Source organism: Streptomyces sp. TRM68416, from assembly GCF_014596915.1.
In the GTDB taxonomy this organism is placed as follows: domain Bacteria; phylum Actinomycetota; class Actinomycetes; order Streptomycetales; family Streptomycetaceae; genus Streptomyces.
Map to the genome: position 1 here is coordinate 1 of NZ_JACVWU010000036.1, position 81,096 is coordinate 81,096.

At 70.2% G+C, this 81,096-nt stretch carries 76 protein-coding genes, 1 tRNA gene and 2 pseudogenes; 46 read left to right on the forward strand and 33 right to left on the reverse strand.

Features of this window, described 5'->3' with window-relative positions:
• Positions 1-644: 644 nt before the first annotated feature.
• From ICC28_RS37160 to ICC28_RS37175, 3 genes are all read right to left on the reverse strand, one after another.
• Positions 645-1,574 (reverse strand): hypothetical protein, encoded by a 930-nt coding sequence (locus ICC28_RS37160; protein WP_188293266.1) that lies wholly within the window; start codon positions 1,572-1,574, stop codon positions 645-647.
• Positions 1,575-1,933: 359 nt separating this feature from the next.
• Complete coding sequence (locus ICC28_RS37170) at positions 1,934-2,125, reverse strand: hypothetical protein (RefSeq protein WP_188293268.1); 192 nt, start codon at positions 2,123-2,125, stop codon at positions 1,934-1,936.
• Positions 2,126-2,341: 216 nt separating this feature from the next.
• Entirely contained in the window at positions 2,342-5,329 is a 2,988-nt protein-coding gene (locus ICC28_RS37175) for an AfsR/SARP family transcriptional regulator (RefSeq protein WP_188293335.1), read from the reverse strand.
• A 180-nt stretch (positions 5,330-5,509) separates the two neighbouring features.
• Between ICC28_RS37175 and ICC28_RS37180 the strand changes: the two genes are divergently transcribed.
• The 6 genes from ICC28_RS37180 (at position 5,510) to ICC28_RS37205 (ending at position 12,939) form a co-directional block, all read left to right on the forward strand.
• Positions 5,510-6,751 (forward strand): amidohydrolase family protein, encoded by a 1,242-nt coding sequence (locus ICC28_RS37180; RefSeq protein WP_188293269.1) that lies wholly within the window; start codon positions 5,510-5,512, stop codon positions 6,749-6,751.
• Positions 6,748-7,662 (forward strand): TIGR03619 family F420-dependent LLM class oxidoreductase, encoded by a 915-nt coding sequence (locus ICC28_RS37185; RefSeq protein ID WP_188293270.1) that lies wholly within the window; start codon positions 6,748-6,750, stop codon positions 7,660-7,662. The genes ICC28_RS37180 and ICC28_RS37185 overlap by 4 nt, the downstream gene beginning before the upstream one ends.
• Before the next feature lie 8 nt (positions 7,663-7,670).
• Complete coding sequence (locus ICC28_RS37190; protein WP_188293271.1) at positions 7,671-8,441, forward strand: SDR family NAD(P)-dependent oxidoreductase; 771 nt, start codon at positions 7,671-7,673, stop codon at positions 8,439-8,441.
• A gap of 85 nt (positions 8,442-8,526) precedes the next feature.
• Entirely contained in the window at positions 8,527-9,645 is a 1,119-nt protein-coding gene (locus tag ICC28_RS37195) for an LLM class flavin-dependent oxidoreductase (RefSeq protein ID WP_188293272.1), read from the forward strand.
• A gap of 118 nt (positions 9,646-9,763) precedes the next feature.
• The gene (locus tag ICC28_RS37200) at positions 9,764-11,497 is read left to right on the forward strand and encodes an N-acyl-D-amino-acid deacylase family protein (RefSeq protein WP_188293273.1); all 1,734 of its coding nucleotides are present in this window, start codon (positions 9,764-9,766) and stop codon (positions 11,495-11,497) included.
• Positions 11,494-12,939: an aldehyde dehydrogenase family protein gene (locus ICC28_RS37205; protein ID WP_188293274.1), complete on the forward strand. Its 1,446-nt coding sequence runs from the start codon at positions 11,494-11,496 to the stop codon at positions 12,937-12,939. Before ICC28_RS37200 ends, ICC28_RS37205 begins: the two co-directional genes overlap by 4 nt.
• Before the next feature lie 12 nt (positions 12,940-12,951).
• On the opposite strand, the gene ICC28_RS37210 is transcribed toward ICC28_RS37205, so the two are convergent.
• Entirely contained in the window at positions 12,952-13,251 is a 300-nt protein-coding gene (locus ICC28_RS37210; RefSeq protein WP_188293275.1) for a type II toxin-antitoxin system PemK/MazF family toxin, read from the reverse strand.
• Entirely contained in the window at positions 13,248-13,478 is a 231-nt protein-coding gene (locus ICC28_RS37215; RefSeq protein WP_188293276.1) for a hypothetical protein, read from the reverse strand. The genes ICC28_RS37210 and ICC28_RS37215 overlap by 4 nt, the downstream gene beginning before the upstream one ends.
• Positions 13,479-13,605: 127 nt before the next feature.
• On the opposite strand from ICC28_RS37215, the gene ICC28_RS37220 reads away from it, so the two are divergent.
• Positions 13,606-14,424, forward strand: a complete 819-nt coding sequence (locus ICC28_RS37220) for an endonuclease/exonuclease/phosphatase family protein (RefSeq protein WP_188293277.1) — start codon at positions 13,606-13,608, stop codon at positions 14,422-14,424.
• A 136-nt stretch (positions 14,425-14,560) separates the two neighbouring features.
• On the opposite strand, the gene ICC28_RS37225 is transcribed toward ICC28_RS37220, so the two are convergent.
• On the reverse strand, positions 14,561-16,078 hold the full coding sequence (locus tag ICC28_RS37225) for a CehA/McbA family metallohydrolase (protein ID WP_188293336.1): 1,518 nt from the start codon (positions 16,076-16,078) through the stop codon (positions 14,561-14,563).
• 6 nt (positions 16,079-16,084) lie between these two features.
• Between ICC28_RS37225 and ICC28_RS37230 the strand changes: the two genes are divergently transcribed.
• From ICC28_RS37230 to ICC28_RS37245, 4 genes are all read left to right on the forward strand, one after another.
• A complete protein-coding gene (locus tag ICC28_RS37230) occupies positions 16,085-16,930 on the forward strand; it encodes an LLM class F420-dependent oxidoreductase (protein WP_188293278.1) in 846 nt (281 codons plus the stop codon).
• Between the two features lie 79 nt (positions 16,931-17,009).
• Positions 17,010-19,595 carry a bifunctional FO biosynthesis protein CofGH gene (locus ICC28_RS37235; protein WP_188293279.1) on the forward strand — a complete coding sequence of 862 codons (2,586 nt, stop codon included), beginning with the start codon at positions 17,010-17,012 and terminating at the stop codon, positions 19,593-19,595.
• A gap of 131 nt (positions 19,596-19,726) precedes the next feature.
• The gene (locus tag ICC28_RS37240; RefSeq protein ID WP_188293280.1) at positions 19,727-20,290 is read left to right on the forward strand and encodes a hypothetical protein; all 564 of its coding nucleotides are present in this window, start codon (positions 19,727-19,729) and stop codon (positions 20,288-20,290) included.
• Positions 20,291-20,310: 20 nt separating this feature from the next.
• On the forward strand, positions 20,311-20,520 hold the full coding sequence (locus ICC28_RS37245) for a hypothetical protein (RefSeq protein WP_188293281.1): 210 nt from the start codon (positions 20,311-20,313) through the stop codon (positions 20,518-20,520).
• Here ICC28_RS37245 and ICC28_RS37250 read toward each other — a convergent pair.
• A complete protein-coding gene (locus tag ICC28_RS37250) occupies positions 20,517-21,014 on the reverse strand; it encodes a DUF2165 domain-containing protein (protein WP_188293282.1) in 498 nt (165 codons plus the stop codon). The genes ICC28_RS37245 and ICC28_RS37250 overlap by 4 nt on opposite strands.
• 81 nt (positions 21,015-21,095) lie before the next feature.
• On the opposite strand from ICC28_RS37250, the gene ICC28_RS37255 reads away from it, so the two are divergent.
• Entirely contained in the window at positions 21,096-23,525 is a 2,430-nt protein-coding gene (locus tag ICC28_RS37255; protein ID WP_223190515.1) for a tetratricopeptide repeat protein, read from the forward strand.
• Positions 23,526-24,654: 1,129 nt separating this feature from the next.
• On the opposite strand, the gene ICC28_RS37260 is transcribed toward ICC28_RS37255, so the two are convergent.
• Together ICC28_RS37260 and ICC28_RS37265 are read right to left on the reverse strand one after the other, a co-directional pair.
• Positions 24,655-24,837 carry a DUF397 domain-containing protein gene (locus ICC28_RS37260; RefSeq protein ID WP_188293284.1) on the reverse strand — a complete coding sequence of 61 codons (183 nt, stop codon included), beginning with the start codon at positions 24,835-24,837 and terminating at the stop codon, positions 24,655-24,657.
• Positions 24,834-25,646: a helix-turn-helix domain-containing protein gene (locus ICC28_RS37265; RefSeq protein WP_188293285.1), complete on the reverse strand. Its 813-nt coding sequence runs from the start codon at positions 25,644-25,646 to the stop codon at positions 24,834-24,836. The genes ICC28_RS37260 and ICC28_RS37265 overlap by 4 nt, the downstream gene beginning before the upstream one ends.
• A 161-nt stretch (positions 25,647-25,807) precedes the next feature.
• Between ICC28_RS37265 and ICC28_RS37270 the strand changes: the two genes are divergently transcribed.
• Both ICC28_RS37270 and ICC28_RS37275 read left to right on the forward strand, forming a co-directional pair.
• Complete coding sequence (locus ICC28_RS37270) at positions 25,808-26,194, forward strand: ATP-binding protein (protein WP_188293337.1); 387 nt, start codon at positions 25,808-25,810, stop codon at positions 26,192-26,194.
• 233 nt (positions 26,195-26,427) lie between these two features.
• Positions 26,428-27,543: an ADP-ribosylglycohydrolase family protein gene (locus tag ICC28_RS37275; RefSeq protein WP_188293286.1), complete on the forward strand. Its 1,116-nt coding sequence runs from the start codon at positions 26,428-26,430 to the stop codon at positions 27,541-27,543.
• 19 nt (positions 27,544-27,562) lie between these two features.
• Here ICC28_RS37275 and ICC28_RS37280 read toward each other — a convergent pair whose 3' ends face one another.
• Complete coding sequence (locus ICC28_RS37280) at positions 27,563-28,348, reverse strand: SDR family oxidoreductase (RefSeq protein ID WP_188293287.1); 786 nt, start codon at positions 28,346-28,348, stop codon at positions 27,563-27,565.
• 83 nt (positions 28,349-28,431) lie between these two features.
• Here ICC28_RS37280 and ICC28_RS37285 point away from each other — a divergent pair, with 83 nt between their 5' ends.
• Positions 28,432-29,271 carry a hypothetical protein gene (locus ICC28_RS37285; RefSeq protein ID WP_188293288.1) on the forward strand — a complete coding sequence of 280 codons (840 nt, stop codon included), beginning with the start codon at positions 28,432-28,434 and terminating at the stop codon, positions 29,269-29,271.
• Positions 29,272-29,287: 16 nt separating this feature from the next.
• Here ICC28_RS37285 and ICC28_RS37290 read toward each other — a convergent pair whose 3' ends face one another.
• On the reverse strand, positions 29,288-31,216 hold the full coding sequence (locus ICC28_RS37290; protein WP_188293289.1) for an MFS transporter: 1,929 nt from the start codon (positions 31,214-31,216) through the stop codon (positions 29,288-29,290).
• Positions 31,217-31,413: 197 nt separating this feature from the next.
• Positions 31,414-33,603 (reverse strand): D-alanyl-D-alanine carboxypeptidase, encoded by a 2,190-nt coding sequence (locus ICC28_RS37295; RefSeq protein ID WP_411158641.1) that lies wholly within the window; start codon positions 33,601-33,603, stop codon positions 31,414-31,416.
• Between the two features lie 329 nt (positions 33,604-33,932).
• Between ICC28_RS37295 and ICC28_RS37300 the strand changes: the two genes are divergently transcribed.
• The 3 genes from ICC28_RS37300 to ICC28_RS37310 all read left to right on the forward strand — a co-directional run bounded on the left by ICC28_RS37300 (position 33,933) and on the right by ICC28_RS37310 (position 36,313).
• Positions 33,933-34,688 carry a GOLPH3/VPS74 family protein gene (locus tag ICC28_RS37300; protein ID WP_188293291.1) on the forward strand — a complete coding sequence of 252 codons (756 nt, stop codon included), beginning with the start codon at positions 33,933-33,935 and terminating at the stop codon, positions 34,686-34,688.
• 329 nt (positions 34,689-35,017) lie between these two features.
• Positions 35,018-35,875, forward strand: coding sequence for a helix-turn-helix domain-containing protein (locus ICC28_RS37305; protein ID WP_188293292.1), 858 nt, complete (start codon positions 35,018-35,020; stop codon positions 35,873-35,875).
• A gap of 231 nt (positions 35,876-36,106) precedes the next feature.
• On the forward strand, positions 36,107-36,313 hold the full coding sequence (locus tag ICC28_RS37310) for a DUF397 domain-containing protein (protein WP_188293293.1): 207 nt from the start codon (positions 36,107-36,109) through the stop codon (positions 36,311-36,313).
• A gap of 216 nt (positions 36,314-36,529) precedes the next feature.
• On the opposite strand, the gene ICC28_RS37315 is transcribed toward ICC28_RS37310, so the two are convergent.
• From ICC28_RS37315 to ICC28_RS37325, 3 genes are read right to left on the reverse strand one after another with little or no spacing between them, the layout of a single operon-like run.
• Positions 36,530-37,396, reverse strand: a complete 867-nt coding sequence (locus ICC28_RS37315; RefSeq protein WP_188293294.1) for a MerR family transcriptional regulator — start codon at positions 37,394-37,396, stop codon at positions 36,530-36,532.
• Between the two features lie 55 nt (positions 37,397-37,451).
• Entirely contained in the window at positions 37,452-37,958 is a 507-nt protein-coding gene (locus ICC28_RS37320) for a glutathione peroxidase (RefSeq protein ID WP_188293295.1), read from the reverse strand.
• Between the two features lie 9 nt (positions 37,959-37,967).
• Positions 37,968-38,984, reverse strand: a complete 1,017-nt coding sequence (locus tag ICC28_RS37325) for an ArsR/SmtB family transcription factor (RefSeq protein WP_188293296.1) — start codon at positions 38,982-38,984, stop codon at positions 37,968-37,970.
• 74 nt (positions 38,985-39,058) lie between these two features.
• Between ICC28_RS37325 and ICC28_RS37330 the strand changes: the two genes are divergently transcribed.
• Positions 39,059-40,258: an MFS transporter gene (locus ICC28_RS37330; protein WP_188293297.1), complete on the forward strand. Its 1,200-nt coding sequence runs from the start codon at positions 39,059-39,061 to the stop codon at positions 40,256-40,258.
• 259 nt (positions 40,259-40,517) lie between these two features.
• On the forward strand, positions 40,518-41,390 hold the full coding sequence (locus ICC28_RS37335) for an FAD-dependent oxidoreductase (protein ID WP_317454167.1): 873 nt from the start codon (positions 40,518-40,520) through the stop codon (positions 41,388-41,390).
• Positions 41,391-41,423: 33 nt separating this feature from the next.
• Here ICC28_RS37335 and ICC28_RS37340 read toward each other — a convergent pair whose 3' ends face one another.
• The 3 genes from ICC28_RS37340 to ICC28_RS37350 form a co-directional block, all read right to left on the reverse strand.
• On the reverse strand, positions 41,424-41,870 hold the full coding sequence (locus ICC28_RS37340; protein WP_188293338.1) for a MarR family winged helix-turn-helix transcriptional regulator: 447 nt from the start codon (positions 41,868-41,870) through the stop codon (positions 41,424-41,426).
• Between the two features lie 151 nt (positions 41,871-42,021).
• Positions 42,022-42,684, reverse strand: a complete 663-nt coding sequence (locus tag ICC28_RS37345; protein WP_188293298.1) for a response regulator transcription factor — start codon at positions 42,682-42,684, stop codon at positions 42,022-42,024.
• Positions 42,681-43,970 carry a sensor histidine kinase gene (locus ICC28_RS37350; protein ID WP_188293299.1) on the reverse strand — a complete coding sequence of 430 codons (1,290 nt, stop codon included), beginning with the start codon at positions 43,968-43,970 and terminating at the stop codon, positions 42,681-42,683. The genes ICC28_RS37345 and ICC28_RS37350 overlap by 4 nt, the downstream gene beginning before the upstream one ends.
• A gap of 289 nt (positions 43,971-44,259) precedes the next feature.
• On the opposite strand from ICC28_RS37350, the gene ICC28_RS37355 reads away from it, so the two are divergent.
• Both ICC28_RS37355 and ICC28_RS37360 read left to right on the forward strand, forming a co-directional pair.
• Positions 44,260-45,750: an alpha/beta hydrolase family protein gene (locus ICC28_RS37355; RefSeq protein WP_188293300.1), complete on the forward strand. Its 1,491-nt coding sequence runs from the start codon at positions 44,260-44,262 to the stop codon at positions 45,748-45,750.
• A gap of 430 nt (positions 45,751-46,180) precedes the next feature.
• Positions 46,181-47,836, forward strand: a complete 1,656-nt coding sequence (locus tag ICC28_RS37360; RefSeq protein WP_317454168.1) for a cellulase family glycosylhydrolase — start codon at positions 46,181-46,183, stop codon at positions 47,834-47,836.
• A 151-nt stretch (positions 47,837-47,987) separates the two neighbouring features.
• Here the strand turns inward: ICC28_RS37360 and ICC28_RS37365 are convergent, their stop codons facing one another.
• On the reverse strand, positions 47,988-48,431 hold the full coding sequence (locus ICC28_RS37365) for a hypothetical protein (protein ID WP_188293302.1): 444 nt from the start codon (positions 48,429-48,431) through the stop codon (positions 47,988-47,990).
• A gap of 225 nt (positions 48,432-48,656) precedes the next feature.
• On the opposite strand from ICC28_RS37365, the pseudogene ICC28_RS37370 reads away from it, so the two are divergent.
• Positions 48,657-48,893, forward strand: a pseudogene (locus ICC28_RS37370) (FAD-dependent oxidoreductase); the annotation flags it as partial.
• Positions 48,894-49,172: 279 nt separating this feature from the next.
• Here ICC28_RS37370 and ICC28_RS37375 read toward each other — a convergent pair.
• The 4 genes and pseudogenes from ICC28_RS37375 to ICC28_RS37390 form a co-directional block, all read right to left on the reverse strand.
• Positions 49,173-49,394 carry a cold-shock protein gene (locus ICC28_RS37375; RefSeq protein WP_188293303.1) on the reverse strand — a complete coding sequence of 74 codons (222 nt, stop codon included), beginning with the start codon at positions 49,392-49,394 and terminating at the stop codon, positions 49,173-49,175.
• Complete coding sequence (locus tag ICC28_RS37380; RefSeq protein WP_223190520.1) at positions 49,391-49,726, reverse strand: hypothetical protein; 336 nt, start codon at positions 49,724-49,726, stop codon at positions 49,391-49,393. Before ICC28_RS37380 ends, ICC28_RS37375 begins: the two co-directional genes overlap by 4 nt.
• Before the next feature lie 149 nt (positions 49,727-49,875).
• A pseudogene (locus tag ICC28_RS37385) lies at positions 49,876-50,176 on the reverse strand (Uma2 family endonuclease); the annotation flags it as partial.
• Positions 50,177-50,234: 58 nt separating this feature from the next.
• Positions 50,235-51,173: an SAM-dependent methyltransferase gene (locus ICC28_RS37390; RefSeq protein ID WP_188293304.1), complete on the reverse strand. Its 939-nt coding sequence runs from the start codon at positions 51,171-51,173 to the stop codon at positions 50,235-50,237.
• Positions 51,174-51,484: 311 nt separating this feature from the next.
• Here ICC28_RS37390 and ICC28_RS41390 point away from each other — a divergent pair, with 311 nt between their 5' ends.
• Genes ICC28_RS41390 through ICC28_RS37410 form a run of 4 tightly spaced genes read left to right on the forward strand, consistent with a single transcriptional unit; the run spans position 51,485 to position 55,534 of the window.
• Entirely contained in the window at positions 51,485-52,261 is a 777-nt protein-coding gene (locus ICC28_RS41390; RefSeq protein WP_188293305.1) for a hypothetical protein, read from the forward strand.
• Positions 52,258-53,295 carry a terpene synthase family protein gene (locus ICC28_RS41395; RefSeq protein WP_188293306.1) on the forward strand — a complete coding sequence of 346 codons (1,038 nt, stop codon included), beginning with the start codon at positions 52,258-52,260 and terminating at the stop codon, positions 53,293-53,295. The genes ICC28_RS41390 and ICC28_RS41395 overlap by 4 nt, the downstream gene beginning before the upstream one ends.
• Positions 53,292-54,698, forward strand: a complete 1,407-nt coding sequence (locus tag ICC28_RS37405; RefSeq protein WP_188293307.1) for a cytochrome P450 — start codon at positions 53,292-53,294, stop codon at positions 54,696-54,698. Before ICC28_RS41395 ends, ICC28_RS37405 begins: the two co-directional genes overlap by 4 nt.
• Positions 54,695-55,534: an SAM-dependent methyltransferase gene (locus ICC28_RS37410; protein WP_188293308.1), complete on the forward strand. Its 840-nt coding sequence runs from the start codon at positions 54,695-54,697 to the stop codon at positions 55,532-55,534. Before ICC28_RS37405 ends, ICC28_RS37410 begins: the two co-directional genes overlap by 4 nt.
• A 431-nt stretch (positions 55,535-55,965) precedes the next feature.
• Here the strand turns inward: ICC28_RS37410 and ICC28_RS37415 are convergent, their stop codons facing one another.
• Positions 55,966-56,721 (reverse strand): GntR family transcriptional regulator, encoded by a 756-nt coding sequence (locus tag ICC28_RS37415; protein WP_188293309.1) that lies wholly within the window; start codon positions 56,719-56,721, stop codon positions 55,966-55,968.
• 77 nt (positions 56,722-56,798) lie between these two features.
• On the opposite strand from ICC28_RS37415, the gene ICC28_RS37420 reads away from it, so the two are divergent.
• The 5 genes from ICC28_RS37420 to ICC28_RS37440 all read left to right on the forward strand — a co-directional run bounded on the left by ICC28_RS37420 (position 56,799) and on the right by ICC28_RS37440 (position 59,981).
• The gene (locus tag ICC28_RS37420; RefSeq protein ID WP_188293310.1) at positions 56,799-57,077 is read left to right on the forward strand and encodes a hypothetical protein; all 279 of its coding nucleotides are present in this window, start codon (positions 56,799-56,801) and stop codon (positions 57,075-57,077) included.
• A gap of 532 nt (positions 57,078-57,609) precedes the next feature.
• Positions 57,610-57,834, forward strand: coding sequence for a hypothetical protein (locus ICC28_RS37425; protein ID WP_188293311.1), 225 nt, complete (start codon positions 57,610-57,612; stop codon positions 57,832-57,834).
• 8 nt (positions 57,835-57,842) lie between these two features.
• The gene (locus ICC28_RS37430) at positions 57,843-58,577 is read left to right on the forward strand and encodes a GntR family transcriptional regulator (RefSeq protein WP_411158642.1); all 735 of its coding nucleotides are present in this window, start codon (positions 57,843-57,845) and stop codon (positions 58,575-58,577) included.
• Positions 58,574-58,876 carry a hypothetical protein gene (locus tag ICC28_RS37435; RefSeq protein WP_188293313.1) on the forward strand — a complete coding sequence of 101 codons (303 nt, stop codon included), beginning with the start codon at positions 58,574-58,576 and terminating at the stop codon, positions 58,874-58,876. The genes ICC28_RS37430 and ICC28_RS37435 overlap by 4 nt, the downstream gene beginning before the upstream one ends.
• A gap of 346 nt (positions 58,877-59,222) precedes the next feature.
• Positions 59,223-59,981, forward strand: coding sequence for a DUF6928 family protein (locus ICC28_RS37440; RefSeq protein WP_188293314.1), 759 nt, complete (start codon positions 59,223-59,225; stop codon positions 59,979-59,981).
• A 137-nt stretch (positions 59,982-60,118) separates the two neighbouring features.
• On the opposite strand, the gene ICC28_RS37445 is transcribed toward ICC28_RS37440, so the two are convergent.
• From ICC28_RS37445 to ICC28_RS37455, 3 genes are all read right to left on the reverse strand, one after another.
• The gene (locus tag ICC28_RS37445; RefSeq protein ID WP_188293315.1) at positions 60,119-61,327 is read right to left on the reverse strand and encodes a Fic family protein; all 1,209 of its coding nucleotides are present in this window, start codon (positions 61,325-61,327) and stop codon (positions 60,119-60,121) included.
• 1,399 nt (positions 61,328-62,726) lie between these two features.
• Positions 62,727-63,167, reverse strand: a complete 441-nt coding sequence (locus ICC28_RS37450) for a hypothetical protein (protein ID WP_188293316.1) — start codon at positions 63,165-63,167, stop codon at positions 62,727-62,729.
• A 351-nt stretch (positions 63,168-63,518) separates the two neighbouring features.
• Positions 63,519-63,983, reverse strand: a complete 465-nt coding sequence (locus tag ICC28_RS37455) for an NUDIX hydrolase (protein ID WP_188293317.1) — start codon at positions 63,981-63,983, stop codon at positions 63,519-63,521.
• A gap of 18 nt (positions 63,984-64,001) precedes the next feature.
• On the opposite strand from ICC28_RS37455, the gene ICC28_RS37460 reads away from it, so the two are divergent.
• The 11 genes from ICC28_RS37460 to ICC28_RS37510 all read left to right on the forward strand — a co-directional run bounded on the left by ICC28_RS37460 (position 64,002) and on the right by ICC28_RS37510 (position 71,118).
• Positions 64,002-64,781: a GntR family transcriptional regulator gene (locus tag ICC28_RS37460; protein ID WP_188293318.1), complete on the forward strand. Its 780-nt coding sequence runs from the start codon at positions 64,002-64,004 to the stop codon at positions 64,779-64,781.
• 139 nt (positions 64,782-64,920) lie between these two features.
• Positions 64,921-65,277, forward strand: coding sequence for a hypothetical protein (locus ICC28_RS37465; RefSeq protein ID WP_188293319.1), 357 nt, complete (start codon positions 64,921-64,923; stop codon positions 65,275-65,277).
• A gap of 3 nt (positions 65,278-65,280) precedes the next feature.
• A complete protein-coding gene (locus tag ICC28_RS37470) occupies positions 65,281-66,636 on the forward strand; it encodes an FtsK/SpoIIIE domain-containing protein (RefSeq protein ID WP_188293320.1) in 1,356 nt (451 codons plus the stop codon).
• Between the two features lie 83 nt (positions 66,637-66,719).
• Complete coding sequence (locus ICC28_RS37475; protein ID WP_188293321.1) at positions 66,720-67,370, forward strand: DUF2637 domain-containing protein; 651 nt, start codon at positions 66,720-66,722, stop codon at positions 67,368-67,370.
• Positions 67,371-67,389: 19 nt separating this feature from the next.
• Entirely contained in the window at positions 67,390-67,584 is a 195-nt protein-coding gene (locus ICC28_RS37480; RefSeq protein ID WP_188293322.1) for a hypothetical protein, read from the forward strand.
• A gap of 1 nt (position 67,585) precedes the next feature.
• The gene (locus ICC28_RS37485) at positions 67,586-67,777 is read left to right on the forward strand and encodes a mobile element transfer protein (RefSeq protein WP_188293323.1); all 192 of its coding nucleotides are present in this window, start codon (positions 67,586-67,588) and stop codon (positions 67,775-67,777) included.
• A 12-nt stretch (positions 67,778-67,789) separates the two neighbouring features.
• Entirely contained in the window at positions 67,790-67,945 is a 156-nt protein-coding gene (locus tag ICC28_RS37490; protein WP_188293324.1) for a hypothetical protein, read from the forward strand.
• A gap of 23 nt (positions 67,946-67,968) precedes the next feature.
• Positions 67,969-68,289 (forward strand): SpdD-like protein, encoded by a 321-nt coding sequence (locus ICC28_RS37495; RefSeq protein ID WP_188293325.1) that lies wholly within the window; start codon positions 67,969-67,971, stop codon positions 68,287-68,289.
• An 89-nt stretch (positions 68,290-68,378) separates the two neighbouring features.
• Entirely contained in the window at positions 68,379-69,773 is a 1,395-nt protein-coding gene (gene repSA / locus ICC28_RS37500; protein ID WP_188293326.1) for a replication initiator protein RepSA, read from the forward strand.
• A complete protein-coding gene (locus tag ICC28_RS37505) occupies positions 69,770-69,964 on the forward strand; it encodes a helix-turn-helix domain-containing protein (protein WP_188293327.1) in 195 nt (64 codons plus the stop codon). The genes repSA and ICC28_RS37505 overlap by 4 nt, the downstream gene beginning before the upstream one ends.
• Positions 69,964-71,118, forward strand: coding sequence for a tyrosine-type recombinase/integrase (locus ICC28_RS37510; RefSeq protein WP_188293328.1), 1,155 nt, complete (start codon positions 69,964-69,966; stop codon positions 71,116-71,118). The genes ICC28_RS37505 and ICC28_RS37510 overlap by 1 nt, the downstream gene beginning before the upstream one ends.
• Positions 71,119-71,186: 68 nt before the next feature.
• On the opposite strand, the gene ICC28_RS37515 is transcribed toward ICC28_RS37510, so the two are convergent.
• The 4 genes from ICC28_RS37515 to ICC28_RS37530 all read right to left on the reverse strand — a co-directional run bounded on the left by ICC28_RS37515 (position 71,187) and on the right by ICC28_RS37530 (position 75,003).
• Positions 71,187-71,262 (reverse strand) — tRNA-Arg (locus ICC28_RS37515).
• A gap of 240 nt (positions 71,263-71,502) precedes the next feature.
• Positions 71,503-73,023 (reverse strand): hypothetical protein, encoded by a 1,521-nt coding sequence (locus ICC28_RS37520; RefSeq protein ID WP_223190523.1) that lies wholly within the window; start codon positions 73,021-73,023, stop codon positions 71,503-71,505.
• The gene (locus ICC28_RS37525) at positions 73,020-73,955 is read right to left on the reverse strand and encodes a hypothetical protein (protein WP_188293329.1); all 936 of its coding nucleotides are present in this window, start codon (positions 73,953-73,955) and stop codon (positions 73,020-73,022) included. The genes ICC28_RS37520 and ICC28_RS37525 overlap by 4 nt, the downstream gene beginning before the upstream one ends.
• Positions 73,956-74,190: 235 nt before the next feature.
• The gene (locus tag ICC28_RS37530) at positions 74,191-75,003 is read right to left on the reverse strand and encodes a hypothetical protein (protein ID WP_188293330.1); all 813 of its coding nucleotides are present in this window, start codon (positions 75,001-75,003) and stop codon (positions 74,191-74,193) included.
• A gap of 155 nt (positions 75,004-75,158) precedes the next feature.
• On the opposite strand from ICC28_RS37530, the gene ICC28_RS37535 reads away from it, so the two are divergent.
• Positions 75,159-75,563, forward strand: a complete 405-nt coding sequence (locus ICC28_RS37535; protein ID WP_188293331.1) for a helix-turn-helix domain-containing protein — start codon at positions 75,159-75,161, stop codon at positions 75,561-75,563.
• 220 nt (positions 75,564-75,783) lie between these two features.
• Here ICC28_RS37535 and ICC28_RS37540 read toward each other — a convergent pair whose 3' ends face one another.
• Positions 75,784-76,395, reverse strand: a complete 612-nt coding sequence (locus tag ICC28_RS37540; protein ID WP_188293332.1) for a hypothetical protein — start codon at positions 76,393-76,395, stop codon at positions 75,784-75,786.
• Between the two features lie 240 nt (positions 76,396-76,635).
• Positions 76,636-79,119 (reverse strand): AAA family ATPase, encoded by a 2,484-nt coding sequence (locus ICC28_RS41400; RefSeq protein ID WP_188293333.1) that lies wholly within the window; start codon positions 79,117-79,119, stop codon positions 76,636-76,638.
• Positions 79,120-79,602: 483 nt separating this feature from the next.
• Here ICC28_RS41400 and ICC28_RS37550 point away from each other — a divergent pair, with 483 nt between their 5' ends.
• Together ICC28_RS37550 and ICC28_RS37555 are read left to right on the forward strand one after the other, a co-directional pair.
• Positions 79,603-80,787 (forward strand): hypothetical protein, encoded by a 1,185-nt coding sequence (locus ICC28_RS37550; RefSeq protein ID WP_188293334.1) that lies wholly within the window; start codon positions 79,603-79,605, stop codon positions 80,785-80,787.
• 34 nt (positions 80,788-80,821) lie between these two features.
• Positions 80,822-80,983, forward strand: a complete 162-nt coding sequence (locus tag ICC28_RS37555) for a hypothetical protein (protein WP_223190525.1) — start codon at positions 80,822-80,824, stop codon at positions 80,981-80,983.
• Positions 80,984-81,096 lie beyond the last annotated feature (113 nt).

Sequence of the window (81,096 nt, forward strand, 5' to 3'; positions counted from 1 at the left end):
AGTCCCTTGCACCACCCCCCTCGGTCGTTCGCCGCTGGGCTGACCCGGCGTGCCGCCCTTCTGCTGCCGCGCCTCCCACCCGTGGGCCGTTCGCCGCTGGGCCAGCCCGGCTGCCACCATCCTCCTGCCGCGCCCCCCACCCACTCACCGCTCGCCGCTAAGCCCACCCGGCGTGCCGCCCCCCTGCTGCCGCGCCTCCACTCACCGGCCGTTCGCCGCTAAGCCCACCCGGCGTGCCGCCCCCCTGCTGCCGCGCCTCCACTCACCGGCCGTTCGCCGCTAAGCCCGCCCGGTGTGCCACCACCTTCCTGCCGCGCCCCCCACTCACCAACCGCTCGCCGCTATGCCCACCCGGCGTGCTGGCGAGGCGAGACCGCGCCCCCGACCCCGGCCCGCCCCGCAAGCCGCCCCAGGGCCCACCCCGGCCCGGCCACCCGCTCTCCCCGGGCCGCCCGCACGCTTCTCCCCCGTGCTGGAGCGAGCCGAGTCAAGGGTGGGCCGCAGGCCCATCGGCGCAGCCGACGCGGAGCGCAGCGCAGCGCCCTTTACTCGGGTCGCGGAAGCGCGACACTGGTCAAGAAGCGGGCGGCCCCGACGGTCACTGGAAAACGGGGGTCAGTTGACGTACTTCGCTTCGGCAAGGGTCATGATCTGGGGGCGCCCAGCGCTGAAAGGATCTCCCTGATCATCCGGGCGGGGCGGTGGAAGACGTCCTCGGCGGTGAAGCGCAGGAGGCTGCGGATCTCCGAGCACCGCATGACCTGGTTGAAGCGGTCCACGTCCCGGCGATGGGCATCCCGGGTGCCGTGGTAGGCGTAGCCCTCGATCTCGACGGCCAGTCCCTCGGCGCGGAAGAGGAAGTCGAGGTAGAGGCGGCGCCCGTCGGGAGTGAGCAACTCAGCCTGGGATTCCGGGTGGAGGCCGACGTCGTACATGCGCAGACGGGCGATGGTCTCGGCCGGCGATCCGGAGCGCGGCTCGCTCGTGCCCAGTCGGTTCTGCCCCCGTACTTTCCCCTGCAGCGGTGCCTCCAGCGCGGCGGCGACCGCGTCGAGGCGGGTCAGCGGGGCACGCCGTACGCCGTTCACGCGGCGGTAGGTGAGCGCGGATTCCAGGGCGACGATCGCGACGTCCCGTGGTCCGCTTCGCAGCAGGTCGGCGAGCGTTCGCGGCGGGTTGGTGACCCGCAGTCCGTTGCGCACGGCGACGTCAGCCTCGTCGAGGGGGATCCGGTACACCCGTACGCCCCTGCCCTCCCGGCGGAGGCCGAGCTCGGGGTCCACGAACTCCAGCGCCGCGCCGTCGAGAGAGGTGAGCGTCTCGATGCGCCAGAGCCCGGCCGCCGACAGATGGCTTACGACGAGCTGCGGATGCAGGAGCTGTACGGCCCGTAGATGGGTGGCGAAGCCTGCGGCATGCCCTGGCTGGACCCAGGCCCCGGCCCGCAGCCTGGTCCACCCCTCCCTGCGGACCGCCCGCGTCAGGCTCCGCCGGGGCCACCCGGCATCGAGGGCACGGGAGCTGAGCAGCACCCCTCCCTGCGCGAGCTCCCGCAACGCCTTCCGTTCCGCCATGCACCTCAAGATCCCAGAGCTGGCGGCTCTCCGGATTTGCCTGTGGAAAACGCAGCCCTGCCGGTGTCGGGATGTGGAATTGGCAGATTTGGGCCAGCTGAGGTGCCAAACAGGAGGCCACTTGTGGCAGCGGTGGTCCAGGTCAGGGGGCGGAAGAGGAGTACGGGGCTGTCTGCGGGGTTCGTTGAGTCGCGGACGGCCGGTGTGACGAAGCTGTGGGTCACTTCGTGACGATGGTGATGTGCGTGTTCTGCGGGGTCACCGGCATGGCATTTGTCGGCCGGTACCTGCCTTTGACACGCCGCGGCCGCGGCGGCTCCCCCTCCGCGCCGCCGCGGCCGATCCCCGTGGGATGAGGCTTACTTGTTGCCGTCGCGGCCCAGGGCGGGCGGGGCGGGCATGGCGTTGTCCATCGTCGTGATGGCTTCCTTGGCGGGCTCGCTGGGCATCGCGTTGTCGAGCGTGGTGATCGTCTCGTCAGTGGCCGTGGGCTCACTGGGCATCGCGTTGTCCTGGGTGGTGGCGTTCGAGTCCTTCTTCTGGTCGCTCATGGCTTGAGTTCCTCTGCAGTGGTGACGAGTGAGGAACACCCGCCCGGAAGCTCCCCCGAGGGCCGCCGGACGGGCGTTCGGAGCCGCACACTAGCCGGTTGGGCTCCTGGTCGAACCGTCTGCCCCCCGACGCGACGGTCTGACACGCAAGAGAGTGCCGGGCCGCGATAAACAAATGCTGAACGCCTGCGACGGCCAGGTCGTCAGAGGCATCGGTCACGCCGCTGACGCGGGCGTGAGAAGGGCACGTACGGTGTCCGTCTCCGGGGCGTTGTTCTGCTCGTAGAGGTTGAGCGCCTCGCGCCAGCAGGCTTTGGCCCGGTCCGGCTGTCCCAGCTTCGCGAGCGCTCGGCCGAGAAGCGTCAGCACGTTCCCTCGCATGCGGTCACCGCCGATGCACCCCAGTGCGAGGGATTGCTCGGCGTGCTGGGCCGCTTGCGCCGGACGGTCGGCAGCGAGGTGGACCTGTGCCATGCGGAAGTTGGTCGTTCCCTCCCAGAGCCGTTGGCGATGCTCGCTGAAGATGCACAAGGCGTCGGAGAACTCGCTGAGTGCCTCGGCATGGCGACTGGCCTGCGTCAGCGCGACACCCAGGGCAAAATGGCTGTTGGCGAGACGCACAGTGCGGCCGATTTCGCTGTGCGCAGCGAGGCCGCGCTCCGCGATCTCAACTGCCTTGGCGACGTTGCCCATCCCCAAATAGGCCCGTGACAGGTTGCCCAAACTGGTTGCTTCGAAGGGGCGATTCCCGGCGGCTCGTAGTCCTTCAAGCGCTTGGTGGAAGAAGACCTTGCCGGCCGCGAACCGGCCCTGATGCAGGCAGATGAGCCCTCGGTTGTTGGCTACCCAGCTGACTGCGGTGGAGTCCTGCTCTGACCCTGCCAAGTCCATGGCGACCCGAGCCTCCTCCTCCGCCTGCTGGATACGGCCGGAGACAAGAAGGACGTCTGTGAGAACCGTCCGTGCGCGTCCCTCCGCCCGCTTGTCTCCCGCGGTGCTGGTGGCGTCGCATGTTGCTCTCGCTGTCGTCTCGTACTGGTGGGAGTTCGCCCCCGACTCGGTGAGGTCTTTTGCTGCCCAAAGGAGGTCGACAGCCCGACGCAACCTGTCTGTCCCCGCGGCCTGGCGCACGCACGCCAGTAGGGGGCCTGCTTCGGTGTAAAGCCAGTCCAACGCCTCGGTGCCCTCGGTGAACCGCAGCCCCGGATACTTTGTGGTCTCCAGGTCGTCGACTAGGCGATCCCCTGGTCGTTCGATCGCGTATACCCTCGCCGTCGTCGCCAAGTAGAAGTCCAGCAGCCGAGAAAGCGCCGCCCCCCTCTCCTCCGGCGTCCCTTCATCCCGCTCCGCACAAGCCCGCGCATAAAGCCGGACCAAGTCGTGGAACCGGTACCGCCCGGGCGCCGCCGACTCCAGCAGCGACGTATCGACGAGGGACTCCAGCAAGTCCTCCGTCTCCTCGACCCCCAGGTCCAGTACCGCGGCCGCCGCCGCCAGCGAAATATCCGGCCCGTCCGCCAAGCCCAACAACCGAAACGCCCGAGCCTGCGCCGGCTCCAGTTGCCCGTACCCCAGCTCGAAGGTGGCCTTGACCGCCAGGTCGCCGGCCTGGAGTTCGTCCAGGCGGCGGCGTTCGTCGGCCAGCTTGGCGGCCAGTACGGACACGGTCCACGTCCGCCGGGCGGCCAGGCGCGACGCCGCGATCCGGATGGCCAGGGGCAGGAAGCCGCAGGCTGCTACGACGTCCAGGGCGGCCTCCCGCTCGGAGGCCACGCGTTCCTCGCCCACGATCTTGGTGAAGAGGGCGAGGGCCTCGTCGGGGGACATCACGTCCAGGTCCACCAGGTGGGCGCCGGCGAGGTCCACCATGCGTACCCGGGAGGTGACCAGCGCCGCGCAGCCCGAGGTGCCCGGGAGGAGGGGGCGCACCTGGGCGGCGTCGCGGGCGTTGTCCAGCAGGACCAGGACCCGTCGGCCGTCGAGGACCGAGCGGTACAGCGCCGCCCGTTCCTCCAGGGAGTCCGGGATCGCCGAGTCCGCCGTGCCGAGGGCGCGCAGGAAGGAGCCCAGGACCGTCTCCGGTTCCGCGGCACGGGAGCCGGCGCCTTGCAGGTCGACGTACAGCTGGCCGTCCGGGAAGGCGGAGCGGGCCTGGTGGGCGACGTGGACCGCCAGCGTGGTCTTGCCCACGCCGCCGATTCCGGCGAGAGCGGAGACGGCCATTACCCGGCCCTCGGCCGAGGCCAGTACCTCGCTCAGCTCGGACACGAAGGACGAGCGGCCCGTGAAGTCGGGTACCGTCGCCGGGAGTTGTGCCGGGCGGACCGGGACCACCGGTGGTTCGGCGAGCGGGGCCGAGGGTTCCGCCAGGCCCGGGTCCGCTTGCAGGATGCGCTGCTGGAGTTCCCTCAACCCCGGCCGCGGATCCACCCCCAACTCGTCGGCCAGCAGGCGCCGCGTGTCCGCGTAGACCGCGAGGGCCTCCGCCTGGCGGCCGCTGCGGTACAGGGCCAGCATCAGCAGCTCCCGCAGCCGCTCTCGTAGCGGGTGGGCCGCGGTCAGCGCGGTCAGTTCCGAGACCGCCTCCGCGTGGCAGCCCTGCTCCAGGTCCATGTCCAGGCGGGATTCCAGGAGCTGGAGGCGCCACTCCTCCAGGCGGACGCGCTGCGCCTCCGCGTACGGGCCGGGGACCCCCGCCAGCGGTTCGCCGTCCCACAGGGCCAGCGCACGGTTGAGGGTTTCGCGGGCGTGGGCCAGGTCGCCGGTGCCGCGTGCCTTCTCCGCCTCCGTCGCCAGTTCCTGGGCCTGGGCCAGGTCCAGGGCGCCGTCGCGCAGGCCCCGGACCGCGTATCCGCCCGACTCGCTGACCAGGACGTCGGGGTCCAGCGCCTTCCGCAGCCTCGACGCGTACGTCCGTACCGCCGCCAGCGCCTGCGAGGGGGGTTCCTCGCCCCACAGGGCGTCGATCAGCTCGGCCGCCGTCGCCGTACGGCCCTCGCGGAGCAGCAGGGCGGCCAGCAGGGCGCGTTGTTGGGGGGAGCCGGTGTTGAGGAGTTCGTCGTCGCGCCAGGCGCGCACCGGGCCGAGCACGCCGAAGCGCAGCGCGGTCGACCCCTGTGCGTGCGAGTCCGAGCCCGAGCCCGAGTGCGACTGCGCGTGCGAGCCCGGACGCTTCTGCTCCGGCACACGCGGTACTCCGTCCATCGCCGTCCCCCTGCAGAACGTCATGACAACCAGGCCAGTTTGCCTTGTTCATGGCGGATGCGTCAGCCGTGGGAGACCGCGGTCACAGGCGGACGTGCGGGATACCACCATCCCCTCACAATCCCTCCGCACACCCTCGCGGAGCTGACGGATCGTCAGATCGGCGCTACCGTCACCGGCATGGAGACCAATCCGAGCCCGCGCACGGGCTTCCCGCTGATCATCTCCGTCGACGACCACACGGTCGAGCCGCCGAACGTCTGGCAGGACCGGCTCCCGAAGAAGTACCTGGACACCGGGCCCCGCATCGTCCGGGCCCCGCTGAAGGAGATGTCCTTCCTCGGCGGGCGCTTCAGCCCCGTGATGGGCACACCGGGGAGCGACGACGGCCCCATCGGCGACTGGTGGGTCTACGAGGACCTCCACCGTCCCCTCACCCGCCTCGACACCGCCGTCGGCTACAGCAGGGACGAGATCAAGCTCGAAGTCATCACCTACGAGCAGATGCGGCCCGGTTCGTACGACGTTCCCGCCCGCCTCGCCGACATGGACGTCAACCACGTCCAGTCCGCCCTCTGCTTCCCCACCTTCCCCCGCTTCTGCGGCCAGACCTTCACCGAGGCGAGCGACCACGAGCTGGCGCTGCTGTGCATCCGGGCCTACAACGACTGGATGGTGGAGGAGTGGTGCGGGCCCGACGCGCACGGCCGTCTCATACCCCTCACCCTCATCCCCCTCTGGGACGCCGAGCTCGCCGCCGCCGAAGTGCGCCGCAACGCCGCCCGCGGCGTCCGTGCCGTCGCCTTCTCCGAGATACCCCCGCACCTCGGGCTCCCCTCCGTGCACACCGACGACTGGGACCCCTTCCTCGCCGCCTGCGACGAGACCGGCACGGTCGTCGCGATGCACATCGGCTCCAGCAGCCGGATGCCCTCCACCTCCAAGGACGCGCCGCCCGCCGTCGGTTCCACCATCACCTTCGCCAACTGCTGTTTCTCGATGGTCGACTGGCTGATGAGCGGCAAGTTCGAGCGCTTCCCGAACCTGAAGGTGATGTACGCGGAGGGGCAGATCGGATGGATCCCGTACATCCTTGAGCGCGCCGACGTCGTCTGGGAGGAGAACCGCGGCTGGGGCGGCGTGGCCGACAAGGTGCACCGGCCGCCGTCCGAGCTCTTCGCCGAGCACGTCTACGGCTGCTTCTTCGACGACGCCTTCGGGCTCAGGAACCTGGACGCCATCGGACTCGCCAACGTCCTCTACGAGACCGACTACCCGCACTCCGACTCCACCTGGCCGAAGTCGAGGGAGGTCGGCGAGGCGCAGATGGGGCACCTGGAGGCGGAGGTGGTCGAGAGGATCGTCCGCGGCAACGCCATCGAGCTGCTCCGGCTCAGCCCCGAGGGGCTCTGGTCACCGTGAAGTACGGCATCCAGCTCCCCGTCCAGTCCCAGTCCACCCTCTACGCCGAGCCGTGGGAGGCCGCCGCCGGACCCGACGACCTCCTGCACGTCGCCCGCGCCGCCGACCGCGCCGGTTTCCACTACCTCGCCTCCTGCGACCACGTCGCCGTCCCGCGCCGCCTCGCGCCCGCGATGAGCACGGTCTGGTACGACCCCGTCGCCACCCTCGCCTACCTCGCCGCCGCCACCGAACGCATACGGCTGCTGAGCCATGTCGCCGTCGTGGGACTGCGGCACCCCCTCCTCACCGCCAAGCAGTACGCGACCCTCGACCACCTCTCCGGCGGACGGCTGGTCCTCGGGGTGGGCGCCGGGCACGTGGAGGAGGAGTTCAGGGCGCTGGGCGTCGACTTCGAGCGGCGCGGGGCCGTGCTCGACGAGTCGATCGACGCGCTGCGGGCCTCGCTCGGTCCCGAGGAATTCCCCGAGCACCACGGCAAGTTGTACGACTTCGAAGGGCTCGGCCAGCGGCCCCGCCCCGCGCAGGAACACGTGCCCCTCTGGGTCGGCGGATCCTCCCCCGCCGCCGTGCGCCGGGCCGCCCTCAAGGGGGACGGCTGGCTGCCGCAGGGCGACCCCCGGGAACGGCTGCCCGAGCAGATCGCCCGGATCGGGCGTCTGCGCGAACAGGCGGGCATCGAGGGGCCGTTCGTCATCGGCGCCATCACCGAGCCGCTGTACGTCGGCGACCCCGGATGGCACGTCGGCCGACGCACGATCAGTGGGGCGCCGGAGAGGATCGCCGAGTCGCTGCGGGCGTACCGCGCGATGGGCGTGGACCAGATCCAGGTGCGGTTCCGCAGCCGGAGCCGCGCCGAACTCACCGACCAGATGGCGGCATTCGGCGCCGAGGTGGCGCCGCGGCTCTGAGGAGGGACATGGGCAAGCTGGACGGACGCGTCGTCCTGGTCACCGGGGCGGCGCGCGGGCAGGGGGAGCAGGAGGCGCGGCTGTTCCGGGAGGAGGGCGCCGAGGTCGTCGTGGCGGATGTGCTCGACGAGCAGGGGCGGGCGCTCGCCGAGGAGATCGGGGCGCTGTATGTCCACCTCGACGTCGGCGAGGAACAGCAGTGGCAGTCCGCCGTGACGGCGGCCAAGGACGCCTACGGCCGTCTCGACGGGCTGGTGAACAACGCCGGCATCCTGCGCTTCAACACCCTCGTCGACACACCCCTCGACGAGTTCATGCAGGTCGTCCGGGTCAACCAGGTCGGCTGCTTCCTCGGGATCAAGTCCGCGGCCCCGGAGCTGGAGGACGGCGGCACGATCGTGAACACCGCCTCGTACACCGGGATGACCGGTATGGCGGCCGTGGGCGCGTACGCGGCCAGCAAGCACGCCGTGCTCGGGCTGACCAGGGTCGCCGCGCTGGAGCTGGCGCCCCGCGGGATACGGGTCAACGCCGTCTGTCCGGGCGCGATCGACACCGCCATGTCCAACCCGGCGCACCTGGACCCCGCGGCCGACTCCGAGGGCACCGCGCGGGCCCTGGACGGGCTGTACCGCAAGCTCGTGCCGCTGGGGCGGATCGGGCGGCCGGAGGAGGTGGCGCGGCTGGCCCTCTTCCTGACCTGTGCGGACTCCTCGTACATCACCGGGCAGCCGTTCGTCATCGACGGGGGCTGGCTGGCGGGCGTCTCCGTCATCTGACTGTCCGTCAGCTATTGACGACCCCAGCGGCCGGTGCCAATCTGACGATCCGTCAGTTAACTGAAACCGGGGACGGTGAACCTCCGTGGAATTCGGGCTCTTTGTACAGGGGTACGTGGGCAAACGCGCCGAGACCGACCCGCTCGCCGAGCACAAGGCGCTGATGGAGGAGACCGAGTACGTCATCCAGGCCGACAAGTCCGGCTTCAAGTACGCCTGGGCCTCCGAGCACCACTTCCTGGAGGAGTACTCGCACCTCTCCGCGAACGACGTCTTCCTCGGCTACCTCGCACACGCCACCGAGCGGATCCACCTCGGCTCCGGCATCTTCAACCCCCTCGCCCAGGTCAACCACCCGGTCAAGGTCGCCGAGAAGGTCGCCATGCTCGACCACCTCAGCGGCAACCGCTTCGAGTTCGGCAGCGGACGCGGCGCCGGTTCGCACGAGATCCTCGGCTTCCTGCCCGGCATCACCGACATGAACCACACCAAGGAGATCTGGGAAGAGACCATCGCCGAGTTCCCCAAGATGTGGCTCCAGGACGAGTACGCCGGATTCCAGGGCAAGCACTGGTCACTGCCGCCGCGCAAGGTGCTGCCCAAGCCGTACGGCCCCTCGCACCCCGCCATGTGGTACGCGGCCGGCTCGCCCCCCTCGTACGCCATGGCCGCGAAGAAGGGGCTCGGGGTGCTGGGGTTCAGCGTGCAGAAGGTCTCCGACATGGAGTGGGTGCTGGAGCAGTACAAGACCGCGATCGTGGACGCCGAGCCGATCGGGGACTTCGTCAACGACAACGTGATGGTGACCACGACGGCGATCTGCGCGCCCACGCATGACGAGGCCGTGCGGATCGCCGTGAGCGGCGGGCTGCACTACCTGCCCTCGCTGGTGTTCCGGTACCACGACACGTTTCCTCGGCCCGAGGGGTTCCCGGTGTGGCCGGAGACGCTGCCCGAGTACACCGAGGAGTTCGTCGAGGTCCTCATCGAGGAGGAGCTGCTGATCTGCGGGGATCCGGACGAGGTGCTCACGCAGTGCAAGCGGTGGGAGCAGGCCGGGGCGGACCAGTTGAGCTTCGGGCTGCCGGTGGGGGTGCCGAAGGAGGAGACGTTGCAGACGATTCGGCTGATCGGGGAGCACGTGATTCCGAAGATCGACACGGATCCTGTGCATCGGACTTCGCGGTTCCGGGGGGTTGGCTGAGGTGCGTTGGCGGGTGCGGGTTCGTGGGGGCTGGTCGCGCCCACGCGGCGGAGCCGCACATCGACACAGCCCCGCGCCCCTAGACAAGCCATAGCTCCCCATCTCAGGAGGTGAACCCATGCTCGATCACGTCATCAAAGGGGCGTCCGTCGTTGATGGGACCGGTGCGCCCGCCTATACCGCCGACGTGGGTATCCGGGAAGGGCGGGTCGCGGTGATCGCTCCCGGCGTCACCGAGCCCTCCCGCTCCTCCGAGGACGCCTCCGGCCTCGTCCTCGCCCCGGGCTTCGTAGATCCGCACACGCACTACGACGCCCAGCTGTTCTGGGACCCGTACGCCACCCCCTCCCTCAACCACGGGGTGACCACCGTCGCCGCCGGGAACTGCGGGTTCACCCTGGCGCCGCTGAACCCCGACCGCCCCGAGGACGCCGACTACACGCGGCGGATGATGTCCAAGGTCGAGGGCATGTCGCTGGTGGCGCTGGAGGAGGGGGCGCCCTGGAACTGGCACGGGTTCGGGGAGTACCTGGACGCGCTGGAGGGGCGGATCGCCGTCAACGCCGGGTTCATGGTGGGGCACTGTGCGCTGCGGCGGTACGTGATGGGCCCCGACGCCGTCGGCGGGCAGCCCGGCGAGGAGCAACTGGCCGCGATGGTGCGGCTGTTGCACGAGGCGATGGACGCCGGTGCCTGGGGGTTCTCCACCACGCAGTCCTCCACGCACTCCGACGGGGACGGGCAGCCCGTCGCCTCCCGGCACGCCCGGCCCGAGGAGCTGCTCGCGCTGTCGCGGGCCGTCGGGGAGCACGAGGGGACGCAGATCGAGGCGATCGTGGCCGGGTGCCTCGACCAGTTCAGCGACGCGGAGATCGAGCTGTTCGCGGAGATGAGCGCGGCGGCGGGACGGCCGCTGAACTGGAACGTACTGACCGTCGACGCGGCCGTCCCCGAACGCGTGCCCCGGCAACTGCTCGCCGGCGAGCGGGCCAGGAAGGCGGGCGGCCGGGTCGTCGCCCTGACCATGCCGATCCTCACGCCGATGAACATGTCGCTGGGCACCTTCTGCGCGCTGAACCTGATACCCGGCTGGGGGCCGATTCTGGGGCTTCCCGTGCCCGAGCGCATCGAGAAACTCCGCGACCCCGGCGTCCGCGCCGAGATGCTGCGGCACGCCGAGTCCAAGGAGGCCGGTGTCTTCCGGCGGCTCGCGGACTTCGGGCGGTACGTCATCGGCGACACGTACAGCGAGGCGAACCGGGGGCTGAGCGGGCGCGTGGTGCGGGACATCGCGCGGGAGCGGGGACAGGACCCCTTCGCCTGCCTGGTGGACATCTGCGCCCACGACGAGCTGCGGACCGTGCTGTGGCCGATGCCGACGGACAACGACCCGGCGTCCTGGGCGCTGCGCGCGCAGACCTGGAGCCACGAGGACGTGCTGCTGGGCGGCTCGGACGCCGGGGCGCACCTGGACCGCATGTGCGGGGCGCCGTACACGACCCGCTTCCTCGGGGACTGTCTGCGGGGCCGGAAGCTGGTGGGGCTCGAGCAGGCGGTGCGGATGCTGACGGACGACCCGGCGCGGCTGTTCGGACTGCGCGAGCGGGGGCGGATCCAGGAGGGCTTCCATGCGGATCTCGTGCTCTTCGACCCGGAGCGGATCGACGCGGGCACGGCCACCCTGGTGCACGACCTGCCGGGTGACAGTCCGCGGCTGGACTCCAAGGCCCTCGGGGTGCGTGCCGTGTGGGTCAACGGGGTCGAGGCGATCCGGGACGACGTGGTGACGGGGACGGTGCCGGGGCGGGTGCTGCGGTCCGGGCGGGACACGCGGACGGTGAGCACCCGGTGAGCCGGCGGCTGTTCGTCGGCGGCTCCTGGGTGGTGCCGGAGCACGGGCACTACGAGGTGGTCGACCCGGCGACCGAGGGGACCGTCGGGTGGGCCCCGGAAGCCTCGCGGGATCAGGTGTACGCGGCCTGCGCCGCGGCCCGCGAGGCCCTCGGGCCCTGGTCGCGCACGCCCCCCGAGGAACGGGCGGCGATCCTCGCCCGGGCGGCGGACACCGTACGGGAGCGGCTGGTGCCGTACGCGGAGCTGGCGCAGGCCGAGACCGGGGCGACGACGGCGACCGCCCGCGCCCTGCAGGTCGGGGTGGCCGCGGCCCGGTTCCGGCGCTACGCGCGCGTGGAGAGCGCCGAGTGGGCGATCCCGCCGCAGATCAACGAGGCCGGGGTGATGGGGAAGGCCGCGGTGATGGGGGCGCTCGCCGTGCGCCAGCCCGTCGGGGTCGTCGCCTGCGTCACCTCGTACAACAACCCGTGGGCCAACGCGGCGGGCAAGGTCGCCCCGGCGCTGGCCATGGGCAACACCGTGGTGGTGAAACCGGCCCCGCAGGATCCCCTGTCCGTCTACCGGATGGCGGAGGCGCTGGAGGCGGCGGGCGTGCCGCGGGGGGTCGTGAACGTGGTCTCCGGGACCTCGGTGGAGCTGGGCGAGGCGCTGGTCGGCTGCGCCGACGTCGACATGGTCAGCTTCACCGGCTCCACGGCGGTCGGGCGGCGGATCGCCGAGGTGTGCGGGCGCGACATGCGACGGCAGCTGATGGAGCTGGGCGGAAAGGGCGCGGCCCTCGTCTTCGACGACGCCGACCTCGGCTCGGCGGTGGCGGGCATCGGGACGACGTTCTCCTTCTACAGCGGCCAGATCTGCACGGCCCCGACCCGGGTGCTGGCCCAGCGGGGCGTGTACGAGCGGCTGGTCGAGCGGCTGGCCGCGTACGCGGGGCGGCTGAAGGTCGGCGACCCGCGCGAGCCGGACACGGTCGTCGGGCCGGTGATCTCGGCCGCGCACCGGGAGCGCGTGGAGGCGTACGTCGAACTGGGCCGCAAGGAGGGCGCGACGATCGTCGCGGGCGGCGAGCGGCCGCCCCTGGAGAAGGGCTTCCACGTCGCTCCGACGCTGCTCGCCGACTGCTCCAACGACATGCGGGTGGCCCGCGAGGAGATCTTCGGCCCGGTGGTGTGCGTGATCCCCTTCGACGACGAGGAGGAGGGCATCGCCCTGGCCAACGACTCCGACTACGGCCTCATCGACTACGTCTGGTCCGGCGACGTGGCCCGCGCCTTCCGCGTGGCCCGACGGCTGCGGGCGGGCGGGGTCGGCGTGAACACCGTGGGCCGGAACATGGAGGCACCGTTCGGCGGCTTCAAGGCCAGCGGCGTCGGCCGCGACGTCGGCTCCTACGCGCTGCACGCCTACAGCGAGGTACAGGCGATCGTGTGGCCGGGGTGAGGGGGGCGGCGGCTACAGGTCGAACGCGGCACGGAGGCCGATCTCGACGGCTTCCATGACGCGCTGGTCCACCGGCCCCAGGTCCTGAGCGAAGCGCGGTTCGGACAGTGTGCGGAACTCGCCGAGCACGACGGTGCCGGTCGAGGGCGAGGCTACGGGGATGTCGACGAGTGTGGCCTCACGTACTTGCTGGGGGTACAGCAGTACGCAGGTGGCGCACTTGTTCTGCGCGTTGAGCGCGTCGGACGAGACCACCAGGACGTGCGCGGGGCCTCCGGCGAAGTTCACTTGATAGACGTGCCCACGCTTCACCGGCCTGCCACCCGGCCCCACCGCTCCAGGGTCTCCTCCTCGGTCTCGTCCGGCTTGCCGACCGTCGTCACGATTCCGGCTTCGGCGCGCAGTCGCGCGGATCGTTCCAGCTCCTCGGCGAGCATCTGCTGGCGCAGTATGCGCGCCGTGTAGGCCGAGGCGTTGCCCTTCGACTTCACGAAGGCGGCGACCTCGTCGGGCAGGCTCATCGTCATGTTCACCGTCATGCGAGCATCATACGACCGTCATGCGGGCTGGGTGGCGCATTCGAGTTCACGCACGTTTCGCGCTCCGGCCCACGCGTGGCGGCCCGGGGCCCCTTTAATGGTGCCCTGAGCGAGGGGCGGGTGGTCCGTGCGCGTCGTGACCTGGAATCTGTGGTGGCGGTTCGGCCCCTGGCGTGAGCGGCAGAAGGCGATCCTGGCCGTGCTGCGGGAGCTGCGGCCCGACGTGGTGGGTCTGCAGGAGGTGTGGGCCGCCGACGGCGAGAACCTCGCCGAGTGGCTCGCCGGGGCCCTCGGCATGCACTGCGCCTGGGCCCCGTCCCCGGCCCCCGAACGCTGGCGGCGGCGCATCGACGACCCGACCGCCGACATCGGCACCGCCGTGCTCAGCCGCTGGCCGGTCACCGAGCGGGACGTCCTGCGGCTACCGGCACCGGACGATCTGGACGACGGCCGACTGGCCCTGTACGCGCGCCTGGCGCGTCCCGGAGGCCCCGTCCCCTTCTTCACCACGCACTTCACCTCGGCCCTGCACGCCTCCGCCGTGCGGTGCCAACAGGCCGCCGCCCTCGCCGAGTTCGTCGCGGCACACCGGCACGGCACCGGCTTCCCGCCCGTCGTCACCGGCGACTTCAACGCCCGGCCCGACTCCGACGAGATCCGCCTCTTCAGCGGCACCCGCACCGCGCCCGCCGTCCCCGGCCAGGTCTTCTTCGACGCCTGGGAGTACGCCGACCCGGCCGCCCCCTCCGCCACCTGGGACACCACCAACCCGTACGTCCACGCAGGCCTCGGCCCGAGCGTCCGCGTCGACTACGTCCTCGTCGGCGCACCGGCCGGCCCGGAGGGGGAGGGGACGGTGCTGGACGTACGCCGTGCCGGTCACGGTCCGGCGAACGGTGTATGGCCGTCCGACCACGCGGCGGTGGTGGCGGACCTGGAGGGGTGAGCCACGGCCCGCACCGCCGTCCATCCCGCGGGCCGGTGGGAGCTGGTCGCGCAGTTCCCCGCGCCCCTTCGAGGCGCTCACCCCAAGCAGGCGGTGCCGGGCCGCGCGACCCACCCCACGCCAACCCCGCACCGCCTCACCCGCCGAGGAAGATCGGGTTCGTGAACGCGGCCGGCGCCCCCGGCAGTGGGCCTATCGCTGTCTCGTGCCGCAACTCCGCCCGCACGTAAGCCGCGTAGGACGGCGTGGTCCGCCACTCGACCACCCCCGCTCCCGACACCGGCAGCGGTGCGCTCGTGAACAGTGCGCCCTGGTCGGTCACGAAGCGGACCGTGCAGCGCGGGGCGCCCGTGGCCTCCAGGCGGACGGTGACCGGGGTGTCCGCCGCGGTCTCCAACCGGCCGCCGATGCCCGCCTGTTCGCCGTGCTCGTCCGATGCCGTGAAGGCCAGGGAGACGTGCCGCGACTCGGCCACGTACGAACGCCCCGCCCGGATCCCCTCCAGGATCGCCTCCCGGGTCAGGTCGTCGGCGAGGACGACTGTCTGCGGGGTGCCGACCGGGTCGGGATCCCGGTGGGCGTCGCTGTTGCCCATCGCCGGGATCCAGTCACGGCCGTCCCGTACGGAGGCGACGAGCATGCTGTCCCAGTGGGCCAGCGCCATCTCGTCGTCGGGCGTGCAGGCGCCGTTCCACACCTCGACCGCGTCCGCCTCGCCGTAGCCGAACTTCCAGTTGCAGCCGATGCAGGGGGCGTGCGGATGCGCCGGTACGACCAGGCCGCCCGCCCGCCGGATCTGCCGTGCGAACCGGCCGAAGCGGTGGTCGCGGGCCCGGTAGCGCCAGTCGACGAACGTGCCGGGATCGGTGCCCAGCGCCACGACGTGACCGTTCCGGGTGGTGACCTCCTCGCCCAGCAGCACCAGCAGGTCGTCGCCCGCCACGTCCGCCCAATGGGCGTGCGCGGACTGGGTGTTGTGCTCGGAGCTGTTGATGAAGTCCAGGCCCGCGGCCCGCGCGAGCGCGCCGATCTCGGCCGGGGTGCGTCGGCCGTCGGAGTACCAGGAGTGCAGGTGGCAGTCCCCGCGGTACCAGTCCCGGCCCCGCCCCCGGGCCCGCTGCGGCGGGTACACCGGCTCGGCGACGGCGCCCTGGTCGCCGTAGGAGAGCGTGACCGTCAGCTCGTAGGCCAGGCCCTGCGGGGCGACCGTGTACGGGCCGAGCGCGAGGTGCCAGGTGCCCTCGGGCAGCGGGCCCGGGAGGTACCCGGGCGTCGCGTCGTCGGCGCGGACGAAGAACTCGGTGCGCGCGCCGCCCGACCAGCCCCGGAAGCCCTTGCCGCCGAGGTCGGTGCCCCGTTCGTCGAAGAGGCCGATGTCGAGGGCGTTGCCCGGGGTGCCGGGCGGGACGGCGGGCCGGTCGTAGGTGTAGGAGACCCTGATCTCCCTTACGCCGTCCGGGACTTCGAGGGGTACGTACACGTAGTCGGGGGAGCCGGTGGGCAGCGTGCCTCGGATCGTGCGCGTCTCCGGGTCGAGGGTCACGCCTCCAACGTAGGCGCGGCGGCGGCTCCCGTCACGCCCCCGGGGAGCCGTCGGAAGTCGGCAGGTGCCGACCGGTCGGTATCGACTTCCTTCCCCGGGCGCGGTACAGATGCGGACATGCGTATCGCTGCCACGATCTTCCTCACCGACGAGACGATCACCCCCACCCGGCTCGCCCGCGAACTGGAGCAGCGCGGGTTCGCCGGGCTCTACCTGCCCGAACACACCCACATCCCCGTCGAGCGGACCAGCCCGTACCCGGCGGGCGGCGAGCTGCCGCCCGAGTACGCCCGCACCCTCGACCCCTTCGTCGCCCTCGGCCAGGCCGCCGCGGTCACCGAGCGGCTCGGCCTCGGCACCGGCATCACGCTGGTCGCACAGCACGACCCGATCGACCTCGCCAAGCAGATCGCCACCCTCGACCACCTCTCCCACGGCCGCTTCACCCTCGGCGTCGGCTTCGGCTGGAACGTGGAGGAGGCAGCCGACCACGGCGTGGAGTGGCGCACGCGGCGCGAACTCGTCCGGGACCGGATGGCGCTGATGCGAGCACTCTGGGCGCAGGAACCTGCCGCGTACGAGGGGGAGTTCGGGTCGGTGCGTGCCTCGTACGCGTACCCGAAGCCGGTGCAGAAGCCGCGGGGCCCGGTCAACGGTCCGCGCACCCTGGTCGGCGGGGCCGCAGGGCCGAAGCTGTTCGCCCACATCTGCGCGTACGCCGACGGCTGGCTGCCGATCGGCGGGCGGGGCCTGTCGGAGTCGCTGCCGGTGCTGCGTGCCGCGTGGGCGGAGGCGGGCCGGGCACCGGACGCCCTCCAGATCGTCCCGTACGCCGTCCAGCCCACGCCCGGCAAGCTGGCGCACTACGCGGATCTCGGCATCGAGGAGATCGTGGTGCAGCTGCCCGCGGCGGGGGAGGCGGAGGTGCTTCGCGTACTCGACGACTACGCCCGCTTCCAGTGACACGCTGCAACGCCCGGCGGCCGGAGAAGAACCGGGCAGCGCTTGTCCGTACTGATCAAGCCGCTCGTATGCTCGAAGGATGACGACTTCCGCGACCCCCGGAACCGGCCCGACCGAGAACTCCATGCGTCGCGCCCTCAAACGCGCCCGGGACGGCGTCGCGCTCGACGTCGCCGAGGCGGCCGTCCTGCTCCAGGCCCGCGGCGAGGCGCTCGACGACCTCGCCGCGTCGGCCGCCCGGGTGCGGGACGCGGGCCTGGAGGCGGCAGGCCGGCCGGGCGTCATCACGTACTCGAAGAGCGTCTTCATCCCCCTCACCCGGCTGTGCCGGGACAAGTGCCACTACTGCACGTTCGTCACCGTGCCGGGCAAGCTGCGCCGGGCCGGTCACGGCATGTTCATGTCCCCCGACGAGGTCCTCGACATCGCCCGCAAGGGCGCCGCCCTCGGCTGCAAGGAAGCCCTGATCACCCTCGGCGACAAGCCCGAGGACCGCTGGCCCGAGGCGCGCGAATGGCTCGACGCGCACGGCTACGACGACACCATCGCCTACGTCCGGGCGATCTCGATCCGCATCCTGGAGGAGACCGGGCTCCTGCCGCACCTGAACCCGGGCGTGATGTCGTGGACGGACTTCCAGCGCCTGAAGCCGGTCGCCCCCTCCATGGGCATGATGCTGGAGACGACCGCGACCCGGCTCTGGTCCGAGCCGGGCGGCCCGCACCACGGCTCCCCGGACAAGGAACCCGCCGTACGGCTGCGGGTGCTGGAGGACGCGGGCCGTTCGTCGGTCCCCTTCACCTCCGGGATCCTGATCGGGATCGGCGAGACCTACGAGGAGCGGGCGGAGTCGCTGTTCGGGCTGCGGAAGATCGCGCGGGCGTACCACGGCATCCAGGAACTGATCATCCAGAACTTCCGCGCCAAGCCGGACACGGCGATGCGCGGCATGCCCGACGCCGAACTCGACGAACTGGTCGCCGCCGTGGCCGTCGCCCGCCTCGTCATGGGCCCCAGCGGCTGCATCCAGGCCCCGCCGAACCTCGTCGAGGGCGAGTACGAGCGTCTCATCGGCGCCGGGATCGACGACTGGGGCGGGGTGTCCCCGCTGACCATCGACCACGTGAACCCCGAGCGCCCCTGGCCGCAGATCGAGGAGCTGACCCGGCGCTCGTCCGCCGCCGGGTTCGAGCTGCGCGAACGGCTGTGCGTGTACCCGGAGTTCGTCCGCCGGGGCGAGCCCTGGCTGGACCCGCGGCTGCGCCCGCACGTGGCGGCGCTGGCCGACCCGGCCACGGGCCTCGCCCTGCCGGACGCGGCCGTCGAGGGCCGGCCCTGGCAGGAACCGGAGGAGGCCTTCGAGGCGAGCGGCCGCACCGACCTGCACGCCACCATCGACACCGAGGGCCGCACCTCCGACCGCCGCGACGACTTCGACGAGGTCTACGGCGACTGGGGCGCCCTGCGCGAGGCGGCGGCGCCGGGCATGGCGCCGGAGCGCATCGACACCGACGTACGGGCGGCGCTGGCGACGGCGGCCGACGATCCGACGAAGCTGACGGACGAGGAGGCGCTGGCCCTGCTGCACGCGGACGGGGCCGCGCTCGACGCCCTGTGCCGGATCGCGGACGACGTCCGCAAGGCAGCCGTCGGCGAGGACGTGACGTACATCGTCACGCGGAACATCAACTTCACCAACGTCTGCTACACCGGCTGCCGCTTCTGCGCCTTCGCCCAGCGCCGGACGGACGCGGACGCGTACACGCTCTCCCTGGACCAGGTCGCCGACCGCGCCCAACAGGCCTGGGAGGTGGGCGCGGTGGAGGTCTGCATGCAGGGCGGCATCCATCCGGACCTGCCCGGGACGGCGTACTTCGACATCGCGCGGGCGGTGAAGGAGCGCGTGCCGGGGATGCATGTCCACGCCTTCTCGCCCATGGAGGTCGTGAACGGCGCGACGCGGACCGGCCTTTCGATCCGCGAGTGGCTGACGGTCGCGAAGGAGGCGGGCCTCGACTCGATCCCCGGCACCGCCGCCGAGATCCTCGACGACGAGGTCCGCTGGATCCTCACCAAGGGCAAACTGCCCACGGCCACCTGGATCGAAGTGATCACCACCGCCCACGAGCTGGGCATACGCTCGTCGTCGACGATGATGTACGGCCATGTCGACCAGCCCCGGCACTGGCTCGGCCACCTGCGCACGCTGGCGGGCATCCAGCAGCGGACGGGCGGCTTCACGGAGTTCGTGACCCTGCCGTTCATCCACACCAACGCACCGGTGTACCTGGCGGGCATCGCGCGCCCCGGCCCGACCGTCCGGGACAACCGGGCGGTGACGGCCATGGCCCGGCTCCTGCTCCACCCGTGGATCCCGAACATCCAGACAAGCTGGGTGAAACTGGGCACCGAGGGTGCCGCGGAGATGCTCCGCTCCGGCGCCAACGACCTGGGCGGCACCCTGATGGAGGAGACGATCTCCCGCATGGCGGGCTCCTCCTACGGCTCCTACAAGTCGGTGAAGGACCTGATCGCGGTGGCGGACGCGGCGGGCCGCCCGGCGAAACCCCGCACGACCCTGTACGGCGAGGTCCCCGAGGAACGGCAGCGGGCGGCGACGGCCTCCGACGGGCACTTGCCGGAGCTGCTGCCGGTGCTGGACTGAGGGGGCCGCGCGCGGTGCCGGGCGGAGGGGGCCGCACGCGGTGCCGGCCGAGAGGGCCCGTGCACGGTGCCGGACCGAGAGGGCCTGCGCACAGCAGTACGATGATCGGACCCTGTCGGTGAGCTGAGGAGATGCGTGCCGTGCCTGCCTCGAAGGTCTGGGTGACCGGTCTGACGGTGGGAGCGATAGCCGTGGTCGCCGCCCTCGCCGTACAGGCGGACCGGGGCGACAAGCCCGCCGCCGCTGCCGCCCGCCCGAGCGCCTCCGCCACCACCGGCCCCGAGCCCCAGCCCACGGAGTCCGCCGCCCCGGCCGCCGTACCGGACGGCTCGGGCGCGGGCCGCCGGATCGTCTACTCGCTCGGCCAGGACCGGGTCTGGCTGGTGGACGCGAGCGACTCCCCCCGCCGCACCTTCGCAGTGTGGCCCGGGACGGTCGACCCCGACCCCGGCACGTACACGGTCGGCACCCGGACCGAGGACCCGATCACCGGGTCCGACGGCGTGCGGATCGAACACGTGGTGTACTTCGCGGTGAAGTCCGGCGTGAACGTCGCGTTCTCCAACGCCGTGGACGGCTCCTCGCCCCCGCCCGCCGACGGGGCCCGGACCGGCGGCATCCGGATGACGACGGCGGACGGGTCGGCGCTGTGGACGTTCGGGTCGGCGGGGACGACCGTCGCGGTCGTCGAGTAGACAGCGGGGGTAACCAAAACGTGGGCGTGCTGATCCTTTCCGTACTGCTGGCGCTGGTCGTCGGCGGCTGCGTCTGCGTCGTCTGGGCGAGCCGGGGCACCGCCCCGCGCTGGGCACGCGGGGCGGCAGCCGTGACGCGGGGCGCGGGCGAGGTGGTGGCGGCGCTGGTGAAGTCCAACAAGGGGTCGAACCGGAGCGGCAGCAGCTCGGACGGCTCCTCCGTCGATTAGGACTCGGCCGTGCCCGGCAGGTGGTTCACCAGCAGCACGATCCCGCTGAACACGAACACCCGCGTCGCCGCGTCCAGCCCGTTCCAGTCCCCGGACTGCCACATCGCGAACCACTCACCGCCGATCGCGATGAACCCGGCGCCGAACAGCAGCATCACCATGAGCAGGCCGTACGTGGAGACCCGGCGGGCGCGGGCCGTGTCGTGACGGGCCCAGAGCCAGCTGCCGTAGATCAGCACGAGGGCGGCGAGGGTCTCCCAGACGATGATCGCGACGTACGCCGCATCCTGAAGTCCCTTGCTGGTGACGGCCCGCCACATCAGGTCGTCGTCCTTGAACGTCGTGTCCATCGCCAGCACGTGCCGCACGAACTGCTGGTTCGTCCCGAAGTCCGTGATGTTCCCGAAGGCCACGAGAGCCATGTAGAGCGCGACGGACGCGGTGAGGAGGAGGGCGGTGAGGCGGAGAGCGCTGCGTGGGGGTGTCGATGCCATGAGGGCCATCCTCCCCCGGGCGGGGTGCCGTGATCCACGGTGATCGAGCCAGAATGAGGCATGGCAGAGGCGCGGTTGACGATGCAGGAGCTGATTCGGCAGCGCAGGCGCGCCGGCTTCGTGGGGCGCATCGCCGAACGGGCGGCGTTCCGGCAGAACTTGGACCTCCCGCCCGAGGACGAACGGCATCGCTTCCTCTTCCACGTGCACGGCAACGCGGGGGTTGGGAAGACGTTCCTGGTACGGGAGTTGGAGCAGCTCGCCCGGGAACGGGGCGCGTTCACGGCCTACGTGGACGAGACGGTGGACAGCCTGCCCGAAACCATGGAGCTGATTAGCCGTCAGTTCCGGGACCGAGGGCGGCGGTTCAAGGAGCTGGACCGTCTGCTGGCCGCGCACCGCGAGCGACGGCACGAGGCCGAGGCGGCGGCCGCGGCCCTCGCCCCCGAGGAACCCTCGGCGACGAGCCTGACGTTGACCCGCGCCGGACTCGCGGGCCTGGGCATGGTCCCGGTGGTCGGCCCCTTCGCCGGCGCCCTCGACGCCGACCGGCTCGCCCAGGGCGCCGACCGGCTGCGGGCCGGGGTGAGCGCCCGCCTGCGCAGTCAGGAGGACGTACAACTGGTCCTGGCACCGGAGCGGGTCCTCACCCCGGTGCTGCTCGACGAACTGACGCAGGCGGCATCGGCCGTCCCCTGGATCGTCCTGTTCTTCGACACGTACGAGCGGACGGGGCCGTTCCTCGACGGCTGGCTGCACGAGGTGATGACGACCGAGCGTCACGGCACCCTCCCGGCCACCGTCGTCGTGGTGACCTCCGGACAGCGCCCCCTCGACCCCGCCCGCTGGGGCGGCTTCGCCGACTTCCTCACCCAGATGCCCCTCACGCCGTTCACGGAGGAGGAGTCGAGGGGACTGCTCGCGGCCCGGGGCGTGGTGGCCGAGCCCGTCGTCGAGGAGGTGCTGCGCCTCACGGGCGGACTCCCGGTACTGGTCTCGACCCTGGCCGAGGCCCGGCCCGCCGATCCGCAGGACGTGGGTGACCCCAGCGCCTCCGCCGTCGAGCACTTCCTCAAGTGGGAGCGGGACCCCGTCCGCCGCGCCGTCGCCCTGGCCTGCGCCCTGCCCCGCCGACTGGACGCGGACGTGTTCCGGGCGGTGGTGGAGGACGCGGGCGATGACGTGCTGTACGAGTGGCTGAGGGGGTTGCCCTTCGTCAGCGAGCGGGGGGAGTGGGCGCAGTACCACGACGTCGTACGGGCGCCGATGCTGCGGCTGCAACGCCGACGTTCGCCCCGGGGGTGGGCGGAGCGGCAGCGGCGGTTGGCGGGGGTGTTCGGGCGGTGGCTGGGGGAGGCGGAGGCCGGGTGGGGGGACCGGGAAGGGCGGGAGCTGTGGCAGGACGAGGCATGGCAGGAACTGCGGCTGGCGGAGACCTACCACCTGCTGTGCGCCGGGGAGCGGGACGCCCTTCCGGCGGCGCTGCGGGACTTCGTGGCCGCCTGTGACGCCGGGGAGACCGCCGCCGTGCGCTGGGCCCGGGCGCTCGTGGACGCCGGACAGGACGCCGACGCCCGGGACGCGGGCCGCTGGGGCAGCGACCTGACGGCCGCGCTGGCCGACGGCGGCATACCGGCGGCCCTCGCCCACCTCCTGCGCGGCGCCGTGCTCGACGTACCGGGGCAGGCCCACGCCCGGACGGTACGGGGCAACGCCCTGCGGGACACGGGCGCCCACGGGGAAGCGCTGGCCGAGTTCGACCGCGCCGTCTCCCTGGACCCCGGCCTGGCCCGCGCCTACCAGGGCCGGGCCGAGACCCACGCACGGCTGGACGACTACGACGCGGCCGTCGCCGACCTGGACCGGGCACTCGCGCTGGAACCGGGCAACGCCCTGTGGTGTGCGATCCGGGGCGAATACCACCGCATTCAGGGCCGCTACGAGGAGACGGTCCGGGACTTGGGCAGGGCCCTCGACCTCGACCCGACCCTCGACTTCGCCTGGGCCTCCCGTGGCGCGGCACACCTGCGCCACGGAGACCCGGACGCGGCCCTCCTCGACCTGAACCGTGCCCTCGAACTCAACCCGGACTACCCGTGGGCCCTCGCCCGCCGGGCCCGCGTCTGGCGCGCCCTGGGCGCCCCGGACCGCCAACTGGCCGACCTGGACCGAGCCCTCGCCGTCGACCCCGACTGGGCCTGGGGCCTGTGCGAACGCGGCGACGCGCTACGGGCAATCGGCCGCCACGACGAATCCCTGGCCGACCTCGACCGAGCCCTGACCCTGGCCCCCGAGTACGTCTCGGCCCGCGCCAGCCGAGGCGCCACACTGGCCGCCCTCGGCCGCCCCGAGGAAGCGCTGACGGACCTGAACACCGCACTGAGCCGGAACCCCTCCTACGTATGGGCCCTACTCCAGCGAGCCGCCGTCCACCGCACCCTGGGCGCCCACACGATGGCCTCCACCGACGAAGAAAACGCCGCCTGCCTGTCAGCCGACGCCACGCCATGAGGCGAGGCACCACTGGGTCGACCTCTATTGCGGGGGTGCCGTGTCTCGGTGTGGGCCGCCCGCTTCTGGGTCAGTGTCGTGCTTCCGCGACCCGAGTAAAGGGCGCTGCGCGTCGCCTTCGGCGATGGGCCTGCGGCCCACCCTTGACTCGGCTCGCTCCAGCACGTGGGTGAAGCGTGCGGGCGGCCCGGGGAGAGCGGGTGGCCGGCCGGGGTGCGCCCCGAGGCCGGTTGCGAGGTCAGGCGGGGTGGGGGCGCGGTCGCGCCTCGCCAGCACGCCGGATGGGCTTGGCGGCGAACGGTTGGTGGGTGGGCGCGGTCGCGCCTCGCCTGCACGCCGGGCCGGTTCAGCGGCGAGCGGTGGGTGGTGGTGCGCGTCGGCGGGGTGGCGGGACGCCGGGTGGGCTTGGCGGGGAGCGGTGGGTGGTGGTGCGCGTCGGCGGGGTGGCGGGACGCCGGGCGGGCTTGGCGGGGAGCTGTGAGTGGGTGGGGCGCGCCAGGTGGCGGCACGCCGGGTGGCGCTGGCGGCCTCGGCCTGTGAGTGGGGCGCGGTCGCGAATGGTGGCGGGGGAGGGCTGGCGGCGGGTGGTGCCTGGTCGGCCTCATGGGTCTCATGGGCTTCCTCAGTCACAGGACCAGCCGTAATTGGCAGATCTGGGCCAGTCGAAGGCCCCAAGAAGGCAGGTCAGCAGCAGGTCAGTAGCTCTGAGAGTGGCCCAGATCTGCCAATCACCGGCTGCCAAGTGGCCTGTGGGTCTGGTGTGACGAAGGAAGTGGCTTCCGGATCGCCTCGCCCCTTGCACCACACCACCGGCCGTTTGTCGCTGAGCTGGCCCGGCGTGCCCCCGCCCCCCTGCTGCGCCCCACCCCCCTACCGCTCGCCGCTAAGCCCACCCGGCGTGCTGGCGAGGTGCGACCGCGCCCCTCCACCCCGCCTGCCCCGCAAGCCACCCGAGGGTGCACGCCGGTCTGGCCACCCGCTCTCTCCGGGCCGCTCGCTCGCTTCTCTCACGTGCTGGAGCGGGCCGAGTCAAGGGTGGGCCGTAGGCCCATCGCCGAAGGCGACGCGTAGCGCCCTTTACTCGGCTCGCGGAAGCGCGACACTGGCCAAGAAGCGGGCGGCCCAACGGTCACTTCGTCAGGTGCGTGAGGAAGGCGGACCAAGTTGTTGCGGCGAGGGTGAGGTGTGGATCTGTGGGGTTCTTGGAGTCGCGTACGTGGACCGTCAGTGCGGTGGGGGATATGGCGACTTCGACGCACTCGGGACCTTCATTGCTGCTGTAGCTGCTCTTGAACCACGTAAGGGCAGTCATGTCTCCCACTCCAGTACTTTCTCGATGAAGGCCAACGATTCTTGGGGCGTGAGCGCCTGCGCGCGGATCATTCCATAGTTGATCTCCAGGGTCTGGGCCTCCCGCGGATCACTGATCAGTCGGCTGAGGAACTGGACCTCCAGGTGCCCCAGAGTCTTGCCGTCCCTGAGTTTCATCAGCTGAAGAGAGCCGCCCATGCCTGCGTGGTCCTCACAGTCTGTGGGCATCACCTGAATCACAGCGTGCCGCAATCTACCGATGTCCAATAGGTGTTCGAGCTGTCGCCGCAGCACCACCCTGCCTCCGATCGGCCGCCTAAGTGTCACCTCCTCCTGGACGAAGGTGATCTGCGGGCGAGGGGTGCGGTCGAAGATGGCCTTTCGAGCCATGCGTGCGGCGACGAGGCGGTCCATCTCGTCCTCGGGGTATGGAGGCCGCCGCATCGCGTACAACGCCCGTGTGTACTCCGGTGTTTGCAGGAGGCCGTGGATGTGGTGGCTGGCGTAGGCCCCCAGCTCGACGGCCTCCTCCTCCAGCTTCGCCAGATCCCGCACCTTCTTCGGATACCGGGCCTCCTCCACGTCCTTCGTCATCGCGGCGATCTTCCCGCCCGCCCCCAGCGCCTCATCGGCCTTGGTCAGAAAGTCAGGCTTGGGGACCCTCCGCCCCCGCTCCACCGACGAAACCATCTCTCCGCCGTACCCGATGGCGTCCCCGAGTTCCGGCTGAGTCCACCCGGCAGCCTCCCGCCAGGCCTTGATCTGCCGCCCGACCGCCCTGAGTACGGCCGCAGCCTCCTCGTCCTCCACGTCTTCCCCTCCCGACGTACAAGCCGTACGGCCCCGGCTCCCCGCCGGACAGTCACGTTCCGTACCGGAGTCGTTGCTGTTCAGCGTAGGAACGGACGAGCACGCTGAGTCGCGTGAACCAGGAATCCCTTCCCCAAGTAACCCTCCCTGCGCACCTCTTCATGGTTCAGTTGTCCGCAACTCGAAGAGGTGCTCGACTCGCCCGGCTGCTCACCGAGCGTCAACTCGCCGACTGGGGGCGCCCGTCCGAGCCCGCGGAGCACATCGTGGCCGAACTCGCCGCGAACGCCGTGCTGCACGGCCGCGTCCCGGGCCGTGACTTCCGCCTGACGCTGAGGCTGGACGCGGCCGGTGCCCTCCGTATTGAGGTGACCGACCCCCGGGGCGACCGGATCCCGCGCATCCCCGACCTGGTTGCCGAGGAGGCGGAGTCCGGGCGCGGACTCCGTCTGGTCATGGCGTACGCGGACCGCTGGGGCGTGGACCGGGCGCCACTGCCCTGCAAGACGGTGTGGGCGGAAGTTGCGCCGGATCGCGCAGACCCGTGACCGTGCCTTCCGCTCCGAGGAACCGGGCAGATGCCGCGACTGCCGGGTGGCCCGCACAAGCGGGACACCCGAGCGGCACGTGGCGTAGCCAAGGCTGAAACCCGAACACTCCGGATCACTCCCGACCACTTACCGCACATCCCGCATACCCTTCCGCCCCTGAACCGACCGTTCCCGGTCGATTACAGTGCTGAGCTGTCGTACGTACGGACGGTGTCCGCGGGGAGGTCTTGGTGGGGGCGACAGCCGGTGCCGTCTGGGGCCGTTCCGAGCAGCAGGACTTCCGCAGCCGGGTGCGCGGCACCATGCTCGGCGTCGCCGTCGGGGACGCGCTCGGGGCGCCGGTCGACGGGCTGGACCTCGCCGGGATCCGGGAGGCCTACGGCGTCGAAGGCCTCGTAGATCTCGGGCTCGGGTACGGGCGTCGCGGTGCCGTGACCCACCTGACCCAGCTCACCCTCTTCACCGTCGACGGGCTCATACGCGCCCAGGTCCGCCGGGACACCGGCGCCTGGCATCCGCCCACCGATCTGCACCGGGCGTATCTGCGGTGGGCCGCGACCCAGCGGGACTGGGGCCCGGACGAGCGCCGCAAGGACGACGGCTGGCTCGCGCGGGAGGAGTGGCTGTACGCCCGCCGCGATCCCGCCCGTTCGCTGCTGCTCGGCCTCGGCGACGAGACCATGGGCACCTTGGAAGCCCCGAAGAACCCCGGCGAGGCGGGCCCCGAGGCCGCCGCCCGTTCCGCGCCCTTCGGTCTGCTCGTCGGCTGGGAGCCGCAGCTGGTCGCCCAGCTCGCCGTCGAGTGCGCGGCCCAGACCCACGGCCACCCCGCAGCCTGCCTGTCGGCGGGCGCGTACGCCGTCATCGTGCACGGCCTGGCCTGCGGCGAGAGCCTGGACGGGGCCGTCCAGCGGACCCTCGCGCTGCTCGCCGCCCGCCCGGGGCACGAACCGGTGTCGAGCGCCCTCCAGCACGCGCTGGGCGCGGTACGACAGGGCATGCCGACGCCGGACCGGATCGAGGAACTCGTCGGCGACGGGGCCGCGCAGGGCGTACTGGCCGTCGCCGTGTACTGCGCCCTGGTGGGGGAGGACGTCCGCCACGGTCTCTGCCTCTCCGTGAACCACGACGGCCCCTCCGGCGCGACGGGCGCCCTGACCGGCGGTCTCCTCGGTGCCCTGCACGGCGAGACGGCCCTCCCGCCGGCCTGGCTGGCCGAGCTGGAGGGTCGTCCCACGATCCTGGAACTCGCCGACGACTTCGCGATGGAGATGACCCAGGGCCCGGCGCTGCACGGCCCGACCGGCTCCTCCCCGGGCTGGCTGGCCCGCTACCCGAGGGCCTGAGACGCTCTACCACTCCCGTTCACCGCATCAATTCCCCCGCGTTCACCAGCAGCGACTGCCCCGTGATCGCCCGTGCCCGGTCCGAGGTGAGGAAGACGGCCGCGTTTGCCACGTCGGCGTCCGTCGCCAGTTCCGGCAACGCCATCCGCTCGGTCAGCCGATTCAGTACCTCCGACTCGGGCGCGCCCTCGGTCTCCGCGGTGAACCGGACGTAGGCCTGTACCGGCGGCCCCCACATCCAGCCCGGGAGGACGGAGTTGACGCGGATGCGGTGGGGGCCGAGTTCTCGAGCCAGGGAGTACATCGCGCTGGTCAGGGCCCCCTTGGAGGCCGCGTACGCCGCCTGGCGTACCTGCGTGGGCGCCGCGACCGCCGACTGCGTGCCGATGAACACCACCGCGCCTCCGCGCACCTTGAGCGCCGGCAGGCACGCCCGGGTCATCCGCAGGGTGCCCAGCAGGTTGACGTCGATCACCGAGCGCCAGGTTGTGAAGTCGGCGTCCTCCAGGCCGCCGAAGTAGCTGTCCCAGGCCGCCACATGGACGACGGCGTCGATCCGGCCGAAGCGCTCCCGCGCCAACTCGGCGAGCGCGAGGCACTGTTGCTCGTCGGTGATGTCCGTCGGCCGGTACGCGGTGTGCGCACCGTCCGGATCGATCTCGGCGGCGCTCTTGGCGAGGCTCGACTCGGTGCGCGCCCCGAGGACCGCGTTGCCCCCGTCCCGTACGACCGCCGCCGCGACCTGGTGGCCGAGCCCTGCGCCGACTCCCGACACGACGACGGTCCTTCCCGTGAGTACTGACATCCCGACCCCTCCCGGTTCACAGGCTCTGGCGCGATATCTGACGGAGCGTCAGAGTATGGGTGACCGCAGGAAAGGGGAACCGCATGAGCGACGACACCCGCAGCGAGACGTACGCCGAGCTGGCCGCCGTAGGGCCGTACGGAGTCCGGCCGGGACATGCCCTGATCACCATGGTCGAGCCGCATCCCGGCCACGAGTACGCCTACAACCGCTGGTACGAGGACGACCACTACTACGCCGGCGCGATGGCCATGCCCTGGATGTACGCAGGCCGCCGCTGGGTCGCCACCCGCGACCTGCAACTCCTGCGCACCCCGGAGAAGTCGGCGGTCGCCCGGCCCGTCACCGCCGGCTGCTACCTCTCCACGTACTGGATCACGGCCGGCCGCTACGCCGACCACATGAAGTGGACCGTCGCCATCAACAAGCGTCTCAACCGCGACGCCCGCGTCTACCAGGACCGCACCCACGTCTTCACCGCGTTCCAGGACCACGAGGCGAGCGTGTACCGCGACGGGGCGGCGGGCCCGAGGGACTTCCACGCCCTGGACCACCCGTACGCGGGCCTGGTCCTGGAGGTCATCGACGCGGAGTCGGCCGAGCGGCGCGCCGAGCTGCTGGAGTGGCTGCGCTCGCGCCACCTCCCCAAACGCCTCGCGGGCTCCCCGGCCGCCCTGGTGACGGTCTTCCGCCCGACGCCCCTGCCCCTGGACCGCATGTCGTACGTCAAGCAGGTCGAGGGCGTGGAGACCCGGCTGACCCTGCTGTGGTTCCTGGAGGCCGACCCGAGGGAGTGCTGGGACCCCTACTTCACCGGCCTGGAGGAGGCGGTCACCGAATCGGGGTTGGGGCGGGTGGAGCTGGTGGCGCCGTTCGTGCCGACGGTCCCCGGCACGGACAAGTACGTGGACCAGCTGCGCTGACCGGCGCCGAGGGCGGTCACTTCAGGGCGTCCGGGCACGGCGTGCCGCGCGGCAGGTCGTACGGGGCCGCCAGCCGGTACGTCCCCGCCTTCGGGGCGACCAGCATCGTCCACTTGTCGCCGAGCGCGTCCTCCTCCGTCTCCGTCAGACAGCCGTGGACGTTGTCGTACGTCTTCGGCTCGCCTTCGGCGCGGTCCTTGGACGCCTCCGTCTCCCGCGGCGGGTCCAGCTTCTTGCCCTCGTCGTCGACGATGCTCAGCCAGGGGGAGTAGGGGATGCGGATGAGGATCCGGCCGGGCTTGCTCACCCGCATCGTCCACTCGCCCTGCTCGGCCCGCTCCACCACCGTGTTCGGCTCGGCCAGCGGGGCCGGGTCGAGCACCTCGAACAGCTGCCAGTTCGCGTCGCCCCACACCTGCTTCAGATACGGCATCCCGCGCTGCACCAGCTGCCGCTCGCGCTCGCCGCCGTCCCCGTCCGGCCGGTCCTTGGGCACCACGACGTAGTGCACGGCCCAGCGCCTGAGCCACTCCAGATAGTTCGCCGAGTTCAGGGTGTCGTCGTAGAAGAGCGGGTTGCGCTCCATGTCGGCCTGGCGGTTCCAGCCGCGGGCCAGGTTGACGTACGGGGCGAGGGCGGAGGCCTCGCGGTGGGAGCGGGCCGGTACGACCTCCACGCGGCCCTTCTCGGCGCCGACCTCCTGGAGCTCGTTGACCAGCGGCGCCAGCTCACGCGCCCAGGACGCGGCGGGGGTGGTGTGCACGACGTCGATGACCGACTTCACGCCGATCCACACATTGAATCCGATGACGGACAGCACGAGCGCGTACCACTTGCGCGAGCGCGGCACCGAGAACGGCAGCGCCGCCACCAGCGCCACCCCCGCGAACAGCATCGACAGCCGGGTGATGTTGGAGCCGATCTGCGAGCTGATCAGCCACACCAGCAGCACCGACAGCGCGTACACCGCCGAGGTCAGCCGGACCGTCGTCCACTCCTTGGGGACGAGGAAGAGGACCAGCACCGCCGAGACGAACGGCAGCAGCACCGAGGCGACCGTCATCGGCTGCGTCCCCGAGAACGGGAACAGCCAGGCCGACACCGCCACCACCGCGGTCGGCGCCAGCCCCAGCGCCCAGGCGCCCGGCCGCCGCTTCTGCAGGAACATCGCCACGGCCACCAGACCCACGAACAGCCCGGCGACCGGCGAGGCCATGGTGGCGAGCGCGGCCAGCGGCGCCGCGCACAGCGCCTTCGCCCACCGCTTGTAGCGCCACCTGTACGGCCAGCAGAACACGACCGCGACCGCGCCCAGCGCGAACGCCGTGCCCAGACCGTAGGTGACCCGGCCCGAGGCCGCGTTGCACAGCAGCGCGAACACCCCGGCCAGCGCGGCCCACAGCGGGTTGCGCACGGACCGGCTGCGGATGAGGACCAGCGTGAGCAGCCCGGCGGAGACGGTCCCGGCGATCATCATCGTCGTACGGACGCCCAGCACGGACATCAGATACGGCGACACCACGCTGTACGACACCGGGTGCATGCCGCCGTACCAGGCCAGGTTGTACGCCGAGTCCGGGTGTCGGCCGACGAACTCCGCCCACGCGTCCTGGGCGGCGAGGTCGCCGCCGCTGTTGGCGAAGGTGAAGAACCACACGATGTGCAGCACCCCGGCCAGGCCGGTGATCGACAGGACCGGGTGGCGCAGGAGGCGCTCACGCAGCGCGAGGACGGCGGCCTTCGGGCGCGAGGGGCGCTCCTCGGCGCGCGGACGGTTCGCGTCCTGCGTGTCCTGCGTGTCCTGCGCGTCTTGCGCGTCTTGCGTGTCCTGCGTGTCCCTCGCGTCTTGCGTGTCCTTCGTGGGCGCTGCGGGCACGCGTATTCGCGGGCCCGTTCCCTGGCCCGGATCGGCGTCGTCGGCGCGTGTCGGCTCCGCAGTGGCCACCGTTGAGGCACTCCCGTGCTGTGCTGTCTTCTGTTCTGGCCGCGTACCGTTTCCCGCGTGTTCTCGGCCCTGTCCCCCAGGGTTGTCCGGCCGCGCCTGGTGAGCGGCGGCCTGCCCTGTTTCGTGACGCTAGCACGCAGCCCGCCGACGGGCTCCCGGGCGGGTGCGCCGTCGGTGGGCTGCGGTGACCCGGCAGGTCAGCCGAGGCGGGTGAGCTTGTCCGTGAAGCCGGGCTCCACGAGATCCGTCTCCAGCGCCACCGGCACCTTCACCGCGCCGGCCGTGCCGCCGTCGCCCACGGTGAGCGTGCCGATCTTGGTGCCGGCCTTCGCGGAGTGCGGTACGTCCCCGGCCTTGAAGTCCAGCTCGACCTTCAGCCCGGCCCAGCCGGCCGCCTTGACGTCCTTGGTGGCCACGACCGCGGTACGGCCGCCGAGCCCGTCGTCGACGTAGCCGACGACATCGCCCTTCTTCAGCAGCGTCGCCGACTCCAGCGCGTCCTGAGCGGCGCGCATCAGCTTGTCGCCGGAGTCGAGGGCGGCGGCGAGGATGCCGCCGCCGACGTCCGGCTGGCGCAGCACGGCACCGACGATGGTCCGCGTCTCGCCGCCGACCTCCTGCTTCGCGGCGAACATGAGGTTGCCGAGGGCGGAGGTGGTGGTGCCGGTCTTGATGCCGACGACGTTGTTCTTGCCGACGAGCTGGTTCCAGTTGCCGTGGTTGCGGCCCTTGTAGTCGTCGTACGACATCATCGCCGCGATCTCGCGGAAGGCGGGGTCCTCCATCGCGGCCTTGGCCAGCTTCATCTGGTCCACGGCCGTGCTGACCGTGGTGTTGTTCAGGCCCGAGGGGTCGGTGTACGTCGTGTTCGTCATGCCGAGGTCCTCGGCGGCGGCGTTCATCTTCTCCACGAACGCCTTCTCAGAGCCCGCGTCCCAGCGGGCGAGCAGGCGCGCCACATTGTTCGCGGACGCGATCAGGATGCTCTCCAGGGCCTCGCGCTGGGAGATCTCGTCACCCGCGGTGACCGGGACGGTCGACTCGCCCTCCGCGGTCGCCTCCGACTCGGCCGTCTGGTCGATCTTGAGGTTCGGGCCCTCGGCGCCGCTCTTGAGCGGGTGGTCGCGGAGGATCACGTACGCGGTCATGACCTTGGCGACACTGGCGATCGGTACGGGCTTCTGCTCGCCGGAGGAGCCGAAGCTGCCGATGCCCTGGACGTCGAGGGCGGCCTGGCCGGAGGTCGGCCACGGGATGTCGACCTCGCCGCCTTCGAAGGTGTACGAGGACTTCGCGGTCAGGTCGAGGGTGGGCGTCGGGAGCGGGCGTACGGCCTGCACGATCGCGAACACGACCGCGAGGAGAAGGACCAGGGGGGTCCAGATCTTGACGCGTCGCACCGCCGTGCGGACGGGGGTGTCCGGGGGCGGGGGCGTGTTCGTCAGCTCGGCCAGGAGGTCCAGCGGGGGCTTGGGCGGGAGCGGCTGCTGGGTGGTGCGCTCGGGGCCGACCTGGGGGACGGCGGTGGTGACGTCCGGGGGCGTCGGCCGGTCCTGCTTGGCCGGGATGTCGGGCTTGAGCGCGACGAACTTGCTGGTGGGCTGGTCGACGGCGGGCGGGCGTACGGCGCGGAAGGTGGTCGTGGGGTGGTCGACTGCGGCCTCGGCTTCGCCTTCGGCCTTGTCGTCGTTCCCACCCGCACCACCCGTGCGGCTCTCGTCGTCGGGTGCGGGTGGCCCCTGGGGGGCTTCCTCGCCGTCGGCGGCCTCGGGTTTGGCGTCGGACTTCGCGTCCGTCGCGTCCGGCTTTGCGTCCGTCGCGTCCGGCTTTGCGGCCGCCTCGGGGGCGTTGTCGGCATCGGCCTCGTCGTCGGCCTGGTCCTCGTCCTCGGCCTTGACGTCGGCCTTGTCGTCGGTCGCGGTCGTTGCGGCCCGGTCGGGCGTCCTGGGCGTCTCGGCGGGCTCGGAGTCATCCTCCGGCTCGTCCCGCGCCTCAGCGGGCTCGCCAGGGGCCTTCTCGCCGCCGGAGGTCACCCAGGCGGCCACGGCGGCGCGCAGACGGTCGTCGCCGTCCTTGTCGCCCTCGGGGGTGGTCGCCTCCTCGGCGTCCGTCGATGCCTCGGGTGCCTCGGATTCCTCGGTCGTGGTCGGTTCCGTGTCGTCCTTCGGCTTCTCGGCCGACTCCGGCTCAGGGGCCTCCGGCCGCTGCTCGGAGTTCCTCGGGTCCTCGGTGTCCGCGGTCGCCTCCTCGGCGTCCTCCGGCCCCTCCGCGCCCGTCGGCTCCGCGGCAGCCCTCGGCTCCGCCGTGGCGTTCGCCCTGCGGGCCTCCGCCAGGTCGCTCGCCGACAGGATCCTGGTTGCCGTATCGACGCCGCCGCGGGCCATCACGAGGCGCGGATCGTTCTTTTCGGCCCTCGCTTCGGGAACCGGACCCGCGCTCCCCGACGTCGGTTCTGCCGACGACTCGCGCTGCTTCGACCTGTCGGGGGACTCGCCCGCCACCGATGCCTCCTAAACCGTGAACCGTGTGAACCGCCGCCCGGGACACTGCTCCGCAGCGCTGTCCGAACCATGTACCAGTGTCCTGTGTGAGGGCTAAACCGAACCGGTAGACGAGAACGACATACCTACTGGTTCCACTACAAACAGGTCACGCACCCTCGACAGACCAATGTGAGAGGGGTCACCCTGTCTTTCATCCACGCGGGGAGGCATGGATGGGCAGGAGCCGCAGAACACTTCCGGAGGAGCTTCTGCTGCTGGCACTGGACCCGGCCACGGGTACCACTGCACAGCCGCAGTCGCTCGACCTCGGTCTGGCCGGAGCACAGCTAGTGGAGCTGGCGCTGGCCGGACGGATAGCCCCAGACGGGGATCGTATCGCCGTGGTGGCACCACGGCCGACTGGAGATCCGACATTGGACTGCGCACTGGAGTTGCTGCGAAGGCGTGGCGCTCCCGTTCGTGCTGTCCACTGGATCGGCGGGCCGCGCCTTGGGCTCCGCCAGACCTACCTCTCGCATCTGGAGCGGTGCGGCATGGTCGCCGCCGTGCCGGGTCAGATGTGCGGGGTGCTGCCGACGACTCGCTACCAGGCGACGGACACCGCCATCAGCCGCGAGATCAGGTCACGGCTGGATTCGGCGATCCGCACCGGCGTACCGCCGGACCCGCGGACCGCGGCACTCGCCGCCCTGGCGCACGCGGTCGGCCTCGGCAAGCACCTGTACCCGGGTAACGAGGGCCGTTCCTCGCGCTCCCGGTTGCGGGACCTGATCAGGCACGACCCCATGGGCGGCCTCGTGGCGCACGCCGTGATGGACGTCCAGAACGGCGTGGCGGCCCAGCCGCGCCGCAGCCCCGCCCCCGCAGGCCGCCAGCCGGCCGCCGGAGGCAGGGCCGCAGCGGAACCCGCCCGAGGCGTTCCGATGCAACCGCGCCGCGGACCCATGGCGCGCGTCGTGGCCCACTGAGCCGAGTCCGCGACGGCAGCACACAGAGAGACCCGCACCGCCGAGCGCCGCACCGCAGTCCCCAAGACCCGGTCGGGAGCCGCTGGTCCGCGCGGGGCGGCGGGACCGTATGTGTCCGGACGACGACACGGTCCCGCCGCCCCGCGCGGCCGCATGTCGGGGGGTGGGGCGAGGACCGTGCCGACGGCCGTGCGGCAGGCGCGGGCCAACTGTCGTGTACGCAGCGCATATCCACCGTTTCCCAGCGGTAGTAAGCACCTTGGTGGCAGTCTGCTCAACAGCAGATACGCAAAGTGTCGATGAAGCACGCAGCCGGAGGTGCACGTCCCGTGGCGTCCAATGTCAATCCCACTGTCAGGCGCCGCCGACTGGGCCAGGAGTTGCGCCGCCTCCGCGAAGTCAAGGGCATGACGGCCGAAGAGGTGGCCGAGCGGCTTCTGGTGTCGCAGTCGAAGATCAGCCGCCTGGAGAACGGGCGGCGCAGCATCAGCCAGCGTGACGTCCGCGATCTGTGCGGGGTGTACGAGGTCGAGGACCAGCGGATCGTCGAGTCCCTGATGCAGATGGCCAAGGACTCCCGCCAGCAGGGCTGGTGGCATGCGTTCGGGGATGTCCCGTACAGCGTGTACATCGGCCTGGAGACGGACGCGGCCAGCCTCCGTGTCTACGATCCCCAGGTCGTCCCCGGTCTGTTGCAGACCCCGCAGTACGCCGAGGCGCTCATCGCGGGGGCGTTGCCGGAGACCGCGCCGACGGAGATCGAGAAGCGGGTGCAGGTGCGGATGCGCCGACAGGAACGAATCTCCACCGAGGAGAACCCGCTGCGGCTGTGGACCGTGATGGACGAGGCCGCGCTGCACCGGGTGGTCGGCGGCCCTTCCCTCATGCGCGACCAACTGGAGTACCTGGTCGAGCAGTCCCAGTTGCCGCACGTCACGGTGCAGGTGATCCCCTTCGACATGGGTGCGCACCCGGGGATAAACGGCCAGTACGCGATCCTTGAGTTCCCGGACGCGGCCGACTCCAGCGTCGTGTACATCGAGGGCGTCACCAGCGACCTGTACCTGGAGAAGCCGAACGACGTCCAGAAGTACAGCGTGATGTACGAGCATCTCCGGGCCCAGGCGCTGAACGTGGACCAGTCGCGTCAGTTCATCGCGGACATCGCGAAGAAGTACGCGCGTTGAGGCGGTTCCGGCCGGGAGTGGGCGGACATTACACCTTCCCCCGGCCGGTATGGAAGACCCCAATGGAATATGCCATCCGGTCGAGTGAATAGTCGCTTCGTACGCCGATGTTGGCGAGTAGCGTCGATCACGCCACCAAGCAACAAGGTTGGCGCGAACCGTTCCGTGGGTCCCCGCTGGGGGCACCCGGGGCGGCGACAGCAATTCACCAACGGGTAGTTCGGAGCAGAAATGGCAATTCGTCAGGGCGCCACGGACATGTGGACCAAGTCCTCGTACTCCACCGGGAACGGCGCGTGCGTCGAGGTCCGGTCACCGCTCACGGCCATGGCCGTGCGGGACTCGAAGGTCCCGGAGGGGCCCACGCTGACGTTCCCGGCGCCGTCGTGGAACACCTTCGTGGCCGAGGTCGGCAGGGGTACGTTCGACCTCCACTGATGCACAGACCCTTCCACAACTCCATAAGCAGCACAGCAAGAGCCCTCTCGACCAGCCCGCCGTCCTTGCCGAGGGGGCTCCCTGCTGCGCGCGCCGCGGGGTCGTGCGCCGTTCATCCTGCGGGCATGCGTGCCGCCTGGGGCGGCACGGGTGGGCGCAGGCGGCACCCCGTCAGCGCCGGGCTGCGCGACCCACCCCCGCCCGCGCCCCGTCGGCTCACCTCACCGGAAACGCCACGTCGCACACCGGATCCGACGGCCCCGCCGCGTCCCAGTCGGCGAAGTACACCTCCCGGCAGGGACCGTCGTACTCCAGCCCCTTGTCCCTCATCCACGCCTCCACCGCCTCGAAGGCGGCAAGGATCTGCGGATGAGCCACCTGCGCCTTGGAGATCCGCGTATAGGCCAGCCTCCGCGCCGGCTCCACCCGGACCTTGGTCTCCCACGTCCGCCCGCGCGCCTCGGCCCACGCCCGGGCCGCCGCCTCGTCGGCGACCGGCATGCACGCCTCCGCAGGCCCGTCGCTCTCCATCGACACCTCGGAGTGGTAGATCACGAAGGGCGCCCCCACCACACCCCCGCACTCCCGGGCCGCCGCCTCCAGCCGCCCGAGCGACGCCCCGATCCACGCCGGCAGCTCGTCCGCCAGCGTGTGCCGCGTCTCGGTGAGGAGCACCTGCGCCGGCACCTCCACCGTCTCCACCACGAACTTCTCGTACATCTCCGAACTCCTCCCGGACAGCCGTCCACGGAGGTACTCGGCAAGCGTCCGCTGCGCCGCCACCCGCGTCTCCACGCCCGCCCAGTACGCGGCGAGCAGATCCGCGCCCTCGGCGCCGCCCGCCGCCACCACGTCGGCGATCCGCGCGAGCGGCATGTCGAGCTGGCGCAGCAGCGCCACGAGCCGCGCCTGGTCGACCTGCCCGGCGCGGTAGTAGCGGTAGCCGCTGACCTCGTCGACGTGCGCGGGCGCGAGCAGCCCGAGACGGTCGTACAACCGCAGCGCCTTCGCCGACAGGCGCGAGCGCGCGGCGAACGCACCGATGGTGAGCAGCTCTTCGTCCACCACAGCATCCTCCGTCACCGGGCGGACGGTCCGCCCGGTGACGAGGACGCTCTGCCCTGCCCCAGGGGCAAGGTCAACCGGCGAGCCGACTGGTGATGGCCGCGACGACCTCGTCCGCCTCCGGCTCCGTCTGCGGCGCGAACCGGGCGACGACGTTCCCGTCCCGTCCGATGAGGAACTTCTCGAAGTTCCAGCGGATGTCCCCGGTGTGCCCCTCGGCGTCGGCGAAGGGGGTCAGGCGGTCGTAGAGCTCGTGCCGCCCTTCGCCGTTCACCTCGACCTTCTCCGTCATCGGGAAGGTCACGCCGTACGTCGCGGAGCAGAACTCGGCTATCTCCTCGGCGCTGCCCGGCTCCTGCCCGAGGAACTGGTTGCAGGGCACGCCGAGCACGGTGAAGCCCTGGTCGGCGTAGCGCGCTTGCAGTCGCTCAAGGCCGGCGTACTGCGGGGTGAGCCCGCACTTGGAGGCCACGTTCACGACGAGCACGACCCGGCCGGCGTACTGCTTGAGGTCGGCGGGGCCGCCCTGGAGGGCGCCGATGGAGACGTCGAGGGGGGATGCGTTCGTGTCAGTAGTCATGGGCGGAGCCTAACTCCGGCAGGGGTCGGCCCCTTGAGCCCGTACCGAACTCCGATTGTCGTCGGCCCCCTGCGCCCGTACCAGGACATCCCCCGCCGCCGTCCGCGAGTACAGCACCGCCCGTCCCGCCCGCCGCCGCTCCACCAGCCCCGCGTCCCGCAGCACCCGCAGGTGCCGCCCCACCGAGCCGAGCCCCTGCCCGGTCACGGCGACGAGCTGGGTGGTACTGAGGGGGGAGTCCAGCCGCACGAGCACGCCGGCGCGCGCGCCCCCGAGCAGCGCCCCCAGGCTCGCGGGAACCGCCCGCGCACCGGGATCGGCGAGCGCCCCCGCGCACGGGTACACCACCGCGTACCGCTCGGGCTCCTCCCAGGACACCCACCCGCTCTTCGGTGTCACCGGTACGAAGACCAGCTCGGCCCCGGAGATCTCCCTGGGCGGGTACTCGTGCAGGTTGACCTGGAACCGGCTGCCGCCGAGCCAGCGCGTGCGCCCCGGCCGCAGGGAGTCCAGTACGTCCGCCCAGCCGCCCCGGCTCACCTGTGCGGTCCGCGCGACCACGTCGGCCTCCAGGACCCGTCGGCGCCGGTCCCAGTCCGGCCGTACGGTCTCCTCCCAGACGTACTGGAGGAGCGAGGCCGCCCGCTCGGGCAGGTCGTCCCGGCCCAGCTCTGCGGGGAGCGGGCCGGCGAGGGAGCGGGCGAGGTGGGCGCGGGCGTCCGCGGGGCGGGCCGCACGCACCCGGGCCACGCCCTCCTCGAAGGTCTCCCCGTCGACCGGCGTCGGCGTGAGGAAGTCCGCGATCCAGTCCCGTCCGAGCCCGGCCCGCACCAGCCGCGCGGTCACCGGGTCGGCGGCCAGCCGGGCCCGGTAGCCGGGCAGCCGCGCGTCCAGCCAGGCGCGTTCGCCGGGGTGCGCGGCGACGCCCGAGTGCAGCGGCTTCAGCGCGGCGAAGGTCTCGGCGAGCGGCGAGATCAGGAACCGGCTTCCGGCGAGGGTGTCGGCGTTGATCTGCCACCAGCCCATGAGCGCCCCTCCCGGCGTTTCGCACCTGCGCGAAACAATATCGACCGCCTCCCGGGCCGCCGCAGACTCCGCGCATGCGCAGCTACCGACACCTCTTCCGCACCCCGGAGTTCACGCCCCTCTTCCTCGCCTCCTGTGCCAACGTCGCGGCCCAGACGGTGGGCGGTCTGGCGCTCGCCACGCTGGTGTACCGGGCGACCGGGTCGCCGCTGCTGTCGGCGGTGAGCATGTTCGGCCCGTCGCTGGCGCAGGTGGCCGGGGCGAGCCTCTTCCTGTCGGGCGCCGACCGGCTGCCGCCGAGGGCGGCCTTGACGGGCCTTGCGCTGGCCTTCACGGCGACCACGGCGTTCCTCGCGGTCCCCGGCCTGCCGATCTGGGCGCTCTTCGCCGTCCTGCTCGCCCAGGGCCTGGTGGCCTCGCTCGGCGGGGGCGTGCGCTGGGGTCTGCTGAACGAGATCCTCGCCAAGGACGGCTATCTGCTGGGGCGTTCGCTGTTCAACATGATGAGCGGGGTCATGCAGATCGCCGGTTACGCGACCGGCGGCGTCCTGGTGGCGCTGCTCTCCCCCCGCCTGTGCCTGCTGCTCGCGGCGGCCCTGTACGCGCTGTCCGCCGCCGCCACCCGGTTCGGTCTGAGCCGCCGCGCCCCGCGCGCCGTGGGCCGCCCGTCCGTCGCCGCGACCTGGCGCACCAACGCGCTGCTGTGGTCCTCCCGCCCCCGCAGGACCGTCTACCTGGCCCTGTGGCTCCCCAACGGCCTGGTCGTGGGCTGCGAGTCGCTCTACGTCTCCTACGCCCCGCAGGCGGCCGGCGCCCTGTTCGCCTGCGCGGCCCTCGGCATGCTCGCCGGTGACGTGACGGTCGGCCGCCTGGTCCCGCCCGCGCCGCGCCGACGGCTCGGGGTGCCGCTGCTCTGGCTGCTGGCGGCGCCGTACCTCCTGTTCTTCCTGCGCCCGGCGGTTCCGGTCGCCGCGGCCGCCGTGGCTCTCGCCTCCGTGGGCTTCGGTGCGAGCCTGGTCCAGCAGGAGCGCCTGATGGAGCTGACCCCGGACGAACTGAGCGGCCACGCCCTGGGGCTGCACTCCGCCGGAATGCTCACACTGCAGGGCGTGAGCGCCGCGTTGGCCGGCTCGGTGGCCCAACTGACCTCCCCGGCAACGGCGATGACGGTGCTGGCGGGAGCGTCGCTGGCGGTGACGGCGTGCCTGGCGCCGGGGCTGCGGGCGGGCGGGGTTCAGGGGAAAGAGATTGAAGTTCGTACCACGAACCAATAAAGTTCGTAATGCGAACTACCCGTCCGGGATCCGTGACTACATAATGCGAACTACCCGTCCGGGATCCGTGACTACAGGGGGAGTTGCCCCGTCATGGCAGTGGAAACGACAGCGGCGACCGGCCGTACCGTCGTGATCGTCGGCGGCGGATACGGCGGCTCCACGGCCGCCAAGGCACTGGACGCCGAGGCCGTACGACCGTCTGCTGCAGCGGGGTTCGGTCGTACGGCACCGGGTCGCCTCCGTCGATCCGGCCGGCGTGACCGTCGCCGACGGCCGCCGGATCGAGGCCGACTGCCTGGTCCTCGCCACCGGCTCCGGCTACCCCTTCCCCGCCAAGGCGGACGTGGACGAGGCCGCCGAGGCACTGGCCCGCCTGCGCGAGACGCACGAGGAACTCGCCGGTGCAGAACGGGTGCTGGTGACCGGAGCGGGGCCGGTAGGCCTGGAGCTGGCCGGTGAGATCAAGCACGTATGGCCCGAGAAGTCGGTCGTGATCGTCGACCCGGCGCCGGAACTGCTGCCCGGCTTCGACCCCGCCCTCCGCGCCGACCTGCTGCGCCAACGGGACGCGCTCGGCATCGAGTTGCGGCTGTCCACCGCCCTCGCGGAGGAGTCGCCGTCCGAACCGGGCCGGGCGAAGACGTTCACGGCGGCCACCACGGCCGACGACGAGATCACGGCGGACATCTGGTTCCGCGCCCACGGGGTGCGCACCAACGGCGACCACCTGGCCGACGGCCGCCTGACCGCCCGTACCGCCCAGGGCCGGGTGCGCGTCACGGACCGGCTCACCGTCGACGACTACGGCCAGGTCTACGCCCTTGGCGACATCACCGACGTGCCGGAGGCCAAGACGGCCGGGTACGCGATGCAGCACGCGCAGGTCGTGGCCGCCAACATCGCCACCCAACTGCGCGGGGAGGCCCCGCAGGCCGTCTACCGGCCCGCGCCGGTCCCGTCCGTGCTGCTTCCGCTGGGGCCGGAACACGGCGTCGGCCAGTTCCCGTCCGAGGACGACCCCGCCGTACCGGCCGTGGTGCGGGCGGAGGTGGTGGCGCAGTACAAGGGCGCGGACCTGTTCACCGGGCGGTTCGAGGAACTGTTCGGGACGGCCGACGGCAAGGCATGACGGTCGGCGTCAAGGCGCCAAGGTGTCGAGGCGTCAAGGCGTGACGGCGTCGTCCGGCTCGCCGAAGACCACCGGCACCTCGTTGTCGTCCACGACGCGGGCCAACAGGGCGGCGAGCAGCTCGCGTTCGTCGGCGCCGAGGCCGGCGGGGAGCAGGTCCACCCGTCGGCAGGTGTCGTCGTAGAACTCCTTGGCGAGCGCGGCGCCCTCCTCGGTCAGCCCGACGCGTACCGCCCGCCCGTCCCGCGGGTCCGCCTCGCGGCGCACCAGCCCGCGCTGCGCGGTCCGGTCCACCAGCCCGGTCAGGCTGGACTTGGCCAGCCCGAGCATCGCGCCGAGCTCGCTCATCCCGTACGGCTGGGACATCAGCACACACAGCAGCTGCCCCTGCTGCGGGGTGATCCCGAACTCGCGGCTCGACTCGGCGTACACGGCATTCACCAGGAACGTCGACCGCACCAACGCGGTGACGACTCCCATCTGCCCACCTGCGGCTCCGCCCATTCCGCCAGGGTAGGCCCTCGGGGAGTATCGGAACGGAAATCAGCGGTAGCGGGGTGATCTTGATTCCGGTTCGGTGACATGTCTGACCGCCTTGGCGGACTCGGCGTCGAATCGCTCCCTGCCGACCTCATGCCGGGTGGATGAGGCGGCTTTCGTAGGCGAAGATCACGGCCTGTATCCGGTCGCGGAGTTCGAGCTTTTGCAGGATTCGCCCCAGATGGGACTTCACGGTCGCCTCCGCCAGGTACAGCGTGGCCGCGATCTCGGCGTTGGACAGGCCGCAGCCCACCTTGACGAGCACCTCGTGCTCGCGGGCGCTGAGCCGGCTCAGCCGCTCGTCGCGGTCGGCGCCGCTGCCGTCGGGGATGTGGGGGCGGAGGTTCTCCAGCAGGCGGCGGGTGACCCGCGGGGAGACCACCGCGTCGCCCGCTGCCACGCTGCGTATCGCGGTGAGCAGTTCCTCGGGCCTGGTGTTCTTCAGCAGGAAGCCCGAGGCTCCGGCTTTGAGTGCGGTGAAGGCGTATTCGTCGAGGTCGAAGGTGGTGAGGATCAGTACTTTGCTCCGCGGGGAGATCCGGATGACCTGTCGGGTTGCCTCGATCCCGTCGGTCCCGGGCATTCGGACGTCCATGAGGACGACGTCGGGGCGCAAGTCCCGGGCGAGGCGTACGGCCTGGACGCCGTCTGCGGCTTCGCCGACCGGTGCCATGTCGGGCTGGGTCTCCAGGACCGTGCTGAAGGCCATACGGAGCAGCGCTTCGTCGTCGGCGATCAGGACGCGGATCGTCATGCGGATGCCGCTCCGCTGCTGCCGAGGTCGAGGCGGGTGTGGACTCGCCAGCCGCCGCCCGGGAGCGGTCCGGCCTGCAACGTCCCCCCGTAGGCGGCCGCGCGCTCGCGCATGCCGGGGATGCCGTGGCCGGATGGTGTGGCGCCCGGATGCGGCGGGCGGGGGCCGCTGTCGGTGACGTCCACTGTGACGGTCTCGGTCGAGCACCGTATCCGGACCTTCGCGTGTGTGCCGGGGTGTGTGTGCTTGAGGGTGTTGGTCAAGGCTTCCTGCACCAGGCGGTAGACGGTCAGTTGTGCGGTGGCGGGTATGTGGGTGTGGTCGCCCTGGATCTCGACGCGGGTCGGCAGCCCGGCGGCGCACATCTGGTCGGCGAGGGCTGCCAGTTGTGCGATGCCGGGCAGGGGGTGGCGCTCCGCGTCGGGTTCGTCGGTCCGCAGGATGCCCAAGGAGCGGCGCATGTCGGTCAGGGCCTGCCGGCCCGTCTCGGAGATCTGGAGCATCGCGGTGGTGGCCTTGGCGGGGGACCGGTGCTGTGCGTAGACGGCGGCGTCGGTGAGCGCGACCATGACGGACAGGTTGTGGGTGACGATGTCGTGCATCTCCCGGGTGATACGTGTCCTCTCGTCGGCGACGGCCAGCCGCGCCTGCTGGTCCTGTTGTTGCTCCAGGCGTGCGGCCCGTTCCTCCAAGGCCGCGAGGTAGGCGCGTGTGGTCCGCGCATTCACCCCCAGGACGGCGGCGGAGACGACCGTCGCGGTCACCGCGACGAAGGGGGTCAGGAACGCGCCTTCCGTCGCCCAGCGCAGACAGGCCAGCAGAGCCCCGCCCTCCACAATGGCACCGGCGACAAGCGTGCCGCGCCGGCCCGAGTTCGCGGCCACCGTGTAGAGAGCCACCAACAAAGCGATGTCCGCCGGTAGTTGGACGTCCATCAGCCACTGGACGAGGGCCGCGGCTGCCACGGCTCCGAACACCGTGAGCGGGGCCCGGCGCCGCCACACCAGGGGCAGTGCGAGGGCGGCGGTGAGGGCCACGGACACCGGGAGCTCTTGCGGCGCGTGCGTGGTCATGATGTTGATCAGGAGCAGCGCCGGCAGCAGCGAGTCCCACACGACGGGCGGCAGTCGGGAGCCCCAGCGCCGGGCGGCTCTCGTCGGTCGCGGCGCTCGTGCGGAGGCCGGGTCGGCGTACCTCGTCGGCCGTACGGCTGTCCCGGCCCGCGGCACCCGGTCCCGGTGGCGCAACGGGTGGGCACTGCCGGTTTCCGCGGCCGCCTCGGTCATCACACGTTCCTGTCGATTCAGCGTCATCGCGGCCCCGGCCGGGGCCGCCACCGCGTACAGCCGGAGTCGGGTCGGGTACGGGAGCGTAAGACCCGCGCTGCTCGCAGGTACCGCGGCGCTGTCACGGTAGGCCGCGATCCAGCGGAACCGCATGAGTCCACCGTCTGAAGGAATCGTGCGGAAGTACGACCACAGGAGGAGCCCGGCCACCTCCCACGGTCGCAAGGCCGCTCACACGGGTGTGCCTCGGATTGCGACTCCGGCTGTACACGATGGCGCCCCGGGGACGATGTGGCAGCGCGTGCCCCGCGCCGAGCATGGCCGGGTGACCGAGAACATCGTGGGACTGCACATGTCCTTTCTGGAAGTCCTTGTCCTGCTGGGTGCCGTCGTGCTGGTGGTGGTGCGCTGGCTTCCCTCTGCCGTCCGCCCACGCGTCACGATCGCGGCGGGGGCGGTGTTCGTGCTGTCCGCGATCGTGCTGAGCGTGGTGGGAATCCGTTGGCAGCTGCTGCCAGTACTGGCAGGCGCTGTCGTCGCGTTGCCGTTCGCCCTCTCTCCCCTGCTGCGACGCCGTACCGGCCGGCCGACGTGGCGGGCCCGGTGGTGGCTGGCCCTGCCCGGGTCGGTGGCCTGCGTCGGCCTGATCGCCACGGGTCCGGTGGCCGCCTGGGCCTTTCCCGTACCCGTGTTCCCCGAGCCGTCGGGCCGTTTCGCGGTCGGCACCCGCGTGGTGCAGTGGACCGACCCACGCCGCCCCGAGACCTTCACCGCCGATCCGCACGACCGGCGCACGGTCGTGGCCCAGCTCTGGTACCCCGCGCAGAAGAGCCCCGCCGGCACGCAGCGGGCCCAGTACCTCGGCCGCACAGAGCACGAGGCGCGCACCGTCTCCGACGCCCTCGCCCGCGCGGTCGGCCTGCCCGGCTTCCTGGTCGACGGCATCCCACGTGCCCGCACCCATTCGGTCTTCAACGCCCCGGTGGCCGACGGGGGCGGACGCTTCCCGGTCGTGCTGTTCTCTCCGGGATCGGGCGGGGTGCGCACCCAGAACACCGCCTGGGCGGAGGAACTGGCCAGCCACGGCTATCTGGTCGCCGCCCTCGACCACCCGTACGACTCCGCCGCCGTCGTCCTCACCGACGGCCGAACGATTCACACCAAGACCACCTCCACCGGCGACCGGGACAAGGACAACAAGCTGGCGGCCGACTGGACGACTGTTCGGGGCGCCGACCTCAGCTTCGTCCTCACTCAGCTGGACCGTCTGAGCGGAGGCGAGATCTCCGGCCCGCTGACCGGACGCCTGGACACCGGCCGAGTCGCGGCCGTCGGCCACTCCATGGGCGGTGCCGCCGCCCTGCAGGCAGCCCGGCAGGACCACCGGTTCGACGCCGTCATCGATCTGGACGGCTACCCCCACGGCCCCGCCTCCCCCTCCCTCCACCAGCCGACGCTCGCGCTCACCCAGGCCATCACCCCCGCAACCGACCCGCAGTACGTACCCCGCCTCACCAAGGCCCTCAAGCTCAACACCGCGACGAGCTACCGGCTCACCATCCCCGGCGCCGCACACCTCACCTTCATGGACGGCCCCCTGTACCTGCCGCCTGTGCCCTCGATAGTCGGCTCCCTGGGCCGCACCGAGAGCCCCCGCGTAGTCGCCGCAACCACTCTCGCCTTCCTGGACGCCACCCTGCGGCACAAACCCGGTGACCTGCCCGGCGTCCTGTCGGCCTACGGCGACCTCAGCGTCTACCACCCAAGCAACAACCGCTGACCAGCTGTGCGGCGGCAGCCGACGGCACGGCCGTTCCCCTTCCCGGCCGGAGCGCAGTCCGCGGTGCCGCCCCCCGCCGCGCCCAACGAACCCGTGCCATCCGGGGGTTCGCGGCGGCGCCATCCGTACAGCCGTCGCCGACCTCGTGCCCGAGCACACCGGCGATCGCGAGGAGACCCCGGCACCGGAGATCGCGGTCACCCGTGAGATGCCGGGCAAGGTCGCCGACTTCCGCCGCGCGACTGAACCGGACGTCGTCGGGCGCGGCGCGCTCCCGGCCCAGCGCAAGGCCGGGTGCAGAGCGCACGGAAGCCCGCGCGACGTCTTGACGTGTCCCTGTCCGAGTGGGTTCATGGGAGCGCTCCCATGCTTCTGCCGGTACTCACGTTCCCCGCGCTCACCTTCTGGAGTGGCAGTGAGAAGAGTCGCAGTGAGAAGAGAACGCAAGAGAAAGAGCCCCCCGACCGCCCTGCTGGCCCTGCTGACCGTGCTGGCCGCACTCCTCGGCCTGCCGGCCCTGGGCACGGCCCCCGCGCACGCGGCCGACGAGCCCGGCACCCGGGCCACCGGTCTGCACATCAGCGACGGCCGCCTGCTCGAAGCCAACGGCAACGACTTCGTGATGCGCGGCGTGAATCACGCCCACACCTGGTACACCCACCAGAGGCAGTCCCTCGCCGACATCAAGAGGCTCGGCGCCAACAGCGTCCGCGTCGTCCTGTCCAACGGCCACCGCTGGACCCGGAACGGCCCCGAGGACGTGGCCGCCGTCATCGCCGACTGCAAGGCCAACCGCCTGATCTGCGTCCTGGAAGTGCACGACACCACCGGTTACGGCGAGGAGCCCGCGGCGGCCACCCTCGACTCGGCGGCCGACTACTGGATCGGCCTGAAGGGCGTCCTCGCGGGCCAGGAGGACTACGTCGTGGTCAACATCGGCAACGAGCCCTGGGGCAACACCGATCCGGCCGGCTGGACCGCCCCGACGATCGCCGCGATCAAGAAGCTGCGGGCCGCCGGCCTGGAGCACACGATCATGGTGGACGCCCCCAACTGGGGCCAGGACTGGCAGGGCGTCATGCGCGCCAACGCCCGGACCGTCTACGACGCCGACACCACCGGCAACCTCATCTTCTCCATCCACATGTACAGCGTCTTCGACACGGCGGCGGAGATCACCGACTACCTGAACGCCTTCGTCGCCGCCGAACTCCCCATCCTCATAGGCGAGTTCGGTGGCCCCGCCGACCAGTGGGGCGACCCGGACGAGGACACCATGATGGCCGCCGCCGAGCGGCTCGACCTCGGCTACCTGGCCTGGTCCTGGAGCGGCAACACCGACCCGGTCCTCGACCTGGCGATCGACTTCGACCCGAACCGGCTCAGCTCCTGGGGGCAGCGGATCTTCCACGGCGCCAACGGCATCGCCCAGACCTCGAAGGAGGCCACGGTCTTCGGCGGCACGACCCCCGACACCCGGGCCCCCACGGCCCCCGGCCCCCCGGCCGCCTCCGCGGTGACGGCCACCTCGGCGACGCTGACCTGGGCCGCGTCCTCGGACAACGTCGGAGTGACGGCGTACGACGTGGTGCGGGTCAGCGGCGGTACGGAGACGGCGTCGGCCTCCTCCACCACGACCACCGCGACGGTCACCGGCCTCAACCCGAACACGTCGTACACCTTCGCGGTCTACGCCCGTGACGCGGCCGGCAACCGTTCGCCGCGCTCGGCGACGGTGAACGTCACGACCCGGAGCACGCCCGCCGGCACATGCGCCGTCGGCTACCGCGTGACCGACGAATGGCCGGGCGGCTTCCAGGGCGAACTGACGATCCGCAACACGGGCACGGCCGCCGTCGACGGCTGGACCCTGGACTTCGCCTTCCCCGACTCCCAGACGATCACCAACATGTGGGGCGGCACCCCGACCCAGAACGGCAGCGCGGTCTCGGTCGCCTCCGCACCCTGGACGAGCACGATCCCCGCGGCGGGCTCCGTCACGGTCGGCTTCACCGGCACGAAGGGCGCGACGAACCCCTCCCCGACGGCCTTCACCCTGAACGGCGCGACCTGCACCACGTCCTGACCACCGCACCCGGCCCGGCTCCCCGTACGGCGGTGAGCCGGGCCGGGCCGCGCGGTTCTCCGGTGTTCGCAGTGCTTCCCGTGCGCGTGTGTGCGTCCGGCACGAGACGGTGCGCCGGCAAATACGCCCGCAGGCGTCCGGGATCTCCAGGTCAGGGCCGGCTGTCCACGACGAAGCGGCGATTGAGCGTGATCTCGCGCGAGAGCAGGCCGGGGTCGGCGGTCACCGTCAGCTCGTACTCCCCGTCCCGCAACGCCCCCACCTCGAGCACTCTGTGTTGTCCGACCCAGAGGGTGGGGACGATCTCGCCGTTCAGCCTGGCCTCGATACTGCGCAGGGCCTCATCGCGCAGAGCCCCGTCGTCGTTGTGATCGATCACGTCCACCGTGAGCGTGGTCGTGGAGGACCCGGCGGTGTTCAGCACGCCGTTGCCGGGGATGCCGCGTATCCGAAGCTCCGGCTCGTTCACCGCGTTGGCCACCGCGATGCCGCCGATCACCAGGGCGGCGGCGACAGCGGCGACCAGAAGTGCGATGCGTACCCTCCTCCGGAACCGGGCCCGCACGGGGTCCGACGTCTTCAGAGCCAGCCGCATGGACACATCCTTCGAGGAGTCGCTGTTGGGCGCCGTCGCTCACGGACTCCGACTCGCGGGCGCGGGTGTCCGGCGACCTCGATGGTGCCACCTCGGCCGTCACGTAATCCAGTCCGTCCTCACGTCCGGTGAACGAGTTCGCTGCTCAACGGGCGCTCGGCGCAGGCGAAACGCTCAAGATCCCGTGGCCTCTCCGCCCGACGGCGAATCCGATCCGGAAGACGCTCGCCCTCGTTCCGCACCGGACAGGGCACCAGCCTCGCGCTCGTCGGCGCGTACATGCTCGCCGCTTCCCCGGCCGACCGGGACCACGCCACAGGCTTCGCCGCCTACGAACACACCACCCGCGCGTTTGTGACCGTGCACCAGGACCAGGTCGGCGAGGGCGGCGCCACACCCCCAGCAGCGGGCCGACCGGCCCACTCGGCCCTCACCCTGCCCGAACCCATGCCCACGCCGTAGTCCCGAGCACGCACGCCGACGACGGCCGGTGACGGTGGCCGCGCAAAGCCTGACCGAGCCGCTGCCGCCGCCCGGCCCCAGAAGGCACCGGACCCGCGGTCGGTGCCGGACCAGCCGTGCCTGCCGTACATGCCGCACACGCCGTACATGCTCCGGCGTACGGCCATCGGGCAGTCGGTGCAGCGGCGAGTCCTTGCAGTGAGGTGCGGGCGGTGGGTGTCCCGGCTGCAGTCGCTTCGGTGCGACAGCGTTCGCGGCCGGCGATGGCAGGTGTGGATGTCAGACGGGACGGGGAACGATGCGCACCGCCCGGTAGTCGTAACCGTCCTGCTCGAAGCCGGGTGCTTCCCAGGTGAGGTCGACCAGTTGCCCTGCTGCCAGCGTGCGAAAGCCGGGCGCCTGGATGTCGGAGTAGTGGCCGAAGCACCCTCCGGGAGTCTCGGGCGAGTCGAGGACTCCCCAGCCCTCCTCGTCGTTCCACTCCCGCACGGTCGCAGTCACGACTGCGGCGGCTCATCAATGCGTGCGCTTACCTGCAGACCTGCTGCCTTCAGCATGTCGCGCGCCATGGCGATCTCTTGGTCGTCAGTGTGCATGATGCGGATCCGGGACAGCGTCCGGTTCCACAGTGCCTGCCTCGACGTTGCGCGAGGATCCCGTGCTTCCAGGGTCGTGAGCGCCGAGGTGACGATCGGGATGTCCAGCCGCGGAGCCGTCTTGATCAGCGCAGCCATCTCCCGGTCGCCCTGAACCGCCTTGGAGAGAGCCTCGGAGCCGGACACGAAGACGCGCTGTCGAGGCCGGTGCAGCTTGGCCCGGGCGGTGCGACTCACGCGGCCTCGTCCGAACCCGACCGCTGCTCGTCATGCCGACCGTCAATGGCGGCGATGCGGTCCGGTGCTGCTTGCTGCTCGTCGTCCGTCACGGCGGGCAGTCCGCTCACGCATCGCTCACGCGCCGCCGACTGCTGAGCAGCGTGTGGTCAGATCTGGCCGACAGGGAACGGGGCCGTTGCCTTGAGGACGCCGGTGAACACGTCTCCGTCCCCGGTAGGTCTTCGTCCCCGGTAGGTCTCCGTCCCCGGTAGGTCTCCGTCCCCGGTAGGTCTTCGTCGCGGGGTCGAACACGTAGGTGTACACGAGAGGAACGCCTGTCACGGCCTGCTCGATCCGCCAGCAGAAGCCGATACCTGCCTTGGCGTACTGGTCGACCTTCACGATCCGGTCGGTGGTCTCCGAGCCCGGCGACACCACCTCCGCGACCAGCAGCACGTGCTCAGGGCGCGCCATCTGTCCGGCACGCTGATCTCGCTCACGCGCTCTCTGGAAGCGGCAGGCCTGTTCAGACCGCTCGGCGGCTGATGATGCTGTACACCGACGCCTCGTCCTTGGCCAGCGCCGCGGAGAAGCTGACGGCCATCTCGCGCAGTTCCTCGATCGGGCCGCTCACCCCGTCCGGGAAGTGGCGCTCGATGTTGAGGCGGACCCGGCCGAACCAGTGGATGATCTCGGCGTTGGACGGTGTGATGCGCATGTCCACCAGGGGCAGTTCGTGTTCTTCGAGGACACGGGCGAAGTAGGCGGGGCTCTTGCGGTTGCCGCAGGCCAGTCGGTCGACGGTGTCCGGGAGGGCGGGGCGGTAGGCGGTCAGGTCGGTCTTGTACAGGGTGTCGGAGACGATCAGCAGGCCGCCTGGACGGAGTCGTTTGGACACCGCCTTGACCGAAGTCTCGAACACGTCGTTGAGGAAGTGGGTGTACACCCCGCGGACGACCACGAGGTCGTAGGGGATCTCGGGCTCGGGCAGGAGGTCGACGTCCTGGCCGTCGCACAGATAGAGCCGGATCCTGTACGCGATGTCACCGCCGTGCAGCTTTTCGGCGCAGTATTCGAGCTGCCGCATGCTGATGTTCACGGCATCGATCCGTACCGCCTCGGGGAATCGTTCGGCCAGGTGGCGGCTGATGAAGCCCCAGCCACAGCCCAGGTCGAGGATGCGGTGAAGCCGCGGCCGTGCGGGTCCGGTCAGGCCGGCGATCTCCAGTTGGCGTTCGAAGTGGCGTACTTCGGACGGGCCGACCGAGCCCGGACTCGGTCCTGCGGTGAGCTCCTCCTCGCTGAACAGGCCGAACTGAAAGAGGAGGTTGTCCGGGCCGAGAGCCCTTTCCCACATCCAGGGCGGGTCGTCGTAGGTGTACTCGACCTTGGCGCGGTACGGGTCGGGGCGTGGGCTGTCGATGACGTGGATGGCGGATGCCGGGGAGCGGTGCATGGGGGGCATGGGCGTCCTCCGGTAGCCCGACGGAAAGCGATTACGGCTCCGAGCGTGACGGACGTCGCACTGGGCGGATCTCCATGAAGGCGTCCCATGTCGGGGCCGCACCAGGGCGCATTGGAGTCCGGGGAGTACGTACGCCGACACGTGCAGCGCACATGCGTACGTCCCGCCTTCCTGCGCTCGGCTCTGCATCCGTGCACCGTGCCATGCCGGTGTCACGGGGGCGCCGACGGGAAAGGACAGCGCTTGCCCGGGCCGGACACGGATTCCTGGGGTCCGTCACGTCATCGAGGGGCGAGGATTGAGGAGGGGCGGTGGAGCCGGTTTTCGTCGTCACAGGGCTCGTCGGGTTCGTCTTCGGACTTCTGTGGATCGTTCTCTCGGTGGTGCGGGGGCGCCGGGACGGATGGGTGCCACTGCCGCCCCTGGTCCTGTGCGGGATACTCGCCTGGGACAGCCTGATGCTCTTCGGAGTCACCTCGGCATGGACCCTGACGTACGCCTTCGAGCCGTTCCTGGTGGCCTTCGAGGTCTATCTGTTCCGGCAGTTCATCCGGTACGGAGCCAAGGACTACCCGGGCATTCCCCGACGCCTGCTGATCGCGTCCGTCCTTGCCATGGCCGTCCTGGCGGTTGCCGCGTTCCAGTTCGTGGGCCGCGCGCTCGACGACAGCCACGGCGTCACGACCGGCATGTTCCTTCAGGCGGCGACACCTGCCGCGTGTCTGTCGATGCTCTACCGCCGCGGTTCGGCGGCCGGGCAGTCCGTACCCGCGGCGGTGTGCCTCCTGATCGCCCTGGCATCGCTGGGCACCGGCGCCGCGGTCGCCCCGCCCGACGACCGATACCAGGCCCTCCATGTCTTTCTCGCCGTCACGCAGGTGCTGCTGCAGGCCTGCTACCTGTGGGCGCTGACCGTGTACGGGCGGGCGGAGCGCGAAGGGCGGCCGTACCGGCCAACTGCCGTGTCACCCGCTGTGACCTCGCCCCGGGTTCCTTCGGAGGCATCAGAGGCATCAGGGAAATCGAAGGCATCAAAGACATCAAAGACATCAAAGACATCGGAGACACCCGTGGAGAGCCACTCGTGACCGGCGGCGAACTCGACCTCTTCCCCTCCGAGATCCGCCTCAACTCCGGGGCCGACAAGGCCGAGTGGGACCTGTGGCGATGGCTCGACAGCTTCGGCCTGTGCCGGTCCGAGCGAACCCGCTCCAACGTCCGCGCCTCGCGGGTCGCCTACTGCATCGGCTTGTACTACCCGTCCGCGCCTCTTGAATCCCTCGTCCTCATCAGCCGGTTCACCGGCTGGTCCCTGCTCATCGACGAGGAGTTCGACGCCGGCCCCGCCGGCCGTGACCCAGCGGCCTGTCTGGCCGCGGTCACGGGACTCGTCGACGTGTTCGGCCGTGCTGCCGCTCCGTCACGGGAAGCCATGCCACGTGCGGCCACGGCGCTGTGGGAGCGCCTGGCCCCGCGGCGTTCCGCGGCTTGGAAGGCACGTTTCCGCACCCACATGGCCAACTGGCTGTGGGGGTTCTACACCGAGACCATGGACCGCGCGGTCGGCCGCCTTCCGGATCTGCCGGAGTTTCATGAACGGCGGCGGGAGATGTTCGGGGCTCCCTGGTATCTGGACCTGTGCGAGGTCGCGATCGGGGTGGACCTGCCGGACGCCGTGCATCGGCTGCCCGCTTTCCGTGCTCTGTCCGCCGCGGTGGCCGACACCACCGCTCTGTGCAACGACCGGGTCTCCGCCGACCGCGAACGGGCGGTCGGCTACTTCCACAACGCCGTCTGTCTCCTGGAGCACCATCGCGGCTGGCCCCCCGATAAGGCCGCTGCCCAGGTCGACCGGATGATCACCGAGGGCGTCGACCGGATCACGGCCGCCTACCGCGATCTGCCGCACCAGCTCGACCGTTCGGGACTGCCCGAGCAGGCCGTCGAGGCGGCGCTGCGGTGCGCCGACGCGTACCTGGACGTGGTGCGCGGCAACCACGGCTACCACCGGACCAGCGGCCGCTACACCCGCTCGGAACTGCTCCCGCCAGGAGCCGACCTGGTCGAGGGCTTCGCCCGCCCGGCCGCACAGGGTCTGTCGGCAGCGCCGGAACCGTCATGAACAGGCCACCCGGCCCTGACCCGGCCGACATCCCCGCACTTCCGCCCGCATGTCCGCACCGCCGCGACATGGGCCTGCCCGACGGGCCCCGCCTGACACCGGCGGAGCTGCATGCCATGGAGAACGAGCGGCTGCTTGCCGCGTGGGAGGAGTACGAGCGGACGTACGGGCCCCTCTTCACGCTGCACGGCGACGGCACCGCGCCGCGCGTGTACATCAGCGACCCCAGGGCGATCCGCGGTCTCTTCATCGGCAACCGTACGGTCTGGGGCGCGCGCGGCACGCGCTACTTTCGCCCCGTGATCGGCGCGCAGGCCCTGCCGTACCTCACCGGTGAAGCCCATCGCGCCGTCCGCCTCCTCCTGGCTCCGGCCCTGCACGGTGACCGGGTACGCGCCCTCGGCCCCGCTCTCGACGACATCATCACGTCTGCTCTGGACGCTCTGCGCGGTACGTCCGTGCCGTTGGTCGACCTCACCCGGGACATCACCCTCCGTCTGATCGTCCGGGTCGCCTTCGGTCCCCTCGGCGACGAACGCCGGACGGACTGTGTCCGGCTCCTCACCGAGATCATGGATCTGATGTACGAACCGGCGGCTTCACCGGACGCCGACACCGCCACCGTGCTCCGACGTGTCACCGGACGCGTCCACGAACTGCAGGAGCTCGTCGCGCAGGAGGCCGGTGTCGTGCGGGCCGGTGAGGCACGGCACCGCGACGACCTGCTGTTCCACCTGGCCGCCGGGGAAGCGGCGCAGACCGACGAACAGATCCGGGGCCACATCATGACCCTGCTCATCGCCGGCCACGACACCACCGCCGGCGTCCTGGCCTGGGCTCTGTACCAGCTGGAGCTCCATCCGCGGACACGGCGGCGGGTGCGCGCCGAACTCGATGCCATCGGCGCCGCACCGGCCGCCGCCGAGGTCGTGCGCCTTCCCTACCTCAACGCGGTCTGCGCGGAGGCACTCCGCCACAGCTCGGTCGTCCCGGCCGGGCTGGCCCGCATCGTGCCCGAGGACCTCGAATGGGCCGGGCACCGCTTCCCGGCCGGCACCGAACTCGTCCCCGCCATCCACCTGGTCCACCGCCGCCCGGACCTCTACCCGGACCCGGAGCGCTTCGATCCCGACCGCTTCCTCGACCGCAAACCCACCGGCGCCCACTACCTCCCCTTCGGCACCGGCAGCCGCCGCTGCCCCGGAGCGGAACTCGCCGAGTTCGAACTCCCCCTGGCCCTGGCCCGCCTGCTCCAGACCCCCGGGCTACGGCTCACCGGCGCCGAGCCGGGACTGCACGCACTCAAGAACGGACCGACCATGACCACACCCCCCAGTCTGCGGGTAGCCCTCGACGACCGGGCATCACCACAGCCCCCGCGAGGCCAAGGCAGCCCCTCGTGACCACGAAGGGAGACATCGGACGCTACTACGACGTACTGACACCGCTCCTCGAACAACTCTGGGGCGGCAACTTCCACATCGGCCTCTGGCCCGATGACACGGTCGCCGATCACCCCCATGACGACGGCATCACCGCGGTCGTCGAGGCCGGCGACCGGCTCACCGACCTCCTCGTCGGCGAGCTGCGCCTACACCCCGGCAGTACATTCCTCGACGTCGGCTGCGGTATCGGCGGCCCAGCCCTGCGACTGGCACGCACCACCGGCGCCCACGTCACCGGCATCACCATCAGCACCGCCCAAGTCGGCCATGCCACAGCCCGCTTCGCAGCGGCCGGTCTCGCCGATCGGGCCTGCTTCCGCCACGCGGACGCGACAGCCCTCCCCTTCGCCGACCGCTCCTACGACGCGGCCTGGGCCATCGAGTCCTTGTTGCACATCCGCGACACCCGCCGTGCCCTGACGGAGATCAGCCGCGTCCTCAAACCCGGCAGCCCCTTTGTGATCAGCGACATGGTCCTCCTGTCACCCGACCCAAAGCGGCACGAGCACTCCTCGATCAAACCCCTGCCGACACTCCTCGCACTCCTCGACGGGACCGGCTTCGAGACCATCGAAGTCACCCGCCTCGACCCACACCTCCGCCGCTCGCTGCAACGCCTCCAGGACGATCTCGCCCACGCCGACCACGCCCTTCGAACCGCCTACGGCCCTGAAGCCGTGGCGGCACTGCGCCGCATCCTCCACAAGACCGTTCCAGGCATCGGCTCGACTTACGGCTACATCACCGTCTCGGCCCGCACACGCCAACCGGCAGACCAGCTCCCGCACGCATGAAAACAGCCCCTCCAGGACTCGTCCCGGAGGGGCTGTTCAATACATATCGCCTGTTCGGCCAGTGTGCCCCCGGCAGGATTCGAACCTGCGACACCCGCTTTAGGAGTTCGATCTACGTGCGCCCCTGGGCTCGTCGTCGGCTGGTCCGACGGTCGCGCAGGGGCGCTGCTGTATGCCGCTGTCCGGGCTCGTTGATGTCAGCGTTGGATGTCAGCGGAACAGCTCCGGAGCTGGGCAGACCTCCCATGGTTCCTCGGGCCGGTCCAGCCACTTCCACCAGGTGTGCCGATCGGAGCATCGCCAGAGTGCCCGGCAGGTTCTCTGCCCGTCGTCGTCGCGTCTGGCGAGCACGAGAGCGCCCGACTTCAAGGGCTGACCGCACTCAGGACACGGCGGAGGGTCGTCGGCCATGTGGCGATCCTTAGACGGGGCTATCGGTTGATCGGGATCTCATAGACGATCTCGCAGTGAGCCGCGGGCACCACGATGTCCGCAGTCTCCACGGGCCGTCCCTGATCGCTGTAGTACGTCCGTCGGATGTGCGTGACGAGCGCCGCCTTCTGGATGCCGAGTAGCGAAGCCTCTTCGGCGGTCGCCTGCCTCGGCTCCGGCTGTTCGACGGCGTGGCTGACGGTGACCCCGATCGCGGCCATCCGATTCACGACGCCCGCCCCGGCATGGGGCCCACCCTCGGGGAGGACGACGAGAGTTCCCGCGGTCAGGTCGTACGGCTCCCAACTCGTCGACAGCTGCACCGGCTTACCGTCGGCCAGGAACTCGTACGTCGTCCGGACGCACAAATCGCCCTCGGCGATGCCCAGCCGCGCCGCGATCTCCGCCGGTGCCGGCACCTTGGCGTCGGACCGGCTCTCCCAATCCCCTTGCCTGCCCAAGGCCTTCATGTCCGCCCGGAACGGCGACCCGTCGGGCCGCTCCCGCGCTGAGGAGCGCACCACGCGCACCCGCTGCCGGGGCTCGGCGACGTACGTACCGGATCCGGCGCGTCCCTCCAGCACACCCTGAGAGATCAGCAGCTCCTGCGCACGGCGCACCACGTTCTCGCCCACGCCGCACTCCTGGCCGATCTGGGCGCGGGAGGGGAGCCGGTCTCCTGGCTCCCACACGTGTTCCGCGATCTTCCGCCGGAGTTCGTCAGCGATGCGGAGATAAGGCGGCTGCTCAGGCATATGGAAAATCTAGTCCACTAGCTCTAATCTAGTTAACTAGCTTCACTCAAAGTGATCGCCGGTGACGGAGGCTGCCTGTGCCCGCTTCGGGATTGAGCGCGGCGGCCCTCGCCGCCCGGCTGTCCGCCCTCGGGCTCACCCCACGAGTGGAGGAACACCCCTGGCATACGTCGGTGGAGGCGGAGTTACCGGATTCGCTCTCCACCGAGACCTGGCGGGAGGTCCTGGACGCGGTGGCCCTGGCCGACCGGTTCGGCCTCCTCGCCACCAGCATGAACGGCCGCACCCTCTGGGCGGCCGTACGCAGAACGGCCCCCACGACGGGCGATGTCGGGGGACCGGGCCATCAGCGATAGGAGCTGATCAGCGTGCTCAACCGTATCCGCCGCGCCCTCTGCCTCACCAGGGTGCGGAACTCCTCCAGGGGTAGGCATCGCCGCCCCTTAACGCTCTCTCCGCGCCCGGCGCATCCCGCTGGCGCCTCACCCACACCCGTTGGCGCCCCGACCCTGCCCCGGAGCCGGACTGATGCCGCGGCGTCGGGCCGTCCCTTGCTCGCGGGGGAGGACGTCGCACTCGTCCGCCCGTACGTTCTGGCCTGGGAGCGGCGTACACGAACCCGCACGCTCGTCGTCGCGCCCCACATGCCGGCTCATGCATGGCTCCCCATCCTCGTGGAGGCCCGCTGATGACCCCCGACCAGAAGCCGCACCCCACGGACACCTCGCCCATCCCCTACCGCTCGGCCGCCTGCCGGATCGGCACGCACACCGCCTGCGCGGAGCCTTGCCCGGCGTCAGCACCGATCGACGTGCCAGTGATCTATGAGGTGTGCGACTGCCAGTGCCATTCATCGGTCGGCCCATCCACACCGGTGGAGGTGGCGTCGTGATCGCCCGGATTCCCGCCGGCGCCCTGGTCGCCAACATCGAGATCACCGCGGCCACCGTGCAGCGGGGCGACATCATCCACCTCGGCGGCCGGGCCTGCCAGGTGAGAGACCTGTTCCAGCTTCCCCAGGGGGCGAAGCAACTGGTCTTCGACTCGGGCGAGTTGCTGACGATACACACGCGTACCCGGCTCATCGCCGTGCGGACGCTGAGAAGGCGGTGAACGCTCTCGTGCCTCCCCGCCACCACGACATCGCCGACGACCTCCGGCAACAGATCACGACCGGCCGTCTCCAACTGGGCGAACGGCTGCCGTCCGAAACGGCTCTGGCCGAGCAGTATGCGGTCAGCACGGTGACGCTGCGCCATGCCCTCGCGGTGCTCCAAGGCGAGGGGCTCCTTGAGAAGGTCCACGGCAAGGGCAACTTCGTCCGCCGTCCCCTACGGAAGATCACGTACGTGGGCGGCGGGGGCACCCTGGACCCCTGGACCGCCGCTGAGCCGTCCTTGCGCGTCACGGTTCGCAGCACCACAGTTCAGGCGCCCGCAGACCTGTCGGCGTTGCTGAGCGTCCCCACGGGCAGTCCACTCGCGGAGTTCTCCTGCCTCAGCCTCGAAGGGGAATCACCGCGCGGGCTGGCCCGCATCTATATGCCGCGAGACCTGGCCCCGGCCGGAGTGCTCGACGACGACACCGGTAGTAGCCGAGAGGCAGTCACACGCTTCGCCGTCCTCGCTCCGCCGCCGGCCGCCGTTCGAGAGACGGTGTCTGCTCGTCCCCCGACACCGGACGAGGCAACGGCCCTGCGCATCGGCTCCACGAGGGCCGTACTCGCGATCACGCGCCTCGCAACCGACTCAGCCGGCCGCGTCGTCGAAGCGGCGCTGCTGGCGTTCCCGGGGGATCGCGTCGACGCCGTCTTCACTGCCCACCACGTGACCGACGAGAGGAAGACTCGGGAATGACCACGCCGAACACACTGCGGCTCCTCCCGTGGACAGGTCCCGAGGGCAAGCCCTGCTACCTGAGCACCGACGACCGGGACGGCTATATGTCCCGCCTGGCGGACACTGTGGAAGCGGCTCAGCTTGGAACGGCAACCGAGCTGCTGGAGCAGGCGTCGGAAGTCCTAGGCGACCGGGACGCGAACCCGGCGGAAGTGCAGCGACTAGCGAGAGAACTGACCGGAGCTCTCCGAGACGTCCTCCGCGTGGCTGCCAGCCGCGGCCACCTTCTCGCGGCGGGGGACCTTCAAGGACGCTGAAGGGTGCACTCGAACGGCGCAGCTGCACATGCCAACTCTCCCGAGGGGGAGGGGAGCCAGTAACGCACCCGGGCTCCCCTCCCCCTCGGGTTTCTACCGACCCCGGTACAGGCTGTCTGGCGGGCGATGATGGCTGGCGTCGGGCACTGCCGGTTACTGGGTCGCTGTACTCCGGTGCCGTACACCAGGAGTGTCGGTTTCGCAGGCCACCACAAGCACGTCGTCGCTCTTGGGCGGCCTCGGGGAACCTCGGACGGCCCAGCCGGACCGCAGGCGGCTCCTCCGTTGTCAGTGTCTGCGGCTATGGTGCGTCCGCCATCAAAGGCAAATGCTCTGGGGAGGGGCCTTGGGAGCCAAGACAGGACTGCTGGTGTACGCCGACGGCGACGTGCCCGGGTTGCTGCGGCAAGTGGGGGCGGCTGACCTTGAACGGACGGCCGCCATGATGCGGCGGCTCTATCCGGGCTGCGAGATTGAGGAGTGCGAGGGCTCGAATCTCTGGGACGGCGTGTACCCCTCGAAGGGGACGGTGTACGCAGCCAGCTGGCCGGGTGTGGAGGTCATCGGTGACCAGAGTGTGATGATCGACGCTCCCTCTGAGCTTCCGGGACACCTGGTGGCGGCGAGCGTCGGCCGACGGCTCGTTCTGCACGCCATGCATAGTGTCGTCGACTGGTTGGCGTTCGCCGTGTGGGAGAACGGGCGCCTCGTTCGCTCTCTGAGCCTGTCCCCGGACAGCGGCATCATCGAGAACATCGGCGAACCGCTCGCGTTCGAACAGCCGTACTGGGCCGGAGGCCGCCCGGCCGACATTGTCCCCTGGCCCGGCGAGGAGGACGAGCCGTACGCCCTGCCTTTCCACCCCTTGGACCTGGGCGAAGACGCGCTGCGGGCGCTCTGCGGGTTCATTCAGGAGGGGCGTCCCGAGCCCGATGACGTCGACGCGGACGCCATCGAGCTCTTCGGATTCCACGTGCGCGACCCACGTGGGCCTGATCCCGCCGAGCAGGAAGCGGAGCTGCGCAGAGCCGTGGAAGCCATGGATCCGCCGCGGTTCTACGCACTGAGCCCTGACGGCTCACTGGTCGAGCGCGACGGCCTTTAGCTCGCGACCTCTTCGTCCCGAAGCAACTTGGGCGGGCGCACGACCTTGGGCTCGGTTGCCTCTCACCTGCGGCGACGGTCCGCAGGTGTGCGCGGTTGTCCGCCGTCGTGCGCGGGCGTTGTCACGCAGTTAGACACTCAGCCTGTCGAGGGCGATTTCGGCATGTGCCTGGCCAACGGCTGACTGCGTGCGGCCCTCAAGGGCAAGAAGGCTCGCATTTGCTCGATGGCAGGCTGGACGCCTGAACGCGTGCGGATCACGAGCCCCATGTCTTGGAGTGCGTTCAAGTCCCTGTTGATCATCTTCTGGGTGTGTCCGGCGTACTCCTCTGCGAGCTCAGGATTCAGACGCCTGACATCAGCGGTTGTGGTGATCTCGCCCACTGGAAGGCTCAGTACAAGGTGGCGCCGCCGTCGGGCGGCCGGGCTCGTTTCGTGATGGAACTTCTCGTGAATGAAGTTTTCCCAAGTCACGGCCATCTGCTGCGCCTTGATCATGTCGACCTGCTCACGAAGGCCGTCCAGCAGCCCCTGGAGCGCGTAGCGAATGAAGGGCTTTGTGTCGTACGGCTGCACTTTGCTGGCCCTGTCGAGCACGCTCAGGTACCGGGTGCGCGTTCGGTTGTAGTGGTCACTTAGGAGGTGCGCTGACACGTCGGGCATTCGTGCTTTGGCGAGTAGCTGAAACTCGACCATGCGCGCAGTCCGGCCGTTCCCATCGCCGAAGGGGTGGATCCAGGCCAGGTAGAGGTGAGCAAGGATCGCTGACACGACTGACACCTGGAATTCAAAGCCTGCCGGGGCATCGGCCTCTAGCTGCTTGAGCCACTCGCAGAGCCTGTTGATCAGGTACTCACAGTCTTCGGCTGGTGCCCCTATGTAATTGGCCACTGACACGCCATGTGTGCGAAGTTGTCCCGGAATGGCGTCATCGGCCAGATTGTCCAGATCCTTGCAGATTATGCGATTGAGCTCCAGGATCCGGCCTGGTGTGAGCTCTAGAGACTTCCCCACGGCCACGTCAGACATGATCATGCCGTAAGCCTCCAGGACGTTGTCTACCTCCTGGCCGAGATACTCCTGCGACGGCGGCAACTTCAGTTCGTTCTGGATCCGCTTGCGCACTGCTTCTTCGGAGAGAGTGTTGCCTTCAATGCGGGTGGTCGCGTGGGCGCCCTTGCTCAGGAACACCTGGTTGAAGTGCTCCTGGATCGCGGGGATTAGTGGCACGCCGGCCACGTGCTCACACTTGGAGTGGATCTCGCCCAGTTGCATCCATGTCTCGGCCCCGAGGTCGAGGTCTGGCTTGAACACAAGCCACGGATGTGTCTCCTCGTAGCGTCGCATCTGTCCCGTCTCTCCATCCCCAAAGCCCCAGCTCAAAAGGGGGTAAGGGTCATTATCTCAGATGCGGGAGGCTTTGCCTATGTCCCGTTGAGCGTCCTCTCCAGTGTCCCTACCGTTGGGCTAGCGCTAGGGCCCGAGGTTGACGCTACTCGTTAGTAGTGTGCGAGGTGATCGAGCACCACTTTGGAAGATCGCGTATGGGGATGGGCGCTGATCTGGGGAGAGGCTGACCTCGTGATGTCGGCTACCTCGCTGTCTCTCCCCCCTTGTTTCCCGGCGGACGCCGCCTGATCGGGCACGTGGAGGTCTCTGCCGCGTTCTCAAGCCCGGAGGTGATCTTCCTGGCTCGGGAGCTTTAGGTGGCGCCAACGCGGCACGTGATAGGCCTCAGCTCTGGTCTCTGTCAGCGCCGTCGGCCCCAGGTGTGGGTGCAGGTGTCCTCGACCCCGTGTTGCCCCTTGTGGTGCGCAATGCCACCAGGGCTGTGATCAAACTAGCCACAGCCGTAACCAACCCTGTGACTGCGCTGATGATCCCGATCGTGGCAGTCACCGCAGCGGGTTCACCCCCATCCGACGAACCCGCGGATCGGAACCCTGGCAGGCTGCCGGAGAGGTAGCTGAAAGTCAGGAGTGCAACGGTCAGGAGCAGGAGTCGAATCGCGGTTGGCCACAGAGATCTGCCCTTCATCCCAGGGACGATACAAGGGCGTGGCCGCCGAGGTCGGTAAGTCTCAATGGGCAGCGTCAAGCCGCCTTGCTGTGCGCTCAGTACCCCGAAGAAGTGATGCGCCCAGTCTCCCATGTGGACCGTTTCCCTGTCTCGGCCCTTCTGAGCAGTACGGACGCCGGGATCAGTTGTCATGATCTGTCAACGTCCGTCCACCTCGCACGGCCCCAGACGGCCCGAGCGGAGGTTCCCACTCTAGGGAGCTCAAGCGCCACGCAGCGTACTGATGTGCGATGGCGTGTGAGGGCCCTCGCCAGGTGCATTGGCGAGGGCCCTCACCACGTCAGTTGCCAAGCAGCACCCCGGCCGCCATCTCGGCTGCCCCAGAGGCAACGCCTCCCAGGATGGCCGCCACGAGCGCCCACAGGACCGGGTGGCGATCCCCGCCCCATGGGTCCCCACCGGTTGCGTGTGCTTGGCCATGGTGGACCGTCACGGTCCCGTTCGAACGGATCACGTTGATCCAGGCTTTCATCAATCCCCCTCGCGGGCTGGGCTGTTGACGGTTGGCGTGTCGACACGCTGAAAACCGTAGACCTTCGCGAGCGGTGGATGCGGCACGTGAACTGCGCCATCACGAGGGGGCAAATCAGGGCAGATAGCCACACCCGTTCATGTCTTCGCGCTCCCGCGCGAGCGCGCGCGCGAGACAGTATATCTGTGACGCAGATCACTTGGATTCCGAGCGAGCAGAGGGCTGATTAGCCTCTCTTTGCACCTTTAGTCGCTTTTCGCGGGCGCGCGCCTTCGCCTCATCCCGCACCTGCTGGCTGATTGCGTGAGCCCGGCGGGCAGCGGACGATTCCACCCATTTCGTTAATGTCCCAGCGCTGTAGCCGGTGAGGCGCGCCGCTTCCTCCTGGGCCATTCCTAGCTGGATGGCCCGTACGACCATGTCCTCGGCGGCCGTCTTGATTCTCAACTCGGCTTCTCTGAGCTCGCGGCGCTTATCGCCGACTTCGGCTAGCAACTCCTGGAATTGCTCAGGCCGATCGAATCGAAGCCATGCAGTCGCATCCATGCCAGCAGAATGCCGAAACTGCAGGGTCATGGTGGTGGCTTCCGGCGTTTGGGCCCAGTCCGCCGTTGCCTCGGCGATCTGTTGGTGCACGCACCCACGCGGTCGGCGCAGCGACTTTGGCCGGGAGCTGCTTTGGCGCGAGTGATCATGGCCCATTACGCTGACCCGCGAATCGGGCAGGCTTGTGGACCTGCCCGTTAGTGCCCGATGTTGGGCCATGATCTTCGAGGCTCGCGCCAAAGTGGCTGGCTAAAGTCGCGGAGCCGACCGCCCCAGCCGCGACATGCTCTGACCTCATGCCCTGTGTGCCTACCTCTTGGGCGGGAGCGGGCGGCCGGCGGTGCCGAGCGGGGCGGAGACATGAGCGCGGGCGCCGCCGGCCGCCCGCTCCCGCCCGGAGGAGCGAAGCGACGACGGGTGCTTGATGAAGTAGGGAAAGTCTTATCCCGCTGGGATCAGGTGCTTGCCGTCGTGGCTTCGTACGTGGGGGCCGTTGCCGTCCAGGGCGTCCAGAAGTCGGATCGCGTAGACCTCGGCCATGCGGGCGCTGACCTCATCGGGCGTGAGCCAGGAGACGGCTGTGGACTCGCTTGATGTGCGCTCGGTGCCGCCGGAAGGCTTGCAGCGGAAGACCAGGGCCACGATGCCGCGGGTGGTGTTCTTGTAGACGCCGGTGAGTTCGTCGACCTCGACGTGGATGCCTGTCTCTTCCCAGACCTCGCGGGCTACGCCGGCCTCTGGGGTCTCGTGGAGTTCGAGTACGCCGCCGGGGAGCTCCCAGGTGCCGTTGTCGGCTCGGCGGATCGCCAGGAGGCGTCCGTCTTCGCGCACCACTACTCCGGCTACGGATACGGAGTGCCGGGGTGGCGACGTCGCTTCCTGTGGTTGACTCATGTACAGGAGCATAGGAGGCAGGGAAGGGCTATGGGAACTGCGGTAGAGGGGGGCAGGTCCGGGCCTCGGTACGTGCAGATCGCGGATGAGATCGTGCGGCAGATCCGGGCGGGCGTGCTGAAGCCCGGTGACATGGTGCCGAGTGAGTCGGAGCTGGTGGAGCGCTACGGCGTGTCCGGCGGCACGATTCGTAAGGCCATGGTCGAGGTGCGGGCGAGTGGGCTCGTCGAGACCCGGCACGGCAAGGGCTCGATCGTCAAAGATCGGCCGCCGGTACGGCATCGCTCCTCCGATCGCTTCCGGCGTTCGCTCCGGCAGGGTGGCAAGGCTGCCTACCTTGCGGAGTCCGCACAGTCAGGTGCTACAGCCAGGGTGAGCGTGCTCTACATCGGGCCCATGGAGGCTCCCGGGGATGCCGCGCAGCGGCTGGGCGTTCCCGTCGGCACTCAGGTGCTCGCCCGGCGGCGGCTCTACTTCCGTAACGGCACTCCGGTCGAGACCGCCTCCTCCTATCTCCCGTGGGACGTCGTGAAGGACATCCCGGAGCTGTTCGCCGAGAACCCCGGTGGCGGTGGCATCTACGCCCGACTCGAAGACCACGGTCATGAGTTCGCGGAGTTCGTCGAGACCCTGCAAGCTCGGCCGGCGTCCAAGGCGGAAGCCACCGAGCTGGCGCTCAGTCCTGGTGCGCCAGTGGTTCACCTCATCCGGGAGGCCCGTACGACGGCCGGGCTCGTGGTCGAGGTCTGCGACACGCTCATGGCTGCTGACCAGTTCATTTTCGAGTACCGGATCCCAGCCGCGGACTGACGCCCGCTCAACTTCCCTCAGCCCGTCGTGACTTCGTCGTCGCGACGGGTTGACTCATGTACAGGAGTGGTGCACTCTTCTTCATGTCACTCATGTACATGAGTGACGGAGTCCAGCATCTATAGAGGAGTGTTCCGCTGTGCGTCAGATCCCTGTCGACACCTCCGCCGCGACCGTGATGGTCGCCAAGACCCCGCAGCCGAAGGTGCGCGACCGCCGTACCGGTGAGATCGCCACCGACGCCGAGACCGGCGCGAAGCTGATGACCGTGGACGTGATGTTCGCGGCCAACGACGAGGTCGAGATCCTGTCCGTCACCGTCCCGGAGACAGGGATCTCCGGTGACCTGACCATGGGCACCCCGGCCGCGCTCACGGGGCTGGTCGCCCGGCCGTGGGAGAACGAGTTCAACGGTCAGAAGCGGCACGGCATCGCCTTCCGCGCGGTCGCCGTCACCTCGCTGGCCACCATGGGCACGGGTTCGAAGGCGGCCTGAGCCATGTCGTGGCTGACGGTCTTACTGCTGGTGGTCGTCGCCGCTGCGGGTCTCCTGCGGTGGCGGCGTCCCGCCTGGTACTGGCTGACCTTCGGGGTCACCCTCGCTGTCATACGGGTCCTGGTCCGCTACGCCTCTGTCATGGAAGCCTGCGGGCTCACGGTCCCGCCCTCGCGTTGGCGGCTGATGCTGGCCCGGATGGCCAACCGCCCAGCGCCGGAGTCCCGCGCGCCGCGTATCCTGCGGCTACGGCCCACCCGTACCGGCCTGGTCCTCCGGCTCAAACTCCGCCCGGGACAAGACGCCTTCGACGTCGCCGCCGCCACGGACCGGCTGCGCCACTCCTTCGGGATGTACGGCGTGACCTCCCGTGAGGTGCGCTCCGGTGTGGTCGAGATCCGGATGACCGGTTACGACGTGCTCAAGCGGGTGCAGATGCCGGCCAAGACCGACACCCGGCCTATGCGTATACCGGTCGCTCTGCGGGAGGACGGTTCGGTCCACTACCGCGACTACCGTGCCGTCCCGCACGGTCTGACCCTCGGCGCTACGGAGTCCGGCAAGTCCGTCTATCAGCGCAACCTCGTCGCCGGGCTCGCCTCGCAACACGTCGCGCTGGTCGGTATCGACTGCAAGCAAGGCGTCGAACTCTTCCCGCTGGCTCGCCGGTTCTCCGCTCTCGCCGACAATCCCGATGCCGCGCTGGAGTTGCTGGAGGCGCTGGTGTCCCACATGCAGGACGTGTATCAACTCATCCGCGCCCAGCAGCGGATCAGCGTTGCCGTACCGGATGCGGAGATCGCCGCCGACATCTGGGATCTGCCCGACGACCTGCGGCCGGTGCCGGTCGTCGTCCTGGTCGACGAGGTCGCCGAACTCGCTCTCTACGCAAGCAAGGAGGAAGAGAAGCGCCGCGACCGGGTCATCACCGCCCTGGTCCGCCTCGCCCAGCTCGGCCGCGCGGCCGGCGTCTACCTGGAGATCTGCGGGCAGCGCTTCGGCTCCGAACTCGGCAAGGGCATCACCATGCTCCGCGCCCAGCTCACCGGCCGCACCGCGCACCGCGTCAACGACGAGATGTCCGCGAACATGGCCTTCGGTGACATCGCACCGGACGCCGTCCTCGCCGCCATCCAGATTCCCGCCGAGACGCGCGGTATCGCCATCGCCGGTGACTCCGCAGGCGGCTGGCACCGCATCCGCGCCCCGCACACCTCACTGCGCCAGGCCGTGAACGTCTGCAACCGGTACGCCGAACGCACCCCCGACGTGCCCGCCCTCGCACCCTTCCGGCCCGCGGTCGCCGCGATGCCCTCGGCCCGCGTGCCGCTGTCCAAGACAGCCCCCGCCACCGCCTGACCCACCCCCTCCATCGGTCGGCGCGACCGCCCTTCGCGCCAGGTCCCTACCCCCGCCATGCCTGATCACAGAAGGGAGCCGTGATGGCCCGCCCCGCTCTTCGCATCGACGCCGTACTCATTCAGGCCGTCATCGCCGGGGCGCTGTCCTTCGCCCATCTGCACGACCTCGCCGCCGCTGCCGGGCAGACCGGATGGAAGGCCTGGGCCTACCCGGTCTCGGTGGATCTGCTCCTTGTCGCCGCCTGGCGTCGGCTGCGTGCTGACGGGCCGTCCCGGCTGGCCTGGTGCTGGTTCCTCATCGCCCTGGTCGCCTCACTCGGCGCCAATGTCGCCACCGCCGGACTCCTCGACCTCGGCGACGTCCCGGACTGGCTGTGCATCCTCGTCGCCGCCTGGCCCGCCCTCGCCTTCATGGGCGGCACCCTGCTCGCCCACTCACCGGCGGACCCCTCCCCGGCGCAGACGACCTCCGCCCCGGACCCCGAGGCGGTGTCTGAACCGGCCGCAGCTGAACCGGAGCGACTGCCTGAACCCGTCGCCGCTCCGCAGGCAGAGGAAACCCCTGCCCTGCCCCCAGCCGTGCCGGTCCCGGCCGCGCTCGTCGACCACGCCCGCAAAGTCGCCGACGACCACCACGCCCGCACCGGCGCCCGGATCGACACCGACACCCTCCGCACCCGCCTCGGCGTCCCACCGCACCTCGCCGACGCCATCGCCGCCCAACTCACCTGACCCGGAAGCGAGACACGCCGTGACCCGTGACCCGGCCGACCTGACCGCTGCTGACTACCTCGGCGATGCCCGCGAAATGGCCGCCGCCAACCGGCCCTACCTCGCTCACCTGCTCGCCGAGGAAGCCGCCCAACGCACCACCGACCCGGCCACCGCCGCCGGCATCCGCGCCGCCTTCCCCGACCCGACCGCGAACCGAGAGGAGACCGACTGACATGCCCGCCCGCGACCACTTCCACTCCGTGATGCGGATCGGCCCCGTGCAGATCGGCACCCACCGCGACCGCCACGGCCGCACCAAGCACGCCGCCGTGTGCACCGCCGACCGATGCGGCTGGTCCGCCGACTACTCCAGCCAGTCCGCCGCCCAGCTCGCCGCCCGCACCCACCGCTGCCGCGTCAGCTAGGAGGCCGAACCGATGGACGTTCCGCTCTGGCTCGCGCTGCTCGCCGTCGGCTACCTCGGCGTCAAGCTCATCCGCCCGCCCCTGTGGCTCATCGCCGTCATCCTCCTCGGCGGCTTCCTCCTCGCCGACAGCGTGCTTGCCCCCGTTATCGACGGCTTCGTCAAGTAGCAAGGCCTGAAGGGAGAACACCGATGCTCCGCCCGAAGATCCCGACCAACCCCATGCCGACGGGCAACGTCACGCCGCCCGCGGTCGTGGAGCCGAGCACTGTCATTTCGAGCCCGCAGCTTCCGACCCCCGCCCCGTTCGCCGCCTCGACGCCGACCCGGCCCACGGTCCAGATCACCCCCGGCACCGCCCTCGCCCTCGTCGGCGGCGGAACGGCCGTCGTCTTGGTCGTCGGCGCCGTCCTGGTCTCCCTGCTCCTGGCGGTCGCCATCACCGGGGCCTCGGTCGCCGTCTGCGCCCTGGTGATCCGCTCCCTCGTTCGCGCAGAGGCCAAGCAACGCTGACCGGCCCCCGGGCGGCCTCGATACCGCCAAGCATCCGCCGCCCCGGCGCCGTCCCTGTCCGATCGCAAAACCGGAAGGAAGACCCCAGCATGGCGCATCGCGCCTCGTCCGTACCTGCCCCGCTGCTCGATCCGATCACCCTCGGCGACCTCCTCCGAGTCGCCTCGGCCCCCGACTACACCCGGTGGGAAGACCAGATCCGCCGCACCGGCGGCTGCTCCGACCCGATCCACCTCACCGGCTGGACCCTCCACAAGGACAAGACCACCGGCGAGACCCTGCACCACTACACCACCGCCGACGAGCCGGGCGGACGCCTCCGTCTCGCCTGCGGCAACCGCCGTGCCTCCCGGTGCCCGGCCTGCGCCTGGACGTACGCGGGCGACACCTACCACCTGATCCGCGCGGGCCTCGCCGGAGACGACCGCCGCGACATCCCCACCACCATCCGCGACCATCCACGCGTCTTCGCCACCCTCACAGCCCCCTCCTTCGGCCAGGTCCACAACCGCCCCGACCGTGGCACCTGCCGCTGCGGCGCCCAACACGCCCCCGACGCGCCCGAGCTGGGCACTGCCCTCGACTCGGACACCTACGACTACGCGGGCGCCGTGCTGTTCAACAACCACGCCGGACAGCTCTGGCAGCGCTTCACCACCCGGCTCCGCCGCGAACTCGCCACCCGCGCCGGCCTAACCCGCCGGGAGCTGGCCGACCATCTGCGCGTCTCCTACGGCAAGGTCGCCGAGTTCCAGAAGCGCGGCGCCCTGCACTTCCACGCGGTCGTACGCCTCGACGGCCCTGCCGGGCCCGGCACACCGCCGCCCGGCTGGGCAACGGTCGACCTGCTCACGGACGCGATACGTGCCGCCGCCGCGCACCCCTACACATCCGTCTCGGTCCCCGCCGCCGGTGACGAACCCGCCCGCACCTTCCGCTGGGGCCGACAGCTCGACGTCCGCCCGGTCAAGGTCTTCGGCGACGGCTCCGACATCACCGAGCAGGCCGTCGCCTCCTACGTGGCCAAGTACGCCACCAAGGCGGCCGAGAACACCGGCACCCTGGACCGCCGTATCGGCGAACTCGCCGAACTCGACCGCCACCAGGTCCCCGACCACACCCGGCGGCTCATCAGGGCATGCCGCGACCTGGACGCCTTGTATCCGGACCGACGCCTCTGGGCTTGGGCACACATGCTCGGCTTCCGTGGGCACTTCTCGTCCAAGTCGCGCACCTACTCCACCACCCTCGGCGCCCTCCGCCAGGCACGCGCCGACTACCGAGCCGCACAGGATGCCTTCGGTATCGACGACCGCGAGCCGGACACCGTCCTCGTCCTGGCGGACTGGCAGTACGCCGGCCACGGCCACACCCCAGGTGAAGCGGCCCTCGCCGCCACGATCGCCCGCGACCTCCAGACCAACCGTGAGACCGCCCGCGAAGCCCTACGTGACACGTGCACCGAGGAGGGAGCCGCAGCATGACCACGACCACTGCCACCGCCGAACTCCTCACCGTGCCGGAGGTCATGACCCGGCTCAAGCTCGGACGCTCTAAGGTCTACGACCTGATTCGCTCGCACCGCCTGGTCTCGATCAAGATCGATGGTGCTCGCCGCGTCCCCGCCGACGCTGTCCGGGACTTCATCCTCGGCCAGATCGAGGAGGCTGCCTGATGGCGAGCCAGCGCAAGCGCAACCCCAACGGCGCGGGCACGATCACCAAGCGCAAGGACGGCCGCTACCAGTGCGCGGTCTACGTGCTCCAGCCGGACGGCACCCGGGCGCGCAAGTTCGCCTACGGCAAGACCTGGGCCGAGTGCGACGCGAAGCGTCGTGAGCTGCTCGACAAGGTCGACCAGGGCGTGCCCGTGCCGACCCGGTCGGCCAAGCTCTCCGAGTGGCTGCCGTATTGGCTGGACAACGTCATCAAGCCCCGACGAAAGCTGAGCACCTTCGACAAGTACGAGGCACACGTCCGGCTCTACCTCGTCCCGCTCCTCGGAGCCAAGCGGCTGGAGTCGCTCGGCGTCGCCGACGTCCGCCGCTTCCTCGTCCGGCTGGAGAAGGAGACCACCGCCGCAACTGCCAAGGAGGCGCACCGAGTTCTGCGCTCCGCGCTGACGTCCGCATGCCGGGAGGAACTGATCACGCGCAACGTCGCCAAGCTCGTCGAGCCGCCCCGCACGGACACACCCGAGCTGCGTCCCTGGACCCTCGACGAGACGCTCGACTTCCTCGCAGCCTCCCGTAAGGACCCGCTCTACGCGGCCTTCGTGCTCGCCATAGTCATGGGCCTCCGCCGAGGAGAGATCGTCGGGCTCCGGTGGTCGGACGTCGACCTCGACAACCGCGTGCTCTACGTCCGCCACCAGGTCCAGCGTCGCCGTGGCGTCCTGTACGACGACGATCCCAAGAGCCGTCGCCGTCGGGCCGTGCCTCTGCCTGCCCTCTGCATCGCGCCCCTGCGCTGGCACCGCATGCGGCAGGCGGACGCTCGCGCCAAGGTGGGGGAGAGCTGGCAGGACTCGGACTACGTCTTCGCCACCCGCACCGGCCGTCCCGTCGAGCCGCGCAACCTCTACCGCTCATTCACCCGGGTCGCCGAGTCCGCCGGCCTCCGAGTCATCCGGCTCCACGACGCCCGGCACGGCACTGCCACCCTCCTCACTGCGGCCGGGGTCGCGCCTCGCGTCGTGATGGAGATCCTCGGGCACTCCCAGATCAGCATCACCATGGATGTCTATACGCACGTCGTGCAGGACACCCAGCGCGAAGCCATGAGCCACATGGACCGCCTACTGCGGAAGAGGCGCCCCATCCGCGAGTGACCGCCCGCGTTGATGTCAGAAGTGGATGTCAAAGGCCCCGGACCATGATCGGTCCGGGGCCTTTTGGCTGGTGCCCCCGGCAGGATTCGAACCTGCGACACCCGCTTTAGGAGAGCGGTGCTCTATCCCCTGAGCTACGAAGGCGGGGATCTGTCTGAAAACGTGTCTGAAATTAGTGCCCAAGTGATGCGGGCCTCAGGCGCGTTCCCAGCAGTGTTGCGGTGGCAGGGCTAGCCTGCAGCTGTGCCACCGCCCACAGTGTAGCGGCTGGCGCTGCGACGGCTGGAAGGTTGGTCATCTTGACCGCGGGTGGCAGGTCAGATCGGGCGGATGGCCTCGGTGTGGGAGGCTCCGGTACGGGCGTCAGGCCTCGGGGTGGTGGGGTCAGGCAGCGAGGCCGAGCGGCTTCTGGCCCAGGGCCCGGGTGATGGAGTTGTTGACCCAGGCGTAGCCGATGTAGATCAGGAGGCCAGCGTTGGCACCGTAGGCGGGGACTCGTTCGTGCGGGTAGGCCTGGTCGAAGCGGGAGTGGTTCGACTCACTGTCCTGCCGGAATCCCAGAAGTCGGCGACCAACTGGCGTGGCGGGCGGGATCTGCCTCAGATGTTCGGCCCGATTGAAGCGCGGCTTTTTGGTAGACGGGTCGATTTCGCGGTCCTCCTTGGTTTCGTCCACGCGGATGCGGAATTCGTGATCCCCGCGCGAGCAGGGGATGACGAGGCGGTGGTAAAAGCGGCTCTTATTCTGCTTTCGGCGCTCCAGTTCTTCGACAGGAAGGGGCGCATAGTATGTCTCGCCGTCCACCGTGAAGTAGCGCTCGCAGACCCGCCCCTCGGCCGCATAGAGATCGTGGCCGCACTTGCCGTTTTCGTAGTGCTTTTCGAAACGCTGTAGGGGATGAGGTTTAAGCCCGCCATGTTGGCGGGTGAAAACGACAATTCCATCAGCGATCAGAGGGGCTCGATGGACGCCACGGAGAGCGGTGTCGTATGTGAATGCGCGGATTCCGGGCGCTTTGCTCAGGAGGTGGCGGACGAGACGAACCACGGCGGTGCCTTCGTCTTCCCGCTCAGGGTCGCGCTTTCTCGATTTGGTGCGGACGGATTCCAGGGCCAAGATGACGCGACTGTGCGGAGTGCGGGCTACACGAACGGCTAGGGAGAGGAACTTGTTTCCGTAAACCGGCTTCCCTCCACCCTCGGTGGTGTTGCTGGCGTCTGGGTCTACCCGGTGGCGTCGAATTTCTCCCGTTTCCTTGTCCACGGTTTCGTGCCGGGTGTGTTTTGAGGGCGGTTTGGCAACTGTTGCGTCGCCGTGGAGGACCTGGTCGCGCTCGGGGCGGATCCAGCTTCCGCGTGACCCTGATTCCGCCATCATTCCCATGTCAAGGGCTTGGCGGACCCACAGTTCCCGGCTCGTGTCACGCACGGCACTCACGTGTGTTTTGAGGTGGTTCTTAAAGAAGTAGTTCCACTGGCTCAAACTGGGGCCGGTTGGTTTGAGGGAATCGGCTTCTTCTGACCCCAGGTGCTTGCGTACGGCTTCGCGCACCGGGTTCCACCAGAGATCGCGTTGGAGATGGCGCGCCGTGCTGCGGGCCGAGCCGAAGACGGAAATTGCGCAGAGGAAGACGAAGTAGATGTAGGGCGGGTATCCCGGCGGGCGTCCGACGCTGCCGGGTTCGCGGGCGGGCAGTGTCTGCCGGACCGCCTCGAACAGGTCGGGATTGCTCAGGAGGTACTCGAACCGCTCGTCGATCGCGAGTGGAGGCGCTTGAGGGCCTGGCTGACAGGCGGGGTCTGAAGCGGAACCGAAGACGTCGTCGGGGATCGGGCCCACCAGCCAGTCGCGGCCCTTGGTGGTCTTCCCCCTGGTCCGGCGGGAGCGCTTCTTGGCCGTGGTCACGCCACCTCACCGCCTTCGTCCCCGGCGTTCCACCGGTGGCCGGCGAGCGCGGCGGCGGCGTCGAGGGAGGACAGCCCCAGACGGCGGGCGACCTCGGAGAGCTGGCCGGTTTCGGAGAAGATCTTGCGGGCGACGTAACGCGTGACGTCCTTGGGCTCGACCCTGCGCTCTCGCGTGGCGAGGCCGCTGCGGCGGGCGATGTCGCCGAACCCGGAGCAGACGCTGGCCTGCGACCGGTACGCCGATGACGCCGCGGTGACGAGCCGCCGCGGCGAGGCGTCGTCGGTTCCGCGCAGCAGGTGGGCGCGGCGCAGCCACAGCACCCGTGCGCTCCACTCGTCCAGGGGGCAGCAACGGCCGCGGGTTCGGGTGGCGCCGTCTGTCCACACTTCGGCTTCGTAGTGGTCGAGGACGTTGAGTTGGTCGGTGGTCGCGGCGGCGATCTCGGCGCTGTGCAGGCCTGCCAGCAGCAGGGCGAGGAGGGCGGCGTGACGGGTGGCCGGCATGCCGCGTTCCGAATGGAAGCGGAGCAACTGCGCGTCGGCGTCGCTCAGTTCGGTTCCCTTCTTCCGCGGGCTGCGCGGAATCGGCGGGAGATCCACGAGCGGTGCCGCGCTGGTGAGCCCGAGAGCCCGCGCCTCGGCGAACAGTGCTTCGAGCGCGGAGCGGCGCTGCCTGCGGGTGCCGGCGGCCGGGTTGAGGACGATGCCCTGATGGCGGTCGTGGCCGGGTGCCTGAATGAAGTACGCGGCGAGGTCTGCGGTGATGTCGTCGAGCCGCGTGACGCCCTGCGCAGCGGCGAAGCGCAGGAGGCGTTCGGCGATCTGGGTGTAGAGCGTGACGGTCTCAAGGCTGAGTTCTCCGGCTGCGGCGCGCTGCTGCCAGACGCGGGCAACGCACAGGAGCGCATCTTTGATCGTCGTTCCGGCCACGGGAGCCTTCCCGGTTCAGCACCGCGCGCAGAAAGCGGCACGGTGGATCACTGATAGAAGCGGCGTGGGCCCGCTACCGTGGGCAGTGCTCCTCGCCGTGTGTGAGGGCATGCCGAAGCCCCTCGTACGCGCGGTCGTGCCGCGCGGAGCGCGGTGGTGGAGGCGGGGGTCCGGCAGCGCCACCCGGCCAAGGGAATGAGGCGCTGTCGGACCTGCTCTTTCCGGCGTTGTTGTCCTAGGGCATGGGGGGCCTCCTCAGCTTGGCGAGGATTACCGCCAGGCCCCGAATGTGGCCGTGGAGGGCCGTTACCTCCTCGGACGACAGGCGCGCGAGGTCGGCCAGCAGCACCGGCGGGCTGAGCAGGCTCATCAGATCCTCGCCCGTCGGGGGTGCGGAGTTGTCCGCGTGTGGGCGCGGGGCTGGGATCTCGCCGGTGGGTGCCACCGGAGCGTGGACGTCCTCAGCGTCCGTACCGGCCACTTGGTCCTTGTCGGGTGTAGGGGCCTGGGTACGCGGCTTCGGAACCGCGGGATTCTCGTGCCAGCGCAGGTAGCCGCCGTCTTCCGGGAGAAGCATGCCGACTGCCACCAACAGGTCGACCAGCACCTCGACGTGTCGGCGTCGTGACTCGCCGACTTGTGAGAGCGTCATCAGTTTGCTGACGAGACCGACCCGCAGCGCGGGCCCCTGTGCCAGCCGGGAGCGCGCGCATCGGGCGAACCACGCCTTCTCCCACACCTCGCGCAGCGCTCGCCGCCCGTTGCCTTCGCTCTGCCCCCAGGCCTTGGCCACGGCGGCGGCCGCCTTCGTCGCCCGGTAGGCGCCGCGACCCGGTGCCCGTTCGACCAGGCCGCAAGAGGACAGAAAACTCATGACGAGTCCGCAGCGGTGCGCCGAGATGCCGGTCAGCGCCTCCAGGTCGCGAGCGGTGAACGGGCCCTCGGCCGAGCAGGACGCCCGGGTGATCGCCAGATGCTCACCGGCCAGCACACGGTCCGTGGGCACCGGCTTCGCGGGCGATGCGGAGGCACCCCTTCGAGCGCTCACCACCGCTCACCTCCTTCCTCGCCGGCCCGGCTGATGACGTCGCGGGACAACTTCCGCGTACGAACGCGGGCGTAGTCCCCCACAAGCCATTGCAACTCAAGTAGCATGCAGGATGGGTGGACGCACCTCGGCGGCCACTCCGTCACACTGGTCGCATGCCTGGAGGAACCAGACGTGGCAAGAAGCCCCGCGAATACGTCGACGACGGCGTCTGGCCGTACGCGGTGATGGACGAGCTGCTCGGGGCGCGGGTCGCGCAGGCTGTCGCCCGTGCGCTCGCAGAAGCCATGGAGCGCCAGAAGATCAGCGCCAACGCGCTGGCCCAGGCGAGTGACGTCAACCGGCAGGTCATCGCGAACGTGCTGGCCGGTGCCGTGTGGCCCGACCTGCTGACGGTGGCGAGCCTGGAGGGGGCTTTGGGGGAGAGGCTCTGGCCCGATCACCTGAGCTGGCCGCAGGACGAGAACGGGAACCGGGCGCAGCCCCTGCCTGAGAAGATCAGGCGGCAGCGCGACGTGGAGACGGCCGAGCGTGAGGAGCGCCGGCCCCACACAAGCTAAGTGAATAGGCATGGGTGTTCGACCCTTCGGTGGGTGAGGTTGGCCGAACGCCCGACGAGCGCCACCGGAAGCCGGTAGCGTCGAAAGCGGCGGCCTGAGGGCGCCGACCACCGCCGTGTCCGAGGCCGGAGGGGTTCCAATCCACGGGCCAAGGCGCGGCGGCGGTCATTTATGAGGTTGTGGGCTGGGTGACGGCTTCAAGGCCGCAGAGCGGTAACCGTCAAGCCGCCTGCCAGGGAGCCGCGAGCTGGTAGAAGACCTTCTTCTTGCCCCGCCGGTCGCTGTCGTCGCTCTCCTGGCGCACCAGCGCTCCCCGGTCGCACAGGGTTTCGAGGACGGCGCGGTTGCGGCGTACCGCGTCGCGGGGTTCGCCGAGTTCTTCTGTGACGGCTTGTACGCTCCAGTGCCGGCGAGCGTCGGTCGAGATCACCTTCATGATGGTCACGGACCGCTCGCCTCCGATGAGTACGACCGGATTGCCCTCGGGGAGTGCCGCCGCTTCGCTTACGCCGACTTCCGGAGCCGTGGGCGCGGCGGAGGCGTCCTCCGCGTTGGGGACCACGTGCAGGTGCGGGTTCGGGGACTGGGCGCGGGCGGCCCGCAGCTGTTGTCCTTCCCACACCGCCGAGTGCAGTGCGTCGAGGACCTGTTGGGCTTTGTCGCGGTTGTCGCACGCATGTTGACGGTCCGACTCGATCTGGGCAATCGCAGTCCGGAGCCTGCGCAGTTGCTCGTCGTGGGACTCGATGAGGGCATTGCACTCGCGGAGCATCTGCTCCATCTCCTGAGCCACCCAGTCTGCCGAAGGCGGGCGGCCATCGTGCTGACTCATGCTGCCACAGTAGCGGTGAGGCAGGCGCGCCGTCTGCCCTTCACGGAAGTGGAAGGCTGACACAGCCTCTGCGGCGCCGGGAGCCGGCGTAGGCGGGAAACGACGGATGATTTGGCGCCCCGGTCCTTCAACACTGTTGGTCTTAAGAGTCATTCATTACTGGGGTTGCTCATCCAACCTGGTCTTTTGGGGCCGCACCTGCCTCCTGCCTGACACATGGGCGTAGCGGAGTAGACCTGCTTACACAGTGATGAGTTCGAGGTTCTGCTCGGTAATCTCCTCGTTTCCGGTGAGGATCGCCTCGATGGCCGCAGAACGCACGAGGTGGGCAAGGGCTCCTGGCCAGCCGCCGGTCATGGCGTGCAACTCCTGTGCCAGCCGCACCAGAGAGCCAGGCTGGTGGTGGCGCAGATGCAGGGCCTGGTCCAGGGTCTCCACCATCCGCACCCAGCCTGTCCCGTACGGGACAGGGGCGGCCCGCAGGTGAGTCAGGCGACCCTGACTCGTTCGGAAGGCGCTGCTGGGCGAGTTCTCCTGCTCTTCGACTCCCGCATACACGAACGTGGCCGGTACCTCGTCGGCCAGATTGCGCAACTGGTCAACTGGGGCCGCGCCGCCGCGAGATGACGGTCTTGCAGCGAAGGCGTCGTCCACCAGGACCACGCTGGTGCCCGACGAGAGCAGAGCCTTGCGCACCGTTTCGGAGACCGAGGCCGTACTCGTCCTTCCCGATAGGCGGGGGATGGGCAGAAGCCCCGCCAGTTTGAGGAACACCGTGCGGGTGCTGTCCCCAGGCTGGATACGGAGGTAGACGGCCGGGACGCGGAGGTAGCGGTCAGGGTGACGGGAACGGTCGGCTTGCTCGAAACGCTGCCCCAACTGCTGCAGTGCAGTCGTCTTCCCGCTGCCCGGTGGCCCGGTGATCAGGAGGCCGTGGTGGCCACCGACTGCGGCGTGGTTCATCACAGCGAGCCGCTGTCCCAGCTTCAGGGCATCCTGAAGGAACGGTGTCGGCAGCAAGGGGAGTTGGGCATGGTAGGCCAGACGCTCCTGGTCGTGCTCCAGGACGGCCTGTGACGGTGGCATGAAGTTGACCGGAGGGCACCAGCCCGCTCGGTAGACCGCGCTCTCGTCGCCAGTGCGCAGAGAGTGACGACTGCGGGACGCGGCCCCGGCCAACGGTACCCGGATCCGCCCCGTGTCTCCGGTCTGCACCCACACCTGGCGCACGTCGTGTGGATCAAAACGTACCTGTACCTCAGTTGGGGCACCCGAAGCATGCGAGGCGGTGGCCCGCAAGGGATCCAGGTCAGGGCAGTCGTAGCGCCGGCCCCCGACATGTACGCCGTTCATGGCAACCCGCCGCTTCACACTCGGCAGGAGGGAGCGGACGGCATTCGCGTCGGGGGGCAGGTGCACCGACCCCAGCCGCGCGACACATGCGTCGTACGCCGCACTGGGCGTCGGCTGTGCACCGCTGCCGGCCACCGCGCGAAGCCCCTGTTGGGGTTGGTGTTGCCAGAACGACTCCACCCACCGTTCGACACGCGTCTGGAGCCAGGTGATCAGCGACGCCTCGTCAGAGATCCTGCCCGCCTCAGAAAGCGCCAGTTCCGCGTTGAACAGGGAGACGAGCTTTCCGACAATGCGTTCGCCACGCGCTTTCCCCACGGGTTCCGGGTGCATGACCTTGATCCCCAAGTGGCGGCAGGCGTCCGTGAACGCACGCGGCCGACGGAGCAATTTCCGTTCGAGCAGCAGCGATTCGGGCATGATCAGAGGCAGAACTGCCTCCCGCATGCTCGGATCGGCGTCTCGCAGAGCCGGTGGATCGCACAAGCGAGCCAGAAGGAGGCCGCCGTCCAGCGGCCGCCGGGATGAGTGGATCATCACCGTGCAGACGGACATGGTCAGTTCGTCCACCGCGACCGTCATGAGCACGGGCCGCGAGGCGAGGCGAGCGAGAGGTTGAGGGAGTGCGAGGGCGACCGTGTCGACGTAGACCCGCTCACCAGGTCGGGACGACCGGATCCCTTCCCTGTCCGCAACTGAGATGCCTCTCACCCGGCCCCGCTTCGAGGTAAGTTCCTTCACCAGCCGCTGGAACGTCGAGCGGGACGGCAGCTTGACAACTCCCGGGCCGTAGAGCGCCGCCAGCATGGTGCCGGTGGCCCGCCGGTAGTCCTCCGCCGAAGTGGTCCGCCAGTACCTCGTGTCGTCGGCTACGATCATCGCCAGTACCTCCAGCACGCGCGGGTCCTGCCGAGAGCCTGGGGCAGGCTTCCTGACCGCCCGTCCGTCGATCAGCCCCTCGACGCCCTGCGCCTGGTAACGCTGACGCCGACGCCTCACGGTGCGCGCCGAAGCCCCGGACACGCCCTCCGCAGCGAGTTCGGCGGCCTTGGCCGCCTCCCGCTCCCCCAAAGAGCGGACAGCAGGGTCGAACTCCGGGCGAGGCGTAGCGCGGTCATCCGCCCCGGGCGGCAGGCCGGTGATGACCTCCACGATGTGCCGCTCCCACCACCGAGCCCGTTCCAGCACCTCCCCCGGTGCCGACAGGACGCGGACGGAACGAGAACGAGGGCCGCGCTCCAGCACGTCGAAGTCCCCGGACAACACCAGTTGCGGCACCGTAAGCCAAGTCAAGTCGCCCAGAGGGTCCGCAATTTCGACGCCCCCGTGGCCGAAGCCGGACACCACCCAGGCGCGGTCCTCGAACCGCACTCGGTCCCCCACGCCCAGACGCGGAGGCCACGACACATCCATCGGCCTTCCTCACCCGGTGTCAGACGTATTGGCGGCCCGCACGCCACCTTGTGCCGCCTTGTGCACAAGGTGAGGGTCCAAGACTAAAAAGAATTAAGCAATTTCGTCGACGCAACGCTGACCACGCAACAGCCGTGATGTGCCTTCCACCGCGGCCCTGTCCGAGCGTGCGGGCGACGACGGAACTGCGGTCGGACCCGGCCGTTTCCCCCGTCGTGTCGTTCGAACCGCGACACCGGGACCGCTCCGCACGAGAAGGTGACGGCGCCAGCCTGCCCTCGCATCGGCGGGGCTCGGCCGCCGTAAATACGCGGCGCCCAGGAAACGTTGCTGGAAACATGACTGGATGAGAGCGCGACCCCGGTGGGCTCGTCCCCTGGATGTCTCGCACCCTTACGCGCACGTCAAGTACCGTGCGACCGCGGGAACTTGGATACGTCGATGACAGCGGAAGTCGGCCCGGTGGACCTGCACGTGTCCACACCGTCGGTCTACCTCGACCAGTGGGTATGGATTCGCCTGGCGCGCGCGGCGAACGGAGCTCCGCGCGAAGCAAGCGACACGGACGTTCTCGCTGCCGTACGCACCGCGAGCCGCGCGGGAGTCGCCTTCCCGCTCTCATCCACCCACTACATTGAGACCAACAAGATCACCGACCCTCGCCAACGGGCCGACCTCGCGCGGACCATGGCGTCTGTCTCCCACTGCCGGACGCTGCGCTCACGACGTGTTCTTCTACGCCATCAGATGCTGCACGCGATGCATGTGAGCTTTGGCCGACCGGCGTTCCGGCCGCGGCCACCGGAGGCGCTCGGCATCGGTGCGATGTGGGCCTTCGCCGGCGAGCGTGCTCCGTTGAGCCTCTACGGCCCGTACGGCAAGGTGGACGCCGGCTCGGTTCCAGGGATGCAGGCATGGCTGCGCAAGGTCAATCAGTTTGCTGAGTTCCAGCTGCTGGCCGGGCCGCAGGACGAGGAGATCGAAGACCTGCAGCGCTACGGATACCGGCCTGAAACAACACGTGAGGCTCTCCGCAGCAGGCTCGAGTGGGAAGAGATCTACGTCGGACTGCTCGCGGACGATCCGGTCAGCCGGCACGAACTCCGGGTGCGAGTCCAAGCGCGCGAGATCCTCCACGAACACTTCGATCTGCTTCAGGACCTTCTCGCGGAGTACCGGATCGACCTCCACCGCGAGATCGGTCTTGATCCCGCCCGGCCCGGGGCAGGGCGCCCCCGCATGATCGCTTTCGTCGACCAGATGCCATCAGTCCGCATCGCCGTGGACCTGAAGGCGGAGCTCTTCCGCAACCAAACCAAGGCGTGGACGGTGAACGCCCTGCACGACATCGACGCCCTGAGCATGGCGGTGCCCTACTGCCATGTCGTCGTCCCTGACCGCGAAATGGCGGACTTCCTGTCGCGATCCAGGGCTGGCCAACGGAACGGCACCCGCGTAATTAGCCGACTACGGGACCTGCCCGACGTACTGGCTGCCCTCCGGGATCAAGTACGGTCCGGCGGCGATGATGCGAGCGGCAGCGACTGGGTCGGTCCCGGCGAAGGTTTCTGCATCGAGGGGGAGGAACTGCGCGCCACCGCGCCCAGCCAATTTCCCGCTGCCTGATCGACGCTGCACACTGCCGCTGACCGCCGCCGGCGTGGTCGATCGCATCATCACAGATCTGGCCACCATTGATGTGAGCCGGGAAGGTCTGCACCTCACTGCACTCGCTCCAGGCGTCACCGAGGAGGAGGTTCGGGCGAAGACCGGCGCCCCGCTGCAGCTGTCCGTAGAGGCAGCCGCAGGCATCCGCTACTGACCTTGCTGCCCTCTCTATGCGCAGAGCCGAGTATTGAGTGCCGGCGCAAGGACGTCTTTCGAGGCTGCTGGGGCATAGGCCGTCCCCCTAGCAGAGTGTTCCCCGCTGCCGCT

Excerpts from the sequence above, each read along its gene's own strand:
- ICC28_RS37345 (WP_188293298.1), bottom strand. The coding sequence starts at position 42,684 with ATGACGATCCGCGTCCTGATCGCCGACGACGAAGCGCTGCTCCGTATG.
- ICC28_RS37180 (WP_188293269.1), top strand. The coding sequence starts at position 5,510 with ATGGAGACCAATCCGAGCCCGCGCACGGGCTTCCCGCTGATCATCTCC.
- ICC28_RS37285 (WP_188293288.1), top strand. The coding sequence starts at position 28,432 with ATGAGCGACGACACCCGCAGCGAGACGTACGCCGAGCTGGCCGCCGTA.
- ICC28_RS37455 (WP_188293317.1), bottom strand. The coding sequence starts at position 63,983 with ATGCTCCTGTACATGAGTCAACCACAGGAAGCGACGTCGCCACCCCGG.
- ICC28_RS37310 (WP_188293293.1), top strand. The coding sequence starts at position 36,107 with ATGGCAATTCGTCAGGGCGCCACGGACATGTGGACCAAGTCCTCGTAC.
- ICC28_RS37390 (WP_188293304.1), bottom strand. The coding sequence starts at position 51,173 with ATGCCCCCCATGCACCGCTCCCCGGCATCCGCCATCCACGTCATCGAC.
- ICC28_RS37435 (WP_188293313.1), top strand. The coding sequence starts at position 58,574 with ATGACCACGCCGAACACACTGCGGCTCCTCCCGTGGACAGGTCCCGAG.
- ICC28_RS37235 (WP_188293279.1), top strand. The coding sequence starts at position 17,010 with ATGACGACTTCCGCGACCCCCGGAACCGGCCCGACCGAGAACTCCATG.
- ICC28_RS37340 (WP_188293338.1), bottom strand. The coding sequence starts at position 41,870 with ATGGGAGTCGTCACCGCGTTGGTGCGGTCGACGTTCCTGGTGAATGCC.
- ICC28_RS37510 (WP_188293328.1), top strand. The coding sequence starts at position 69,964 with ATGGCGAGCCAGCGCAAGCGCAACCCCAACGGCGCGGGCACGATCACC.
- ICC28_RS37320 (WP_188293295.1), bottom strand. The coding sequence starts at position 37,958 with ATGACTACTGACACGAACGCATCCCCCCTCGACGTCTCCATCGGCGCC.
- ICC28_RS37190 (WP_188293271.1), top strand. The coding sequence starts at position 7,671 with ATGGGCAAGCTGGACGGACGCGTCGTCCTGGTCACCGGGGCGGCGCGC.
- repSA (WP_188293326.1), top strand. The coding sequence starts at position 68,379 with ATGGCGCATCGCGCCTCGTCCGTACCTGCCCCGCTGCTCGATCCGATC.
- ICC28_RS37255 (WP_223190515.1), top strand. The coding sequence starts at position 21,096 with ATGCAGGAGCTGATTCGGCAGCGCAGGCGCGCCGGCTTCGTGGGGCGC.
- ICC28_RS37300 (WP_188293291.1), top strand. The coding sequence starts at position 33,933 with ATGGGCAGGAGCCGCAGAACACTTCCGGAGGAGCTTCTGCTGCTGGCA.
- ICC28_RS37325 (WP_188293296.1), bottom strand. The coding sequence starts at position 38,984 with ATGGGCTGGTGGCAGATCAACGCCGACACCCTCGCCGGAAGCCGGTTC.
- ICC28_RS37460 (WP_188293318.1), top strand. The coding sequence starts at position 64,002 with ATGGGAACTGCGGTAGAGGGGGGCAGGTCCGGGCCTCGGTACGTGCAG.
- ICC28_RS37270 (WP_188293337.1), top strand. The coding sequence starts at position 25,808 with ATGGTTCAGTTGTCCGCAACTCGAAGAGGTGCTCGACTCGCCCGGCTG.
- ICC28_RS37445 (WP_188293315.1), bottom strand. The coding sequence starts at position 61,327 with ATGCGACGCTACGAGGAGACACATCCGTGGCTTGTGTTCAAGCCAGAC.
- ICC28_RS37250 (WP_188293282.1), bottom strand. The coding sequence starts at position 21,014 with ATGGCATCGACACCCCCACGCAGCGCTCTCCGCCTCACCGCCCTCCTC.
- ICC28_RS37365 (WP_188293302.1), bottom strand. The coding sequence starts at position 48,431 with ATGCGGCTGGCTCTGAAGACGTCGGACCCCGTGCGGGCCCGGTTCCGG.
- ICC28_RS37330 (WP_188293297.1), top strand. The coding sequence starts at position 39,059 with ATGCGCAGCTACCGACACCTCTTCCGCACCCCGGAGTTCACGCCCCTC.
- ICC28_RS37230 (WP_188293278.1), top strand. The coding sequence starts at position 16,085 with ATGCGTATCGCTGCCACGATCTTCCTCACCGACGAGACGATCACCCCC.
- ICC28_RS37200 (WP_188293273.1), top strand. The coding sequence starts at position 9,764 with ATGCTCGATCACGTCATCAAAGGGGCGTCCGTCGTTGATGGGACCGGT.
- ICC28_RS37470 (WP_188293320.1), top strand. The coding sequence starts at position 65,281 with ATGTCGTGGCTGACGGTCTTACTGCTGGTGGTCGTCGCCGCTGCGGGT.
- ICC28_RS37490 (WP_188293324.1), top strand. The coding sequence starts at position 67,790 with ATGGACGTTCCGCTCTGGCTCGCGCTGCTCGCCGTCGGCTACCTCGGC.
- ICC28_RS37415 (WP_188293309.1), bottom strand. The coding sequence starts at position 56,721 with ATGCCTGAGCAGCCGCCTTATCTCCGCATCGCTGACGAACTCCGGCGG.
- ICC28_RS37215 (WP_188293276.1), bottom strand. The coding sequence starts at position 13,478 with ATGACGGTGAACATGACGATGAGCCTGCCCGACGAGGTCGCCGCCTTC.
- ICC28_RS37495 (WP_188293325.1), top strand. The coding sequence starts at position 67,969 with ATGCTCCGCCCGAAGATCCCGACCAACCCCATGCCGACGGGCAACGTC.
- ICC28_RS37475 (WP_188293321.1), top strand. The coding sequence starts at position 66,720 with ATGGCCCGCCCCGCTCTTCGCATCGACGCCGTACTCATTCAGGCCGTC.
- ICC28_RS37350 (WP_188293299.1), bottom strand. The coding sequence starts at position 43,970 with ATGACCGAGGCGGCCGCGGAAACCGGCAGTGCCCACCCGTTGCGCCAC.
- ICC28_RS37355 (WP_188293300.1), top strand. The coding sequence starts at position 44,260 with ATGTGGCAGCGCGTGCCCCGCGCCGAGCATGGCCGGGTGACCGAGAAC.
- ICC28_RS37240 (WP_188293280.1), top strand. The coding sequence starts at position 19,727 with ATGCGTGCCGTGCCTGCCTCGAAGGTCTGGGTGACCGGTCTGACGGTG.
- ICC28_RS37160 (WP_188293266.1), bottom strand. The coding sequence starts at position 1,574 with ATGGCGGAACGGAAGGCGTTGCGGGAGCTCGCGCAGGGAGGGGTGCTG.
- ICC28_RS37280 (WP_188293287.1), bottom strand. The coding sequence starts at position 28,348 with ATGTCAGTACTCACGGGAAGGACCGTCGTCGTGTCGGGAGTCGGCGCA.
- ICC28_RS37535 (WP_188293331.1), top strand. The coding sequence starts at position 75,159 with ATGCCTGGAGGAACCAGACGTGGCAAGAAGCCCCGCGAATACGTCGAC.
- ICC28_RS37540 (WP_188293332.1), bottom strand. The coding sequence starts at position 76,395 with ATGAGTCAGCACGATGGCCGCCCGCCTTCGGCAGACTGGGTGGCTCAG.
- ICC28_RS37260 (WP_188293284.1), bottom strand. The coding sequence starts at position 24,837 with ATGACTGCCCTTACGTGGTTCAAGAGCAGCTACAGCAGCAATGAAGGT.
- ICC28_RS37485 (WP_188293323.1), top strand. The coding sequence starts at position 67,586 with ATGCCCGCCCGCGACCACTTCCACTCCGTGATGCGGATCGGCCCCGTG.
- ICC28_RS37405 (WP_188293307.1), top strand. The coding sequence starts at position 53,292 with ATGAACAGGCCACCCGGCCCTGACCCGGCCGACATCCCCGCACTTCCG.
- ICC28_RS37505 (WP_188293327.1), top strand. The coding sequence starts at position 69,770 with ATGACCACGACCACTGCCACCGCCGAACTCCTCACCGTGCCGGAGGTC.
- ICC28_RS37175 (WP_188293335.1), bottom strand. The coding sequence starts at position 5,329 with ATGGACGGAGTACCGCGTGTGCCGGAGCAGAAGCGTCCGGGCTCGCAC.
- ICC28_RS37550 (WP_188293334.1), top strand. The coding sequence starts at position 79,603 with ATGACAGCGGAAGTCGGCCCGGTGGACCTGCACGTGTCCACACCGTCG.
- ICC28_RS37170 (WP_188293268.1), bottom strand. The coding sequence starts at position 2,125 with ATGAGCGACCAGAAGAAGGACTCGAACGCCACCACCCAGGACAACGCG.